The sequence below is a fragment of the Nocardioides bruguierae genome (assembly GCF_023554635.1).
GTDB classification, from domain to species: Bacteria; Actinomycetota; Actinomycetes; order Propionibacteriales; family Nocardioidaceae; genus Nocardioides; species Nocardioides bruguierae.
This window is the reverse complement of sequence record NZ_JAMJPH010000020.1, coordinates 1-112,593: the sequence shown is the minus strand read 5'-3', so window position 1 is coordinate 112,593 and position 112,593 is coordinate 1. Positions and strand designations below refer to the sequence as shown.

The 112,593-nt window shown below is 72.9% G+C and carries 113 protein-coding genes and 1 tRNA gene (1 of these 114 only partly in view); 47 read left to right on the top strand and 67 right to left on the bottom strand.

Features of this window, described 5'->3' with window-relative positions; genetic code table 11:
- Together M8316_RS11010 and M8316_RS11005 are read left to right on the top strand one after the other, a co-directional pair.
- A protein-coding gene (locus tag M8316_RS11010) for a DUF2695 domain-containing protein (RefSeq protein WP_250054539.1) crosses the window boundary here: on the top strand, window positions 1–425 show its 3' portion. 178 nt of this gene lie to the left of the window's left edge; the window shows 425 of its 603 coding nt (coding positions 179–603); its start codon lies beyond the left edge, outside the window; the stop codon is at window positions 423–425.
- Window positions 426–493: 68 nt separating this feature from the next.
- Window positions 494–904 (top strand): NUDIX hydrolase, encoded by a 411-nt coding sequence (locus tag M8316_RS11005; protein WP_308195996.1) that lies wholly within the window; start codon window positions 494–496, stop codon window positions 902–904.
- On the opposite strand, the gene M8316_RS11000 is transcribed toward M8316_RS11005, so the two are convergent.
- On the bottom strand, window positions 870–1,691 hold the full coding sequence (locus tag M8316_RS11000; RefSeq protein WP_250054537.1) for an SCO6745 family protein: 822 nt from the start codon (window positions 1,689–1,691) through the stop codon (window positions 870–872). The two genes, M8316_RS11005 and M8316_RS11000, sit on opposite strands and share 35 nt — an antisense overlap.
- 38 nt (window positions 1,692–1,729) lie before the next feature.
- Between M8316_RS11000 and M8316_RS10995 the strand changes: the two genes are divergently transcribed.
- The 3 genes from M8316_RS10995 to M8316_RS10985 all read left to right on the top strand — a co-directional run bounded on the left by M8316_RS10995 (window position 1,730) and on the right by M8316_RS10985 (window position 3,314).
- Window positions 1,730–2,236 carry a GNAT family N-acetyltransferase gene (locus M8316_RS10995; RefSeq protein ID WP_250054535.1) on the top strand — a complete coding sequence of 169 codons (507 nt, stop codon included), beginning with the start codon at window positions 1,730–1,732 and terminating at the stop codon, window positions 2,234–2,236.
- Between the two features lie 296 nt (window positions 2,237–2,532).
- Complete coding sequence (locus tag M8316_RS10990; RefSeq protein ID WP_250054533.1) at window positions 2,533–2,757, top strand: hypothetical protein; 225 nt, start codon at window positions 2,533–2,535, stop codon at window positions 2,755–2,757.
- An 11-nt stretch (window positions 2,758–2,768) separates the two neighbouring features.
- The gene (locus tag M8316_RS10985) at window positions 2,769–3,314 is read left to right on the top strand and encodes a GrpB family protein (RefSeq protein ID WP_250054531.1); all 546 of its coding nucleotides are present in this window, start codon (window positions 2,769–2,771) and stop codon (window positions 3,312–3,314) included.
- A 505-nt stretch (window positions 3,315–3,819) separates the two neighbouring features.
- Here M8316_RS10985 and M8316_RS10980 read toward each other — a convergent pair.
- Complete coding sequence (locus tag M8316_RS10980; RefSeq protein ID WP_250054529.1) at window positions 3,820–4,287, bottom strand: GNAT family N-acetyltransferase; 468 nt, start codon at window positions 4,285–4,287, stop codon at window positions 3,820–3,822.
- Window positions 4,288–4,347: 60 nt separating this feature from the next.
- Between M8316_RS10980 and M8316_RS10975 the strand changes: the two genes are divergently transcribed.
- A complete protein-coding gene (locus M8316_RS10975) occupies window positions 4,348–5,121 on the top strand; it encodes a class I SAM-dependent methyltransferase (protein ID WP_250054527.1) in 774 nt (257 codons plus the stop codon).
- Between the two features lie 301 nt (window positions 5,122–5,422).
- Window positions 5,423–5,590 (top strand): hypothetical protein, encoded by a 168-nt coding sequence (locus tag M8316_RS10970; RefSeq protein ID WP_250054526.1) that lies wholly within the window; start codon window positions 5,423–5,425, stop codon window positions 5,588–5,590.
- Between the two features lie 43 nt (window positions 5,591–5,633).
- Here M8316_RS10970 and M8316_RS10965 read toward each other — a convergent pair whose 3' ends face one another.
- Window positions 5,634–5,957, bottom strand: coding sequence for a hypothetical protein (locus tag M8316_RS10965; RefSeq protein ID WP_250054525.1), 324 nt, complete (start codon window positions 5,955–5,957; stop codon window positions 5,634–5,636).
- Between the two features lie 132 nt (window positions 5,958–6,089).
- On the opposite strand from M8316_RS10965, the gene M8316_RS10960 reads away from it, so the two are divergent.
- From M8316_RS10960 to M8316_RS10950, 3 genes are all read left to right on the top strand, one after another.
- A complete protein-coding gene (locus M8316_RS10960; RefSeq protein ID WP_250054524.1) occupies window positions 6,090–6,707 on the top strand; it encodes a rhomboid family intramembrane serine protease in 618 nt (205 codons plus the stop codon).
- 44 nt (window positions 6,708–6,751) lie between these two features.
- Window positions 6,752–7,726: a phosphotransferase gene (locus tag M8316_RS10955; protein WP_250054523.1), complete on the top strand. Its 975-nt coding sequence runs from the start codon at window positions 6,752–6,754 to the stop codon at window positions 7,724–7,726.
- Between the two features lie 93 nt (window positions 7,727–7,819).
- A complete protein-coding gene (locus tag M8316_RS10950) occupies window positions 7,820–8,182 on the top strand; it encodes a hypothetical protein (protein ID WP_250054522.1) in 363 nt (120 codons plus the stop codon).
- Between the two features lie 98 nt (window positions 8,183–8,280).
- Here M8316_RS10950 and M8316_RS10945 read toward each other — a convergent pair whose 3' ends face one another.
- From M8316_RS10945 to M8316_RS10925, 5 genes are all read right to left on the bottom strand, one after another.
- Window positions 8,281–9,201, bottom strand: coding sequence for a methylenetetrahydrofolate reductase (locus M8316_RS10945; protein WP_250054521.1), 921 nt, complete (start codon window positions 9,199–9,201; stop codon window positions 8,281–8,283).
- A gap of 69 nt (window positions 9,202–9,270) precedes the next feature.
- The gene (locus tag M8316_RS10940; RefSeq protein ID WP_250054520.1) at window positions 9,271–10,008 is read right to left on the bottom strand and encodes a class I SAM-dependent DNA methyltransferase; all 738 of its coding nucleotides are present in this window, start codon (window positions 10,006–10,008) and stop codon (window positions 9,271–9,273) included.
- A gap of 33 nt (window positions 10,009–10,041) precedes the next feature.
- Window positions 10,042–10,602, bottom strand: a complete 561-nt coding sequence (locus tag M8316_RS10935; RefSeq protein ID WP_250054519.1) for a GrpB family protein — start codon at window positions 10,600–10,602, stop codon at window positions 10,042–10,044.
- 160 nt (window positions 10,603–10,762) lie between these two features.
- The gene (locus tag M8316_RS10930) at window positions 10,763–11,197 is read right to left on the bottom strand and encodes a hypothetical protein (protein ID WP_250054517.1); all 435 of its coding nucleotides are present in this window, start codon (window positions 11,195–11,197) and stop codon (window positions 10,763–10,765) included.
- Window positions 11,198–11,748: 551 nt separating this feature from the next.
- Window positions 11,749–12,612, bottom strand: coding sequence for an alpha/beta fold hydrolase (locus M8316_RS10925; RefSeq protein WP_250054515.1), 864 nt, complete (start codon window positions 12,610–12,612; stop codon window positions 11,749–11,751).
- A gap of 200 nt (window positions 12,613–12,812) precedes the next feature.
- On the opposite strand from M8316_RS10925, the gene M8316_RS10920 reads away from it, so the two are divergent.
- Window positions 12,813–14,126 carry a condensation domain-containing protein gene (locus M8316_RS10920; RefSeq protein WP_250054514.1) on the top strand — a complete coding sequence of 438 codons (1,314 nt, stop codon included), beginning with the start codon at window positions 12,813–12,815 and terminating at the stop codon, window positions 14,124–14,126.
- 28 nt (window positions 14,127–14,154) lie between these two features.
- Here M8316_RS10920 and M8316_RS10915 read toward each other — a convergent pair whose 3' ends face one another.
- Complete coding sequence (locus M8316_RS10915; protein WP_250054513.1) at window positions 14,155–14,955, bottom strand: alpha/beta fold hydrolase; 801 nt, start codon at window positions 14,953–14,955, stop codon at window positions 14,155–14,157.
- A gap of 92 nt (window positions 14,956–15,047) precedes the next feature.
- Here M8316_RS10915 and M8316_RS10910 point away from each other — a divergent pair, with 92 nt between their 5' ends.
- Window positions 15,048–15,278 carry a hypothetical protein gene (locus M8316_RS10910; protein WP_250054512.1) on the top strand — a complete coding sequence of 77 codons (231 nt, stop codon included), beginning with the start codon at window positions 15,048–15,050 and terminating at the stop codon, window positions 15,276–15,278.
- Between the two features lie 122 nt (window positions 15,279–15,400).
- Here M8316_RS10910 and M8316_RS10905 read toward each other — a convergent pair whose 3' ends face one another.
- The 11 genes from M8316_RS10905 to M8316_RS10855 all read right to left on the bottom strand — a co-directional run bounded on the left by M8316_RS10905 (window position 15,401) and on the right by M8316_RS10855 (window position 26,993).
- Window positions 15,401–16,699: an extracellular catalytic domain type 1 short-chain-length polyhydroxyalkanoate depolymerase gene (locus M8316_RS10905; RefSeq protein ID WP_250054511.1), complete on the bottom strand. Its 1,299-nt coding sequence runs from the start codon at window positions 16,697–16,699 to the stop codon at window positions 15,401–15,403.
- Window positions 16,700–16,778: 79 nt separating this feature from the next.
- On the bottom strand, window positions 16,779–17,729 hold the full coding sequence (locus M8316_RS10900; RefSeq protein ID WP_250054510.1) for an alpha/beta fold hydrolase: 951 nt from the start codon (window positions 17,727–17,729) through the stop codon (window positions 16,779–16,781).
- Window positions 17,726–18,475, bottom strand: a complete 750-nt coding sequence (locus tag M8316_RS10895; protein ID WP_250054509.1) for a 3-hydroxybutyrate dehydrogenase — start codon at window positions 18,473–18,475, stop codon at window positions 17,726–17,728. Before M8316_RS10895 ends, M8316_RS10900 begins: the two co-directional genes overlap by 4 nt.
- Complete coding sequence (locus tag M8316_RS10890; protein WP_250054508.1) at window positions 18,472–19,266, bottom strand: TetR/AcrR family transcriptional regulator; 795 nt, start codon at window positions 19,264–19,266, stop codon at window positions 18,472–18,474. The genes M8316_RS10895 and M8316_RS10890 overlap by 4 nt, the downstream gene beginning before the upstream one ends.
- On the bottom strand, window positions 19,263–20,891 hold the full coding sequence (locus tag M8316_RS10885; RefSeq protein ID WP_250054506.1) for an AMP-binding protein: 1,629 nt from the start codon (window positions 20,889–20,891) through the stop codon (window positions 19,263–19,265). The genes M8316_RS10890 and M8316_RS10885 overlap by 4 nt, the downstream gene beginning before the upstream one ends.
- Complete coding sequence (locus tag M8316_RS10880; protein WP_250054504.1) at window positions 20,888–22,057, bottom strand: branched-chain amino acid ABC transporter permease; 1,170 nt, start codon at window positions 22,055–22,057, stop codon at window positions 20,888–20,890. Before M8316_RS10880 ends, M8316_RS10885 begins: the two co-directional genes overlap by 4 nt.
- A complete protein-coding gene (locus M8316_RS10875; protein WP_250054502.1) occupies window positions 22,054–22,929 on the bottom strand; it encodes a branched-chain amino acid ABC transporter permease in 876 nt (291 codons plus the stop codon). The genes M8316_RS10880 and M8316_RS10875 overlap by 4 nt, the downstream gene beginning before the upstream one ends.
- Complete coding sequence (locus M8316_RS10870) at window positions 22,926–23,717, bottom strand: ABC transporter ATP-binding protein (RefSeq protein WP_250054501.1); 792 nt, start codon at window positions 23,715–23,717, stop codon at window positions 22,926–22,928. Before M8316_RS10870 ends, M8316_RS10875 begins: the two co-directional genes overlap by 4 nt.
- Complete coding sequence (locus M8316_RS10865; protein WP_250054499.1) at window positions 23,714–24,520, bottom strand: ABC transporter ATP-binding protein; 807 nt, start codon at window positions 24,518–24,520, stop codon at window positions 23,714–23,716. Before M8316_RS10865 ends, M8316_RS10870 begins: the two co-directional genes overlap by 4 nt.
- A 7-nt stretch (window positions 24,521–24,527) precedes the next feature.
- Window positions 24,528–25,745: a substrate-binding domain-containing protein gene (locus M8316_RS10860; protein ID WP_250054497.1), complete on the bottom strand. Its 1,218-nt coding sequence runs from the start codon at window positions 25,743–25,745 to the stop codon at window positions 24,528–24,530.
- A gap of 213 nt (window positions 25,746–25,958) precedes the next feature.
- Window positions 25,959–26,993, bottom strand: coding sequence for a zinc-dependent alcohol dehydrogenase family protein (locus M8316_RS10855; RefSeq protein WP_250054496.1), 1,035 nt, complete (start codon window positions 26,991–26,993; stop codon window positions 25,959–25,961).
- Window positions 26,994–27,343: 350 nt separating this feature from the next.
- On the opposite strand from M8316_RS10855, the gene M8316_RS10850 reads away from it, so the two are divergent.
- From M8316_RS10850 to M8316_RS10835, 4 genes are all read left to right on the top strand, one after another.
- Window positions 27,344–28,870 carry a helix-turn-helix domain-containing protein gene (locus M8316_RS10850; RefSeq protein ID WP_250054494.1) on the top strand — a complete coding sequence of 509 codons (1,527 nt, stop codon included), beginning with the start codon at window positions 27,344–27,346 and terminating at the stop codon, window positions 28,868–28,870.
- A gap of 106 nt (window positions 28,871–28,976) precedes the next feature.
- Window positions 28,977–29,903 (top strand): glycerophosphodiester phosphodiesterase family protein, encoded by a 927-nt coding sequence (locus tag M8316_RS10845; protein ID WP_250054492.1) that lies wholly within the window; start codon window positions 28,977–28,979, stop codon window positions 29,901–29,903.
- The gene (locus M8316_RS10840; RefSeq protein WP_250054491.1) at window positions 29,900–31,258 is read left to right on the top strand and encodes an MFS transporter; all 1,359 of its coding nucleotides are present in this window, start codon (window positions 29,900–29,902) and stop codon (window positions 31,256–31,258) included. Before M8316_RS10845 ends, M8316_RS10840 begins: the two co-directional genes overlap by 4 nt.
- A 223-nt stretch (window positions 31,259–31,481) precedes the next feature.
- Entirely contained in the window at window positions 31,482–31,862 is a 381-nt protein-coding gene (locus M8316_RS10835; RefSeq protein WP_250054490.1) for an RNA polymerase-binding protein RbpA, read from the top strand.
- Between the two features lie 5 nt (window positions 31,863–31,867).
- Here the strand turns inward: M8316_RS10835 and M8316_RS10830 are convergent, their stop codons facing one another.
- From M8316_RS10830 to M8316_RS10815, 4 genes are all read right to left on the bottom strand, one after another.
- Entirely contained in the window at window positions 31,868–32,443 is a 576-nt protein-coding gene (locus M8316_RS10830) for an FxsA family protein (protein ID WP_250054489.1), read from the bottom strand.
- Window positions 32,440–33,222 (bottom strand): polyprenol monophosphomannose synthase, encoded by a 783-nt coding sequence (locus tag M8316_RS10825; protein WP_250054488.1) that lies wholly within the window; start codon window positions 33,220–33,222, stop codon window positions 32,440–32,442. The genes M8316_RS10830 and M8316_RS10825 overlap by 4 nt, the downstream gene beginning before the upstream one ends.
- The gene (gene lnt / locus M8316_RS10820; protein ID WP_250054487.1) at window positions 33,219–34,850 is read right to left on the bottom strand and encodes an apolipoprotein N-acyltransferase; all 1,632 of its coding nucleotides are present in this window, start codon (window positions 34,848–34,850) and stop codon (window positions 33,219–33,221) included. Before lnt ends, M8316_RS10825 begins: the two co-directional genes overlap by 4 nt.
- Window positions 34,851–35,417: 567 nt before the next feature.
- On the bottom strand, window positions 35,418–36,002 hold the full coding sequence (locus M8316_RS10815; RefSeq protein WP_250054486.1) for a TetR/AcrR family transcriptional regulator: 585 nt from the start codon (window positions 36,000–36,002) through the stop codon (window positions 35,418–35,420).
- Window positions 36,003–36,094: 92 nt separating this feature from the next.
- Between M8316_RS10815 and M8316_RS10810 the strand changes: the two genes are divergently transcribed.
- The 6 genes from M8316_RS10810 (at window position 36,095) to M8316_RS10785 (ending at window position 43,185) form a co-directional block, all read left to right on the top strand.
- The gene (locus M8316_RS10810; protein WP_250054485.1) at window positions 36,095–36,889 is read left to right on the top strand and encodes an enoyl-CoA hydratase/isomerase family protein; all 795 of its coding nucleotides are present in this window, start codon (window positions 36,095–36,097) and stop codon (window positions 36,887–36,889) included.
- A complete protein-coding gene (locus tag M8316_RS10805) occupies window positions 36,882–38,360 on the top strand; it encodes an AMP-binding protein (protein WP_250054483.1) in 1,479 nt (492 codons plus the stop codon). The genes M8316_RS10810 and M8316_RS10805 overlap by 8 nt, the downstream gene beginning before the upstream one ends.
- Window positions 38,357–39,988, top strand: coding sequence for an amidohydrolase (locus M8316_RS10800; RefSeq protein ID WP_250054481.1), 1,632 nt, complete (start codon window positions 38,357–38,359; stop codon window positions 39,986–39,988). The genes M8316_RS10805 and M8316_RS10800 overlap by 4 nt, the downstream gene beginning before the upstream one ends.
- Complete coding sequence (locus M8316_RS10795; RefSeq protein WP_250054479.1) at window positions 39,985–40,614, top strand: hypothetical protein; 630 nt, start codon at window positions 39,985–39,987, stop codon at window positions 40,612–40,614. The genes M8316_RS10800 and M8316_RS10795 overlap by 4 nt, the downstream gene beginning before the upstream one ends.
- Window positions 40,615–40,705: 91 nt before the next feature.
- Window positions 40,706–42,172, top strand: a complete 1,467-nt coding sequence (locus tag M8316_RS10790) for a KamA family radical SAM protein (protein ID WP_250054477.1) — start codon at window positions 40,706–40,708, stop codon at window positions 42,170–42,172.
- Between the two features lie 62 nt (window positions 42,173–42,234).
- Complete coding sequence (locus M8316_RS10785) at window positions 42,235–43,185, top strand: GNAT family N-acetyltransferase (RefSeq protein WP_250054476.1); 951 nt, start codon at window positions 42,235–42,237, stop codon at window positions 43,183–43,185.
- Between the two features lie 37 nt (window positions 43,186–43,222).
- Here the strand turns inward: M8316_RS10785 and M8316_RS21095 are convergent, their stop codons facing one another.
- Window positions 43,223–43,681, bottom strand: coding sequence for an Lrp/AsnC family transcriptional regulator (locus M8316_RS21095; RefSeq protein WP_250054474.1), 459 nt, complete (start codon window positions 43,679–43,681; stop codon window positions 43,223–43,225).
- A gap of 95 nt (window positions 43,682–43,776) precedes the next feature.
- The gene (locus tag M8316_RS10775) at window positions 43,777–45,045 is read right to left on the bottom strand and encodes a glycoside hydrolase family 3 N-terminal domain-containing protein (RefSeq protein ID WP_250054472.1); all 1,269 of its coding nucleotides are present in this window, start codon (window positions 45,043–45,045) and stop codon (window positions 43,777–43,779) included.
- Window positions 45,046–45,119: 74 nt separating this feature from the next.
- Between M8316_RS10775 and M8316_RS10770 the strand changes: the two genes are divergently transcribed.
- From M8316_RS10770 to M8316_RS10755, 4 genes are all read left to right on the top strand, one after another.
- Entirely contained in the window at window positions 45,120–46,046 is a 927-nt protein-coding gene (locus M8316_RS10770; RefSeq protein ID WP_250054470.1) for a 5'-3' exonuclease, read from the top strand.
- Window positions 46,047–46,133: 87 nt separating this feature from the next.
- Window positions 46,134–46,793, top strand: coding sequence for an SDR family oxidoreductase (locus M8316_RS10765; RefSeq protein WP_250054468.1), 660 nt, complete (start codon window positions 46,134–46,136; stop codon window positions 46,791–46,793).
- 204 nt (window positions 46,794–46,997) lie between these two features.
- Window positions 46,998–47,456 (top strand): MarR family winged helix-turn-helix transcriptional regulator, encoded by a 459-nt coding sequence (locus M8316_RS10760; protein ID WP_250054467.1) that lies wholly within the window; start codon window positions 46,998–47,000, stop codon window positions 47,454–47,456.
- Window positions 47,453–48,853, top strand: coding sequence for an MFS transporter (locus tag M8316_RS10755; protein ID WP_250054465.1), 1,401 nt, complete (start codon window positions 47,453–47,455; stop codon window positions 48,851–48,853). Before M8316_RS10760 ends, M8316_RS10755 begins: the two co-directional genes overlap by 4 nt.
- Before the next feature lie 15 nt (window positions 48,854–48,868).
- Here the strand turns inward: M8316_RS10755 and M8316_RS10750 are convergent, their stop codons facing one another.
- From M8316_RS10750 to dop, 14 genes are all read right to left on the bottom strand, one after another.
- A complete protein-coding gene (locus M8316_RS10750) occupies window positions 48,869–51,718 on the bottom strand; it encodes a DEAD/DEAH box helicase (RefSeq protein ID WP_250054463.1) in 2,850 nt (949 codons plus the stop codon).
- A 23-nt stretch (window positions 51,719–51,741) separates the two neighbouring features.
- On the bottom strand, window positions 51,742–52,638 hold the full coding sequence (locus tag M8316_RS10745) for a diacylglycerol/lipid kinase family protein (RefSeq protein ID WP_250054461.1): 897 nt from the start codon (window positions 52,636–52,638) through the stop codon (window positions 51,742–51,744).
- Between the two features lie 138 nt (window positions 52,639–52,776).
- Window positions 52,777–53,184, bottom strand: a complete 408-nt coding sequence (locus tag M8316_RS10740) for a hypothetical protein (RefSeq protein ID WP_250054459.1) — start codon at window positions 53,182–53,184, stop codon at window positions 52,777–52,779.
- Window positions 53,181–54,014, bottom strand: coding sequence for a twin-arginine translocase subunit TatC (gene tatC, locus M8316_RS10735; protein ID WP_250054458.1), 834 nt, complete (start codon window positions 54,012–54,014; stop codon window positions 53,181–53,183). The genes M8316_RS10740 and tatC overlap by 4 nt, the downstream gene beginning before the upstream one ends.
- A 21-nt stretch (window positions 54,015–54,035) precedes the next feature.
- A complete protein-coding gene (tatA, locus tag M8316_RS10730) occupies window positions 54,036–54,314 on the bottom strand; it encodes a Sec-independent protein translocase subunit TatA (protein WP_250054457.1) in 279 nt (92 codons plus the stop codon).
- A 93-nt stretch (window positions 54,315–54,407) separates the two neighbouring features.
- Complete coding sequence (locus tag M8316_RS10725; protein WP_250054456.1) at window positions 54,408–55,400, bottom strand: helix-turn-helix transcriptional regulator; 993 nt, start codon at window positions 55,398–55,400, stop codon at window positions 54,408–54,410.
- On the bottom strand, window positions 55,397–56,404 hold the full coding sequence (locus tag M8316_RS10720; protein ID WP_250054455.1) for a helix-turn-helix transcriptional regulator: 1,008 nt from the start codon (window positions 56,402–56,404) through the stop codon (window positions 55,397–55,399). Before M8316_RS10720 ends, M8316_RS10725 begins: the two co-directional genes overlap by 4 nt.
- A gap of 119 nt (window positions 56,405–56,523) precedes the next feature.
- A complete protein-coding gene (locus M8316_RS21090; protein ID WP_250054454.1) occupies window positions 56,524–57,519 on the bottom strand; it encodes an FKBP-type peptidyl-prolyl cis-trans isomerase in 996 nt (331 codons plus the stop codon).
- Between the two features lie 88 nt (window positions 57,520–57,607).
- Window positions 57,608–58,969 carry a Pup--protein ligase gene (gene pafA / locus M8316_RS10710; RefSeq protein WP_250054453.1) on the bottom strand — a complete coding sequence of 454 codons (1,362 nt, stop codon included), beginning with the start codon at window positions 58,967–58,969 and terminating at the stop codon, window positions 57,608–57,610.
- A 35-nt stretch (window positions 58,970–59,004) separates the two neighbouring features.
- Window positions 59,005–59,616, bottom strand: coding sequence for a hypothetical protein (locus tag M8316_RS10705; protein ID WP_250054452.1), 612 nt, complete (start codon window positions 59,614–59,616; stop codon window positions 59,005–59,007).
- A 616-nt stretch (window positions 59,617–60,232) separates the two neighbouring features.
- The gene (gene prcA, locus M8316_RS10700; RefSeq protein ID WP_250054450.1) at window positions 60,233–61,006 is read right to left on the bottom strand and encodes a proteasome subunit alpha; all 774 of its coding nucleotides are present in this window, start codon (window positions 61,004–61,006) and stop codon (window positions 60,233–60,235) included.
- Window positions 61,003–61,869, bottom strand: a complete 867-nt coding sequence (gene prcB / locus M8316_RS10695; protein WP_250054448.1) for a proteasome subunit beta — start codon at window positions 61,867–61,869, stop codon at window positions 61,003–61,005. The genes prcA and prcB overlap by 4 nt, the downstream gene beginning before the upstream one ends.
- Window positions 61,866–62,063 carry a ubiquitin-like protein Pup gene (locus tag M8316_RS10690; RefSeq protein WP_250054447.1) on the bottom strand — a complete coding sequence of 66 codons (198 nt, stop codon included), beginning with the start codon at window positions 62,061–62,063 and terminating at the stop codon, window positions 61,866–61,868. The genes prcB and M8316_RS10690 overlap by 4 nt, the downstream gene beginning before the upstream one ends.
- A 204-nt stretch (window positions 62,064–62,267) precedes the next feature.
- Entirely contained in the window at window positions 62,268–63,779 is a 1,512-nt protein-coding gene (dop, locus tag M8316_RS10685) for a depupylase/deamidase Dop (RefSeq protein ID WP_272495061.1), read from the bottom strand.
- Between the two features lie 233 nt (window positions 63,780–64,012).
- Between dop and M8316_RS10680 the strand changes: the two genes are divergently transcribed.
- Window positions 64,013–64,546: an aminoacyl-tRNA deacylase gene (locus tag M8316_RS10680; protein ID WP_250054445.1), complete on the top strand. Its 534-nt coding sequence runs from the start codon at window positions 64,013–64,015 to the stop codon at window positions 64,544–64,546.
- A gap of 74 nt (window positions 64,547–64,620) precedes the next feature.
- On the opposite strand, the gene arc is transcribed toward M8316_RS10680, so the two are convergent.
- From arc to M8316_RS10665, 3 genes are all read right to left on the bottom strand, one after another.
- A complete protein-coding gene (gene arc / locus M8316_RS10675; protein ID WP_250054443.1) occupies window positions 64,621–66,411 on the bottom strand; it encodes a proteasome ATPase in 1,791 nt (596 codons plus the stop codon).
- Window positions 66,412–66,657: 246 nt separating this feature from the next.
- Window positions 66,658–67,593: a tRNA (adenine-N1)-methyltransferase gene (locus tag M8316_RS10670; protein WP_250054772.1), complete on the bottom strand. Its 936-nt coding sequence runs from the start codon at window positions 67,591–67,593 to the stop codon at window positions 66,658–66,660.
- 114 nt (window positions 67,594–67,707) lie between these two features.
- Entirely contained in the window at window positions 67,708–68,838 is a 1,131-nt protein-coding gene (locus tag M8316_RS10665; RefSeq protein WP_250054441.1) for a site-2 protease family protein, read from the bottom strand.
- Between the two features lie 88 nt (window positions 68,839–68,926).
- Here M8316_RS10665 and M8316_RS10660 point away from each other — a divergent pair, with 88 nt between their 5' ends.
- On the top strand, window positions 68,927–69,856 hold the full coding sequence (locus M8316_RS10660) for a RecB family exonuclease (protein ID WP_250054439.1): 930 nt from the start codon (window positions 68,927–68,929) through the stop codon (window positions 69,854–69,856).
- A 21-nt stretch (window positions 69,857–69,877) separates the two neighbouring features.
- Here the strand turns inward: M8316_RS10660 and M8316_RS10655 are convergent, their stop codons facing one another.
- Both M8316_RS10655 and metH read right to left on the bottom strand, forming a co-directional pair.
- Window positions 69,878–70,579, bottom strand: a complete 702-nt coding sequence (locus M8316_RS10655; protein ID WP_250054438.1) for an HAD family hydrolase — start codon at window positions 70,577–70,579, stop codon at window positions 69,878–69,880.
- Window positions 70,580–70,805: 226 nt separating this feature from the next.
- Window positions 70,806–74,558 (bottom strand): methionine synthase, encoded by a 3,753-nt coding sequence (gene metH / locus M8316_RS10650; RefSeq protein WP_250054771.1) that lies wholly within the window; start codon window positions 74,556–74,558, stop codon window positions 70,806–70,808.
- Between the two features lie 196 nt (window positions 74,559–74,754).
- On the opposite strand from metH, the gene M8316_RS10645 reads away from it, so the two are divergent.
- Window positions 74,755–75,603 (top strand): PAC2 family protein, encoded by an 849-nt coding sequence (locus tag M8316_RS10645; RefSeq protein ID WP_250054436.1) that lies wholly within the window; start codon window positions 74,755–74,757, stop codon window positions 75,601–75,603.
- A gap of 138 nt (window positions 75,604–75,741) precedes the next feature.
- Here M8316_RS10645 and mshC read toward each other — a convergent pair whose 3' ends face one another.
- From mshC to M8316_RS10625, 4 genes are read right to left on the bottom strand one after another with little or no spacing between them, the layout of a single operon-like run.
- Complete coding sequence (gene mshC / locus M8316_RS10640) at window positions 75,742–76,962, bottom strand: cysteine--1-D-myo-inosityl 2-amino-2-deoxy-alpha-D-glucopyranoside ligase (RefSeq protein ID WP_250054434.1); 1,221 nt, start codon at window positions 76,960–76,962, stop codon at window positions 75,742–75,744.
- Window positions 76,963–76,986: 24 nt separating this feature from the next.
- Window positions 76,987–77,775 (bottom strand): SCO1664 family protein, encoded by a 789-nt coding sequence (locus tag M8316_RS10635; protein ID WP_250054432.1) that lies wholly within the window; start codon window positions 77,773–77,775, stop codon window positions 76,987–76,989.
- Window positions 77,776–77,785: 10 nt separating this feature from the next.
- Entirely contained in the window at window positions 77,786–78,364 is a 579-nt protein-coding gene (locus tag M8316_RS10630; protein ID WP_250054430.1) for a DUF3090 domain-containing protein, read from the bottom strand.
- Window positions 78,365–78,373: 9 nt separating this feature from the next.
- Complete coding sequence (locus M8316_RS10625) at window positions 78,374–79,099, bottom strand: MSMEG_4193 family putative phosphomutase (protein ID WP_250054428.1); 726 nt, start codon at window positions 79,097–79,099, stop codon at window positions 78,374–78,376.
- A 76-nt stretch (window positions 79,100–79,175) separates the two neighbouring features.
- Here M8316_RS10625 and corA point away from each other — a divergent pair, with 76 nt between their 5' ends.
- Window positions 79,176–80,177, top strand: a complete 1,002-nt coding sequence (gene corA / locus M8316_RS10620; RefSeq protein WP_250054426.1) for a magnesium/cobalt transporter CorA — start codon at window positions 79,176–79,178, stop codon at window positions 80,175–80,177.
- A 91-nt stretch (window positions 80,178–80,268) separates the two neighbouring features.
- Here the strand turns inward: corA and M8316_RS10615 are convergent, their stop codons facing one another.
- Entirely contained in the window at window positions 80,269–81,114 is an 846-nt protein-coding gene (locus M8316_RS10615; protein WP_250054424.1) for an undecaprenyl-diphosphate phosphatase, read from the bottom strand.
- 173 nt (window positions 81,115–81,287) lie between these two features.
- On the opposite strand from M8316_RS10615, the gene M8316_RS10610 reads away from it, so the two are divergent.
- Together M8316_RS10610 and M8316_RS10605 are read left to right on the top strand one after the other, a co-directional pair.
- Window positions 81,288–82,235, top strand: a complete 948-nt coding sequence (locus M8316_RS10610) for an aldo/keto reductase (protein ID WP_250054422.1) — start codon at window positions 81,288–81,290, stop codon at window positions 82,233–82,235.
- Window positions 82,236–82,277: 42 nt separating this feature from the next.
- On the top strand, window positions 82,278–82,496 hold the full coding sequence (locus tag M8316_RS10605; RefSeq protein ID WP_250054420.1) for a DUF5703 family protein: 219 nt from the start codon (window positions 82,278–82,280) through the stop codon (window positions 82,494–82,496).
- A 54-nt stretch (window positions 82,497–82,550) separates the two neighbouring features.
- On the opposite strand, the gene M8316_RS10600 is transcribed toward M8316_RS10605, so the two are convergent.
- A complete protein-coding gene (locus tag M8316_RS10600) occupies window positions 82,551–83,909 on the bottom strand; it encodes a M20/M25/M40 family metallo-hydrolase (RefSeq protein ID WP_250054418.1) in 1,359 nt (452 codons plus the stop codon).
- Window positions 83,910–84,077: 168 nt separating this feature from the next.
- Between M8316_RS10600 and M8316_RS10595 the strand changes: the two genes are divergently transcribed.
- The 3 genes from M8316_RS10595 to M8316_RS10585 all read left to right on the top strand — a co-directional run bounded on the left by M8316_RS10595 (window position 84,078) and on the right by M8316_RS10585 (window position 85,655).
- A tRNA-Leu gene (locus M8316_RS10595) sits at window positions 84,078–84,162 on the top strand.
- A gap of 193 nt (window positions 84,163–84,355) precedes the next feature.
- Entirely contained in the window at window positions 84,356–84,967 is a 612-nt protein-coding gene (locus M8316_RS10590) for a hypothetical protein (RefSeq protein WP_250054416.1), read from the top strand.
- 85 nt (window positions 84,968–85,052) lie between these two features.
- Window positions 85,053–85,655, top strand: a complete 603-nt coding sequence (locus tag M8316_RS10585) for a LysR family transcriptional regulator substrate-binding protein (RefSeq protein ID WP_250054415.1) — start codon at window positions 85,053–85,055, stop codon at window positions 85,653–85,655.
- Window positions 85,656–85,685: 30 nt separating this feature from the next.
- Here M8316_RS10585 and M8316_RS10580 read toward each other — a convergent pair whose 3' ends face one another.
- Window positions 85,686–87,116, bottom strand: a complete 1,431-nt coding sequence (locus M8316_RS10580; protein WP_250054413.1) for a GuaB1 family IMP dehydrogenase-related protein — start codon at window positions 87,114–87,116, stop codon at window positions 85,686–85,688.
- 141 nt (window positions 87,117–87,257) lie between these two features.
- A complete protein-coding gene (locus M8316_RS10575; RefSeq protein WP_250054411.1) occupies window positions 87,258–87,668 on the bottom strand; it encodes an ankyrin repeat domain-containing protein in 411 nt (136 codons plus the stop codon).
- Window positions 87,669–87,786: 118 nt separating this feature from the next.
- Between M8316_RS10575 and galK the strand changes: the two genes are divergently transcribed.
- Window positions 87,787–88,959, top strand: a complete 1,173-nt coding sequence (gene galK / locus M8316_RS10570; protein WP_250054409.1) for a galactokinase — start codon at window positions 87,787–87,789, stop codon at window positions 88,957–88,959.
- 100 nt (window positions 88,960–89,059) lie between these two features.
- Here galK and M8316_RS10565 read toward each other — a convergent pair whose 3' ends face one another.
- Window positions 89,060–90,388, bottom strand: coding sequence for a DUF2252 domain-containing protein (locus M8316_RS10565; protein WP_250054408.1), 1,329 nt, complete (start codon window positions 90,386–90,388; stop codon window positions 89,060–89,062).
- A 133-nt stretch (window positions 90,389–90,521) separates the two neighbouring features.
- On the opposite strand from M8316_RS10565, the gene def reads away from it, so the two are divergent.
- Window positions 90,522–91,127: a peptide deformylase gene (def, locus tag M8316_RS10560; protein WP_250054406.1), complete on the top strand. Its 606-nt coding sequence runs from the start codon at window positions 90,522–90,524 to the stop codon at window positions 91,125–91,127.
- Between the two features lie 67 nt (window positions 91,128–91,194).
- Here the strand turns inward: def and M8316_RS10555 are convergent, their stop codons facing one another.
- Window positions 91,195–91,998: a TrmH family RNA methyltransferase gene (locus M8316_RS10555; protein WP_250054404.1), complete on the bottom strand. Its 804-nt coding sequence runs from the start codon at window positions 91,996–91,998 to the stop codon at window positions 91,195–91,197.
- 3 nt (window positions 91,999–92,001) lie between these two features.
- On the bottom strand, window positions 92,002–93,249 hold the full coding sequence (gene cobA, locus M8316_RS10550; RefSeq protein WP_250054403.1) for a uroporphyrinogen-III C-methyltransferase: 1,248 nt from the start codon (window positions 93,247–93,249) through the stop codon (window positions 92,002–92,004).
- Between the two features lie 89 nt (window positions 93,250–93,338).
- Here cobA and M8316_RS10545 point away from each other — a divergent pair, with 89 nt between their 5' ends.
- Entirely contained in the window at window positions 93,339–93,866 is a 528-nt protein-coding gene (locus M8316_RS10545; RefSeq protein ID WP_250054402.1) for a YbhB/YbcL family Raf kinase inhibitor-like protein, read from the top strand.
- Window positions 93,867–93,873: 7 nt separating this feature from the next.
- Here M8316_RS10545 and M8316_RS10540 read toward each other — a convergent pair whose 3' ends face one another.
- The 3 genes from M8316_RS10540 to M8316_RS10530 all read right to left on the bottom strand — a co-directional run bounded on the left by M8316_RS10540 (window position 93,874) and on the right by M8316_RS10530 (window position 96,694).
- Window positions 93,874–94,866, bottom strand: coding sequence for a hypothetical protein (locus M8316_RS10540; protein WP_250054401.1), 993 nt, complete (start codon window positions 94,864–94,866; stop codon window positions 93,874–93,876).
- Window positions 94,867–94,934: 68 nt separating this feature from the next.
- The gene (locus M8316_RS10535; protein ID WP_250054400.1) at window positions 94,935–95,555 is read right to left on the bottom strand and encodes an FMN reductase; all 621 of its coding nucleotides are present in this window, start codon (window positions 95,553–95,555) and stop codon (window positions 94,935–94,937) included.
- Complete coding sequence (locus M8316_RS10530; protein WP_250054770.1) at window positions 95,552–96,694, bottom strand: LLM class flavin-dependent oxidoreductase; 1,143 nt, start codon at window positions 96,692–96,694, stop codon at window positions 95,552–95,554. The genes M8316_RS10535 and M8316_RS10530 overlap by 4 nt, the downstream gene beginning before the upstream one ends.
- Before the next feature lie 146 nt (window positions 96,695–96,840).
- Here M8316_RS10530 and M8316_RS10525 point away from each other — a divergent pair, with 146 nt between their 5' ends.
- The 4 genes from M8316_RS10525 to M8316_RS10510 are packed head-to-tail and all read left to right on the top strand — an operon-like array spanning window position 96,841 to window position 100,092.
- A complete protein-coding gene (locus M8316_RS10525; protein WP_250054399.1) occupies window positions 96,841–97,458 on the top strand; it encodes a hypothetical protein in 618 nt (205 codons plus the stop codon).
- Window positions 97,459–97,467: 9 nt separating this feature from the next.
- Entirely contained in the window at window positions 97,468–98,277 is an 810-nt protein-coding gene (locus M8316_RS10520) for an ABC transporter permease (RefSeq protein ID WP_250054398.1), read from the top strand.
- Window positions 98,270–99,109, top strand: coding sequence for an ABC transporter permease (locus M8316_RS10515; RefSeq protein ID WP_250054397.1), 840 nt, complete (start codon window positions 98,270–98,272; stop codon window positions 99,107–99,109). Before M8316_RS10520 ends, M8316_RS10515 begins: the two co-directional genes overlap by 8 nt.
- Window positions 99,110–99,132: 23 nt before the next feature.
- On the top strand, window positions 99,133–100,092 hold the full coding sequence (locus M8316_RS10510; protein WP_250054396.1) for an ABC transporter ATP-binding protein: 960 nt from the start codon (window positions 99,133–99,135) through the stop codon (window positions 100,090–100,092).
- Between the two features lie 40 nt (window positions 100,093–100,132).
- Here the strand turns inward: M8316_RS10510 and M8316_RS21085 are convergent, their stop codons facing one another.
- Window positions 100,133–101,332, bottom strand: a complete 1,200-nt coding sequence (locus M8316_RS21085; protein ID WP_250054395.1) for a PP2C family protein-serine/threonine phosphatase — start codon at window positions 101,330–101,332, stop codon at window positions 100,133–100,135.
- Between the two features lie 187 nt (window positions 101,333–101,519).
- Here M8316_RS21085 and M8316_RS10500 point away from each other — a divergent pair, with 187 nt between their 5' ends.
- The 3 genes from M8316_RS10500 to M8316_RS10490 all read left to right on the top strand — a co-directional run bounded on the left by M8316_RS10500 (window position 101,520) and on the right by M8316_RS10490 (window position 105,162).
- Window positions 101,520–103,046, top strand: coding sequence for a catalase (locus tag M8316_RS10500; RefSeq protein WP_250054394.1), 1,527 nt, complete (start codon window positions 101,520–101,522; stop codon window positions 103,044–103,046).
- A gap of 80 nt (window positions 103,047–103,126) precedes the next feature.
- Window positions 103,127–104,074 (top strand): glycerophosphodiester phosphodiesterase, encoded by a 948-nt coding sequence (locus M8316_RS10495; RefSeq protein ID WP_250054393.1) that lies wholly within the window; start codon window positions 103,127–103,129, stop codon window positions 104,072–104,074.
- Window positions 104,071–105,162 carry an alpha/beta hydrolase gene (locus tag M8316_RS10490; RefSeq protein WP_250054392.1) on the top strand — a complete coding sequence of 364 codons (1,092 nt, stop codon included), beginning with the start codon at window positions 104,071–104,073 and terminating at the stop codon, window positions 105,160–105,162. Before M8316_RS10495 ends, M8316_RS10490 begins: the two co-directional genes overlap by 4 nt.
- 52 nt (window positions 105,163–105,214) lie before the next feature.
- Here M8316_RS10490 and M8316_RS10485 read toward each other — a convergent pair whose 3' ends face one another.
- The 3 genes from M8316_RS10485 to M8316_RS10475 form a co-directional block, all read right to left on the bottom strand.
- Window positions 105,215–106,279 (bottom strand): SPFH domain-containing protein, encoded by a 1,065-nt coding sequence (locus tag M8316_RS10485; protein ID WP_250826038.1) that lies wholly within the window; start codon window positions 106,277–106,279, stop codon window positions 105,215–105,217.
- A gap of 51 nt (window positions 106,280–106,330) precedes the next feature.
- Window positions 106,331–106,816 (bottom strand): NfeD family protein, encoded by a 486-nt coding sequence (locus tag M8316_RS10480; protein WP_250054390.1) that lies wholly within the window; start codon window positions 106,814–106,816, stop codon window positions 106,331–106,333.
- 79 nt (window positions 106,817–106,895) lie between these two features.
- Window positions 106,896–107,696, bottom strand: coding sequence for an ABC transporter ATP-binding protein (locus M8316_RS10475; RefSeq protein WP_250054389.1), 801 nt, complete (start codon window positions 107,694–107,696; stop codon window positions 106,896–106,898).
- A 145-nt stretch (window positions 107,697–107,841) separates the two neighbouring features.
- On the opposite strand from M8316_RS10475, the gene M8316_RS10470 reads away from it, so the two are divergent.
- On the top strand, window positions 107,842–108,603 hold the full coding sequence (locus M8316_RS10470) for an Rv1486c family protein (protein ID WP_250054387.1): 762 nt from the start codon (window positions 107,842–107,844) through the stop codon (window positions 108,601–108,603).
- 84 nt (window positions 108,604–108,687) lie between these two features.
- The gene (serB, locus tag M8316_RS10465; RefSeq protein WP_250054386.1) at window positions 108,688–109,935 is read left to right on the top strand and encodes a phosphoserine phosphatase SerB; all 1,248 of its coding nucleotides are present in this window, start codon (window positions 108,688–108,690) and stop codon (window positions 109,933–109,935) included.
- Between the two features lie 113 nt (window positions 109,936–110,048).
- Here the strand turns inward: serB and M8316_RS10460 are convergent, their stop codons facing one another.
- The 4 genes from M8316_RS10460 to M8316_RS10445 form a co-directional block, all read right to left on the bottom strand.
- Window positions 110,049–110,585, bottom strand: coding sequence for a SixA phosphatase family protein (locus M8316_RS10460; RefSeq protein WP_250054384.1), 537 nt, complete (start codon window positions 110,583–110,585; stop codon window positions 110,049–110,051).
- Window positions 110,586–110,660: 75 nt separating this feature from the next.
- The gene (fabI, locus tag M8316_RS10455) at window positions 110,661–111,431 is read right to left on the bottom strand and encodes an enoyl-ACP reductase FabI (protein WP_250054382.1); all 771 of its coding nucleotides are present in this window, start codon (window positions 111,429–111,431) and stop codon (window positions 110,661–110,663) included.
- Window positions 111,432–111,516: 85 nt separating this feature from the next.
- Entirely contained in the window at window positions 111,517–112,257 is a 741-nt protein-coding gene (gene fabG, locus M8316_RS10450; RefSeq protein WP_250054380.1) for a 3-oxoacyl-ACP reductase FabG, read from the bottom strand.
- Window positions 112,258–112,346: 89 nt separating this feature from the next.
- Complete coding sequence (locus tag M8316_RS10445) at window positions 112,347–112,559, bottom strand: dodecin (protein ID WP_250054378.1); 213 nt, start codon at window positions 112,557–112,559, stop codon at window positions 112,347–112,349.
- Between the last annotated feature and the right edge of the window lie 34 nt (window positions 112,560–112,593).

Below are 112,593 nucleotides of genomic sequence, written 5' to 3'. Positions count from 1 at the left end.
GGACCCTCATGTCCGAGCCCGTGGACGAGCCGGCCACCGCCGGCCCCAGCACCTGGCAGGCCCCCAGCGACCGGTTCCGGCGCCTCACGCGCAAGGAGACCCGTCTCGTCCGGGCGCTGGAGGACGAGCTCCGCGCCGTGGCGGCCGACCTGGTCGACCCGCGGCCGGGGGAGTGCCTGCGCTGCTACGTCGCCCGCACCACCGACGAGCTCGGCTGCGACGGCACGCTGCGCTGGTCCCGGCGCTTCCGCGACCTGCACGCGCCCGGGCAGGCCTCGCTGGACCCGCGGCGCGGGGAGTCCGAGGCCTGCGACTGCCGCCTGCTCGGGGTCGACGTGCCGGCCGACGACCGCGGATGCCGCGGGGTCGTGCGCGGTCACGAGGGCGGCGCGTGCTCGCTGTGGCACCACGACCGCCAGGTCTGACCTAACGTTCGTGGGCCTCGATCGGCCGGGTAGGTGCCGGCAGCGACGCCGTGCCAGGCTGGCGTCCCGTGGAGCCCATCATCCTCGCTGCGGTCGCGTTCGTCCGTGACGGACGGCTGCTGACCGTCCGCAAGGCCGGCACGACCATGTTCCTGCTGCCCGGCGGCAAGCTCGAGCCGGGGGAGACCCCGCTCGAGGCGGCCCGCCGCGAGGTGTCCGAGGAGGTCGCGCTGGACGTGGCCGCCGCCGACCTGCGGCTGCTGGGGGAGTTCGCGGCCCCCGCGGCCAACGAGCCGGGCCGTTCGGTCGTCTCGACCGTCTACGCGGCGGACCTCCCGGGCGAGCCCGTCCGGTCCGGCGAGATCGCCGAGCTGCGGTGGTCCTCGCTGGCCACGCCCGAGGACGACCTGGCCCCGCTGCTGCGCGACCACGTCGTGCCGGCGCTCACCGTGAGCCCGTCTCCAGCAGCCGGGTCGTGATGGGGGCCATCGTCTCGACCAGGCGCGCGACGCCTGCCTCGCCCAGCGCGTCGTAGGCCGGGCGAGCCGCGGCGTCCGTGGCCTCCTCGACGGACGCGCGCAGCGCGAGGCCACAGTCGGTGATGCGCTCGTGCTCGTCGAGCAGCCCCGCACCCTGCAGTCGCGCGATGAGCGGGTCCAGGTCCCGCGCCGGTCGGTGGTGCACGCGGCCGAAGGTGCGGGGGGAGTGGCCCAGCGACGCCCAGAGCAGCAGGTGGGCCTCCGGGCCGCGCACGTCGTGGGCCACCAGTGCGGCGTGGTGCCCGTCGCCGCGGTGCTCGCGCAGCACGGTGGCGGCGTGCCAGAGCCGGGCCACCGGTTCCTGCGGTGCCGGCAGCGCCTGCAGCGCCGCGCTCAGCACCCGTCCCTCGACCGGGGCACCGGCCGCCGCCGCGGTGGCCAGGTCGGCGGCCTCGGCGAGGCCGGGGGAGTCGGCCAGCGGGCCCAGGATGCGGCGCAGCGCCAGCACCGCCCCGTCCTGCCGTGCGCGAAGGGCCTCCTCGGGCGTGGTCACCCGCCAGACCCGGGGGACGTGGCGGGCGACCTCGCCGGGGAAGAAGTTGTAGAACGCGGCGTGCACGACCGCGGCCGACGCGGTGCCCAGGGGTGCCGCGCGGCCGGCCATGTAGCCGTCCCAGTAGCCGCGCAGCCCGAGCCGCTCCAGCTGGGCGGTGGGCTCCTCGGAGAAGTAGGTCACCAGGTGGACCGGCTCCAGCAGGTCGTGGAGCGCGCGGGCGGGCGTGGACACGAGCGCAATCTAGGCCATCCCGCGGCTAGGTTCGGGGCGTGAGCGAGCAGAGCAGGGTCCTGGACGACGGTGCGGTGCTGCGACGGGCGCGGCCGGGTGACCAGGCGGGCATCCTGGCCTGCATCCACGCGCTGGCGGCCTACGAGCGGGAGCCGGACGCGGTGGAGACCACCGAGGCCGACCTGACCGCGGCGCTGTTCGGCGAGGCGCCGCAGGTGAGCGCCCACGTGGTGGAGCGGGACGGCCGGGTCGTCGCGATCGCGGTGTGGTTCCTGACCTTCTCCACCTGGACCGGCCGGCACGGCCTCTACCTCGAGGACCTCTTCGTCGAGGAGGAGCACCGCAAGCACGGCTACGGCAAGGCGCTGCTGGTGGCCCTGGCCGCGGAGTGCGTCGCCCAGGGGTACCGACGCTTCGAGTGGACGGTGCTGGACTGGAACGAGCCCGCCATCGGGTTCTACCGGTCCGTCGGCGCCGTCGGGATGGACGAGTGGACCGTGCAGCGCGTCACCGGTGAGGCGCTGGAGCGGCTGGCTGCCGGCTGACGCGTACTGGTGGCGCCGTCTGTTCCGCTGGTGCATGCCACACCGAGACGCGGCGCGGGCGAGATCGCGTCCGCTTCGTTCCGGTGGTCTTGACCGCGTCGACGAGTGTCGACGAATGCATGACAGCGGTCACATCGGAGAGCAGTCTTGCCCGCGTGAACTCCTCGGGTCCGTCACGTCACGGTCGCGCTGCTGCCGAGATCGCCGCCATGAGAGCCGTCGAGCCGCCGCCGGTGGCGCCGACGCCGATCCCGCGGGACGTCGCGTGGCTGCCGGCACGTCAGCACCGTCCGACGGTGCCCGTTGTCACGCCGTCGCGCGCGTGGTCGGTGCTCCTGGCGCTGGCCTGGACCTGGCTGGCGCTCTCGTGCGGCGTCGGGCTGATGATCCTGGTGCGTGGGGCGGTCGCCAGTGACGGCGTGCTCCCGGGGATCGGCGACGTCGGCCTGGCGGTCGCCGTCGTGGGGCAGGGGCTCGTGAACCTGAACCTGGTGCACGCGCGGATGACCACGCGGGGCTGAGGGATCACCCGGTGCCTGTCGTAGTCGTCCCGTACTCGTCGGCGTGGCCAGCGCAGTTTGAGGTGGTCGCAAGGGATCTGCGGCAGGCTCTCACCGGGTTGGCTTCCGCGCGAGTCGAGCACGTGGGCTCCACCTCCGTTCCCGGGCTCGCGGCCAAGCCCATCTTGGACATTGACGTCATCGTCGACGGCAAGGAGATGGCGAAGGCGGTGGCCGCCATGGGCTCCGCTGGGTACGTTCACCGTGGCGACCTGGGCGTTGCCGATCGGGAGGCCTTCTACGCTCCAGACGAGAGTCCACGGCGGAACGTCTATGTCTGTCGCGCCGAAACGCTCCACGTTCGCAATCACCTCGCCGTGCGCGAGGTACTCCGCGCTCGGGCGGATCTGCGAGACGAGTACGCGGCTGTGAAGCTGGCGCTCGCAGTAGACCCCAGCATGGACATCGAGACCTACATCGCCCGGAAGTCTGCGGTGCTCCAGAAGGTTCTCGCGGTGTCGGACATGACGGCAGGGGAGCGCCTCCAGATCTTGCGCCTCAACGACCAGTCCGCTTGACACGCGATCGGGCGTACTTTGTCACTCGTGTGGCGCCGAGGCTGCGCTCCTCCGGCAGTCCGGGACTCGCGAAGCGACGCCTATGAGCGCAGCCGCGAGATAGCGGGCGAGGCAATCGTGCATGCCGCCCGGGCGATCGCAGCGCGTCGCGCCGGATGTGGCCTGGAGACAGTCGTCATCGTCGATCCCCATGCGGGGCATCCGATGGCCCCTCCCAGAGAGGTTGCTCCGAACCAGGCTCGCAGCTACCGACTCGGAGGCGATCTGGGTGCCCCGGAGCGCTGGGGAGCACTCGCGTGGCCAGCCATACGCGATGCTCTGAAGTTGCACCAACGTCACGACGACGTCCCGTGCTGTGCTTCCCCTGGTCAGCGCTGGGTTCAGTCTGGCCAGCGAGTTTCCCGTCTCATTGAAACTGACGCATGACGGGCCGGCTGGCCGGTGGTGAGTCGCAATGACTGGGACCAAGCTGCCAGATCCGTCTGACTGGATCTGACGCAACTCGTCAGATCGCAAGGTCGGCGCCGAAGACGAGCGCGGGACCGCCGTTCTTGTGCACTTCGCGCTCGAGTGCAAGGCCGATGTTCATCGCGACTTGTTGGGAGGCGATGTTGGCCGGGCGAATGATTGCGACGAGATGCTCGATGTGGGCGGCTGCGGCAGCTGCCCGAACCGCAGCGGCTGCCTCACTGGCATATCCCTGACGCTGCAGGTCCGATCGCACGTGCCAGCCGGCTTCGACGAACCACTCGCCCTCGACCTCCTGCATGGTCAGACCGCAGTCGCCAACGAAGTCGCCGGTGTGAGTCTCGATCACCCAGAGCCCGAACCCGTGCTCATCGTAGTTGCGTTGCGTCCACTCGATCCAGCCGGACGGCCCGCGCGATCCTCCTATCTGGAGGGTCGCGATCTCCGAGAGGTCTCCCGCAGTCATCTGGCGAAACCGAAGTCTCGGGGTCGGGTCTGGAAGCACGCCCTCACGATAGGCGGAGCAGTGTCTGCGCCCGGTTTGCTCTTCCGGCATCATTCGCTCATGGCTGAGGAACGCTCGGGAACTCACCCTGCTGACCCGGCCGGCGGCAACGCGAGCCGTCCATGGCAGACGCTGTCCTCCGGCTTCGAGCAGGCCCGCGCCCGCGAGGATTCGCTCGATGGTCTCGTCGAGTGGCCGGCGCAGCGCACCCTTCTCGGCGACGTCGCCGGACTCGCCGTCTTGGACGCCGGCTGTGGCAATGGAACGAAGATTGCGCAACTGGCCGTCGAAGGTGCCGGCCCTTCCGTCGGCGTCGACATCAGCGGGAACTTCATCGAGGCTCCTCCAGGCGTCGAGCTCATCGAGGGAGACCTGTCGGATCTTGGGGCGGTGCCCGGGCTCAACGGTCGTCGGTTCGACCGGATTCTGTTCCTTCAGTCCTTCGGCTATGCCGCGGATGGGGTCAAGGCACTACAGACCGCGCGCGAGATGTTGACCGAGGACGGTTTCATCTTGCTCACCAGGACCCAGCCGATCCGGTACGCGATCGAGCGATCGGAGCAGAACGGGACGTCGCTGGGGGAGGAGTACTTCGCCACCGAGTCGTTCGCTTACCGGCACCGCAACTGGGACGATCAGGTAACCCTGACCAAGCGGCCGTACACGATGTCTGACCTGTTGAACACCTTCAGCGCGGCCGGGCTGTGGATCGAGATCGCAGTCGAGCCGCAGATGCCTGACGAAGCCGCTGGGCGCTACCCGCACAAGCAGGCGGTGATGAACAAGTACCTCGGCATCTTGATGTTCAAGCTGCGACCGATCCCAGCTCGATAGTCTGCGTTGAGGCGCTTCCGTCAGCCGGCGTTGCCGCTGACGTGGACGTAGTTGTCGAGGGCGCCCTTGGCGCGCTCGCGGTCGCCGTCGTGGGGCAGGGGTTCGTGAACCTGAACCTGGTGCACGCGCGGATGACGACGCGCCGCTGAGCGGTCGCACGCCAGCGGTAACTGACATAATGTCACTTATCGGCACATTGAGAAGCGGTCGGACCGATCTGACCCAGGCTGTCGTCGGCATCACGCACGGTGAGTCCAGGCGTCCGGCCCCGCAGCACCGTGCCGCCCGCTATACATAGCGGGTGCTACGACTTCTCGGACTGCTGCTCGTCTGGAGCTACACAGGAGTCGGCGCCGTCCTCCTGGTCTCGGGGCCCGAGCTCGGAGTGCAGATGCTGGGCCTGGCGCTGGTCGCGCTGGGCGTGGCCTGGATGGTGCTCGACGCCCTCAGGCGGACCCGAACCGTCTGACCCGAACCGTCTGACCCGAACCGTCTGACCCTGGCCGGCCCGCTCAGCGGCGCGGCGACCTCAGGGCGATCGCCAGCAGGCTCACGACCGTCACGAGCAGAGCGACCAGGCGGACGCGGTCGAGCTGGTACCCGTGGTCCCAGAACAGCGTCGTGAGTCGTTCGCTCCCGGTGCCGACGACCCAGAACAGCGTCAGCGCGGACGCCGACAACGTCCACACGACTCCGCCCAGGACCGCGACGATCGCCACCCGGCTACCTCGCAGCAGCAGGGCTGATCCCACGGTCACCAGCAAGGCCACCACGTCCTCGAGCGCACCGAAGGCGAGCACGTCCCACGACACCGAGAACATCAGGTCCGAATCCACGTGCGCAGGCTAGACGGCTACCGACCCGGCGTCCTCGCAACGCCACGACTGTGTTTGTGAGCGTCGGCACGGCCGGGCAGCATGGGAGCCCAGCCACCGCGCGGCAGCGGTCCACCGGGAGGAGACGCCTCGATGAGCAACGGCTGGTGCTGGGACGGTCGGAGCACGTGGGGGCCGCAGTGGCGCACCGCGGGTGTGCTCACGCTGGGGTTCACCGCGCTGCTGTGGGTGCTCGAGATCATCGACCAGGCCACCCCGCTCTACCTCGACGACGACGGCGTCGTCCCCCGCACCGTCAGTGGCCTCGACGGCATCCTGTGGGCGCCGATGCTGCACGCCGGGTTCCCCCACCTCATCGGCAACACGATGCTGCTGGTCCCCCTCATGCTGCTGACCCTCGTCGGTGGCGTCGCCCGAGGACTCGCCGCGACCGGGATCATCTGGGTCGTCGCCGGCGTCGGCACGTGGCTGATCGCCGCACCGGGCTCCGTCCATCTCGGCGCCTCCTCGCTGGTCTTCGGCTGGCTGACGTACCTGATCATCCGAGGGTTCTACGCCCGCAGCATCGCGCAGGTGGTGCTCGGCGTCGTGCTGGCGGTCCTCCTCGGCGGCACGCTGCTCGGCGTCCTGCCCGGCCAGCCCGGGATCTCCTGGCAGGGCCACCTGTTCGGGGCGATCGGCGGCGTGATCGCCGCCAGTGCGCTGCGCGGCCGTCCCCGCGCGCTCCCGGCCGCCGACTACTCGTACTGAGGCTCGTACTGGCGCCGCACGAGTCCCTGGCAGGGTTCGGTCCCGTGACGCCGACGCTGGAGATGCTCTGGGAGGACGCCGACCCGCAGGCCGTGCTGCGCGAGCGCCACGGCCTCGACGGCGCGGACGAGGCAGCCGACTGGGCTGCGCGCACGGCCGCAGCTCGCTGGCCGCTGGAGGACGTGCGGTGCGAGAGGCTGGTGCTCAGCTGGTCCAACGGCCTGGCCTGGCTCGGGACCGCTCAGGGGCAGCGCCTGCTCAAGTGGTCCGTCGACCCTGCGCTGTTCGCTCGGCTGCAGCGCGCGTCCCGAGTCACCGCGTGGCTCGCGGAGCGCGGCGTCCCGGTCTCGCCGGCACGGTCCACCGACAGCGGCGACCGTCAGGTCGAGTCCCACCTGCCTGATGGCCGACCCTGCTCGGTCGGGCTCCAGAGGGTCGTCGCCGGCGACCTCCTCGACGTCGACGACCCGACCCAGGTCACTGCTGTTGGTGCTGCGCTCGCGCGACTGCACCTCGCGCTGGCCGACTCCCCCGCCGACCTCCGCACTCCCGCCGACGAGGCGCCCACGCCGCTGCACGACCGGGTCCGCGGCTGGCTCGAGCCGGCCCGGGCCTGGCTGCCCGCAGCGGCGGCGGATCACCTGACGACGCGGCTCGACCGGTTGCCCGCGGGTGGGCTCGCCGCGCAGCAGGTGCACGGCGACGTCCGGGCTGCCAACGTGCTGGTGCGCGACGGTGAGGTGGCGGCGTTCCTGGACCTGGAGGAGACCCGGCTCGACCAGCCGGTGGCCGAGCTGGCGCGCGCTGCGGTGCTGCTGGGCACCCGGTACCGCGACTGGGCACCGGTCTCCCCCGGCGTCCAGGCGACCTTCCGCGCCGGCTACGAGCAGGTGCGGCCGCTCTCGGACCTCGAGGCGGCCTGGTGGGACGTCCTCGTGCCCTGGACGACGTGGGCGATGGTGCGCCCCGGCGCCGCGCCGTCGTGGGAGTCGGCCGCCAGAGCCCTCACCGGCGCCTGAGCTCGGCAGTGAGGCGTGACGGATGTGTGAGGACCCGGCGACCGGCGACCCCGGAGCGCTGCCTCTCGTGCCGCGGCTGGCACGATGCCGCCCGTGACGAAGCCCGACGCCCGCTCGACAGGCACCCGGTGGATCCGCCTGGTGCTGCTGGTGGTCGGCGCAGCGGTGCTCCTCACGCTGACGAGCCCGCTCCTCGACGACGACGACGTCGTCCGCGAGTCCGACATGGCCAGCATCGACCTCGGCCTGCCGATGCCCTGGCTTCACCAGGATCAGACCGGCTACGACCCCAGTGTTCTCAGCAGCCGCGGGATGGTGTCGCCATGGGAGAACCCGACAAGCGCCTCGGTCGGATACTTCCTCGCGGACGTGGCACTGCTCTTCGTGGTCCTGCTGGCGCTCACCGCACTTCTGGCGGTCGCCATCGGCCGGGTCAGGTCGTCTCGGGGAACGTGATCGCGGGGGCGACGCCCACGGAGCCGCTGCGGGTCGTCGGGTCCGGCGCCGCGCCGTCGTGGGAGTCGGCCGCCAGAGCCCTCACCGGCGCCTGAGCGTCAGCGACGCAGCTCGCCGGCGATCTCCCGGGCCAGCTCGACGGACGCCTCGATCTCGGCCTTGCGGATCGACACGCTCTCCACGTTGACCCCGAACGGCATGCCCAGGTGACGGCAGAAGCCGATGAGCTCGCGGGCGGCGCCGAGGGCGTGCTGGTAGGAGGCCTCGAGGGTGTCCAGGGCGTTGCGCAGGTCGTTCTGCATCCAGCGCGGCACGTCGACCCCGAGCCAGCCGAGGAACTCCAGCGTCTTGAGCGACCCGCAGACCGAGAAGGTGAAGATGATCGGCACCGGCTCCAGGCCCTGCTCCGCACACGCGTAGTGGTAGTCCGAGACCAGGTTCTTCGCGGCGTTGACGTCGTAGACCACCTGGCTGACGAAGAACGAGCACCCGGCCCGCTGCTTGGCGATCAGCCGGTCGTGCTCGTCCCCGCGACGCGTGTGACGCTCCGGGATCGCCACCCCGCCGAGCCCGAGGTCCGGCCGGACCTCCGCCCGCAGCGCCTGCGCCTCCGGCAGCGAGACGGGGGTCTGCTTCTCGCGTGAGGACGCACCCACGAACACGGTGAGGACGCCGGCCGCGTCCTGCGTCTCCAGCCAGGACCGCAGCTCGTCGCGCTCGTACTTGCCGACCGCGCGGTAGACGACCACCGGCAGGTCCCACGCATCGAGGTGCTCGCTGCGGAAGCTGCCCGGGTCCATGGTCGGCAGGAACGGGAACGGCCGCTCCTGCGGGTTCCGGTCGCTCTCGTCGTCGATGTCGTAGAGCACGAGACCGTCCAGGCCGAGCGGGCCCAACCGCTCGCGGGTGACGTCCGCGATCTCCTGCGCCCGCTCCGTGCTCGTCGTGGTCCGGGGTGGGGTGAGGGCGAAGAGGAGCAGCTCGCTCCCCCGGTCTGCGATGCGTCGTGCCAGGTCCACGCAGCAACGCTAGTCGGCGGGACACCCCCGCCTCCGGCGGCGATCGCAGGGTGAGAGCCAGGGCGGGAATCAGAGCGCGGTGCGCCACACGGAGACGTGGTCGGTGCTCTCCGCGGTGAACGGCGTGCGGGACCAGTCGGCCCAGCGGTGCTCCAGCGACAGCCCGGCGAGCCGGGCCATGAGGTCGCACTCGCTGGGCCACGCGTAGCGGAAGGTCCCGGTGGCGTGCCGCACGGTGCCGTCGGTGTCGTGGTGGTAGTGGTGGGACGTGCACTGCTGGGAGACGACGTCGTAGGCGTCGAAGACGAGGTGGCTCTCGTCCAGGCTCATCGGCACGACCCGCTCCCCCGGCAGCAGGCGCTGGATCGGCGGCACCCACTGCTCGACCACGAACCGACCTCCCGGCCGCAGGTGCCGGGCGGCGTTGGCGAAGCAGGCCACCTGCTCCTCCTGCGTCCGCAGGTTCGAGAGGGTGTTCCACACCAGGACGACGAGGGAGAACTCGCCCGCGACCCGCGTGCTCGCCATGTCACCGACCGTCACCGGCAGCGCGGCACCGCCGGGCTTGGCGCGCAGTCGCGCCACCATGGGCTCGGACAGCTCGATGCCTGCCACCTCGAGCCCGCGCTGGGCCAGGGCGAGACCGATCCGCCCCGTGCCGATGGCCAGCTCGAGCACGGGGCCGCCGTCGGCCAGCTCCTCCAGCCGGTCCAGCGTCGGGCCGAGCACGTGGGGCGCGAACATCTCCGCGGCGTCCCCGTCGTAACGGGCGGCCGTCGCCTCGTCCCACACCTCGCTGCTGCTCACGCACGGCACGGTGCCAGCGCGGTGGGCGGAGGGCTAGCGAGTTTCCCGCGCGCGGGCCTTGATCGCCTCGATGACCTCGGTCTTGGCGTCCGCGTAGGCGTCCATGCTCGACCAGGTGCGGGTGACGAGGCCGCGCTTGGTGGTCTCGTACAGCTCCCGGTCGGCGCGATCGGTGCGCAGGCGGTCGCGCAGCAGCAGGTAGTCGACGCAGGCCTGGGCGTCGTCCTCGTAGACGTGGACGTGGACGTCGCGCTCCGGGGTGCGCACCAGCCGGTGGCCGGGCTCGCGGATGCGCAGCGGGTAGCCGGCGTCCACGAGGGGCTGGAGGTAGTCCTCCTCGGCCGTGATGTCGTGGACCGTCACGAGGACGTCGATGATCGGCTTCGCTGCCAGCCCCGGCACCGAGGTGGAGCCGATGTGCTCGATGCGCACCGCCGTCTGCCCCAGCGCCGCGGCGATGCGGGCGTGGTGCCGGGCGAACTCCCCGGCCCAGGCCGGGTCGTGCTCGACCAGGAACAGCTCACGCTGCTCGGTGCCCCCGACCCGCTCGACCTCGGTCACGTCCGGCCGTCTGCGGCTGCGCTGCTCGTCCACGTCCGCAGGCTAGATGAGGAGTCTGCAGACCTCCGCAGGGCGGTGTGCGGTGTCAGCGTGAGGGCTCCTGCCTGCTCACGTTTGGTCACCAACCCGGTCTCCGGCGGCCCTGGACCTCGGGTTGGTGACCAAACCCGAGCCCCTCGGGCCGCGCTCGGGCTCAGGCAGGGACGGCGGCGAGCAGGTCCGAGCAGGCGCTGCGGTGGTCGGTGGTGATGCGGCCGCGGGTGCGCAGGGCGTCCAGCCGAGCCCGTCGCCGTGCCTGGGTGCTGCGGACCTGCTCGTGCAGCGCTCCGGCGACCTCGACGGACGCCATCCCTGTCAGCGTCATGGCCGCGAGCGCCTGCGCCTCGTCGTGGTGCAGCCCGGCGCGCAACGCCTCGGTGCGCACCACCCGGGACCGGCACGCCAGCACGCAGTAGGCCAGGAGCGCCAGGCCGAGGACGGCGGCGACCGCCCCGGCGCCCCTCCCCCAGCCGGTCCCGTCGCCGGCCGGGTCGACCAGGCGCGCCGGCGTCGTCGCGACGGCGGCGAGCAGCCCCGAGACCGGGCTGACGGCCGGCGCGGCGATGACCACGGCGGTGAAGATCGACATGACGCGATCGTGGCGAGAGGCCGCGGGCCGGTGGTGCCACGCCCGGCCATTTCCCCTCGATGCGGTAGGCCGCGCGAGGCGCGGACCAGTCCTCGGGCGCCGGGGTCCCCAGGTCGTCTCCCCCGGCGTCGCGAGCCCGCCCTGCTGCGCGGCACAGGGGTGGCGCGGGACACCCCACGAATGCCTGCCTCACCAGGCGAAACGGCATCGTCAGGATGTGCGTGACCTCACGTCCACGAGGAGTTGGGTGCGCCCGGTCGGGTCATGCACCATTGAGTTGTTAGCCAATGACAACGACGTCACCAGGAGGACCCCTCATGCTTCACTTCATCGGCACCGCCCGGCAGATCGACCGCTTCCTCGCCAACTTCGTGCCGTGGCACGTCGACACCTGGACGCGCCCCGGTCGCTGACCCCGGCACGCACGCACCAGCGCCCCGCACGACTCACGTCGTCCGGGGCGCTTCTCGTTCGGTCACCAACGCCGTCCTCACGGCCTCGGAGCACCGGGTTGGTGACCGAACGTGAAGTGACGGAGCGAGGGGGGAACCTCAGCCGGCCAGGTCGGCGGCGTCGGCCGACGGACCACCGGCAGGCGCCGCAGGGGCACCCCGGTCCGCGAGGGGCCCGGGCTGGGCGCCGGCGAGCATGTGGGCGCCGGTGCCGGGGGCGCGCCAGGCGTCCGGGATGGGGTGAGCGGCGACGTGCTCGGCGAACAGCGCCGGCCACTGCTCGATGTCCTCGGGAGTCTCGGCGACCACGAGCCGCGAGTCCGGGATGAGGTCGTGCAGCTTCTCCGCGGTCGAGAGCGGGTGCGTGGGGTCCCCGGTCCAGGCGAGGATCAGCGTCGGGTGCTGGATGGAGGCGACCTGCTCGGGCGAGGGGAAGTCCGCGCGGGCGGCGCCGCGCAGCAGCGTCGGCAGCAGCTCGACGGAGACGTCCGGCAGCGTGTCGGGGTGGTGGGCCGCGGCGGGGGGCACCGGCGCGACGCGTCCGGCTTCCACGAGACCCTCGATGCCCCGCTCCTCCACGATCCGGGCCTGCTTCTCGTAGGCCTCGGCCTTGGCGCGACGGGTCTCCCAGGCCGTGGGCGGCACCATCAGCGTCAGCGTGCCGAACCGGTCGGGCAGTCGCGAGGCGGCGTGCAGCAGCGTCCCGGTGCCCATCGACGGGCCGACGCCGTGCACCTGCCAGCCCGGGTAGACGTGGTCGAGCAGGTTCAGCAGGTCGTCGGCGAGGCTCGACCACCGGTAGCGGGTCAGGTCGTGCCCGCCGGTGGACCGTCCGTGGGCCCGGGCGTCGTAGCGCAGGACGCGGGTGGCCGCCCCGTCCGGCCGGGCGGTGAGGCCCCGCGAGACGTTCATCCCGAGGACGACGTCGCGGGCCCGGCTCGAGGTCAGCCCGTGCAGCTGCACGACGGGTCGGACGTGGTCAGCATCACGTCCAGCATGTGACTCCCCGACCGGCTCCGGGGCCGACGAGGACCCCGGGGCGCCTCCCTCGGGCGTGACCACCGACACGTCGTAGTCGATCACTGCGCCTGGAACGGGGAGCGACGGCACGGGGTGGAGCCTCCTGACCGGGGTTGTTCACGTGTGACCCCTAGAGTACGTCCATGCGGCTGACCAATGTCGCCCAGATGCTCCTCCCCGACGGGCGACTGAGCAGCTACGGCGTCCTCGCAGGCCCCCCTGCCTCCTCGCTCCCCATCTCCTTCGACCAGGGTCGGCACGTGGGTGCCGGCGACCGGCCGGGGTCGTGGATGGGCATCTCCTTCCGCCTGCCGCGCCACGAGACCCGGGAGGCCCTCGCGGCCGCCTGGCTCCACGTCGTGGAGCGGCACGGCACCCTGCGCACCGTCTTCACCGCGGACGAGGCGGGCGGCCTGTCGCTGCACCGCGTCCCGGTCTCCGCCGGCACCTGGACCGACCACGAGGTCCCGGCCGGCCTCCAGCTGCGCGACGTGCTCCGCGGCGTCCTCGACTCCGAGTGCCGCCCCTTCAACCGGCCCTCCTACCGCCTCGTCCACGTCGAGCCGGACGACGGCAGCGAGCCCGCGGTCGTCATCGCCGCCGACCACAGCCACCTGGACATGTGGTCGCTGCTGGTGCTCGTCCGCGACCTGCTCGCCTGCCTCGACGACCTGCGCGCCGGCGTGGGCTCCCCCGGCGCCGGCCTGCCCAAGCCGCAGGACTTCGCCGAGCACACCACAGAGCTGGCCGAGCGCGGCCCAGCGCCGGACGAGGTCCGGGCCCGGTGGCACGAGATCATGGAGGCCGGGGGCGGCGAGATGCCCGTCTTCCCGCTGCCGCTGGGCCCGCTGCAGCCCGTTCCGTCGGAGCGGGTCGAGGTCTGGGACGTGCTCGACGCCGCCCAGCTGACCCGCCTGACCCAGCGCGCCGCCGACCGGGGCACCCGGATGCTGCCGCTGGTCGTCTCCGAGATGGCCGTGGTCACCCAGGAACTGGCCGGGCAGCCGCTGCGGGCCGTCTTCCCCGTCCACAGCCGCTACGACGACCGCTGGCACTCCAGCGTCGGCTGGTTCATCACCAACGCGGTCCTCGACTGCCCCTCGCCCGACCTGGACACCGCGGCCGCCGCCGTCCGCGAGACCGTGAACCTGGGCTCCGTGGCGCTGGCCGACGTGCTCTCCCCCTGGGGCGGCATGCCCAACACCCCCGGCATGTTCGCGCTGTCCTGGCTGGACCTGCGCCGGCTGCCCGTCGGCGTCGACCCGGGCCCGGAGGGGCAGTACGTCTCCGCCGCCATCCGCACCGACGGCGTCATGCTGTGGTTCATCGTCGAGGACGGCGGCGTGCACCTGCGGGTGCGCTACCCCGACACCCCCGAGGCGCGCCGCAACGTCGGCGCGTGGATCGACGCGGTCATCCACCGGCTCCAGGTCTACGCGGACGCCGAGGCCGCCTGAGCCCGGTCGCCCGGCGGGGCCGGTGGCCTCAGTCGGTCAGCAGGAAGTGCCGCAGGATCGACACGAAGGTCTCCGGCTGCTCCGAGTGCACCCAGTGGCCGGCGCCCTTGACCGTCACGGTGGTGGTGCGCGGGAACAGCCGCCGCATCTCCTCGGCGTGCTCGGGGCGCACGTAGTCCGAGTGCTCGCCGGCCATCCACAGCACCGGCCCCTCGAACGCGGGCTCGAGGTCGGGGAAGCCGCCGATGACGTCCAGGTTGTCGCGCAGCAGCCGCAGGTTGGCCTGCCAGACGAACGCGCCGTCGCGGCTGCGCAGGTTCTGCAGCAGGAAGCCGCGCACCCGCGGGTCGCGGATCTGGCCGCTCAGAGCCTCGTCCGCCTCGCCCCGGCTCCCGAGGGCGTCCAGGTCGAGACCGGAGAGGCTGTCGAGCAGGTGGGCGAACTCGGAGCTGCCGTCGGAGTCGGCCGGTGAGATGTCGACGACCACGAGACGGTCCACCAGGTCGGGGTGCCTCGTCGCGAGCACCATGGCCACCTTGCCGCCCATGGAGTGCCCGACGAGGTGGGTGCGCGTGACGCCGCGCTCGGCGAGGTCGGCGCGCAGCCAGGAGGCCACCGTGTCGGCCAGGTCGACGTAGTCGAGGGTCTGCGTCCAGGGCGAGCGGCCGTGGTTGGGCAGGTCCACCATCGTCGAGCGCAGCTCGGGGGCCAGCGCCTTGGCGACCTGGGTGAAGTTGCGGCCCTGCCCGAAGAGGCCGTGCAGGAGGACGACGTCCTCGCCGGTCTCGCCGACGCGGAGGACGTTCAGGGCGGGCTGCTCGGCGGACACGGACGTCAGCCTAGGTGGCCGGGTCGAGCCGAGCGGCAGCGGTCGCCAGGGGACCGCTGCAGTCCGGACAACTCTCGGTCAAGGTCGGCCGAATGGCTTCACCGCTCGGACCCGGGACCGATCGGCTCCTCAAGCGCCAGACCCGACGCACCGCCACCAGCGCCACCGAGGACACCGTCATGTGGGACACCGTTCAGACCAACGAGCAGCACCTGTCGCACGACCGCCCCTGCACCAAGTGCGGGCACGAGATGCACGTCTACCTGCCGTGCGACGACGCGTGCGGCTGCCCGGCCGTCCTCGTCCCGGCGCGCGCGGCCTGAGGCCGCTCCCCCGATCCGCCCCGGCGACGACCACCCTCCTGGAGTCGCCACCGGGGTCACCAGGCCCCTGCCCCCCGGCGGCGCCGGCACCCTCCCCCTGAGTCGGGCCGGCGCCGCCGTGCTCAGCAGGCGGTCACGAGGTCGTACCGGCCGGCCGAGGTCAGCTCCAGCGACGTGACCGTCGCGTCGCCCTGCCCCAGGTAGTCCTGCGACCCGAGCGCGTAGAACGGGTTGTAGGGGTCGTTGCCGTAGGAGACCGCGCGGCCCGCCGCCTCGTGCTCGGCGTTCGTCGTCGTCCAGCAGGACGCCGGCGTGGTCGGCGTGCTGGTCGGCGTGCTGGTCGGCTCGGTGGTCGGCGTCGGCGAGGTCGTCGGCGTCGGGTCCGGCGTCTGACCCAACGTGGCGTCCGTGCGCCGGTTGTTGCCGAAGAAGAACCCGGTCACGTACGCCGGGTAGTCGACGCTGTCGGGGTCGACGTAGCTCGCGCCCGGGCCGGCGCCGGCGGGCCACGCGTGAGCGACCCCGGTGTTGGTGAACAGCGAGACGCGGGGGCCCGCCTCGTCCGACCAGACGGTGCCGCTGCCGGCCGGGTTGGCGCCGGTCAGCGTCGAGGTGTCGAGCGCGCTCGCGTCGGTGGCGCCGTAGATGCCGGCCATCACCTCGGCGTTGAGCCGGTTGTAGCCGGGCGCGACGGTGGTGTCGTCCGAGCCGTGCACGACCGAGGTGAGCTGGGTGTCGAACGCGTCGGTGTGGCTGCCGGCGAACCCGGTGCAGGTCGAGGTGGCCTGGGCCTGCGTGGTCGCGACGTAGGAGATCTGGCCCGAGGTGGTGCCGACCGTGGGGCCGGCGTCGATGCCGATGCCGGCGAAGACGTCGGGGGCGAGGCAGCCCATCACCATCGTCTCCCCGCCCCCGGAGGAGAGCCCGGAGAGGTAGACCTGGTCGGGGTCGATGTCGAGGTCGGGCCGTGCCAGCAGGGCGTCGACCAGCGCGAGGAGGTCGTCGTCGTGGCGGGCCGGCGCGCTGCGCGAGTGCTGGGTGTCGTAGTAGTCCCAGCAGCCGAGGAGCACGCCGCCGTCCGGCGCGGCCGGGGCGGCCACGACCATCCCGTAGGCGTCGGCCGTGGCCTGCCAGTTGCCGCCCGTGGCGAGGTCGGCGTTGGTCTGCACGCAGCCGTGCAGGGTGACCATCAGTGCGCGGCGCCCGTCGAGGGCCGGCGCCGTGGTGGGGGTGTAGAGCCGGACGCCGAGGCCGGCGACGGTCTCCTGCGTCCAGCTGCCCGCGGCCGCGGCGGGCTGCCGGGCGGGGCCGACGAGCCCGACGACGCCGGCGGCCAGCGTCGCGGCCAGGACGGCGGTGAGGACCGCGGCCAGGAGCCCGGCGGGCACGAGGGTCCGGCGTGCCCGGCTGCGGGTGGGCACGGTGGTGGGCCCGGTGGTGCGTGGTGGAGATGACTGTCCCGAGATGTGCATGGTTCCTCCAAGGTGGTCGCGCTGTGTCTCAGCGCGACCGGACGGCCGGGAGCACCTCCTCCGCGACGCGGCGGGCGCCGTCCTCGGCCATCACGATCGTGTAGTGGTTGACGTCCTCGACCTCGACCACGCGCAGGCCGCCGTGTGCGGCGGCGACGCGGTCGGAGAACGTCTCGGCGTAGCCGGGGGCGTAGAGGGCCCGGGGCTCGTCGAGCAGCCCGCGCGGGGCGCGCAGGAAGGTGGTGGGCACCGCGATCGACGCCAGCCAGGCGTCGTAGGCGTCCCCGCCGAACAGCTGGGCGCCGTCGGTGGCGACGGCGGTGCCGTTGGTGGAGGTGCGCAGGTGCGGCTCGGTGCCCTCCAGGTCGTAGTCCACGTAGCCCTCGACCACCGGGGTCCAGTCGCCGAACGCCGGGTGCGCGCGCCAGAAGTCGCGGTAGGCCTCGCGGTCGGGGAACGTCATCGAGAGGCGTGCCGCGGCGGGGCCGAGCACGTCCTCCGGCGTCGCGTCGGCACCGGGGGCGGCGACGCCGTCGGGCAGGGCGAGCGGCAGGCCGCCGTCCACCAGCGTCAGCGAGGAGACACGGGACGCGGCGGTGCCGGCGAGCGCGACGGAGACGAACCCGCCCATGGAGTGCCCCACGACGTGCGCCTGCGCCACGCCCAGGGCGTCCAGCAGCGCGACCATGTCGGCGGCGTGCGAGGCGAGGCCGTAGGGGCCGGGCAGGCCGCCGGAGCGCCCACGCCCCCGCAGGTCGGGGGCGATGACGCGGACGCCCGGCAGCAGCGGCGGCAGCAGCGGCCAGCAGCGGTGGCTGGCGGTGATGCCGTGGACGGCGAGCACCACGGGCGCCTCCGGCGCCTCCTGCGCGCTGGGACCCCACTCGCCGCCGGCGAGCTCGCCGCCGGCGACCGGGACGCGGAACGGACGGGGGGCGGCGAGGCCGCTGTCGGCCTGGCCGTCGAGCAGCTGGCTCATGACGCGGTCCACCCGCCGTCCATCGTGTACGAGGCGCCGGTGACCATCGCGGCCGCGGGCGAGCAGAGCCACAGGGCGAGGTCGGCGACCTCGCTCGGCTCGATCAGTCGCTTCACGGCCGACTCGGTGAGCATGATCTTCTCGACCACCTCGGACTCCTCGATCCCGTGCTGACGCGCCTGGTCGGCGATCTGCTTCTCCACCAGCGGCGTGCGCACGTAGGCGGGGTTGAGGCAGTTGCTGGTGACGCCGTGCGGGCCGCCCTCGAGGGCGGTGACCTTGCTCAGGCCCTCGAGGCCGTGCTTGGCCGAGACGTAGGCGGACTTGTAGGCCGAGGCGCGCAGGCCGTGCACGCTGGAGATGTTCACGATCCGGCCGAAGCCACGCTCGTACATGCCGGGCAGCACCGCGCGGGTCAGCAGGAACGGCGCGTTGAGCATGAGGTCGACGATGAGCCGGAACCGGGCCGGGTCGAACTCGTGGATCGGGGCCACGGTCTGGATGCCGGCGTTGTTGACCAGCACGTCGGCGTCGAGGCTGAGCTCGGCCAGGGCGTCGAGGTCGGAGAGGTCGACGGTCCAGGCCTTGCCGCCGACGTCCTCGGCGACGGCCTGCGCCCGGTCGCCGTCGACGTCGGCACAGATCACGTCCGCGCCGGCCCGGGCGAACGTCTCGGCGACGGCGCGGCCGATGCCGGAGGCCGCTCCGGTGACGACCGCGGTACGGCCGGTCAGGTCGGTGCTCATGCTGGTGGCTCCTTCTCTGGGGTGGGTGCCTGGTCGGTGGGTGCCTGGTCGGTGGGGGCCTGGTGGATGGAGGCGTGGTCGGTGGGTGCCGCGTCCGTGGGGCGGGGGCGCGCGTCGAGGGCGCGCTCCACGAGGGCCATCACCTCGTCGAGGACGTGGTCCGGGACGGCGGCGGGCGTGACGGGCTGGTCGGGCAGGTCGGGGTCGGGCTCGTCGGAGCCCCAGAGGACCCAGCGCATCCCGATCATCTCGCCGATGCCCATGAGGCACCACGCGGCGACGGTCGGGTCGATGTCCCCGACGTCCCCGTCGGCGCGTGCCTTCGTCAGGTTGGCGACGTAGCCCTCGACGATGCGGGTGTAGTGCTGGCGCAGGGCGCGCGGGGAGACGAACTCGGCCTCGCGCACCACCCGGTAGAGGGCGGGGTGCTCGGCGGTGAAGGCGAAGAACGCCCGGAAGCCGGCCCGCTCCCCCTCCATCCGCGTCGTGGCACCGGCGGCCGCCTCGGTCATGGCGTGGCGCACCCGGCGGTTGAGGTCCTCGACGAGCTCCTCGAAGACGGCGAGCTTGGAGTCGAAGTAGAGGTAGAAGGTGCCCTGGGCGCAGCCCGCGCGGTCGGTGATCCGGGAGACCGAGGCGTCGGTGTAGCCGAGCTCGGCGAAGACCTGCTCGGCCGCGTCGATGATCGCCTTGCGCTTCGCGGTGCCGCGCTCGGTGCTCGGCGCCCGGCGGGTGGTGGCGGGCCGCCCGGTGGGGGCGCCGGTGGTGCTGCCGGTGGAGGACGTGCTCATCGGGGGCCTTCCTGCGTCGGGGTCCGCTCCCGCCACTCCTGGGCGAGCGCGCGCCGCAGGATCTTGTCACTGGAGGTCCGCGGCACCTGGGTGACGACCTCCACCTGGGACGGCACCTTGAACCGGGCCAGCCGGCCGCGGCAGTGCTCGAGGAGGTCCTCGGCGTCGGTGGGCACGCCGTCGCGCAGCACCACGAAGGCCACGCCGACCTCGCCCCACCGCGCCGACGGGACACCGATGACGGCGGCGTCGGCGACGCCGGCATGAGCCAGGAGCACGGCCTCGACCTCGGCGGGCGAGACCTGCTCGCCACCGGAGATGAACAGGTCGGTGAGACGGTCGACGATCCGGTAGTAGCCGTCGACGTCCCGCTCGGCCAGGTCGCCGGTGTGCAGTCCGTGCCGGCAGCCGGGTCGGGTCGCGGGCTGGCGGAAGTAGCCGGCGAACACGTTGGGGCCGCGCACCACCAGCTCGCCACGCCCCGGCCCCACGAGCACCTCGTCGGTGACCGGGTCGACCAGGTCGACCTCGACGTGGGGGTAGGGCGTGCCGGCCATGCCGACCCGCGCGGTGGCCTCCTCGGGAGGCAGGCACAGCACGTTGGGTGCCGCCTCGGTGAGCCCGTAGCCCTGGGTCAGGGCCACCCCGCGGCGGTGCCAGGTGCGCAGCAGCGGCTCCGGCATCGGGGCGCCCCCGACGATCGCGTGCCGCAGGCTGGAGAGGTCCGCGGCCTCGAAGCCGGGGTGCTGGGAGAGCATCAGGTAGGTGGCGGGCACACCCATCGTGGTGGTGATCCGCCGCTCCTCGATCAGGTGCAGCACCCGGCCGGCGTCGAAGGTGCGCTCGAGCACCACCGTCGCGCCCATCCACCAGGCCAGCAGCGGCTGGATGTTCCAGCCGCCCACGTGGAACTGCGGCATCACGGCCAGCACCACGTCGCGGCTGGTGACCTCGGCGGTGCGGGAGAGGGAGAGGTTGGTCCAGAAGCAGTTGGCGTGGGTGAGCACGGCGCCGCGGGCGCGGCTCTGCGTGCCGCTGGTGAAGATGATCAGCAGCGGGTCGTCGTCGGCCACGGGCGGACGCGGCGCGCCACCCGGCCCGCCGGCGGTGGGCGAGCCCGGGTCCGGTGCGTCCAGCGTGGGACGCGGGGCGGGCACCCCGTGCTCGATCCCCTGCCGCCCGAAGCGCACCACGGGCAGCCCGGTCGGCTCGAGGCCGATCGCGCCCGCCACCGCCGGGTCCTCGAGCGCGGCGGCAGCCAGCGAGGAGAACTCGTCCTCGACCACCAGCACCGCCGGATCGCAGTCGGCGACCTGCGCGGCGATCTCCGGCGGGGCCAGGCGCCACGACAGCGGCACGAGCACCAGCCCGGCCTTGGCGCAGGCGAAGAAGAGCACCACCTGGTCGGCGGAGTTGCCGCTGAGCGTGGCGATCCGCTGACCGGGTGCGTACCCGGCGGCGACCAGGGCGTCCGCGAGGTGGCCGGCGCGCGCGTCCAGCTCGGCGTAGGTCAGCACCACGCCCCGGTCGTCGATCGCGGGCCGGGCCGGGGTCGCCTTGGCCCGGTCGGTGGTCCACCGGCCGAGGGTGTGCAGACCGTCCCGGTCGCGCACGGGGGTGATCACGCCGCCCCGTCCGCGGTGCTGCCCAGTCGTCCGCGCACGCCGTCGGCGAGGCGGGTGCCGAGGCCGACGAGGCCGCCGGGGACGAAGAGGACGACCAGGACGAACAGCGTGCCGAGCAGGAACAGCGGCTCCGAGAGCGGCACCCGCAGCAGCGCGGGCAGCTGCTCGACGGTGTCGGAGGAGGCCAGGGCGGTCAGTCGCTGGTCGAGCAGGGTGTAGACGATGCCGCCCACCACCGCGCCCCAGCGCGAGCCCAGGCCGCCGAGCACGACGACCACCAGGATGGTGAGGGTGAAGTCCGCCGACGCCACGCGCGGGGTGACGCCGCTGTTGAGCAGCAGGTAGACCATCCCGACCACGACGGCCAGGCCGGCGCCGACGACGAAGGCCAGCAGCTGCACCGGGTACGGGCGCATCCCGAGCACCCGGACCCGCAGCTCGTTCTCGCGGGTGGCGGCCGCCACGTGGCCCGCGCGGCTGCGCTCGAACCAGGTGACCAGCACGAGCACCAGCACCAGCAGGGCCAGGGCGACCCAGTACAGGTTGCGCGTGTGGATCACGCCGACCAGGGCGGCCGGCACGTGGTCGGTGGTGAGCGGGAGGCTCTCCTCGCCGCCGGTGATCGACGGGTTGCGGCGGATCAGCACCGAGCCGGCCTGGGCGAAGGCCAGGGTGACCATCGCGAAGGAGATGCCGGAGACGCGCAGGCTGACCGCGCCCAGGAGCGTCGCCACGGCGATGCCGAGCACGAGGGTCACGACCATGGCCGGCAGGAGGCCCAGCCCGGTGCGCTCGAGCACGATGCCCAGGCCGTAGGCGCCCACCGCGAGGTAGAGGGCGTGGCCGAACGAGAGCAGGCCGGTGATGCCGAACAGCACGTGGTAGGTCAGCGCGAGCGAGGCGAACAGCAGGCACAGCGCCAGCAGCTGGAGGGTGCCGGGCGTGTAGGTCGCGCCCGGCAGCACGCCCGGGATGCTGAGGTTCAGCAGCGGCAGCACCGCCAGCACCACGAGCAGGACGAGGCCCGCGACCGGCTCGACGAGGCGTCGACGGGTGCGCGTGGCGCCGCCGGGGGTGGCGGCGCGGTGGGAGTCGCCGTGCTGCCCGCGGGTGGTCGCGGGGCGGTCGTCCTCGCGGGACGTGGGAGGAGTGGTGCTGGTGCTCATGCGCGGGCTCCCATCAGGCCGGAGGGACGGACCAGCAGGACGGCGGCGAGCAGCAGGACGACGACGAGGTCGCCAGTGCCCGAGGCGTAGAAGTTGGCCAGCTGCTGGAGGACCGCGACGGCCAGCGACGCGATCGCGGCACCGAGCAGCGAGCCGAGGCCGCCGATGACGGTGACGATGAAGGCGAAGATCAGCAGCGACGCGCCCAGCTGTGGCGAGACGTAGCCGAAGTACTGCGAGGCGAGCACTCCCCCGATGCCGGCGGCCGCGCCGCCGATGGCGAAGACCACCGTGAAGGCCATGCGGACGTCGATGCCCAGCGCGGTCACCATGGAGCGGTTCTCCACGCCGGCGCGGATCACCAGGCCGAAGCGGGTGAACCGGAGGAAGGCGACGATGCCGAGGAGCACGGCGACCGCGACGCCGATGAGCAGGAAGCGGTCGTGCGGGATCTGCGCCCCCAGGACGCCGGAGGTCTCGTCGAGCCAGGCGGGCCCGGAGACGTAGACCGCGTCGGTGCCCCAGATCCCGTCGAATAGGGCCACGGTGGCCAGCGCGAGGCCGACCGTCACGAGCACCTGCTCGACGTGCCGCTCGTAGAGGCGGCGGATCAGCAGCAGCTCGGTGGCGATCGCCACCAGGGCGCCGACCGCGGCGCCGACGACCAGCGACAGCACCAGCGAGAGCCAGGAGCCGTCCGACATCCGGCGCGAGACCTCCCACCCGGCGTACGCGCCGAGGGTCAGGAACGAGCCGTGGGCGAAGTTGAGCACGCCCATGAGGCCGTAGATGAGGGAGAGCCCGGAGGCGACGAGGAAGTAGAGCGCCCCGAGACCGACACCGGTGACGAGGAGCAGGACGAGGGTGCTCACGAGGTGGCCTCCGCGGTGTCGTGCTGCTGGGACTGGTGCTGGGACTGGCTCTGGCCCGGCTCCCCGCCCACGCCCAGGAGGGCGACCACGCGCGACTCGTCGTCGAGCAGGTCGGCGGCGGGGCCGGCGTGCACCACCCTGCCGCCGTCCAGGACGACGGCGTCGCCGGCCAGGCGCCGGGCGACGGTGAGGTTCTGCTCGACCAGGAGCACGGGGACGACCTGGGCGGCCTTCTCCAGCGCGTCGGTGACCTCGCCGACCAGGCGCGGCGAGAGCCCCTTGGTCGGCTCGTCGACGAGCAGGAGACGGTTCTCGTTCAGCAGCGCACGGGCGAGGGCGACCATCTGCTGCTGGCCGCCCGAGAGGGTGCCGGCGCGCTGGGAGGAGCGGTCGATGATGTCGGGGAACAGATCCCCCACGAGCTCACGCCGCTCGGGGCTCACCCCGTGCCGTCCGCCGCGGCCGCCGGAGCGCTCCGCGAGCCGGAGGTTCTCCGCCACGGTCAGGGACCCGAAGACCTCGCGGTCCTCGGGGACGTAGCCGACGCCGCGCTGGACGACCTTGTGGGTGGCCAGGCGGTCGACGGGCTCGCCGTCGAGCTCGATGGTGCCGCTGCGCTCGATCAGCCCCATGAGGGCCTTGAGGGTGGAGGTCTTGCCCACGCCGTTGCGCCCGAGCAGCGCGGTGACGCCGCGGGCGGGCACCTCCAGCGAGACGTCCTCCAGCACCTGCTGACCGGCGATCCGCGCGGTGAGGCCGCGGACGACGAGGACGGGACGGGTGCTCATGCGCTCTCCCCCAGGTAGGCGCTCTGGACGGTCGGGTCGGCCATGACGGTCTCCGGGTCCGCGCAGGCCAGCAGGCTGCCGTGGTGCATGACGGCGAGCCGGTTCGAGAGGTCGAGCACGACGTCCATGTGGTGCTCGACGAGCAGGACGGTGGCGCCGTGCTCGCGCTGCAGGCTGCGGATGACCTCGACGAGCCCGGGCACGTCGGCGGACCCGACACCGGCCATCGGCTCGTCCAGGAGGATGACCTCCGGGCCGGCGGCCAGCAGCATGGCGATCTCCAGCTTGCGCTTGTCGCCGTGGCTCAGGCCCCCGGCGAGCGTCTCGGCGTGGTGGGCCAGCCCCACCTGCTCGAGCCGGGCGAGGGCGTCGACCGTGGCCGCGTCCTGGCGCCGGGGGAAGCGGAGCAGCGAGACGGCTCCACCCCGGGCGGCCTGGGACGCCAGCCGGACGTTCTCGCGGACCGTGAGGCCCACGAAGAGGTTGGAGGTCTGGAAGGTGCGACCGAGCCCGGCGCGGGCGCGGGCGTCCACCGAGGACGAGGTCACGTCGCGTCCGGCCAGGTGGACCCGGCCGGCCGTCGGTCGGGCCACGCCGGAGAGCAGGTTGAACAGGGTGGTCTTGCCGGCGCCGTTGGGGCCGATCACCCCCAGCAGCTCCCCGCGCGGCACGGCCAGCGAGACGTCGTCGATGATGGTGGCGCCGCCGATGCGCAGGCCCAGGCCGGTGGCGGAGAGGACCACGTCCTCCCCGCCGGCGGGCCGGGCGTGCGCGTGCGTCGCGCCGGGCTCGGTCGTGCTCACTCCTGCGTCACTCCCCCGCGACCGGAGGGGCGACGGTGTCGGCGTCGATCTCCTCGACCAGCTCGGGCGTCCAGCCGTCGCCGTCGGCGACGAGCGAGGCGGCGTACATCGGCTGGATCAGCGCGTGGTCCTCGGCGCGGACCGTGGTCTCGCCCTTGGGCCCGTCGAAGGTCCAGCCCTCGAGCGCGGCGACCATGGCGTCCACGTCGCCCCCGCCCTCGGCGACCGCGTGGGCGATCATCTGGCCGGCCACGAAGCCGTCCGGCGAGAACAGGTCCGGGGTCTCCCCGGCCTCCTCGAGGCTCGCGACCATCGCGTCGTTGACCTCGTTGTCGGGGCCCTCGGCGAAGTAGTGGCTGAGGAAGGTGATCTGGTCGCTGGCCGCGCCGTAGGCGTTGTAGCTGGCGACGTCGGCGAGGCCCGTGGTCACCGGGGCGGCGTCGAAGACCTGCTGCTGGGAGAGGCTCTGCCACATGGCGGCGGTGGTGTCGCCGGCCCAGGCCACGAAGACCAGGTCGGGCTTCGCGTCGAGGATGCGGCGGGCGAACGGGGTGAACTCGGTGGCGTCCTCGGGCACGAGCACGCTCTGCACGTCGGCACCGGCGGCGCCGAGCACCGCGTCGACCGCGGCGGCGTTGCCCTGGCCGAAGGCGTTGTCCTGGCCGAACACGACGACCTTCTGTCCGCTCGGGTCCCCGAGCAGGGCGCCGGCCGTGGCCACGTCCTGGTAGGTCTGGCGGCCGGAGCGGAAGGTGTAGTCGTTGATGCCGGTGATCGCGTCGGCGGCCGCCGGGCCCGAGATGTAGAGGACCTTGTTCTGCTCGGCCTGCTCGGCGAGGGGCAGCGCGACGCCGGAGGAGACGGTGCCCACGATGATCTGGGTGCCGGAGCCGATCGCGTCCTTGGCCAGGCTGACGGCCTTGGCGGAGTCGCCGGCGTCGTCGGAGAAGCTGAGCTCGATGGCCTGGCCGTCGACCTCACCGGTGCCGTCGGTGGCGTAGTCGAGGCCGGCCTCGAGCCCCGCGCGGTAGGCGGCGCCGTAGGCGGCCAGCGGGCCGGTCTCGGAGTAGATGACCGCGACGTCGACGGCGGAGGAGCCCTCGGCCGAGTCGTCACCGTCGCTGGAGGGGGCGCAGGCGCTCAGCGCCAGGCCCAGCGTGGCCGCGGCGGCCAGGGCGGTGGCCCGGCGCGTCGGCGCCGCCACCTTCTGCAGGATCGTCCTCATCGACGTGGTCCCTCTCGTCCGTTGGCAAACATGACAGGTGAGTCAGGTCTCAGAACGGAACGTAACCGGCGTCACATCGAGCGTCAACCGCGCACCGCGCCCGCGGCGTGTCGCGGCAGGTGCCTCCCGAACGCAGCAGGGCCCCGCCCCCGGACGGACCGGGAGCGGGGCCCGTGGCGGGCAGGACGCGGCGCCGCGCCGCGTCCTCGCAGGTCAGGAGACGTCGAGCAGTGCCTTGATCGCACGACGCTCGTCCATGGCCGCGTACGCCTCGGCGACCTGGTCCACCGGGAGCCGCAGGTCGAAGACCTGACCGGGGTCGATGGTGCCGGCGAGCACCAGGTCGAGCAGGTGCGGGAGGTACTCGCGGACCGGGGCCATGCCGCCGGCGAGGCCGACGTTCTTGCTGAACATGGTGCGCATCGGGGGCTCGGCGCCGTGGGGCACGCCGACGAAGCCGACGCGGGAGCCGGGGCGGGCGACGTTGAACGCGGTGGTCATGGCCTGGCCGGTGCCGACGCACTCGAGGACGGCGTCGGCGCCGACGCCGCCGGTGATCTCCATGACGGCGGCCTCGCCCTCCTCACCGCGCGCGGCGACCAGGTGGGTGGCGCCGAAGGCGGTGCCCAGCTTCTGGCGCGACTCGTGGCGCGACATCAGGACGACCTTCTCGGCGCCCATCTGGCTGGCGGCGATGACGCCGCACAGGCCCACGGCGCCGTCGCCGACCACGACGGCGGTGCCGCCCTCGCGGACGCCGGCGGCGACCGCGGCGTGCCAGCCGGTCGGCATCACGTCGGAGAGGGCCATCAGGCTGGGCACCAGGGCGGCGTCGGGGCCCGCGGCGCCGACGCCCGGGACCTTCACCAGGGAGCCGTCGGCCTGGTTGACCTTGGCCAGCTCGCCCTGGCCGGAGACCGTCATGCCCACGTTCACGCAGGCCGACTGCATGCCGGCGCGGCAGTGGGCGCAGGTGTTGTCGCAGTGGTCGAACGGGACGATGACGAAGTCGCCCGGCTTCACGGTGCTGACCTCGGACCCGACGGCCTCGACGACGCCGATGCACTCGTGGCCGATGGTGTGCGGCTCGGTGGTCGGGTTCTCGCCGCGGTAGGGCCAGAGGTCGGAGCCGCAGACGCAGGCGGTGGTGACGCGGACGATCGCGTCGGTGGGGCGGGAGACGACCGGGTCGGGGACGTCGGTCTCGAAGCGGATGTCGCGGGGAGCGTGGATCATGGTGGCGCGCATGAGCCCGAGCATGGCAGCCGCCCGGTGCTCCGCGCACTCGCACGGGTGGTTGCCCCTGGCATCTTCCCCGGTGGGACGCTGTCGGACGTGACGGACGCGACGTCACGGCCCGGGTGGGGATGGCGTCGGTCCGGTTCGGTGCGGGCCACTGCGTGACCACGTTCGGTCACCAACCCGGTGTCAGAGTCGGTGCAGGATGCGGTTGGGGACCACACGTGCCACCGGCGCCGACACGCACCACCCCGGTGGGTTTGCAGTCTTATCTCACATGTGAGTTACCGTCGTCGACGACGTCGGCCGAGGGCGGGTGACCCACCCGCGCCGGCCGGAGGACGAGAGAAGGGGAAGCGATGAGCGAGGGCTACAAGGACCGGATCGGTCTCCTGATCCGGGACGCCCGCAAGCACCGCGGCCTGACCCAGCAGCAGCTCGCCGAGCGCCTGGGCACGAGCCAGAGCGCGGTGAACCGCATCGAGCGGGGCCAGCAGAACCTGAGCCTGGAGATGATCGCCCGGATCGGCACCGCGCTGGACTCCGAGATCGTCGCGCTGGGCGCCGGCCCGGTGCACCTGCGGATCACCGGCCCGACCACGCTGTCGGGCGAGATCGAGGTCAAGACCTCCAAGAACGCCGGTGTCGCGCTGCTGTGCGGCTCCCTGCTGAACAAGGGCCGCACGGTCCTGCGCCGCGTGGCGCGGATCGAGGAGGTCAACCGCCTCCTGGAGGTGCTCGGCAGCCTCGGCGTGCAGACCCGTTGGCTCAACGACGAGAACGACCTCGAGATCATCCCGCCCAAGCAGCTCAAGCTGGACGACATCGACGAGGAGGCGGCCCGCCGCACCCGCTCGGTGATCATGTTCCTCGGGCCGCTGCTGCACCGCGCCGACTCGTTCGCCCTGCCCTACGCGGGCGGGTGCAACCTCGGCACGCGCACTGTCGAGCCGCACATGGCCGCGCTGCGTCCCTTCGGCCTGGACGTGGTCGCCACCGAGCGCCAGTACCACGCCAAGGTCGACGCGAGCGTCGTCCCGGACCGCCCGATCGTGCTCAGCGAGCGCGGCGACACCGTCACCGAGAACGCGCTGATGGCCGCCGCGCTCCACCCGGGCACGACGATCATCCGCAACGCCTCGTCCAACTACATGGTCCAGGACCTGTGCTTCTACCTGCAGAAGCTGGGTGTCGAGGTGGAGGGCATCGGCACCACGACGCTGACCGTGACGGGCGTGGAGAACATCGACGTCGACGTCGACTACGCCCCCTCCGAGGACCCGATCGAGGCGATGAGCCTCCTTGCCGCGGCGATCGTCACCAAGTCCGAGATCACCATCAAGCGGGTGCCGATCGAGTTCCTCGAGATCGAGCTGGCCACCCTGGAGACGATGGGCTTCGAGTACGAGCGCAGCGAGGAGTACGCGGCCCGCAACGGTCACACCCGCTTGGTCGACCTCACCACGTACCCGAGCGAGCTCACGGCCCCGCGGGACAAGATCCACCCGCTGCCGTTCCCGGGCCTGAACATCGACAACCTGCCGTTCTTCGCGGTGATCGCCGCCGTGGCCACCGGCCAGACGCTGCTGCACGACTGGGTCTACGAGAACCGGGCGATCTACCTGACCGAGCTCTCCAAGCTCGGCGGCAACGTCAAGCTGCTCGACCCGCACCGCGTGATGATCGAGGGCCCGACGCACTTCAGCGGCACCGAGATCGTGTGCCCGCCGGCACTGCGCCCCTCCGTCGTCCTGCTGCTGGCGATGCTCGCGGCCAAGGGGACGTCGGTGCTGCGCTCGACCTACGTCATCGCCCGCGGCTACGAGGACCTCGCCGAGCGTCTCAACGAGCTGGGCGCGAGCATCGAGTCCTTCCGCGACATCTGAGCCGGCACCCCCGGCGAGCACGACCCGGACCCCCGTCGACCCTCCTTCACCGGACGGACGGCGGGGGTCCACCCCATCCCGGGCCGCGAACGGCCATACTGCGCCGGTGAGCACCAGCAGCAGCGCCTCACCGGTCACCGGTCACGCCTACCTCGACCGGGTCCACGACCTGCCGGGCTCGGTGCTGGCCATGGCGCACCGCGGCGGTGCCCGGCACCCCGACCTCGCCGGCCTGGAGAACACCCGCACCGCGTTCGCGCACGCCGTCGACCTCGGCTACTCCTACCTGGAGACCGACGTGCACGCCACGCGGGACGGGGTGCTGCTGGCGTTCCACGACGACCGCCTGGACCGGGTCACCGACAGCACCGGCCTCGTCGCCGACCTGCCCGCCTCGGCCGTGCGGGTCGCGCGCGTCGCCGGCCGCGAGCCCGTGCCGACCCTCGACGAGCTCCTCGAGTCCTTCCCCGGCGTCGCCTTCAACATCGACATCAAGGCGGACGCGGCGGTGCAGCCGCTCGTGGAGACGATCGCCGCCCACCGCGCGTGGGACCGGGTGCTGGTCGGCTCCTTCGGCCTCGGCCGGCTGCGCCGCTTCCGAGCGCTGGCCCAGGGCCGCGTGCCCACCTCGGCCGCCCCCGCCGAGGTGGCGGCCTTCGTCTCCCCCACCAGCCCCCGGGCCCTGCGCCGTCGGGTGGCCCGCGACGTCGCCGCCCTCCAGGTGCCCGTCGCCCAGCGGCTGCCGGTGCCGGGCCGCACGGAGCACCTGCCGGTGGTGACCGAGCGGCTGGTGCACCGGGCCCACGAGGTCGGCGTGCACGTGCACGTGTGGACCGTCGACGAGCCGGCCGAGATGGCGTGGCTGCTCGGCCTCGGGGTCGACGGGCTGATCACCGACCGCACCGACGTGCTGCGTGACACCCTCACCGAGCGCGGGGCCTGGCTCGGCGCGGACAGCCGGCCCGAGACCCAGCCTGTCCCCCAGACCCAGCCCGAGACCCAGCCCGAGACCCAGCACCGGAGCGACTCATGAGCACCGCCTCGTCCGACCAGCCCGTGCTGAGCCCCGCCGAGCGTCGCCGGGAGCAGCGCTCCTGGTACTTCTACGACTTCGCCAACTCCGCCTTCTCCACCACGGTGGCGGGCGTGCTGTTCGGCCCGTACCTGATCGCGGTGGCCGAGCAGGCGGCGGTCGACGACCGGGTCTCGGTCCTCGGGGTGTCTGTGGCGCCCGGGGCGCTGCCCGCGTTCGTCATCACGGCCTCGACCCTGCTCTCGGCCGTCCTGCTGCCCATGCTGGGCGCGGTCGCCGACCGCACGGCCCGCAAGAAGGACCTCATGGCGGGGTTCGCGTGGGTGGGCGCGGCGGCCGCGGCGGGCCTGTTCCTCATGACCGACGACAACTGGCAGCTGGGCGTCGTCTCCTTCCTGGTGGCCAACCTGTGCTTCGCGGCGGCTGCGGTCTTCTACGACTCGATGCTCCCGCTGATCTCGACCGAGTCCGAGCGCGACGGCGTCTCCAGCCGTGGGTGGGCGCTCGGCTACGCCGGCGGCGGCCTGCTGCTGGCGATCAACTTCGTGCTGGTCTCGTTCCCGGAGCTGATCGGCACCGACGTGGCAGGCGCGACCCGGATCAGTCTGCTGTCGGCGGCGATCTGGTGGGCGGCGTTCACCGTCATCCCGTGGCTCGGCATCCGCAACCGACCCCCGCGCGACGTCGAGCCGGTCGTCGGCGGGGTCGTGCAGCGCAGCTTCGGCCAGCTCTGGACGACGCTCAAGGAGCTGCGGCGCTACCCGGTCGCCCTGACGTTCCTGGCCGCCTACCTGTTCTTCAACGACGGCATCCAGACCGTCATCGGCCAGGCCTCCATCTACGGCACCGAGACCCTGGGCTTCGAGCTCGGCACGGTGCTGGTCGCCTACCTGGTGGTCCAGCTGGTCGCCGTCGGCGGCGCGCTCGCCTTCGGCCGGGCGGCGGTGCGGTTCGGCGCCAAGCCGGTCATCCTGTTCGGCCTGGTGATCTGGATGGTCATCGTCACCGTCGCCCTCGTGCTGCCCGCCGGCCAGTTCCCGCTGTTCCTGCTGCTGGCCGTCGCGATCGGTGTGGTGCTCGGCGGCACGCAGGCATTGGCGCGTTCCTACTTCTCACTGCTCATCCCGGCCGGCAAGGAGGCGGAGTTCTTCAGCCTCTACCACGCGATGGACCGTGGCACCTCCTGGTTCGGCACCCTCGTCTTCGGCCTCGTCTACCAGGTCACCGGCTCGTACCGGCCGGCCGTGTTCGCGCTCGTCGTGTTCTTCCTCGTCGGTGGGTTCCTCCTCACCCGGGTGGACACCCGCCGCGGGATCGCCGACGCCGGCAACCGCCTGCCGGCCCATCTCGCCTGAGGCGCGAAGCCGCAGGTCAGGCGGCCGGTGACGGGCTGTGTGCGAGGTGCTCCGGGCGCTGCTCGCCGGCGTCGGCCACACCCCTGCGGCCGTTTGTGGGAACACGCGCCCGGTCTGTACCGTTGTGAGATATCGACGAAGGACCCACTGCGCCCCCCGGCACTCCGGCCGGGCCCCTGAGGCTGGTGGTGGGCGACGTCGAGGATCACACGGGAGGCCACACATGGCAGAGCGCACACTGCGTGGCGCACGACTCGGAGGCCAGAGCTTCGAGGACGAGCGCGGCATCGAGTTCGCGGCCCGGCAGCAGGTCGGCTACAAGTGCCCGCAGAACCACGAGTTCGAGATCACCATGTCGATCGAGGCCGAGGTTCCGGCCGTCTGGGAGTGCCCGCGCTGCGGCTCCGAGGCGCTGAGCGTGGCGGGCATCAAGCCCGAGGAGAAGGCCGAGAAGCCTGCTCGTACCCACTGGGACATGCTGCTCGAGCGTCGCTCCGAGAAGGAGCTCGAGGACATCCTGAAGGAGCGCCTGGAGCTGCTCCGCGGCGGCGAGATCGGCCCCGCGCACCTGCACCGCGAGAACAAGAAGCGCACCTCCGCCTGAGCGGTTCAGCCTCGGGGAGGCCCGTCCTCCTCGTCAGGCTCCACCACGTCGCCCCGGACGACCGGCCCCTGGCCGCGTCCGGGGCGACGTGCGTCCGGACCGCTGCCGGGCGCACCCGGGAACCCGCCCGGGAACCCGCCGGTGAAACCGAAGGACGTGGTTCCGCCACCGACCGCGCGGGTCGTGACGAAGCGCGCCAGGAGCACCCGGAACAGCGGCCGGGTCACCGGCAGCACCATCGCGAGCCCCAGGGCGTCGGTGACGAACCCCGGCGTGAGCAGCAGGGTGCCGCCGATCAGCACCAGCGCGCCGTCGGCGAGCTCGCGCGCCGGCATCCGTGCGCTTCCCAGAGCCTCGCGCAGGGCGGCCCAGGCGTGCCCGAACTCCCGCCGCACCAGGTAGGCGCCCAGGACGCTGTCGGCCACGAGCAGCAGGATCGTCCAGCCGGCACCGATGACCTGGCCGACCTGGATGACGGCCCACAGCTCGATCAGGGGCACGCCGATGAACGCGAGGCCGAGCACCCAGCCCCAGCCGCTGCGGCGACGGCGGGGCCCGGAGGCGGGTCCGGGGGCGCTCATCGACCCACCTGCTCCGGCAGCGGGCGGTGCGCGCCGCGGGCCCGGGCCCAGCGGTCCTGGAGCCCCCAGCCGGTGATCCGCCACAGCGACTCCAGCGCCACCGATCCGGTCATCTTCGAGTCCCCCCGTTCCCGCTCCACGAAGTCGATCGGCACCTCGCGCACCGTGAGCCCGGCGTGCAGCGTCCGCACGACGAGGTCGGTCTGGAAGACGTAGCCGGTGGAGCGGACCCCCGGCAGGTCGATCGCCTCCAGCGTGGCGCGCCGGTACAAGCGGAACCCGGCCGTGGCGTCGCGGACCGAGATGCCCAGCAGCAGGCGCACGTAGAGGTTGCCGCCCACCGAGAGCAGGCGCCGGTGCCACGGCCAGTTCTGCACCGAGCCACCGCGGACCCACCGCGAGCCGATGACGAGGTCGGCCGGATTCTCACCGTCGGTGACGGCCGCCAGCAGCCGCGGCAGCTGCTCGGGCTGGTGGGAGCCGTCCGCGTCCATCTCCCCGACGAGGTCGAAGCCCGCGTCCAGCGCGTGGGCGAAGCCGGCCAGGTAGGCCGCCCCCAGGCCCTCCTTGCCGGCGCGGTGCAGCACGTGCACCTGCGGGTCGGCGGCGGCGAGGTCGTCGGCCAGGGCGCCGGTGCCGTCCGGGGAGGCGTCGTCGACGACGAGGACGTCCACCTGCGGCGCGGCGGCACGGAGCCGGCCCACGATCCAGGCCAGGTTCTCGGCCTCGTTGTAGGTCGGCACGACCATGACGGTGCGGGCCGGCGTCGGGCTGCTCATCGCGGGCTCCTGGTCAGCCTGGTGCGCGCGTCCCCGCTGCGAGGCTCGGCCGCGTCGGTCAGGCCGTCGCCCGGGCCGTCGGTGGTCTCCTGCGGCACCGGCGAGCTGCCCCGCCGCCGGCGCAGGTCGGTGCCGAGGGCGAGCAGGAGCGCGAGCACGGTGGCGGCGGCGGCGCCGCGGGTGAGCCACGGGCCGACGCGGATGCCGGGCGAGACGTCGTCGACCAGCCCCACCTGGGCGGTCATGACCGCCTTGGTGCGCTTGGGCGTGGTGGCCACCACCGAGCCGTCAGGGGCGACGATGCCCGAGATGCCGTTCACGGACGCCACGGCCAGCCAGCGACCGGCCTCGATGGCGCGCAGGCGCGTGATGGCGAACTGCTGCTCGAGCTGGTGGGTGTTGATGAACATCGCGTTCGAGGTCTGCACCGTGATCAGCTGGGCCCCGTTGCTCACCTGGGCCTGGAGGGTGTCGTCGTAGGCGACGTCGAAGCAGATCAGGTCCGCCACCAGGAGGCCGTCGGCGTCCAGGGGGTCGGTGCGCGTGCCCGGGCGCATGTCGCGGGTGATGGTGCGCAGCTCGCCGAAGGTGAAGTCGGCGTAGCGGCGCAGCGGGATGTACTCGCCGTAGGGCACCGGGTGCCACTTGGTGTACCGGTCCCCCGCGCCGGTCTCGGGGTCCCACACGATGCCCTGGTTCAGCACGTAGTCGTCACCGTCGTCGACCATCGCACCGACCAGGACGGGCGCGCCGATCGCGGCCACCGCGCGCTCGATCTGGGCGTGGGTCTGCGTGTCGTAGAAGGGGTCGACGGCCGTGGAGTTCTCCGGCCACACGACCAGGTCGGGCTGCTCGGCCTCGCCGGCGGCGACCTGGGCGGCCAGGGCCACCGTCTCGTCGGCCTGGTTCCGGGTCACCTGGCGGAAGTCGTTGAGCACGTTGGTGCCGTCGCCGGGCACGTCACCCTGGACGACGGCGACCTCGGCGGTGTCCACCACGTCGCCCTGCCACGGCACGAGGACGGCGAGCGTCGTGAGGGCGGCGAGGGAGAGCAGCCCGGCGGCGGGCCGCACCAGGGGCTCCCGCACCCGTCGGGTCCCGCGGACGCCGGCCCGGGAGCGCGCCTGCCAGGAGACCACCGCGGCGGCGAGGGCCGTGGCTGCCAGGGCCCAGACCAGCGAGACGCCCACCATCCCGATCCACGGCAGGAGCCGCTCGAGCGGGGTGTCGACGGAGGCGAAGGCGAGCCGGCCCCAGGGCATGCCGGAGAACGGCCAGGTGGAGCGGAGGTTCTCCAGCGCCACCCAGGCCAGGGCCACGGTCAGGGGCCACCAGCGGTGCCGGGTCAGCGCGGCGGCCGCCGCGCCCGTGAGCCCGATGAAGAAGGTCTCCAGCGCGGCCAGGCCGAGCCAGGCCGGCACCGCCACCGCGGTCATCCAGAAGATGTGGGTGAAGTAGAAGCACCCGCCGAAGACGAGCCCGGTGAGGAACCCGCGGCGCAGGGGGACGCCGCGACAGGTCAGCACGAGGACCGCCACGGCCACGGGGACGACGAGGGCGAGACCCACGGGGTCGAAGGCCAGCGAGAGGGCGAGACCGGCGGCGGCCGCGGCGAGGAGTCGTCGCACACGACCACGGTAACGGGCGGGCCCCAGCCGGGGTGGCGCCGGGGCCGACGCCGGGGGCGTCGGTCCAAGGCCACCCCGGCCGGACAGCCGGGGTCCACAGGGAGTCACGGGCGGGTCCTGGCGCCTTCGGTCCGACCTGATGTCCAGGCGGGCTGCCGGGGCAGGACGTTGTCTAGGGGGTCACGACCCGGTCCGAGTCCGCTCCTCGGGGCGTGGACCGACCACCGCGGAGCGGGTCGGACAGGTGGCTGGCGGTGCACACCCTCCGACACGACCACTCGGACGTCGGTCCACCCACCTCGATCTGTGGTGAGCGGAGGCTTCACCTTGGTGGGTGGGCGCGGCGAGTGTCAACGCCCCCGTGACCAGCAACGATGCATGTCACCGCAGGTGGCGGGGGGTGTGCTCGGACGAGATTGGTGCCGATGTTCTGTCTGGACCACCGACCGACGACCCCAGGGCCGATCGCCCCGTCCGTCACACGCGGTATCGTGCGTCGCACGCGCCCCAGTGACACCGTCGATCCTGTCTCATCCCTCCGGGTGAGGAATCACCCGTTTCGGGTAATCAACGCGCTCCGAGCGCCCCGCGGGCCAGGGACACGTGCTCCTCGGCGACCTCCGCGACGCCGAGGCCGCCGTCGCTGCGGAACCACCGAGCCACGCTGCTGCACATCTCCAGCACCGCCCGCCGTGCCAGGTCCGGCTGCGCGACCACGAGGAGGCCCTGGTCCACGCCGTCCGCGATGACCGTGCGCCAGAGGTCCTCGTACTCGGCGCGCAGCGCCACCACGCCGGCCCGGGCGTCGGGGGTCAGCGCTCCCAGCTCGCCGTCGACCACCCGGGTCTGCTCCGGGCGCTCCGCGTGCGCGCGCACGTGCACGCGGACCAGGGCGTCGAGCCGTTCGCGGGGGTCCTCCCCCGCCCCGGCCAGCGCAGCCCTGGCGTCCGCGGTGAGCCGCTCGAGCGCGCTGCGCATCAGGCGCGCGAGGAGCTCCTCCTTGGTGCCCATCCAGTGGTAGAGGGAGGCCGAGGTCAGCCCGGACTCCTGCGCCAGCCGGCGGATGCCGGTGCCGTGGAACCCGCGCTGGGCGAAGAGCCTGGTGGCGGCCTGCTCCACGCGCTCACCGGTGGTGGGGCTCGAGACGGTCACGACCCGAGCGTATCCAATCGATCGATCGATCGCCTACGCTCGGACGAGGCGGGCCGACGAGCCCGCCACGAGCAGAGGAGCGGAGCAGCGGGATGCAGCACCCAGCAGAGGGCACGGCGCGGGCAGGCGGCACGGAGTCGGGCGTCGTCGAGTACGAGCGCGACGGCGAGGTGGCCGTCGTCCGCCTGAACCGACCGCACCGGCTCAACGCCGTGGACGGCACCCTCACGCCCGCGCTGGTCGCGGCGCTGCGCCGGGCCCACGCCGAGGAGGTTGGCGCCGTCGTGCTCGCGGGTCGCGGCCGTGCCTTCTGCGCCGGCCACGACCTCAAGGAGGAGCCCGCGGTCGAGACGCCGCTGCAGACCCGGGCCCGGCTGGAGGGGATCCAGGAGGTCACCCGCCTCGTCCGCCGCTTCCCCGGCCCGGTGGTGGCCGCGGTGCACGGCTACGCCCTGGGCGCGGGTGCCGAGTTCGCCCTGTGCTGCGACGTCGTCGTCGCCGCCGAGGACGCCCGGTTCGGGTTCCCCGAGGTCGGTGTCGGGCTGTCGGTCACCGGTGGCATCTCCACGCTGCTGCCCGCGCTCGTCGGCTGGGCCCGCGCCAAGGAGCTGCTGCTGCTCGGCGAGCACGTCACCGGCACCGAGGCCGCTGCCATGGGCCTGGTCGCTCGGGCGGTGCCGACCGGCACGCACGAGGAGGTCGCCCTCGACCTCGCCCACCGCATGGCCGCGCGTCCGCGGCTGTCGACCTCGCTGGCGAAGCGGGTGCTGGACGCCGCGGTCGACTCCCAGGTCGAGCGCTCGCTGGCCACGGAGGTCGAGCACGCGCTGCTCACCTCCCTCTCGGGCGAGAACGAGGCCCCGCGCGAGGAGTTCACCGGTGCCTGAGCAGCCCACCCTCGTCGACCACCTCGTCGACGCCGCGGCCACGCACCCCGACAAGGTCGCGTGGGTCTTCGACCTGCCCGGGCAGCCGGTGCAGCGGTGGACCTACGCCCAGGTCGCGGACGTCTCCGCCGGCCTGGCGGCCGCGCTCGTCGCACGCGGCGTGCGACCCGGCGACCACGTGGGGCTGATGCTCGGCAACTCCCCCTGGATGCCCGCAGCCTGGCTCGCGCTCCAGCGCGTCGGCGCCGCGGCGGTGCCCCTCAACGTGCGCTACCGCGCGGGCGACGCCGCCCACGTGCTCGCCGACGCGGGCGTGCGCCTGGTGCTCGCCGCGCCCGAGCACGCCGGCCTGCTGCGCGAGGCCGGCGCCGCCGACGTCCTCGACCCCGCGGGGCTGACGCTGGACCCGGCGTCCTGGGAGCAGGGGGCGACCGCGCCCACGGCGGTGGTCAACGTGCAGTACACCTCCGGCACCACCGGACGCCCCAAGGGCTGCGTCCTCACCCACGAGTACTGGACGACCCTGGGCGGCTCGATGCTCACCGAGTTCCCGCACCTGCGCGAGGACGACGTGCTGCTCACCGCGCAGCCCTTCCACTACGTCGACCCGCAGTGGAACGTGGTGGCCGCCCTCCTGGCCCGTGCGACGCTCGTGGCCCTCGACGGCTTCCACCCCTCGTCCTTCTGGGCGAAGGTGCGCGAGCACGAGGTCACCTACTTCTACTGCCTGGCCTCGATGCCCACGCTGCTCCTGAAGATGCCCGCCGACCCGCTCGACCGCGCGCACCGGGTACGGGCGGTGCAGTGCTCGGCGATCCCGCCGGCGCTGCACGCCGACCTCGAGGAGCGGTGGGGCGTCGGCTGGTACGAGGCGTTCGGGATGACCGAGACGGGCGCCGACGTCCGGGTCGGCGCCGACGAGCACGACGCCCTGGTGGGCTCCGGCTCGCTCGGGCGTCCCGCGGCCCACCGCGAGGCACGGCTGGACGAGGCGGGCCAGCTCTGGCTGCGCGGGCCCGGCATGATGCTCGGCTACCTCGGCCTGCCCTCCCCCTTCGACGTCGACGGCTGGTTCCCCACCGGGGACCTGGCCCGCACCGACGACGCCGGGCGGCTGTACCTGGCCGGGCGACTCAAGGACATGATCCGTCGCTCCGGGGAGAACGTGGCGGCGGTGGAGGTCGAGGAGACGCTGCTCGCCCACCCCGCGGTCCGGCTCGCCGGGGTCGTGGCGGTGCCGGACGAGGTGCGCGGCGAGGAGGTCGGTGCGTTCGTCGTGGCGCCCGGGGCGTCGGTCGAGGACCTGCGCTCCTGGTGCGCCGAGCGGCTGGCCGGCTTCAAGGTGCCGCGCTACTGGGTGCTGCGCGAGGACCTGCCGCTGACCGCCTCGCACCGCGTGGAGAAGGGGACGCTGCGGGCCGAGGTGGCCGCCGGCGTCCTGGCGGCCGAGGGCTTGGAGGTGGGCGCATGAGCTTCCAGGCCGACCTCCTGGTCACCAACGCCCGGGTGCGGACCCTCACCGGGCCCGGCCACACCGGCACGGCCTCGTCCGTGGCGATCTGGGGCGGGCGCGTGCTGGCCGTCGACGAGGACGTGCCGGCGCGCGAGGTGCTGGACGTGGACGGCGCCGTCGTGGTGCCCGGCTTCCACGACGCCCACAACCACATGGCCTGGTACGGGCTGGCGCTCGCCGAGGTCGACCTGCGGCTGGGCTCGCTCGAGGCGGTCTACGACGCCGTGGCCGCCCGCGCCGCCACGCTGCCGCCCGGGGCCTGGGTCATCGGCGAGGGCTACGACGAGAACAAGATCGGCGCCCACCCCGACCGCGACGCCCTGGACCGGGCCTCCGGCGGTCGACGCGTGTGGCTCAAGCACACCAGCGGGCACATGTGCGTGGTCTCCTCGGCGCTGCTGGAGGACCTGGGGCTGGCGTCGGCCGCCCGCGACGTGTCGGGCGGCCTGGTGGTGACCGACGACTCCGGCCGACCGACCGGGCTGCTGCAGGAGACGGCGCAGTCGCTGCTCTCGGAGCTGGTGCTCCCCTACCCCACCGCCACGCTCGTCGACGCGGTCGAGCGGGCCGGTCGGGCCTACCTGGCCGAGGGCTTGACCTCGGTGGTCGAGGCGGGCGTCGGCGGGGGCTGGATCGGCAAGTCGCCCGTCGAGGTCGCCGCCTACCAGGCGGCCCTCGACGCCGGGCGGCTGCCGGTGCGCACCGAGCTGATGGTGACCTCCGACGTGCTGCACGACGTGGCCGCGCACGCGGACGACGGCTTCGGCCCCGGCCTGGGCCGCGGGCTCGACCTCGGCATCCGCACCGGCCTGGGCGACGACCGCCTGCGCCTGGGGCCGGTGAAGGTGTTCAGCGACGGCTCGCTCATCGGCCACACCTGCGCCATGACCGAGGACTTCGCCGACACCCCGGGCGTGCGCGGCTACCTCCAGGCCGACGCCGAGGCCATCACCGAGCGGATCGTCACCGCGCACCGAGCCGGCTGGCGGGTGGCCACGCACGCCATCGGGGACGCCGCCATCGACCTCGTCCTGGACGCGGTGGAGCGGGCCCAGGCGAGCGTGCCTCGGCCCGACGCCCGGCACCGGATCGAGCACTTCGGCGTGGCACGCCCCGACCAGGTGCGGCGTGCCGCCGCGCTGGGCGTGGTGCCCGTGCCGCAGGGCCGGTTCGTCGGCGAGATCGGCGACGGCATGCTGCGGGCGCTGGGGCCCGAGCGGGCCGGCTGGGCCTACCGGGGGCGCTCGCTGCTGGACGCCGGCCTGCCGCTGGTCGGGTCCTCCGACCGTCCCGTCGTGGCCGGCGCGCCGCTGCTGGGCATGCACGACCTGGTCAACCGGCGCACGGACGCCGGTGCCCCGCTCGGCCCCGAGGAGGCGGTCACCGGGCTCGAGGCGCTCGTGGCCTACACCCACGGGTCCGCCTACGCCTCGCACCAGGAGGGCTCCCGCGGCCGCGTCGCGCCGGGCTACCTGGCCGACCTCGCCGTGCTCTCGGACGACCCGGCCACCTGCGACCCCGGCGCGATCCGGGACGTCGCAGTGCTGGCGACGCTGCTCGGTGGAGAGGTGGTGCACACGGCATGAACGACCTGGTGCTGCGCGACTGGGCGGGGCTGGACGCCCCGCACCGTGACCGCGTCCGCGAGATCTACGAGGACGCGTTCCCGCCCGAGCTGCGGGCGCCGTTCGAGGACCTCCTGGTGGACCGCCTGCTCGTCGCGGTGCCCGTGCCCGAGGGCGGCGACCACGGGGCGGACCCCGTGGGGCTCGCGCTCGTGCGCGACCTGGGGAGCACCGACTGGACGTTCCTGCGCTACCTGGCGATCGGGCCCCGCGGCGGCGGCCACGGGTCCCGGCTGGTGGCCGCCCTGGCCGCGCTGCTGGCCGCGGAGGGGCGCAGGGTGCTCGTGTGGGACGTCGAGGACCCCGACGAGCCCGGGATCGGCCCGGAGGCCGTGGAGGAGCACCGGCGCCGCATCGTCTTCTACGAGCGCGCCGGCGGGGTGCTGCTGCCGGTGCGCGAGTACGCACCCCCGCACGGCGACGAGCTCGACGGGCACGCGCCGTCGCTGCGGCTGATGGCGCTACCGCTCACCGACGCCGGCCTGCCCGCCGTCCGCGACCTCCTGGTGGGCGTGATGACGCTGCGCTACGAGCTGGACGTCGACCACCCCGCCGTCCTGGCGCCCCTGGCGACGCTGGAGGAGTGAACGGCCGCCCTGGCGCGTGACGGTAAAGAGTCCGGAGAATCTGCGGCCCGGTGGATCGACAACAGCAATCTTTTCTGTCACCGTCGCCGGTATGAGCATCGAGACGTCCATCGCCTCCCTGGTCGAGCAGGAGACGGGCCAGCCCTACCAGTACCGCGCGCCCGAGCTGGTGGAGCCGGACTGGACGCGCTTCCCCGGGTGGAAGGACGTCACCGACGCGGAGTGGCGCAGCGTCCAGTGGCAGCGCTCGCACTGCATCAAGAACCTCCGTCAGCTGCGCGAGCTGCTCGGCGACCTGGTCGACGAGCGGTTCTACGCCGACCTCGAGCGCGACCAGCACGAGCGCGCCACCATGTCGATGCTCGTGCCGCCGCAGATGATGAACACGATGGCGCCGCACACCACGCCGCGCGGGCCCGGCAGCCTCACGGACGCCTTCTACGTGGACCCGATCCGCCGCTACATGCTGCCGGTCTTCTCCGACCGCCGCACCGACTGGCCCAGCCACCCCCACGCCACCCGCGACAGCCTCCACGAGCACGACATGTGGGCCGTCGAGGGCCTCACGCACCGCTACCCCACCAAGGTGCTCGCCGAGCTGCTGCCGACGTGCCCGCAGTACTGCGGCCACTGCACCCGCATGGACCTGGTCGGCAACTCGACCCCGACCGTCGAGAAGCTCAAGCTCGTCGGCAAGCCGAACGACCGGCTCACCGCGATGCTCGACTACCTGCGCGCCACCCCGACCGTGCGCGACGTCGTCGTCTCCGGCGGGGACGTGGCGAACATGCCGTGGCCGCGCCTGGAGGCGTTCCTGACCGAGCTGCTGGCGATCGAGAACGTCCGCGACGTCCGCCTCGCCACCAAGGCGTTGATCGGCATGCCGCAGCACTGGCTCCAGCCCGACGTCGTCGACGGTGTCGGCCGGGTCGCCGACCTGGCGCGCGCCAACGGTGTCTCGCTCGCGATCCACACCCACGCCAACCACGCCCAGTCCGTGACGCCGCTGGTCGCCGAGGCGTCCCGCGCGATGCTCGACGCCGGCCTGCGCGACGTGCGCAACCAGGGCGTCCTGCTCAACGGCGTCAACGCCGACCCGCACGCGCTGCTCGACCTGTGCTTCGCGCTGCTCGACGGTGCGCAGGTCATGCCCTACTACTTCTACATGTGCGACATGATCCCGTTCAGCGAGCACTGGCGGGTCTCGGTCAAGGACGCGCAGCGCCTCCAGCACCACATCATGGGCTACCTGCCGGGCTTCGCGACGCCGCGCATCGTGTGCGACGTGCCGTTCGTCGGCAAGCGCTGGGTGCACCAGCTCGCGGACTACGACGAGGAGCGTGGCGTGTCGTACTGGACCAAGAACTACCGCACCTCGATCGAGGGCGACGACGCCGAGGCGCTGGGGCGCACCTACACCTACCACGACCCGATCCACACCCTGCCCGAGGCGGGGCAGCGCTGGTGGGCCGAGCACGGCAACCTGGACGAGGCCGCCCTCTCGGCCGCGGAGGCTGCCGAGGCCTCCCGACGCACGGCGGCGCTCCAGGCCTGGTGACACCGCCGTCCCCGCCGACCGGGGAGTCCCGGCCGTCACCGGGCGGGAGGCAGGATGGCGGGGTGCTGAGTCTCTCCCGGTTCCCCGACGCCGACCTGCCGCGCTGGGCCGAGGTCGTGCGTGAGCGTCGCACGCGCCTGCGCGAGCTGCCGCTGACCGGTGAGCCCGAGCTGTTCGCCCCGGTCGCGGAGGCCCGCGTGAAGGCCTCGCTGGAGCGGATGCTGCCGGTTGACCGCCCCGCGGAGCAGCAGGCGCTGCACCTGGTCTCCGACGACGGCTTCCCGATCGGGTGGGTGTGGCTCGGCCGCCCCGAGCGGGGGCGGCTCGTCGTGCTCGACACCAGTCTCGTCACCCCCGAGCGTGCCGGCGACCTGCGCGCGCTGGTGGAGGAGACCGCCGCGCGCGACGGTGTCCGGGAGGTCGAGCTCCTGCTCTCCCCCGACGACGCCACGCACGCTGCCTGGAAGGCCGCCGGCCCGCTGGACCTCGTCGCCCAGCGGCGGGTCCTGCCGCTGCTGCCGGGCGCCCCGGGGCCGGAGACGTCCGGGCTGGAGCTGCGGGCGATGACCCCGGAGTCCTTCGCGCGCTTCATCGAGCGGTCGGGGCGCGAGTACGCGCAGACCCGGCAGCAGGCGGAGCCGCACCGCGACGCCGACCAGGTCGCCCGCGAGGCGGCCGAGCAGCTCCAGGGGCTGCTCCCGCTCGGCTCGGCGACACCGGGCCAGGCATTCTTCGACGTGCTGCGCGACGGCGCGCTCGCCGCCGTCCTGTGGCTCGGGGTGGAGCCGCCGGCGGCGTTCGTCTACGAGGTCCGCGTCGAGGAGGACGCCCGCGGTGCGGGCGTGGGCCGCGCGACCATGCAGGCGGCGGCCGCCTGGTGCACGGGCCAGGGGCTGAGCGCCCTCGGGCTGAACGTCTTCGCGTCGAACACGCCGGCGCGGCGCCTGTACGAGTCGCTGGGCTACCAGCTCGTGGACGAGGCGTGCACGGTGTCGCTGGGCCGACCCGACTGACGGGCGCGGATGACCGGCCCGGTGCGGGTGTGGCGGCTCACGCGCCGGTGACGGGCCGGTTCTCGTAGTACGTGGTGAGCACGATGGTGGTGCGGGTGGAGACGTCCGCGGCGTGCCGGATGCGCGCCAGGAGCTCCTCCATGGCGGCCGGGGTGGTCGAGCGGACCTTCAGCACGTAGGACTCGTCGCCGGCCACCGACCAGCACGACTCGATCTCGGGGATGTGCTTGAGCCGCTCGGGGCAGTCGTCCGGCGACGACGGGTCCATCGGCCGGATCGAGATGAGCGCCGTGAGCGGCAGCCCGATCTCGGCGTGGTTGATGGTCGCGCCGTAGCCCTGGATGAGCCCGCGCTGCTCGAGCCGCTTCACCCGCTGGTGGACGGCGGACGTCGACAGCCCGGTCGCCTTGCCGAGGTCGGTGTAGGACATCCGTCCGTCGGTGGCGAGCAGCTGCAGGATCTTCCTGTCGGTCGCCTCGACCGCCGTCTGACTCACGGTGACACCGTAAAGGAGGCGTTGATCCTCCGGTGGTGGTGTCTTGACCCGTGGACCGTGCTGTCGCCCCCGAGCTGAACGGCCCGCGGAGGGCCTCACAGGAGGCCGTGTGCGTCCTTCAGCTCCAGCACCCGCAGCGCGCTCGCGCGGATCTTGCGGCGGAACGACGGGCTGTCCTGGCCGCGGCGCACCAGGGCGGCCACCATGGCCGGAGCCACGTCCGGGGCCACGGTGAGGACGAGGTCGGCGCCCGCCGCGACCGCCAGCACCGCGCGCCGGCCGGGCGACCACGCCTGCACCTGGGCCGCCTGGCCGAGGTCGTCGGTCATGACCACGCCGGTGAAGCCGAGCCGCGTCCGCAGCAGGTCCTGCGTGACGGCGGAGGAGAAGACCGCCGGGCGGGAGCCGTCGATCCGGCTGTAGACGGCCGAGGACATCATCACCGTCTCGGCTCCGTGGGAGATCGCGGCCGCGAACGGGTCCAGGTAGGACGACCGCGGACCGGTCTCGGTGTCGGTGACCCCGCTGTCGGTGTCGGTGTTCGCGCTGACGCGCCCAAGCCCGGGGAAGTGCTTGGCCGCGGCGACCAGCCCGGCGGCCCGGAAGCCGGCCAGTGCGGCCCAGCCCTTCCGTCGTACGCGCTGCACCGTGTAGCCGTACTCGCGGTCGTAGGCGCCGATGGGCGGGTTCTGCGCCGCGGCCTGCGCCCCGGGCACGGTGCCCAGCACCGGTGCCAGGTTCATCGACACCCCCGCGTCCACGAGCGAGGAGCTCCAGCGGTGCGCGTGGCGCCGCACGACGACGGGCCGCCACGTCCCCTGCTCCAGGGCCGAGGGGACGTCCCGGAAGCCGTCGCCGGAGAGCACCTGCACCGCGCCGCCCTCTTGGTCGGTCGCGACCAGCGGCGCGACCCAGCGGGTGGCGCCCGGGTGCCGCGGGCGGGTGACACGGCGCGTCAGGCGCTCGCTCACCGCGGCGGTCGCGGCGACCCCGGCGTCCGAGCGGCCGGTGAGCATCACGTTGCCGACGTGCAGGTCGGTGAGCTGGTCGAGCACCTGCGAGGACGCCTGGTCGGCGGGGGTGCCGACCATGAGGAGCTGTCCGACCTGCTGGCGCAGCGTCATGTGCCGCAGCACCCGGCGTGGGGTGCGGGCGTCGTCGGTGCGCAGGGTGGCGGTCGCGGCGGTCGCGGCGGCGCTGGCGGCGCTGCTCGTGACCGCGTCCGCCGTGACTGCGTCCGCCGTGACTGCGTCCGCCGTGGCCGGGGTGGCCACTGCGACGAGGCTGCCGACGAGCGCGAGCGCGACCACGGCACGGGTGCCGCGCGACGGGGAGGGCAGGGATGGGAGGGACCGGTGAGCCATCACCGCGACGGTACGTCGGCGCCGGCCGTTCTCCGAACCGGGTGGACGTCGGCGCGGGCTGACAGACTGCGCCCATGCCCGAGCCCCGCCTGATGCTCCTCGACACCGCCTCCCTCTACTTCCGGGCCTTCTTCGGGGTGCCCCCGGTGGACGGCCCGGACGGGACGCCCGTGAACGCCGTCCGTGGGCTGCTGGACTTCATCAGCCGTCTGGTCGACACCTACTCCCCCACCCACGTCGTGTGCTGCTGGGACGACGACTGGCGCCCGCAGTGGCGCGTCGACCTCGTGCCGACGTACAAGGCGCACCGGGTGGTCGAGGAGACCGAGGTCGGTGCCGACGTGGAGGAGGTGCCCGACCCGCTGCAGGTGCAGGTGCCGATCATCCGCGAGGTGCTCGCGGCGTTCGGGATCACCGTCGTCGGCGCCCCGGAGGCGGAGGCCGACGACGTGATCGGGACCCTCGCCACGGACGCCGGGATGCCCGTCGACGTCGTCACCGGTGACCGCGACCTCTTCCAGCTGGTCGACGACGCCGCCGGCGTGCGCGTCGTCTACACGGTCAAGGGCGTCGGCAACGCCGAGCAGGTGGACGAGGCGTGGGTCCGGGCGAAGTACGACGTCGAGGCCGCCCAGTACGCCGACTTCGCCACCATGCGCGGCGACTCCTCCGACGGGCTGCCCGGCGTCAAGGGCGTCGGGGAGAAGACCGCCGCGAAGCTGCTGGCCGCGCACGGCGACCTCGCCGGCGTCCGGGCCGCGGCGGCGGACGAGAGCGTCGCCATGGCTGCCGGCGTCCGGGCCAAGGTGCTCGCCGCGGCCGACTACCTGGACGTGGCGCCCACCGTCGTGGCGGTGAAGCGGGACCTGCCCCTCGAGCGCGGCGTCGGGGCCCTGCCCACCGCACCCCGAGACCCGGAGGCGCTGGCAGCGCTGACCGAGCGGTACGGGCTGACCTCGCCCGTGGAGCGACTGACCGGCGTGCTGGCCGCCCACGGGTGAGCCTCGGCGGGTGAGGGATCGCACGTGTAGGCGGTGCTCACCCCCGGGGACCAGCCCGCGACCTCGGCGGGGACGTACGTTCGAGTCATGTCTTCCATCGCGATCGTCGGGGGCCACGGCAAGGTGGCCCAGCAGCTCATCCGCGTCCTGGCCGGGCAGGGCGACACCCCCGTCGCCCTGGTGCGCCGAGCCGAGTACAAGGCCGAGCTCGAGGCGCTCGGCGCCGAGGTCCGCCTCCTCGACATCGAGAACAGCGACAGCGGTGACTTCGCCGGCGCCTTCGAGGGCTGCGACGCAGTCGTGTTCGCCGCCGGCGGCGGCCCGGACGGCAACATCGAGCGCAAGCGCACCGTCGACCTCGAGGGCTCGCTGAAGTCCATCGAGGGCGCCCGCAAGGCCGGGATCGACCGGTTCGTGCAGGTCTCGGCCATCGGCGCCGACAACCCGCTGCCCGAGGACACCTCCGACGTGTGGCGCGCCTACGCGGAGGCCAAGCGCGACGCCGACGCGGCGCTGCGCGATTCCGGTCTCGCCTGGACCATCCTGCGCCCCGGTGCCCTCACCGACGACCCGGCCACCGATCGCGTCCTGCTGGCCGAGCAGGTCGAGCGCGGCGAGATCTCCCGGGCCGACGTCGCCGCGGTCATCGCCGCGTTCCTCCACGACTCCGGCACCGTCGGCGTCCAGGTCGAGCTGGTCTCCGGTGAGCAGTCCGTCGCCGACGCCGTCGCGGGCGTGCGCGTCTGAGCCGCCGCCACCTCCTGCCTTCTCCTCCGCCCCGGTCTGCTCGGACCGGGGCGGAGGTGCGTCCGGAGCAGGGGGCATCGGGTTTGGTCACCAACGTGTGGTTCCGGGGCCCCTGAGACGGGGTTGGTGACCAAACGTGAGGTCGGAGAGCCGAGCTCGGCAGCCCCACGTGATCAGTCCGGACTGTCGATCTATGCTGGAGACATGAGTGCCGACGACAACCACCTGCAGCACGAGGACGCCGACCAGGCCGTCGTGGCGGCCCGGCTGCTGGTGACCGTGACCGGGCGGCTGCGGCGGCGCCTGCGCGAGCACCAGGAGGCCGGACTGACCCCGTCCCAGACGTCGGTGCTCAGCCGGCTGGACAAGCACGGACCCTCGACCGCTGCGGCGCTGGCCGCAGCCGAGCGGGTGCGCCCGCAGTCCATGGGCGCCACGCTCGGGGCGCTCGAGGACGCAGGCATGGTGCGACGCGATCCCGACCCGCAGGACGGACGCCGGCTGGTGGTCTCCCCCACCGAGGCGGGCACGGCGTGGCTCGAGCGGCGCCGCACCGAGCGCGAGGACTGGTTGGTCAGCACCCTGCGCGAGAGGTTGGACGAGGCGCAGACCGCCGACGTCGTCCGCGCCCTCGAGCACCTGGAGCGGAGCGTGCTGGCGTGAGCGCGGACGCGGCGGAGCAGCCCGGGACCCGCGAACGGCTGCGGGACTCCTTCGACACCAGGCTGCTGGCGCCGATGATGCTCGGCTCGGTGCTCAACCCGATCAACTCCTCGATCATCGCCGTCGCGCTGGTGCCGATCGGTCTCGCGCTGGGCGTCTCCAGCGGCGAGACCGCCTGGCTGGTGTCGTCGCTGTACCTGGCCACCGCGATCGGTCAGCCCGTGGTGGGGCGACTGGTCGACGTCGTCGGCCCCCGCACGCTCTTCCTCGCAGGTGGCGCGCTGGTCGGCGTCGGCGGCCTGCTCGGCACGTTCGCCCAGGACCTCGGGACGCTGGTGGCGGCCCGGGTCCTCATCGGGCTCGGCACCTGCGCCGGCTACCCCTCGGCGATGTACCTGATCCGCAGCGAGGCCGCGCGCACCGGCCGGGACTCCCCCGCCACGGTGCTCACCCTGCTGACCGTCTCCAGCCAGACCGTCATCGTCATCGGGCCGACCCTCGGCGGCCTGCTCATCGACCTCGGCGGCTGGCGCGCCACGTTCGCCGTGGACGTGCCGCTCGCCGTCCTCGTCCTGGTGCTCGGCTTGCGTCGCGTCCCACCGACCCGCCACCCCGACGGCACCCGCCCCGCCCTCCGCCTCGACGTGCCCGGCGTCGCGCTCTTCAGCGCCCTGCTGGCCGCGCTCCTCGTCGTGCTGATGCTGCCCTCGACGTCCACCGCCTGGCTCCTGCTGGTGGTGGTCGCTGCCGGCGCCGGCCTCGTCTGGTGGGAACGTCGTCACGACGACCCGTTCATCGACGTCCGGGTGCTGGCCGGCAACCGCCCGCTCGTCCTCACCTACCTGCGCCAGCTGCTCACCGGCCTGACCTCCTACGGCGTGCTGTACGGCCTCACCCAGTGGTTCGAGGAGGGGCGCGGGCTCTCCCCCAGCGCCACCGGCCTCCTGCTGCTCCCGCTCAGTGGCGCCGCGCTCGTCGTCTCGGCGCTTACCGGGCGGCGGCCCGAGGTCCACCTCAAGCTGGTCGTCGGCGCTGTCTTCCAGCTGGCCGGGGCGCTCTCGATGCTGCTGCTCGCCTCCGACTCGCCACTGTGGTTCCTGGTCGTGATGATCGTCGTGTTCGGCGTCCCGCAGGGGCTGCTCAACCTCGGCAACCAGAACGCGCTCTACCACCAGGCCGAGCCGTCGCGCACGGCCTCGTCCGCGGGCCTGCTGCGCACGTTCCTCTACCTGGGCGCGATCGGCTCCTCCGCCGCGATCGCCGCCTTCTACACGCAGGACGGCGGCAGCGCCGGCGTGCACGCCCTCGGCTGGTTCCTCGTGGTGGTCTCCGCGCTCAACGTGGCGCTCACCGTGCTGGACCCGTCGCTGCGGCGCGTCGGGGTCCGCGGGGACTGATCCGGCGAACCGGGCTCAGGCCCCCTCGGCCACGCCCGACATCGCCACCACACCGCGCTTGAGCCGGTCGCTCACCTGCCGGGCGGTGCGCCGCAGCGGGGTGTCGCCCGCCGCGTCCGCCACCTGGCCGGCCAGGTCGAGGACCTGCTTCATCCACCGGACGAAGTCCCCGGCGGGCAGCCCGGAGGTGCCGAGGACGTCGTCGAGCTCGTCGCCCTCGCACCAGCGGTACGCGATCCAGGCGAAGCCCAGGTCAGGCATGCGCAGGAAGTCCAGCTTGTGCTCGCGCTCGGTGCGCTCGAGCTCGCCGGCGATGGAGACCATCGTGGCGATCGCCTCACGCACGTCTCCGCCGGGCAGGCGCGGCGGGCCGGCGTCGTCCGGCTTGCGCTGCTCGAAGACGAGCGTGGACAGGGCGGCCGCGAGGCCGGAGGGGCTCAGGCTCGACCACACGCCGCGCCGGATGCACTCGGCGGCGACGAGGTCCATCTCCGAGTAGAGCCGCATCAGGTGGGCGCCCTCGTCGGTGACCTCGGTGGCCTGGGGGTTGAGGTAGCCGAGCTGCGCCAGCAGGTCGCAGACCCGGTCGAACGTGCGGGCCACGGTGTTGGTGCGGTTCTCCACGCGCCGCTGGAGCGTGAGGACGTCCTTCTCCAGCTTGTACCAGCGCTCGGCCCAGCGGGCGTGGTCCTCCCGGTCCGGGCAGTCGTGGCAGGGGTGCTCCTTGAGCCGACGCCGCAGGTCCGCGACCTCGCGCTCCCAGGCGCTGGGGCGTCCGTCGGCGCCGCCGGTGCCTGCGCCCCCGCGACCGCGCGGGGGTCGCCCGGCCACGCCGGGGGGCGGGATGTCGCGGCTGCGGGCGCGCAGCGCGGAGGCGAGGTCGCGTCGCATCTGCGGGTTGCGGTGGTTGAAGGACTTGGGCACCCGGATGCGGGCCAGCGCTGCGACGGGCTCGGGGAAGTCCATCATGGCCAGCCGCCTGGCCTGCCCGGCCGTCGTGATGACGAGGGGGCGCGGCGACTCCGGGTTCCAACCGTTCTCGATCACCACCGCCATCCCGGAGAACTTGCCGTGCGGCACCTCGATGACGTCACCGGGGCGCAGGGTCTTGATCGAGGCGGCGGCCTCGGTACGGCGGTCCTCGCGCTTGGCGCGGCTGGCGCCCTTCTCCACGTCGGAGATCTGGTGGCGCAGGGCGGCGTACTCCATGAAGTCGCCCCGGTCGCAGTGGGCGGCCTCGGCGTAGCCGTCCAGGGCCTCGGAGGCCTTGCGCAGCTGGCGTGCGAGCCCGACGACGGCGCGGTCGGCCTGGAACTGGGCGAAGGACTGCTCCAGCAGCTCGCGCGAGGTCTCGCGGCCGAAGCGGTTCACGAGGTTGACGGCCATGTTGTAGCTGGGCCGGAACGAGCTGCGCAGGGGGTAGGTGCGGGTCGAGGCGAGTCCGGCGATCTCGCGCGGGTCCATGCCCTGCTGCCACAGGACGACGCCGTGGCCCTCGGTGTCCAGGCCGCGCCGGCCCGCGCGGCCGACGAGCTGCGTGTACTCCCCGGGCGAGAGGTCGGCGTGGGTCTCGCCGTTCCACTTGCTCAGCTTCTCGATGACCACCGTGCGGGCAGGCATGTTGATGCCGAGCGCGAGGGTCTCGGTGGCGAAGACGACCTTGCACAGGCCGCGCAGGTACAGCTCCTCCACCACGGTCTTGAACGCCGGGAGCATGCCGGCGTGGTGGGCGGCGACGCCGCGGGAGAGGCCGTCGAGGAAGTCGTGGTAGCCGAGGACGTGCAGGTCCTCGGAGTCCAGGTGCCGGCAGGACGCCTCCACGAAGTCGACGATCTCGTCGCGCTCCTCGGGGGTGGTGAGGCGGACGTCGGCGGCCAGGCACTGGTCGACGGCGGCCGAGCAGCCTGCGCGGCTGAAGACGAACACGATCGCCGGCAGCAGGCCCTCGCGGTCGAGCCGCTCGATCACGTCCGTGCGGGACGGGATCCAGACCCGGCGTCCGTTGCCGATCTGCCGGGGGCCGCCACCGCGGGGGGTCTTGCCGCGACCCTTCGTGGCGCCCTTGGGCGAGCGGCGGTCCTTGAACCTCGAGGAGGCCCACTCGTCGCGCGCCACCTTGAGCAGCTCGTCGTTGACCGGGGCGCCCTCCTTGACGAAGCCCGCCGCCGCGTCCACGTCGGAGGAGGCGAAGAGGTCGAGCAGGCGCCGCCCGACCATGACGTGCTGGAACAGCGGCACCGGGCGCCGCTCCTCGACGATGGTGGTCGTCTCGCCGCGCACCGTGGCAAGCCACTCGCCGAACTCCTCGGCGTTGGAGACGGTCGCGGACAGCGACACCACCGTCACCGACTCGGCGAGGTGGATGATGACCTCCTCCCACACCGCGCCGCGGGAGCGGTCGGCGAGGTAGTGCACCTCGTCCATCACCACGTAGCCGAGGCGGTCCAGGGTGCGGGAGTCGGCGTAGATCATGTTGCGCAGGACCTCGGTGGTCATGACGACCACGTCGGCCTCGCCGTTGACGGTGTTGTCACCGGTGAGCAGGCCGACCTTGTCCGAGCCGTAGCGCTCCACCAGGTCGGCGTACTTCTGGTTGCTCAGCGCCTTGATCGGCGTCGTGTAGAACGCCTTGCGACCCGTCGCCAGGGCCAGGTGGATGGCGAACTCGCCCACGATCGTCTTGCCCGAGCCCGTGGGGGCCGCGACCAGCACGCCGCGTCCCTCCTCGATCTCGCGGCACGCCCGGACCTGGAAGTCGTCGAGGCCGAACTCGTAGAGAGCGGAGAAGTCCTTGAAGACCGGGTGCTCGCGGGTGCGACGGTAGGCGGAGTACCGCTCCGACGGTGACAGCTCGTCGGTGCTCATGGCCCCAACCTACGTGCCGGACCTCAGGACAGGACGTGGAGGGCGCCGGGACGCGCCGTGACCGTCATCGGCAGCGGGCCCAGGCGCTCGCCGTCCGCGTAGGCGACGATGCCGTCGGCGACCACGTCGACGCTGCGCACCCGGTACCGCTCGAACGCGGGGTGGGAGAGGTGGGTGCCCTTGAACAGCTTCGGGTAGGTCTTCACCAGCTCCAGCTTGCTCACCGGCTTGATGACCACGACGTCGAGGAAGCCGTCGTCCACGCGGGCGCCCTCGGCGATCCGCAGGCCTCCGCCGAAGGACGGCAGGTTGCCGACCGAGACCATCATCGCCTCCAGCTCGACGTGCTTGCCGTCGAGCTCGAGGCGGTAGCCGAGCGGTCGGAAGGTGCGCAGCTCGGCCAGCGTGGCGAGGTTGTACCTCATCTGCCCGCGCGGCCAGCGCATCTGGTTGGCCCGCTCGTTGACGATCGCGTCGAAGCCGGCGCACAGGACGGTGACGAACGCGGTGCCGCCGGCGTCGGCGACGTCCACGGGCGTGACCTGGGCAGTGAGCAGGTGGCGGACGGCGGCTGCGACGTCGTCACGCGGCAGGCCCAGGTGCCGCGCCACGTCGTTGCCGGTGCCCGCGGGGACGACCCCCAGCGGCGTGCCCGTGCCCGCGAGGACCTGCGTGGCCAGGTGGACCATCCCGTCGCCACCGGCGGCCAGGAGCGCGTCGACCCCCTCGGCGACGGCCTGCGCGGCCAGGCGCTGTGCGTCGGCGGCGTCGGTGCCCACCAGGTCGACGACCTCGACCCCGGCCGAGCCGAGCACCTGCAGCGCGGTCTCGCGCGCCGCCGCTCCCCTGCCCTTGCCGGCCGTCGGGTTGCTCAGCAGGGCCACCCTGCGCAGCCGTGTGCTGCCTTCCTGCGTGGTCACCGGCGCAATGTAGCGGGTCCGCGGCTTGGCGGGTGCGCCTCGGGTTTGGTCACCAACCCGGTGCTGGGAGGCTCCTGACACCGGGTTGGTGACCAAACGTGAGGTGTCGTCCCTGGTGGACCCGGTCCGGGCAGCGGCTCAGCGGCCGCCGATGCGCAGCAGGACCGCGTACCGCTCGGGCGAGGCCCCGACGGCACGGGCGAGCCGGGACAGCGACTCCAGCACCAGGTCGGGGGCGAACTCCCGCCCGGGGACCGCGAGGGTCAGTCGGTCGTCGATGTCGAGCACGAGCACCTGACCGTGCCGCCACGCGCGATGGGCCGCGGTGCGCACGTCGTCGCCCACGACGGTGGTCGGGTACGCCTCGTCCACGGCCAGCAGGTCGCAGACGAGGCGGTCGCCGTCGCCGGGGACAGCGGGGTCCAGCCGGCCGGCGACGCGGTGCCCGGTGCGCAGGCCGGAGTCGGCGGACCACACGACGTCGGTCTCGCCGAGCCACTCGGGCAGCTCGAAGGGGTCGGCCTCGCGGATCTCGCCGGGGATCACAGCGTGGAGGCCTCGTCCGGGGAGAGACCCGCGTTGACGCTCTTGCGGCCCCGTCGCCGGTCGTTGAGGCGGGCGATGACCTCGGCGATGAGGAACAGCAGCACCATCGGCACCGCCATGAACGTCATCGTGAACGGGTCGGCCGACGGGGTCGCGATGGCGGCGAAGACGAAGACCCCGACGATGATCCAGGACCGGTACTGGCCCAGCTGCTTGCCGGACACGACACCCGCCAGGTTCAGCAGCACGACGAAGACCGGGATCTCGAAGGCGATGCCGAAGACCAGCAGCGTGCGGGTGAAGAACTGCAGGTAGTCGTTGAAGTCGACGAGGTTGGTGATGCCCTCGGGGTTCAGCCCGATGAGGATCTCCAGGCCCTTCGGCAGGGTCACGTAGCCGAGCACCAGGCCCACCGCGAACAGCGGTGCGGCGATGGCGCCGAAGACCCGCGTCCACTTGCGCTCGTGGGCGTGCAGGCCGGGCAGGATGAAGGCCCAGATCTGGTACAGCCAGACGGGGCTGGTCACCACGATCGCGGCGAACCCGCACAGCTTGAGGTACAGCATGAGTCCACCGCCGGCGCCGCTGGTGGTGGCGAGGCTGGCGCCGTCGGGGATGGTCTCCTGCGCCGAGCGGTACGGCCCGTAGACCAGGTCGTAGAGCTGGTCGAAGAAGAACAGCGCCAGGACGACGGCGAGGATGAGGGTCACCACCACCCGCAGGACGCGGGCACGCAGCTCGCGCAGGTGGTCGGAGAGCGCCATCCGACCGTCCTCGCCGATGGCGTGTGCGGGCTTGGTGGAGAAGAGCCTGAAGAGGACCTTGATCACGGAAGCGACAGGCGCGCGGCGTCAGCCGTGGTGCTTGTCGGTGCTCTCGTCGCGCACGACGCCGGTCTGCTCGGCGGTGGTCGACGGGAGCTCGGCGGACGAACGCTGGGTGGTGCCCTCGGGGGCGTCCTTCTCGTCGTCGTCCTTCAGCGCCTTGGTCTCCGACTTGAAGATCCGCAGGGCCTGACCGGTCGAGCGGGCGAGGTCGGGGAGCTTCGCAGCGCCGAAGACCAGGATCACGATGACGAGGATGACGATCCACTCGGCACCCTGCGGCATGGCGAGAAACGGGGAGATCATGGTGAGGCTCGGCCTTCTGTCGGGGCGGTTTGACGTGTTGCTGGAACCTGCGCCGAGGCCACCACGGGGCGTGGCAGCCGCGACGTCGCCATGCTAGCCCCTCGGCCCATACGCGCTCAGCGTGAGTCGCGCCGCACCGAGAAAACGCTCGTCGAGCTCGTGGGGGCGCTCGACGCGAGCGTGCGGTGCGAGCCGCAGCATGAGCCGCACCAGCCAGCGCTCGTCGGCCACGGCGAGGTCGACGAGCAGGTCGTCGCCGTCCTCCCGGACCTCCAGCACGTCGTAGTACTCCACGACCCAGCGTGCGGACGGCGCGAGGCGCAGCGTCACGGTCGTGGCGTGCTGAGCCGGCAGGACTCCGCCGGACAGGTCGCGCGGGGCCACCTGCTCGGTCTCCACGTCACGCTCGAGCACCTCGGCCGACTGCACCCGGTCGAGCCGGAACAGCCGGGGCGCCTGGGCCGAGTGGCAGTAGGCGTCCAGGTACGGGTGGTCGTCGGCGGTCACGACGCCTCGCGGGTCCACGACCCGCTCGGAGACCTCGTCACGGGAGGGCACGAAGTAGGTCAGCCGCACCTGCTTGCCCGCGCGGACGGCGGCCTCCAGCCGCGTCACCAGGTCCGAGTGGTCCGGCGCCCGGCGCTCGCTGCCGAGCTCGACCTCGGCGACGGCGCCCGCCTCGGCGGCGGCGATCTCCAGCTTGGCCAGCGCCCTGTCCACGACCGGGCGCGTCGCCTCGTCCGCGCTCTCGCGCAGGGCCCGCAGCGCCACGATGACCGCGCTGGCCTCGGTGGCCGAGAGCCGCAGCGGGCGGGCCAGGTACTCGGCGTTGGTGACCCGCACGACGCCGTCCGCGCCCTCGCCCTCGAGGGCGTCGAGGTCGACGTCGATGAGGTCGTCCGGGAAGCCGCCCGGCAGGCCGCACATCAGCAGCACCTTGAGGTCGCGCAACAGCTGCTCGGGAGGGACGCCGAGGTCGGCGGCGACCTCCTCCAGGTGCACCTCCCCGCGGGAGTGCAGGTACGGGACGAGGGCGAGCAGCCGGGCGACCTGGTCGCGGGCGCCCGCGGCGGCGGTCTGGGTCATCGGGTCCCCTCGCTGGTCGGTGCGGTGTCGTGCGGGGTCTCCCCCAGCAGGCGGGAGAGCCGGGTGACGACCTCGGTGCGCAGCGACTCCGGCTGCTCGACGACGACCGCGGCGCCGTGGCCGAGCACGTCGTCGGCCAGGCCGTGGCCGCTGTGCTCGAGGCGCAGCCGGTCCCAGCCGGTGGTGCCGTCCGGGCCGCTCACGCCCGTCGCGAGGACGGTCGCTCCCCGGCGCAGCTGGTGGCCGGCGTCCCGACGCACGAGGAGCTCGGCGGTGACGGTCTCCGGCGGCGGCGCGAGGCGGCGGATGCTCTCGCCCACGTCCGTGCCCTCGGGCACGGCGTAGGCGCCCGGGGGGCCGAAGCGCTTGGGCGCGCCCTGGACCCGGGAGAGACGGAAGATGCGCTCCTCGCCGCGGTCGGTGTCGAGGCCGACGACGTACCAGCGGCCCGCGTAGCGGCCCACGCCCCACGGCTGGAGCTTGCGGCGGGTGACCTCGGTGCGGCCGGCGCGGCGGTAGTCGAAGCGGACGGCGCAGCGGTCCTGGACGGCCTCCCAGAAGACGTCGAACCCCGGCTCGTCGGCCGAGAGCCGCGGCGAGACGAGGTCGAGCGCCTCGGTGTCGAGGTCGACGCCGAGGGCGCTCAGCTTGCGCACCGCGTCCGTGGTGACGTCGGCCAGCCGGGCGTTCTGCCACACGCGGGTGGCGAGCCCGATGACGGAGGCCTCGTCGGCGGTGAGGTCGACGGGCGGGAGGGCGAGCCGCTCCGGGCTGATCCGGTAGCCGGGCTCGTCGTCGAAGAGCGGGTCCAGCGTGCCGACCTCGATCGGGACGCCGAGGCTGCGCAGCTCCTCCTTGTCCCGGTCGAAGGTGCGCTCGAACCCGTCGTCCGGGGAGTCCGCGTAGAGCAGCTCACGGATGCGCGACTTGGGCACGTAGCGCCGCTGCACCAGCAGCATGATGAGCAGGTTGAGCAGGCGCTCGCTCTTGCGGCCGTTCGACATGGGCTCCCTCCGGTACGGGCCGCTGCGGACAGACGGCCGGGGCCGGGCTCCACCAGCGGGACGGCGGCACGCCGCCGTCCTGGGAGGGAACCCGACCCCGGAAGCCTACGAGACGACGGTCAGGAGACCGCCAGGATGTCGAGCACGAAGTACAGCGTGTCGTCGCCCTCGATGCCGGCGCTGGAGTTGCCGGAGGCGCCGTAGCCGTTCTTCGGGTTGATCTGGAGCCAGATCCGGTCGCCCACGTGGGCGCCCACGAGACCCTTGACCCAGCCGTCGATGAGGCTGCCGGAGGCGACCTGGAAGGCGGCGGGGCTGCCGGTGAAGCTGGAGTCGAAGGGCTCGTCGGCGCCGTAGACCTGGCCGATGTAGTTGGCCATGACCGTGTCGCCCTCCTCGATCTCCTCACCGTCACCCTCGACCACGGTCTCGACCTCGAGCTTGCCGGTGGGCTCGGGGACGTCGGTGAAGTCCATGGCCTCCGGGGTGCCGTCGTCGGCGAGCGTGAGACCGGGCAGCCAGTCGGAGGCGTCGGTCTCGAAGGCGTCGTCGCTCATGTCGGCCTGCGGGCCCAGGATGTCGAAGACGAGGACCAGCGGGTCGTCGTTCTCCATGTCCAGGCTGGTGGAGCTGGCGTCGCCGAAGATGTCCTCGACGGTGTCGGAGACGGCCACGCGCGTGCCGACCGTCTGACCGATCAGCGGCTCGGAGAGGGCGGCGGGGATGCCGTCGGTGGTGAGGTCGAGGACCTCGGGGCTGCCGCCGTCGTAGGTCGAGTAGACGACGTCGCCCGAGGTGCCGTTGACGATCACGTACTCGATGAACGCGGCCGGGTCCTCGTCGCCGCCGACGACGAGCCCGTCGCCCTCGGTGAGGGTCTCGTAGGACAGGCCCTCGGGGGCGAAGGAGTCGCCCAGGTCGATCTTCGGGGTCTCGCCGACGTCGCCGGTGACCTCCAGCGAGCCCAGGTCGCCGGTGTCGGCGGGCGCGGTGACGGATGCGTCGGCCGAGGTGTCGCTCGAGGCGTCCTCGGAGTCCGAGCCGCACGCGGCGAGGGCACCCATCGCGAGGACGGGGACGAGGGCCAGCCGGACGGGCCGGGTGAATCGGGACACGCGTGTTCCTCCAGGTGGCCGCATGGTGCTGCGGCCGATGGTTCGGGTCGTGCGGACCTTGAGACCTTACAGACCCGACCTGTGGGACTCACATGCCGTCGATGAGGCGCTGCACACGCTCGTCGTGGGCCCGGAACGGGTCCTTGCACAGCACCGTGCGCTGCGCCTGGTCGTTGAGCTTGAGGTGGACCCAGTCGACGGTGAAGTCGCGGCGCTTCTCCTGGGCGGTGCGGATGAACTCGCCGCGCAGCCGGGCGCGGGTGTTCTGCGGGGGCACGGACTTGGCCTCGAAGATCGCCAGGTCGTCGGTCACCCGCTCGACCTTGCCGCGCTTCTCCAGCAGGTAGTAGAGGCCGCGACCGCGGTGGATGTCGTGGTAGGCGAGGTCGAGCTGCGCGACCCGTGCGTGGCCCAGCGGGAGCCCGTGCTTGGCCCGGTAGGCCTCGATGAGCTTCCACTTGATGACCCAGTCGATCTCCCGGTCGACCAGGCCGAGGTCGTCGCTCTCGACCGCCTTGAGGGTGCGCTCCCACAGGTCCAGCGTCCGCTCGATGACCGGGGTGGAGATCTGCCGTCGGTCGACGAAGTCACGGGCCTTCGACAGGTACTCGGCCTGGATCTCCAGCGCGCTGGCCTCCCGGCCGTTGGCCAGCCGGACCTTGCGGCGGCCGGTCACGTCGTGGCTGATCTCGCGGATCGCGCGAATCGGGTTCTCGAGGGTGAGGTCACGCATGACCACGTCCTCCTCGATCATCCGCAGCACCAGGTCGGCGCTGGCGACCTTCAGCATCGTCGTCGTCTCGGACATGTTGGAGTCGCCGACGATGACGTGCAGCCGGCGGTACTTCTCGGCATCGGCGTGCGGCTCGTCGCGGGTGTTGATGATCGGGCGGCTGCGCGTGGTCGCGCTGCTCACGCCCTCCCAGATGTGCTCGGCGCGCTGGCTGACGCTGTAGCCGGCGCCACGAGGCGTCTGCGTGACCTTGCCCGCCCCCACGATGATCTGACGGGTCACCAGGAACGGGATCAGCACGTCAGCCAGCTTGCTGAACTCCCCGCTGCGGCTGACCAGGTAGTTCTCGTGGCACCCGTAGGAGTTGCCGGCCGAGTCGGTGTTGTTCTTGAACAGGTAGATCTCGCCGGCGATGCCCTCGTCGTGCAGTCGCTGCTCGGCGTCGGCGAGGAGCCCCTCGAGGACCCGCTCCCCCGCCTTGTCGTGGGTCACCAGCTCGGTGATGTCGTCGCACTCGGGCGTCGCGTACTCGGGGTGGCTGCCGACGTCCAGGTAGAGCCGGGCGCCGTTGCGGAGGAAGACGTTGCTGGAGCGGCCCCAGCTCACGACCTTGCGGAAGAGGTACCGCGCCACCTCGTCCGGGCTCAACCGACGCTGCCCCTTGAACGTGCAGGTGACGCCGTACTCGTTCTCGATGCCGAAGATGCGTCGGTCCATGACTGAACACTACGCCCGGCGGCAACGGTCGGGGGTCAGGCTGCGGGATCGGGTTTGGCCACCAACCTGCTCTTCTGACGGCCATCTCGGCCTGTTCGTGACCAATCGTCGAAGCCGCCGAGCCGCCGCCAGCGCTGGATCAGTCGTCCGTAGCCCTCCCCGTACATGGAGTTGGACACCAGCCGCTTCCATCGCGCCAGCCTGGTGGGGGCCCACGGGCGACCGAGGGCGGAGTCGATGTCGGCCAGGACGTCGGCGGGCCGGTTGAGCAGGTCGTCCAGCACGTAGCCGCGTCTTTGGTACCGCGGTTGCAGCCGGCGGTCTCGCCGCAGGTCGCTGCGGTGCTGGGCCGCGTCACGGTGGTGCTCTCCGTCGTACTCGTGGACGCAGCAGGTGCCGTCGAGCAGGAGGTCGACGCGTCCGAGGAAGGTGCCGCCTGCCCGCAGCTCGACCTGGGGCGTGACCTGCGCGCCTGCTGCCAGGTGGAGAAGGCGCAGGAGGGTCTCGCCGGGCGACTCCGCCCGGGGGTCCGACAGCAGCCAGGCCGTGCGCAGGGCGCGGACGCCGGGGCGGCCACTGCCGAGGACCAGAGCCATGGCGGCCTCGTCCACGTGCCCGAGGCGGCGGGCACTATCGATCATGATCACGAGGTCGAGCGTGCCGAAGTCCCGCGCAGCGCGCAGCAGGACCTCCTCGGGTGAGTCGACGGCATGCCGCAGCCCCGGGGAGACCGCACGGAGCCAGGTGGGGTGAGACGGCTGTGCGGCCTGCGTCCGCCGCAGACGGGAGCAGATCAGACCCGGTCTCCGGGGCCGTGGGTCCCGCTCCCCCACGGAAGCGAAGACGGGTGGCACCGCCGGCAGCTTCGGGAGGCTCCACCCCAGAAGCCGCGCCGCCGTGACTGAGGTGAAGGTAGCGCCATCGGGGAGCAGCAGCAGGACGGCGGACAGGTCGTCCCGCCACCGTTGCTCTCTGGAGCGGTGCTGGGCGTGTGGGACGTAGAGCCCGTGGGAGACGCGTCGGTGCGTCGCGAGTGAACGCTGCCCTCGGACTGGGCCGGATTCGGTGGATGGCATGCCCTCAGGATCACGCGGTCACATGGCACCTGGTCCGGGTCAGCTCGGGGCTGTGGAAAGGCCCGTCGGGGTCGCGGGCTGTGAACCGTCAGCGGTGCGGGTACGACCTGCCCCAGAAGCACGTTTGGTCACCAACCCGAGATCCAGAGGGCTCCTGGAGCGGGTTGGTGACCAAACCCTGGCCGTGTCAGGCGATCGGCGGCGCGATCGGAGGCTCGGGGGGACCGTCCTCGGTGCTCGGCTCAGGCGCCGTCGGGACGGCGTCGGTCGGCCCGAGCAGCGCCTCGAGCCGAGCCGGGCTGAGCCGGGAGAACTTGCGGGGCTGGAGGCGCGTACGGTCCAGCACCGCGACCTCGAGGGACGTCGCGGAGATCGACCGGTCCTCAGACTCGGAGTGGCCGAGGGCGCTGACGGCGAGCCGGAGGGCGTCCTCGAGCGAGGAGCCGGCCGAGTACCGCTCCTGGAGGTAGCCGCCCACCACGTCCGAGGCGCCGCCCATCACGGCGTAGCCGTGCTCGTCGGCGACCTGACCGTCGTAGGTGAGCCGGTAGATCTGGTCGTCGGCGGCGGTGTCGCCGATCTCGGCGACGAAGATCTCCACCTCGTACGGCTTCTCACCACCGCTGGAGAAGATCGTCCCGAGCGTCTGGGCGTAGGCGTTGGCCAGGCCGCGACCGGTCACGTCGCGCCGGTCGTAGGCGTAGCCCCGCATGTCGGCGAGCCGCACCCCGGCGATCCGCAGGTTCTCGAACTCGTTGTAGCGACCCACGGCGGCGAACGCGATCCGGTCGTAGATCTCCGAGATCTTGTGCAGCGCCTGCGAAGGGTTCTCGGTGGCGAAGAGGACGCCGTCGGCGTACTGGACGGCCACCACCGACCGGCCACGGCCGATGCCCTTGCGGGCGAAGTCCGCGCGGTCCTTCATCAGCTGTTCGGGCGAGACGTAGAACGGTGTGCTCATGACTGGGCCCCCTCCCCGGAGCCGGGCAGGTCGAGCGGAGCGATCGGCCCGTCGGGTCGGCCCATGCGGGCGGCGATCACCCGGTCGGCGACGTCGGCGACCACGCCGGCGTCCACCCGGCGACCGCCCTCGGCGGTGACGACGTGCACGATCGGGAAGATCCGGCGGCCCACGTCGGGTCCACCGGTGGCGGAGTCGTCGTCGGCGGCGTCGTAGAGCGCCTGGACGGCGGCGGTGATCGCGCCCTCGACGGAGAGGTCGGCGCGGTACAGCTTCTTCAGCGCACCGCGGGCGAAAAGCGAGCCGGAGCCCACGGCGTGGAAGCCGGTCTCCTCGTACCGGCCGCCGGTCACGTCGAAGGAGAAGATGCGGCCCGAGCTCGTGGCCATGTCGAAGCCGACGAACAGAGGGACGACGGCCAGGCCCTGCATCGCCATGCCGAGGTTCGCGCGGATGATGCCGGCGAGACGGTTCGCCTTGCCGTCGAAGGAGAGCGTGGTGCCCTCGATCTTCTCGTAGTGCTCCAGCTCGGTCTGGAAGAGCCGGATCATCTCCACGGCGAGGCCGGCCGTGCCGGCGATGCCGGCGGCGGAGTACTCGTCGGTCGGGAACACCTTCTCGATGTCCCGCGAGGCGATGAGGTTGCCCATCGTGGCGCGGCGGTCACCGGCGATCAGCACGCCGCCGGGGAACGTCAGGGCGACGATGGTGGTGCCGTGCGGCGCGATGTCCCCGGCCTGGCCGGGCGGCAGGTTGCGGGCGCCCGGGAGCAGGTCCGGGGCCTGGGCGGAGAGGAAGTCTGCGAAGGACGCACTGCCGGGCTGCAGGTAGGCGGCGGGCAGGCGAGGGTCGTCCGGGATCACTGGCCGCCCTTCTGGATGAACGACTTCACGAACTCCTCGGCGTTCGTCTCCAGTACGTCGTCGATCTCGTCGAGCAGGTCGTCGACCTCGTTGTCGAGGGCTTCCTTCCGCTCGGCGGCATCGGTCTCCGTGACCGTCTCCTCGGTCTCCTCGACCTCGGAGCCCTTACGCGGCTGCTTGTGCTCCTGTGACATGCACCGACCCTATCCCTCGGCGGGGACTTTCAGGAGGGACCGCGCGGATCATCCGGACTGGCGCGTCACACGGCTCTGTCGTGGCTCGTGGCCGGGCGGGCTTCGACGTCGGCACCCTCGGGTTTGGTCACCAACCCGCGCTCAACCGGCCCGGAACCTCGGGTTGGTGACCAAACGTGAGCCGTGGGGAGCAGGGCCCTGCGATCAGGCCCCGGTGAGCTCGGTGAAGAGCTGCTCGGCGGTGCGGCATCGGTCCAGGAGCGCACCGACGTGCCGCTGGGTGCCGCGGAGGGGGTCGAGGGTGGGGATGCGCTGGAGCGACTCGCGGCCCTCGAGGTCGAGGATGACCGAGTCCCAGGACGCCGCGGCGACCGAGGAGGGGTAGCGCTCCAGGCACTGGCCGCGGAAGTACGCCCGGGTGTCGGTGGGCGGCTCGTGCATCGCCGACTCCACCGCCGCGTCGTCGAGCAGCCGCTCGATGCGGCCCGCCTTCACGAGCTTCTGGTACAGGCTCTTCTCGGGGCGGATGTCGGAGTACTGGTAGTCGATGAGCTGCAGCTTGGGGTCGTCCCACTCCAGGCCGTCACGCTGCCGGTACTGCTCGAGCAGCTTCAGCTTGGCCACCCAGTCCAGCTCGCCGGCCAGGGACATCGGGTCCCGCTCCAGTCGGTCGAGGACCGACTCCCAGCGGGCCAGGACGTCGAGGGTCTGGGGGTCGGCGGAGTCGCCGAGACGAGTCTCGACGTACTTGCGGGCGAGCTCGAGGTACTCCATCTGCAGCTGGACGGCGGTCAGGGTCCGGCCGTCGCGCAGCGTGACCAGGTGCTGCAGCGACGGGTCGTGGGAGACCGACCGCAGGGCGGCGACGGGCTGGTCGACGGTCAGGTCGCGGTCGATGAACCGGTCCTCGATCATCGACAGCACGAGCGCTGTCGTCCCGACCTTGAGGTAGGTGGAGATCTCGGCGAGGTTCGCGTCACCGATGATGACGTGCAGCCGTCGGTAGACGTCGGGGTCGGCGTGCGGCTCGTCGCGGGTGTTGATGATGGGGCGCTTGAGGGTGGTCTCCAGACCCACCTCGACCTCGAAGAAGTCGGCGCGCTGGCTGATCTGGAAACCGTGCTCGCGGTTCTCCTGCCCGATCCCGACCCGCCCGGCGCCGCAGACGACCTGTCGGCTCACGAAGAACGGGATGAGGTGCTTGATGATGTCCGCGAACGGGGTCTTGCGGCGCATCAGGTAGTTCTCGTGGGCGCCGTAGGAGGAGCCCTTGCCGTCCGTGTTGTTCTTGTACAGGACGATCGGCGCCCCGCCCGGCAGCAGAGCGGCGCGACGCGCGGCGTCGAGCATGACCTGCTCCCCCGCCTTGTCCCAGCGGACGATGTCCAGCGGCGTCGTCACCTCCGGCGTCGAGAACTCCGGGTGCGCGTGGTCGACGTAGAGCCGGGCGCCGTTGGTGAGGATGATGTTGGCCAGGCCCAAGTCCTCGTCGGTCAGCTGGGAGGCATCGGCCTTCTCCCGGCTCATGTCGAACCCGCGCGCGTCCCGGAGCGGTGACTCCTCCTCGAAGTCCCACCGCGCTCGCCTGGCCTTGAGGGTCGCGGAGGCGTAGGCGTTGACCACCTGGGACGACGCCACCATCGGGTTCGCCTTCGGGTTGCCGGTGACGGCGATGCCGTACTCGACCTCGGTACCCATCACTCGTCGCACGCTCATGGGACCGAGACTACGCACGTCACGGTCACCCCGGGGCCCGACGAGCCGCGCTCGCGGTGATCGGTCGGGCGGACGCGGCGGGGCGGCCGCGTCGTGGGACGTGCCGGTCGGGAAGGCCGCGGGGACTCGCCGCGTTGCAGTCCGTCGTGAGCCACGACCGCCCCGCCTCGTCCGCCCCTGTCACCGAGGATGGCAGCCCCGACGACGTCAGGGACGCTCCCGGGACCCGCCGCGTGCTCGCGGCGGCCGCCGACCTGGGGCTGGAGGTGGAGGTGACCCGCCACGGTCGCGTGTCGTCGCTGGCCGAGGCCGCGGCGGCGCGTGGGGTGAGCCCGGACCGGCTGGTGAAGACGCTGGTGATCAGGCTCGCCGAGGACGACCACCGGTTCGTTCTCGTGCCGGGAGACCGCCAGATCGCCTGGCCCCGACTGCGAGCCGCCCTGGGGGTGAACCGCGCCGCGATGCCGCCGGCGGACGAGGCCCTGGCCGTGACCGGGTTCGAGCGGGGGACGATCACCCCGCTGGGCAGTACGACTCCGCTGCCGGTGGTGGCCGACGAGCGCGTCACCGGGCGGATCTCGCTGGGTGGTGGGGCGCACGGAGTCGGGATCACGCTGGAGGCGGGCCCGTTGCTGGCTGCTCTCGGTGCCCTCGTCGGGGACGTGACCGAGCCGCTGTGTGACGGTGACCGACCCCCCAGGACGTCACGTTTGGTCACCAACCCGGTGCCTGGGGCCGCAGAGGACGTGGTTGGTGACCAAACCTGACCTGGCGTCCGCTCACGCACGGCGGCCCCGAGCAGATGCTCGGGGCCGCGGTGGGTGTGTCTGGGGGCCAGTCGTCAGAGGTACTGCCCCGTGTTGGAGACCGACTCGATCGAGCGGCCGGGCTCGGTGCCCTGCTTGCCGGTGATGAGCGTGCGGATGAAGACGATCCGCTCGCCCTTCTTGCCGGAGATCCGAGCCCAGTCGTCCGGGTTCGTGGTGTTCGGCAGGTCCTCGTTCTCCTTGAACTCGTCCACGCAGGCCTGGAGCAGGTGCTGCACCCGCAGGCCCTTCTGCGCGTCGTCGAGACCGGAGTCGAGGAAGGACTTGATCGCCATCTTCTTGGCCCGGTCGACGATGTTCTGGAGCATCGCGCCCGAGTTGAAGTCCTTGAAGTAGAGGACCTCCTTGTCGCCGTTGGCGTAGGTGACCTCGAGGAAGCGGTTCTCGTCAAACTCGGTGTACATCCGCTCGACGGTGGCCCGGATCATCCCGTCCACGGTGGCCTGCTTGTCGCCACCGAACTCGGCGACGTCCTCCGGGTGCAGCGGCAGGTTGGAGGTCAGGTACTTCGAGAAGATGTCGCGGGCTGCCTCGGCGTCCGGTCGCTCGATCTTGATCTTCACGTCCAGACGGCCGGGACGCAGGATCGCCGGGTCGATCATGTCCTCGCGGTTCGAGGCGCCGATGACCAGGACGTTCTCGAGCAGCTCGACGCCGTCGATCTCGCTCAGCAGCTGCGGGACGATCGTGTTCTCCACGTCCGAGGAGACACCAGTGCCACGGGTGCGGAACAGTGAGTCCATCTCGTCGAAGAAGACGATGACGGGCGTGCCCGCCGACGCCTTCTCCCGCGCACGCTGGAAGACGAGGCGGATGTGCCGCTCCGTCTCGCCGACGTACTTGTTGAGCAGCTCGGGGCCCTTGATGTTCAGGAAGTAGGACTTGCCGGACGCGCCGGTCTTGGCGGCGACCTTCTTGGCCAGCGAGTTCGCAACCGCCTTCGCGATCAGCGTCTTGCCGCAGCCCGGAGGTCCGTACAGCAGGATGCCCTTGGGCGGCTTGAGCTCGTGCTCCTTGAACAGGTCCGGGTGCAGGTACGGCAGCTCGACCGCGTCCTGGATCTGCTCGATCTGGTTGCCGAGGCCACCGATCGACTCGTAGGCGATGTCGGGGACCTCCTCGAGGACGAGCTCCTCGACCTCCGACTTCGGGACCTTCTCGTAGGCCCAGCCGGAGCGGGTGTCGACCAGGAGGGAGTCACCGGCCCGGATCGCGTCCTCGAGCAGCGGCTGCGCCAGCATCACGACACGCTCGTCGTCGGCGTTGGCGATGACCAGCGCACGCTTGCCGTCCGCCAGCACCTCCTTGACCATGACGACCTCGCCGACGTCCTCGAACTCCAGCGCCGCCACCACGTTCATGGCCTCGTTGAGGAGGACCTCCTGGCCACGGCGCAGCTCGGTGGTGTCGACCGCCGGGCTGACGTTGACGCGCATCTTGCGGCCGGAGGTGAACACGTCCACCGACTCGTCCTCGTTGGCGGAGAGGAACACGCCGAACCCGGCCGGGGGCTGGGCGAGACGGTCCACCTCCTCCTTGAGCTTCGTGATCTGGTCACGCGCGTCGCGCAGGGTCTGGGCGAGCTTCTCGTTCTGCCCGGTCACCGACGACAGCTGACGCTGGGTGTCGGTGAGCCGCGCCTCGAGGCTGCGGCTGCCGGCGGGGGCCTCGGCGAGTCGACGCCGCAGGTCGCTCACCTCGGACTCCAGGAACCGGACCTGCGTCGCCAGCTGCTCCGCACTTCCGGGGCCACGCTCGGTCGGGGTGTCGGCGTGGTTGTTCTCGTTGGGCTCGGATGTCGTCATCAGCGCACCTCCTGTGGCTTCGACCCTACCCCCGGGACGACCCCGTGCGACCCCCTCTGCAACGCCGAGCGGTCACGATTTCGGCGCTTTGCCGTGACCATGCGGTGGGTCAGACAGGCCGGTCCGGACGAGCGGCCGGTGGCGACATCGCCTCACGTTTGGTCACCAACCCGGTGCTGGACGCCGTTCGACACCGGGTTGGTGACCAAACCCGATGCTCCGGGCGAGCGGCTGCGCGAGCCGCAGTCAGCTCTCGTCCGCGTCCGCGAGCACCTGCTCGAGGGTGGGGACGTCGGCGGGCCGCGGACCGCGGTAGTCCGGGCCGTAGGCGCCGGGAGCGGGACGGCGGGTGCGGCGCGGCGGCTTCTGTCCCGGTGCCATGCGACGCGCGGTGACCAGGAAGGCGGTGTGCCCGACCATCTTGTGGCCGGGGCGCACGGCCAGGCCCTCGGTGTGCCAGTCGCGCACGAGGGACTCCCAGCCGTGGGGCTCGGTGAAGCCGCCGTGGGTGCGCACCGTCTCGACGAACCGCGACATCTGGGTGGTCGTGGCGATGTAGGCGCACACGATGCCGCCGGGCACGAGCGCGTCCGCCACCGCGTCCACGCACTCCCACGGGGCGAGCATGTCGAGGATGACGCGGTCCGCGGGCTCGCCGTCGGCCGGGAGCCGCTCGGCCAGGTCGCCGAGGCGCAGGCTCCACGAGGGGTGCTCGGCGCCCTCGGGCACCGAGAAGAACTGGTGGACGTTGCGGCGGGCGACGTCCGCGAACTCCTCGCGCCGCTCGTAGGAGGTGACCGTGCCGTAGGGGCCGACCGCACGCAGCAGCGAGCAGGTCAGCGCGCCCGAGCCGACGCCGGCCTCCACCACGCGGGCGCCCGGGTAGATGTCGGCCTGCGCGACGATCTGGGCCGCGTCCTTGGGGTAGACGACCGCGGCGCCGCGCGGCATCGACACGACGAACTCGCTGAGCAGGGGGCGGAAGACCAGGTACTCACCGCCGGCGGAGGAGGCGATGGTGAAGCCCTCCTCGCGACCGATCAGGTCGTCGTGGTCGAGGTGGCCCTTGTTCGAGAAGAAGCGCTTGCCCGCCACGAGGGCGAAGTTGTGCTTGCGGCCCTTGTTGTCGATCAGGCGCACCCACTCGCCCTCGCGCAGCGGGCCGCGGTGCACGCCGGACATCGCCTCGGCGGGCACGTCGACGGTCGGGTCGGACGGGGCGGCGGACTCCTCAGGCACGGGCGAACCCTACGGCCGCAGCGCGCCGGACGACGATTCAGCCGTGTGGTCGCCCGATCAGCCCAAGGCCTCGCGGAACGCCGCGTCGAGGTCGGTGGTGACCAGGACGCCGTGCACGCCGCCGTCCTGCTCGACCAGGAGGTACTCCCCCGGGCCGGTGGCGGTGACGGCCTCGACGAGCGCCTCGCCGGCGAGGTCCGCCGCGAGCACCCGCGGGCCGTCGAGGGTCCGGGCGACGGTGCTGACCGCCATCCACGGCCAGCGCTCCTCGGGGGTGGCGAGCAGCGCGGGCTCGTGGACGAGTCCCGCGGGCGAGCCGTCCGGGGTGGTGGTGAGGATCGCTCCCGCCTGCGCCTCCCGCGCCCGGCGCACGGCCTCGGCCAGCGGCAGGTCGGCGGGCACCGCGATGGTGCGTCGTGCGAGCGCGCGTGCGTGCAGCGCCGGGAGGCGACGCCGGATCTTGGCCGACGCGATCGCCTGGCTGCCCCCCTGCCACAGGAACGCGGCGACGAAGGCGAAGAGGAGGACGTCGACGACGGACGGGGCGGCGCCGGTGCGCAGGGTCCCGAGCCAGGGGTAGGCGATCGCGGCCACGGCGGCCACGCGACCGCCCCAGCCGGCGACGATCGACCCACGGTGCCGGTCGCCGGAGAAGCGCCACACGACCGCGCGCAGCACCCGGCCGCCGTCCAGGGGGAAGGCGGGGACGAGGTTGAGGACTCCCACCACGAGGTTGGCGCCGGCCAGACCCTCCAGCGCCAGCCGCGGCAGGCCCTCGGGAGTCACCTGGACGAGGCCCAGCGCCAGGCCGCCGACGGCCAGCGAGGTGAGGGGGCCGACGACGGCGACGAGCAGCTCCTCGCGCGAGCTGCGCGACTCCTCCTCGATCTGGGTCATGCCGCCGAGGAAGTGCAGCGTGATGTCGCCGACCGGCAGCCCGAGGCGTCGCGCCATCAGCGCGTGCGAGATCTCGTGGAGCAGCACCGAGCCGTAGAGCAGCACCGCGAAGGCGAAGCCCGCGACGTAGGCGAGAGCGCCCAGGCCGGGCCGCACCTGGTCCACGACGGGCGCCATGAGCACGGCGATGAGGCCCGCGATCAGGAACCACGAGCCGGAGACGAGCACGTCGCTGCCGGCGATCGTGCCGATGCGGATCGTGCCCGGGGGGCGGGTGCGCGGGGAGCTCACAGCGCAGACGCTACCGAGCAGGCCGTAGCCGGTGTGGCCCGGCCCGGGCTCCCGTCGTCTGTCGGTGACCTCCCCTACGGTGAGCACCATGACGCCTCCCACCTCGCTGCACGAGCCGGTCCGACCCGTCGGGGTCGCGCCGGTCTCCCCCGCGGAGGCCCACTCGACGCTCGTGGACGGCGTGGACGTGGTGGGGGCGCTCTCGCCCAGCCGCGCGTCGGACTTCCTCACGTGCCCCCTGCTCTACCGGTTCCGCAGCATCGACCGGCTGCCGGAGCCGTCCTCCCCGGCGCAGGTGCGTGGCACGGTCGTGCACAAGGTGCTGGAGACGCTCTTCGACCTCCCCGCCCTCGAGCGGACGCCGGAGCGGGCCGAGGCGCTGCTCGCCCCGGCCTGGGAGCAGCTGTGCGAGGGCGACCCGGGTCTCGCCGAGGTCCTCGAGGCGGACGGCGGCCAGGACGCCGTGTCGTGGTTGGCCGGCTGCCGCCAGTACCTGCGTCGGTGGTTCGACCTGGAGGACCCGACGCGCCTCGAGCCGGCCGAGCGCGAGAGCTACGTGGAGGCGGTGCTCGACTCGCGGCTGCTGCTGCGTGGGTTCATCGACCGGCTCGACGTCGCGCCCGACGGACGCATCCGGGTCGTCGACTACAAGACGGGACGCTCCCCCGGCCCCGGTTTCGAGGCCAAGGCCATGTTCCAGATGCGGTTCTACGCGCTGGTCCTGTGGCGGGCCCGCGGCGTGATGCCGACCCTGCTGCAGCTGGTCTACCTCGGCAACGGGGAGATCGTCCGCTACGAGCCCGACGAGGACGACCTGCTCGCCACCGAGCGCAAGGTGACGGCGATCTGGCGGGCCATCGCGTCGGCCACCGAGTCCGGCCAGTGGCAGGCGAAGAAGTCGAAGCTGTGCGGGTGGTGCTCGCACCAGGCGCTGTGCCCCGAGTTCGGTGGCACTCCCCCGCTGCTGCCCACCCCGGTGGTTCCCAGCGTCGACGAGGACGCCGACGCCCTCGACTGAGTCGGTTCGGGCGCCGAGGCCTCAGCAGGCGCAGCGACCCTCGGCGACGAGCGCAGGGAGGTCGGCGACGCCGATGCCGTCGAGACTGTCGCGCTTGACCCGCCGCTCACCGTCCGGCACCGGGACGTGGTGCTCGACGACGAGGACGGTGCAGCCGGCCGCCACGGCCGAGCGGGCCCCGGTTCCGGAGTCCTCGACCGCGAGGCAGTCCTCGGGAGCGACGCCGAGCTGCTCGGCCGCCACCAGGTACGGCTCGGGGTGCGGCTTGCCGTGGGTCACCCGGTCACCGGTCACCACGGCCGCGAAGGTCCCTGCCGGGAGGTGGGCCAGGATCGGGTCGACGAAGCGCTGGTAGGACATCGTGACCAGCGCGCACGGCACCTCGTCCTCGCCGAGCGCGGTCAGCAGCTCACGGGCGCCGGGGCGCCACGGCACCGACTCCTGGACGCGGGCCACGACCCCGTCGAGCAGCTCCTCGACGATCTCGGCCGGGCTCTGCTGCAGACCCATCTGCTCCTTGATGGCCGCCCCTGAGACCAGCAGCTCGTTGCCGACCAGTCCGAGCGCCTGCTCGTGGCTCCACGTCGAGCCGTACTTCTCGGCCATCGCGAACTCCGTCGCGATCCAGTACGGCTCGGTGTCGACGAGGGTGCCGTCCATGTCCCACAGGACGGCGGTCGGCATCGTCTCGCGGCCTGCCTCGGGGGATGCTGCCTGGGTCACGGCCTCAGTCTTCCCCATCCACCGCGCCTGCGGCGGATCGGGCGCGGTGACGGCCGGCACTGGTGGTGGTCGGTCGCCGGGAGCGCACCGTTTGGTCACCAACCCGGTCCGAACGGGTTCGGGTCCCGGGCCGGCGCCGTCGGTCGAGGCGGCACGGTTTGGTCACCAACCCGGTGCTCGGGGCCTCCGGAGACCGGGTTGGTGACCAAACGTGAGGTCAGGAGGCTCAGTCCTCCGGGTCGTAGCCCAGGTTCGGGGAGAGCCACTTCTCGGCGGTGGCGACGTCCCAGCCCTTGCGCTCGGCGTAGTCGGCGATCTGGTCCCGACCGAGACGACCGACGACGAAGTACTGCGACTCGGGGTGGGAGTAGTAGACGCCGGAGACCGACGCGCCGGGCCACATGGCCATCGACTCGGTCAGCGTGATGCCGGTGGAGGCCTCGACGTCGAGCAGCTCCCAGATGGTCTGCTTCTCGGTGTGGTCGGGGCAGGCCGGGTAGCCGGGGGCCGGGCGGATGCCGCGGTACTTCTCCGCGATGAGCGCCTCGTTGTCGAGGGACTCCTCGGCGTCGGAGGCCCAGAACTCGGTCCGCACCCGCTGGTGCAGCCGCTCCGCGAACGCCTCGGCCAGCCGGTCGGCGAGCGCCTCGAGCACGATCGCGTTGTAGTCGTCCAGGTCGTCCTTGAACTGCTGGACCCGCTCGGGCAGCCCGATGCCGGCGGTCACCGCGAACGCACCGACGTGGTCGGCCAGCCCTGTGGAGACGGGCGCGACGAAGTCGGAGAGCGCCCGGTGCGGGATGCCTGCCCGGTGCTCGCCCTGCTGCCGCAGCTGGTGCAGCACCGCCTTCGTCGAGGAGCGGGTCTCGTCGTCGTAGACGACCACGTCGTCGCCGTCCGAGGCCGCGGGGAAGAGGCCGTAGACGCCGTGGGCGGTCACCCACTTCTCCTCGACGATCCGGTCCAGCATCGCCTGGGCATCGTCGTAGAGCTTGCGCGCGGTCTCGCCGTGGCTGGGCGAGTTGAGGATGTCGGGGAACTTGCCCTTCATCTCCCAGGCGTTGAAGAACGGCTGCCAGTCGATGTACTCGCGCAGCTCGCTGATCGGGTAGTCGGCCAGCACGTGCACGCCGGGCGTGGCGGGCACGGGCGGGACGTAGCCGGTCCAGTCGATCGGGGTCGCCTGGGCGCGCGCGTCGTCGATGCCGATGAGCTTGCGCTCGGACTTGCCGGCGTGCCGCTCGCGCAGCCCGTCGTAGTCGGCCTTGGTGTCGGCCATCAGCTTCACCCGACGCTCCGGGTTCAGCAGCTGGGAGACCACCGGCACCGACCGCGAGGCGTCCTTCACCCAGATGACCGGGCCCTCGTAGCGCGGGTCGACCTTCACGGCCGTGTGGGCACGGGACGTGGTGGCGCCGCCGATCATCAGCGGCAGGTCCATCCCCAAGCGCTGCATCTCGGCCGCGAAGGAGACCATTTCGTCCAGCGACGGGGTGATGAGCCCGGAGAGACCGATCACGTCCGCGTCGTGCTCCTTGGCCGCGTCCAGGATCTTCTGCGCCGGCACCATGACGCCGAGGTCGATGACCTCGAAGTTGTTGCAGGCCAGGACGACGCCGACGATGTTCTTGCCGATGTCGTGCACGTCGCCCTTGACCGTCGCCATGATCACGGTGCCGTTGGAGCCCTTGGCCGAGGCGAGCGCGGGGTTGGTCCGCTTCTCCTCCTCGATGAACGGGATGAGGTAGGCGACGGCCTTCTTCATCACGCGCGCGGACTTCACGACCTGCGGCAGGAACATCTTGCCGGAGCCGAACAGGTCGCCGACGACGTCCATGCCGTCCATGAGCGGGCCCTCGATGACCTCGATCGGGCGACCGCCGCGGCCCTCGATCTCGGCGCGCAGCTCCTCGGTGTCGGCCTCGACGTGCGCGTCGATGCCCTTCACCAGGGCGTGGGTGATCCGCTCGGCGGCGGGCAGCGAGCGCCACTCCTCGGTCTTGGCCTCGGTCTCGGCGGCGGTGCCGCGGAACCGCTCGGCGATCTCCAGCAGTCGCTCGGTGGCGTCGGTGCCGTCGGGGGTGGGTCGGTTGAGGACGACGTCCTCGATGGCGTCGCGCAGCTCGGGGTCGACCTGGTCGTAGACGACGAGGGCGCCGGCGTTGACGATGCCCATCGTGAGCCCTGCCCTGATGGCGTGGAACAGGAAGACGGCGTGGATCGCCTCGCGCACGACGTTGTTGCCGCGGAAGGAGAACGACACGTTCGAGATGCCGCCGGAGATCTTGGCCCCGGGCAGGTTCTCGGTGATCCAGTGCGTGGCCTCGATGAAGTCGGTGCCGTAGGTGGCGTGCTCCTCGATGCCCGTGGCGACGGCGAAGACGTTGGGGTCGAAGATGATGTCCTCGGCCGGGAAGCCCTCCTCCTCGACCAGGATGCGGTAGGCGCGGGCGCAGATCTCCTGGCGACGGGCGAGGTTGTCGGCCTGGCCGTCCTCGTCGAAGGCCATGACGACGGCCGCGGCACCGTAGGCCTTGCAGAGCCGGGCGTGCTCCCGGAAGGGCTCCTCGCCCTCCTTCAGGGAGATCGAGTTGACGATCGCCTTGCCCTGCACGCACTTCAGGCCGGCCTCGATGACCTCGAACTTGGAGGAGTCGACCATCACCGGGACGCGGGAGATGTCGGGCTCGGAGGCGACCAGCTTGAGGAAGCGGTCCATCGCCGCGACCCCGTCGATCATGCCCTCGTCCATGTTGACGTCGATGACCTGCGCGCCGTTCTCGACCTGCTGCGCCGCGACCGACAGGGCGGTGTCGTAGTCGCCGTCCTTGATCAGGTTGCGGAACTTCGCCGAGCCCGTGATGTTCGTGCGCTCGCCGACGTTCACGAACAGCGAGTCGCCGTCGATGGTGAACGGCTCCAGGCCGGAGAGGCGCATGGCGGGGGCCACCTCGGGCACGGGACGCGGCGCCACCTGCGCCACCCGCGCGGCCACCGCCGCCACGTGCTGCGGGGTCGTGCCGCAGCAGCCGCCGACGATGTTGACCAGCCCGGCGTCGGCGAACTCGCCCACGACGGCCGCCGTCTGCTCGGCGACCTCGTCGTACTCGCCGAACGCGTTCGGGAGGCCGGCGTTGGGGTAGCAGGAGACGAACGTGTCCGCGATGCGGCTCATCTCGGCGATGTAGGGCCGCATCTCGGCGGCGCCCAGGGCGCAGTTGAGGCCGATGGCCAGCGGCTTGGCGTGCCGCACCGAGTTCCAGAACGCCTCGGTGGTCTGGCCGGACAGGGTGCGCCCGCTGGCGTCCGTGATGGTGCCCGAGATGATCACCGGCCAGCGGCGTCCGGACTCGACGAACAGCTGCTCGACCGCGAAGATCGCGGCCTTGGCGTTGAGGGTGTCGAAGATCGTCTCGATGATCAGCAGGTCCGCGCCGCCGTCCACGAGCCCGCGGGCGGCCTCGAGGTAGGCGGGGACGAGGTCGTCCCAGACCACGTTGCGGGCGCCGGGGTCGTTGACGTCGGGCGAGATGGACGCCGTCCGCGTGGTCGGCCCCAGGGCGCCCGCGACGTAGCGGGGCCGCTCGGGCGTGGCGACCGTGTCGGCGGCGCGCCGGGCCAGCCGGGCGGACTCCAGGTTCAGCTCGTAGGCCAGCGCCTGGAGGCCGTAGTCGGCCAGCGAGACCGAGTTCGCGTTGAACGTGTTGGTCTCGATGACGTCCGCGCCGGCCTCGAGGTACTCGCGGTGGATGCCCTCGATGATCTGCGGCTGGGTGATGGTCAGCAGGTCGTTGTTGCCGACCAGGTCGCCGCCGGCGTAGTCGGCGAAGCGGACGCCGCGGTAGCCCGCCTCGTCCGGCCTGTCGCGCTGGATCGCGGTCCCCATGGCGCCGTCGAGGACGAGGATGCGCTCGCGCAGCATCTCGGCGAGCACCTCGTGGACGTCGGGACGCCAGTCGGTGGCGTCGACGCGGTCCATGGCCGCGACGCCCTCGACGGGTGCCTGCGGCTGGGTGTCGGCGGTGCTCGGGGCGCTCACGCGTGCTCCTCTCGGGGCCGCCGTGGGTCCGGCCGGAGGTGAGGGAGGTCCCGTTCGACGGCGAGGGTGGATCACAAGCGTGACACCAGGCTGCGCGAGCGGGGAAATCGTGGCCCGGCGGCTCTAGGGTGGGTGGGTGATCGAGTTCGACGAAGCCCCCGACCTGGTGGACCCCATCGTCATCGCCGCCTTCGAGGGCTGGAACGACGCCGCGGACGCCTCCTCGTCCGTCGTGGACCACCTGCTGGACGTCTGGGACGCGCGCGTCGTCGCGCAGCTGGACCCGGAGGACTTCTACGACTTCCAGGTCAACCGGCCCGTGGTGGGCAACGACGAGCACGGGATGCGACGCATCACGTGGCCCACCACGAAGATCGCCGTCTGCTCCCCGCCGGGCATGAACCGTGACGTCATCCTCGTGCGCGGCATCGAGCCGAACATGCGGTGGAAGCAGTTCTGCACCGAGATCCTCGCCGCGATCGACGAGCTCGGTGGCGGCCTGGTCGTCACGCTGGCGGCCCTGCTGGCCGACACCCCGCACACCCGGCCCATCCCCGTCACCGGCACGGCCACCGAGCCCGAGCTGGTGGACCGGCTCAAGCTCGAGCAGTCCACCTACGAGGGTCCGACCGGGATCGTCGGGGTCTTCCAGGACGCCTGCGTGCGGATCGACATGCCGGCCGTCTCCTACTGGGCGGCCGTGCCCCACTACGTCGCCCAGCCGCCGTGCCCCAAGGCCGCGCTGGCGCTCATCGGACAGCTCGAGGACCTGCTGGAGATCTCGATCCCCCTGGGCGAGCTGCCCGAGGACGCCCGCGCCTGGGAGCGCGGCGTCGACGAGCTGGCGGAGGAGGACGACGACATCGCCGACTACGTCCGCTCCCTCGAGGAGACCCGCGACACCGCCGACCTGCCCGAGGCCTCCGGCGAGGCCATCGCTCGAGAGTTCGAGCGGTACCTCAAGCGGCGTCAGGACGACGACTGACCCACGCCCGGTCGGGGCCGGTGGCACCGGCTCCGACCTCGGGTTTGGTCACCAACCCGGTCCGGGAGGCCTCCTGACCCCACGTTGGTGACCAAACGTGGGGTGGACCCACCGGCCGTCAGGCCCGGCCCGGCAGCCTCAGACCAGCACGCCGAGCGCGGCGTCCAGCACGGGGGCGAGGACGGCGGCGGCGTCGCCGTCCGTGGCGTCACCGGCGAGGGTGGCCTCGGCCCAGGCGTCGACGAGCGCGACCGCGCGGGGGGCGTCGAGGTCGTCGGCGAGCGCGTCGAGGACCCCGGTGACGACCGGAGCGGCCGGGGCGCCGGCGCCCAGGGCCAGGGCGCGGCGCCAGGTGTCGACCTGCTCGAGGCTGCACGCCAGCTCGGCGTCGGTCCACTCCCAGTCGCTGCGGTAGTGGTGACGCAGCAGGGTGAGCCGCACGGCCATCGGGTCGACGTCGGCGGCCCGGAGACGGGAGACAAAGACCAGGTTGCCCTTGGACTTCGACATCTTCTCGCCGTCGTAGGCGACCATGCCGGCGTGCCCGTAGGCCTTGGCGAACGGCGCGGCGGCGGCGACCTGGACGTGCGAGGCGCACATCTCGTGGTGCGGGAAGACCAGGTCGGAGCCACCGCCCTGGACGTCGAAGGTGGCGCCGAGGTGCTCCAGCGCGATGGCGGCGCACTCGATGTGCCAGCCGGGCCGGCCGGGGCCGAAGGGCGAGGGCCACGCGGGCTCGCCGGGCCGCTCGCCGCGCCACAGCAGGGCGTCGAGGGGGTCCTTCTTGCCGGCGCGGTCGGGGTCGCCGCCACGCTGGGGGAAGATCTCCAGCATGGTCTCGCGCGAGAACCCGGACTCCTCGCCGAAGGCGCCGTCGGCGCTCACCGAGAAGTACAGGTCGGTCTCGACCTGGTAGACGGCGCCCAGCTCCTGGAGGCGCTCGATGAGCGCGATGACCAGCGGGATCGACTCGACCGCGCCCATGTAGGTGTCCGGCGGGAGCACCCGCAGTGCCTCCATGTCGCCGCGGAACAGCTCGGTCTCGCGCTCGGCGAGGGCGGTCCACTCGATGCCGTCGCGGTCGGCGCGCTCCAGCAGCGGGTCGTCGACGTCGGTGACGTTCTGGACGTAGGTCACCGGGTGACCGGCGCTGCGCCAGGCGCGGTTGAGCAGGTCGAAGGCGACGTACGTGGACGCGTGCCCCATGTGGGTGGCGTCGTAGGGCGTGATGCCGCAGACGTAGAGCCGGGCCGGGCCGTCGGGGACGAGCTCGACGCGACCCGCGGTGGCGGTGTCGTGCAGCGAGACCGCGGGGGCGACGGGGGTGGTGGGGACGTCCGGGGCAGACCAGGCGCGCATGGGCCCGACACTAGTCCCCGGCCCTCAGAAGGGCGGCCAGGGGATGGCAGGTCCGTCCCCGCGCGGGGCCGGCATCACACCGGAGGCGAGCAGCCGGTCGCACCGCCGGGCGACGCAGTCGACCTCCAGCGGGTCCAGCAGGGACGCCAGCGTGGCGCCGAGTCCGCCGGCGAGCCCGACCCGCACGCGGGTCACCGCCTCGCAGGACTCCTCGTCCAGCGGCTCGCCGAGCCACCCCCACAGCACCGTGCGCAGCTTGTGCTCGCTGTGGAAGGCGATCCCGTGGTCGATGCCGTAGCGGTGCCCGTCGGGCATCTCCAGCACGTGCCCGCCCTTGCGGTCGGCGTTGTTGATGATCACGTCGAGCACGGCCAGCCGGCGCAGCTGCGGGCTGTCCTCGTGCACGAGCGAGACCTCGCGGTCGCGGGCGTCGTACCCGTCGAAGACGTGCAGGTAGCCCTCCGGCACCGCGCGGGACGGCACGATCGCGACCGCGTCCTGGGCCTCGTCCGGCTCCTGCCACTCCTGCACCATGCCCTCGCCGTGCGGGCCGTCGCGGAGCCAGGTGCGGGGCACGGGCACGGCGAAGTCGTCGCCGGCGAAGGTGCGGGCCACCTCGTAGGCGGCCACCTCGCGGCGGGCGAGGACGGCGCCGGGGAAGTCCCACAGCGGCTTCTCCCCCGCCACCGGCTTGTAGACGACGCGGGTGCCGGCGACCTCGCCGACGAAGGTGGCGTTGGAGGCGGAGAGGACGCGACCGTCCAGCGCGAGGTCGCCCTCGCGCAGCTCCTCCTCCACGTCGACGTCGGTCACCGGTGGCGCGTCACACCGGGTCGCGGCGCTTGAACCCGTTGGCGCGCACGCACAGGTGGCCCTCCGGGTCGACGGGCAGCCCGCAGAACGGGCAGGCCGGCCGCCCGGCGCCCACGACCCGCTCGGCGCGCTGCACGAACGCGCGGGCGGCCCCGGGGGTCAGGCGGACGAGCAGCAGCTCCTCGGGCTCCGGCTCGGTCAGCTCCTCGTCGAGCTGGTCCGGGCTGACGACGGCGGCCTCGGTGAACGGGAAGACCTCGATCACCACGCGGGCGTCGTCGGGGTCCCACGACAGCGTCATGGTGCCGGCGCGGAACTCCTCCTCGATCGGCTGGTCGAGCGGGGAGTTGTCGGCCGAGCCGAGCGGTGCCATCGCGGGGACGACGGCGGCGCCGCCGTCCGTGGACATGACCTCGTCCAGGAGTTCGTCGACCCGCTCGGCGAGCGCGGCGACCTGCTGCTTCTCCAGGGCCACGCTGACGAGCCGCGCACCCTCCCGCGCCTGCAGGAAGAAGGTGCGCTGGCCGGGTTCGCCGACGGTGCCGGCGACGAAGCGCTCCGGCGGGTCGAAGGAGTGGACGAGAGGCATGTCGTCAGCCTAGGCGGAGACCCCGGCCGGGGGTTCCCCCGGACCCGCTCCCCCGCCGACCGCCGCGTCGTCGGAGGCGGGTGCCTCGGTCGAGGCCGGGGGCTTGAGCCACGACAGGTCGCCGGCGTGGGTGTTCTGGGCGAGCACGGTGGGCCGGGAGTCGCCGAAGCGGACGATCGAGATGGACGCCGGGTCGACGTGCAGCCGCTGGAACAGGTCCAGGTGCATGCCGAGGGCGTCGGCGAGCAGCGCCTTGATGATGTCGCCGTGGCTCACGGCCAGCCAGACGGCGTGGGGGCCGTGGGCGGCCTGGACGGCGGCGTCGTGGCGTCGCACGGCAGCCACCGCGCGCGCCTGCATGGTGGGCATGGACTCCCCGCCAGGGAAGTGCACGGCCGAGGGCTGGGCCTGCACGACCTTCCACAGCGGCTCGGCGGCGAGGTCCTTCAGCGCGCGGCCCTGCCACTCGCCGTAGTCGCACTCGCTGATGCCCCTCTCGATCGCGCTGGGGACCTCGCCCTGCTGGGCGTCGAGCACCAGGCGGGCGGTCTGTCGGCACCGCTCCAGCGGGCTGACCACCGCGGCGGCCAGGGGCACCGCGGCGAGCCGCTCCCCGGCGCGCCGGGCCTGGTCGCGTCCCGTCTGGTCGAGGCGGACGCCGGCGGTGCGGCCGGCCAGGACGCCCGAGGCGTTCGCAGTGGTGCGTCCGTGCCGCAGGAGGATGACCGTCGCCATGGCCGCGACCCTACCCAGCGGTGCCCACCCGCGTGGGGGCCGCGGTCGGCCGCCCGCGAGGACTAGCGTGCCGAGCGTGATCGTGGACTCCGCCGCCTACCTGCAGGGACGTCGCGTCGACGTGGGCTGCGCGCCGCAGGACTTCGCGCGGCTGCGCGCCGCTGTCGCCCGCCCCGACGAGCACGCCGACGGCGAGCGCGGCTTCGTGTGGGTCGGCCTGCACGACCCGGGGCAGCGCGAGCTCGCCGAGGTGGCCGACGCCTTCGGGCTGCACCCCTTGGCCGTCGAGGACGCGCTCACCGCCCACCAGCGGCCCAAGCTGGAGCGCTACGACGACAGCCTGTTCCTCGTCCTCAAGACGCTCTGGTACGTCGACGCCGAGGACGCGGTCGAGACCGGCGAGGTCGCCCTGTTCGTCGGGGAGGACTTCGTGATCACGGTGCGGCACGGCGGCGGCTCGGAGCTGGCCACGGCACGGCAGACGCTGGAGCGGCAGCAGCAGGTGCTCAGCCACGGGCCGTCGTCCGTCGTCTACGCCGTCACCGACCACGTCGTCGACGGCTACCTGAAGGTCGTCGAGGACCTCCAGGTCGACGTGGACGAGGTGGAGGTCTCGGTCTTCTCCCCCGCCCGCACCGACGACTCGATGCGGATCTACACGCTCAAGCGCGAGATCGCCGAGGCCCGCCGCGCGGTGATGCCGCTGCGCGAGCCGATGCGGCGCTTCTCCTCGGGCGCCGTCAGCGGCATCGCCGAGGAGGCCGGCCCCTTCTTCCGCGACGTGCTCGACCACCTCAACCAGGCCGCCGAGGCCGTGGACTCGCTCGACAGCCTGCTCTCGACCGCCTTCGACGCCTCGGTCGCGCGGCTGGGCATCCAGCAGAACGACGACATGCGCAAGATCTCGGCCGGGGCCGCGCTCGTGGTCGTCCCGACCCTGATCGCGGGCGTCTACGGCATGAACTTCACCCACATGCCGGAGCTGTCCTGGACGTTCGGCTACCCGTTCGCGCTGTTGCTGATGGTCTCCGCCGTCGTCGGGCTCTGGGTGTTCTTCAAGCGGTCCGGGTGGCTCTGAGGCCGACCCGGACCCCACGTTTGGTCACCAACGTGGTGCTGAACGCCCGTAAACCCCGGGTTGGTGACCAAACCCGAGCAGTGGCGTCGGTTCAGGCCGCGAGGACCCCGGTCCCGACGAGGACGAGGACGGCGGCACCGAGCACGACCCGGTAGACGACGAACGGGGTGTAGGTGCGGGTGGTGACCCACCGCAGCAGCCAGGCGATGACGGCGTAGCCGACGACGAACGAGACCACCGTGGCGACGAAGGTGTCGAGCCCGGTGTAGCTGTTGGCGCAGGCCTCGGTGCCGGGCTCGCAGCCGATGACGTCCTTCAGCTCGAACAGGCCGGCACCGATGACGGCGGGGATGGCCAGCAGGAAGGCGAAGCGGGTCGCGGCGGCCCGCTCGTAGCCGAGGAAGCGGCCCATCGACAGCGTGGCGCCGGAGCGGGAGACGCCCGGCACCAGGGCGGCGGCCTGCGCGAAGCCCATGAGGATCGCGTCCCGCATGGTCAGCTCGCCGATGGCGCGGCGGTTGGCGCCGATCCGATCGGCCAGGCCCAGGACGAGGCCGAGGACGATCAGGGTGGTGCCCACGATCCACAGCGAGCGCAGGTCGTTCTCGATCACGTCCTTGAGCGCGATACCGAGCACCACGATCGGCAGCGAGCCCACGATGATGTACCAGCCCAGGCGGGCGTCGGCGTGCCCGCGCCACTCGGGCTTGAACAGGGCCAGGACCCACGCCTTGATGATCCGCGCGATGTCGTTGCGGAAGTAGACGAGCACCGCCAGCTCGGTGCCGATCTGGATGACCGCGGTGAACGCGGCACCGGGGTCGCCCCAGCCGAACAGCTCGGGGTAGATGCGCAGGTGTGCGCTGGAGGAGATCGGCAGGAACTCGGTGAGTCCCTGGATGATGCCGAGCACGACTGCCTGGAGGAGATCGACCACGGGCCCTGACAATAGGGCCAGGACCTGCACCGCACCTGACCGGACCCGCCGCCGCTGCCTGCTCCCGCGGAGGGCGTGAGCAACGCCACTGCGCGTGGCGGATCTCGCCCGGGCACGGCTCGAGCGGCCGGGGATGCACGGTCACGGGCCCTCGTCCCGCTAGGTTTTCCGCCATGCAGCAGCGCAGCGTGGGTGCCTCGGGCCTGCGGGTCTCCCGCCTCGGTCTCGGCACGATGACGTGGGGTCGCGAGACCGACGAGCACGAGGCGCGCGACCTCCTGACCGCCTTCGTGGGCGCCGGCGGCACCCTCGTCGACACCGCCGGGGTGTACACCGACGGCCGTGCCGAGGAGCTGCTCGGCGAGCTGATCGGGCCGGTCGTGGCCCGCGACGACCTGGTGCTGGCCACCAAGTCCGGCCTCGAGACCAGGCGCGGACGACGGCACGTGGACGCCTCGCGCGGGCGGCTGCTCAGCGGCCTCGACGCGTCCCTGCGTCGTCTCGGCACCGACCACGTCGACCTCTGGCAGGTCCACGCCCCGGATCCGTACACCCCGGTCGAGGAGACCCTCGCGGCGCTCGACCACGCCGTGGCGACCGGCCGCGCCCGCTACGTCGGGCTCTCCAACCACGCCGGCTGGCAGGTCGCGCAGGCCGCCACCTGGCAGAGGGCGGTGCCCGGGCGCACGCCGATCGTGTCGAACCAGGTCGAGTACTCCCTGCTCAACCGCTCGGTGGAGCTGGACACGGCCGCAGCGCTGGAGGCCCTCGAGGTGGGGCTGTTCGCCTGGTCCCCCCTGGGACGCGGCGTGCTGACCGGCAAGTACCGCACCGGGCTGCCCTCGGACTCCCGGGCCGCCTCGGAGCACTGGCGGCGGTTCGTGGAGGCGTACCTCGACGAGCGGGCCGGCTCCGTGGTCGGTGCCGTCGTGCGCGCCGCCGAGGGGCTCGACCTCTCCCCCACCCAGGTGGCGCTGGCCTGGCTGCGCGACCGTCCCCTTGTCACGGCCCCTATCGTGGGGGCTCGCACGACCGCGCAGCTGCGCGAGGCCCTCAGAGTCGAGGACGTCGTCCTGCCGGCAGAGATCACCGCAGCCCTCGACGACGTCAGCGCGGACTGACCTCCGCTCCGCCGTCGCTCGTCCGTCCCCGGGGAGGTCCCGATGCCACGAACAGACCGACGTGCCCCTCGACCCGGTGTCGAGTGGGAGTTCGAGCGCGTGAACTTCAGTCGTGAGCTGGGTCGCAACGTCGTGCGCAAGCTGCTGGTCGAGCGCGCCGAGCACGGCGGGTGGGAGCTCGACCGCGTGCGGATCACCGCCGACGGCGTGCGCCGGGTGACCCTGCGCCGCAAGATCATCCGGGCCGTCCGCACGGCCTGACCGGCCACCGGCCGGCCACGCCCGTATCAGGGGTCAGACGTCAGGCGTCACGCGTCAGGCGTCGCCGAGGAACCGGTCGAGCACGCGCGCGCCGAACTCGAGCGCGTCCACCGGCACCCGCTCGTCCACGCCGTGGAAGAGCGCGGTGAAGTCGAGGTCCGCCGGCAGCCGCAGCGGCGCGAACCCGTAGGACTGCAGCCCCAGCTTGCGGAAGTGCTTGGCGTCGGTGCCCGCGCTCATCAGGTACGGCGCGACGAGGGCATCGGGGTCCTCGGCCATCAGCGAGCGGTGCATGGCGCGCACCGTGTCGCCCTCGTACGGGCTCTCCCAGGGCTGCTGGTGGGAGACGAAGTCCATCTCCACGCCCTCGCCGAGCAGGTCGGCCATGGTGGCGAAGAACTCGTCCTCGAAGCCCGGCAGGAACCGGCCGTCCATGTGGGCGGTGGCCTCGGTGGGGATGACGTTGACCTTGTACCCGGCCTCCAGCTGGGTGGGGTTGGCGACGTTGCGGATCACGGCGCCGAGCATGCGGGCCGCCGGCCCGAACTCCTCGATCAGCCCCGGCGCGTTCTCGGGGGTGGCCTCGACGCCCGCCAGCTCGCCGACCGCAGCCAGGCAGACCTCCATCGTGGGCGTCAGGCGCACCGGCCACTCGTAGGCGCCCACGCGGGCCACCGCCGCCGCCAGGCGGGTCACGGCGTTGTCGTCGTTGATCATCGAGCCGTGCCCGGCGCGGCCACGGGCGGTCAGCCGCATCCAGGCCATCCCCTTCTCGGCGGCCTCGATCAGGTACACGCGGCGGCCGCGCACCGTGGTGGAGAAGCCGCCGACCTCGCCGACCGCCTCCGTGCAGCCCTCGAACAGGTGGCGGTGCTGCTCGATCAGCACCTCCGCGCCGCGGTGGCCGCCCGCCTCCTCGTCCGCGGTGAAGCAGAGGACCATCTCGCGGTCGGGCACCACGCCCGCGCGGGCGCGCGCCCGCACGCTCGAGAGCAGCATCGCGTCGAAGTCCTTCATGTCGACGGCGCCACGGCCCCACACGTAGCCGTCCTGCACCTCGCCGGAGAAGGGGTGCACCTGCCAGTCCTCGGCGGCAGCAGGGACGACGTCGAGGTGGCCGTGGACGAGCAGGGCGCCCTTGGCCCGGGACTCCGCGGAGCCGTTGCCGCCCCAGCGCGCGACCACGTTCGTGCGGCCGTCGAAGCCCTCGATGACCTCCGAGGAGATGCCGACCTCGTCGAGCAGCGTGGCCACGTGCTCCGCGGCCTTGCGCTCGCCGGGGCCCTCGGCCTCGCCGTAGTTGGAGGTGTCGAACCGGATCAGGTCGCGGCACAGGTCGACGACCTCGGCCGCGGGGTCGTATCCGGGGGCGGTGGGCTCGGTCGGGGCGGTCGCTGCGTCGTGGGGAGCCATGGGCCTCAGCATGCCATCGTGGTCGTGGGCGGGCCCTCGCCCCGGCGGGGTGTTCGCCCGTGCGAGCCGCACGCCGGCCGCAGATGTGGTTCTGACCTGCGGAAAGACAGGGGTGTGGCGTCCCGATTGGTGAGTCGCGGCGGTGTCTTGCTACGGTTCCACCACCTCGTCCGGGTGGCGGAATAGGCAGACGCGCTAGCTTGAGGTGCTAGTCCCCGTATAGGGGGTGGGGGTTCAAGTCCCCCCTCGGACACAGGAAGACGGAAGGGCGGCCCACGGGCCGCCCTTCCGGCGTTTTCACGCCTGTTCACCGAGTTGTCCGGATCTTGTCCTACGGATGCCGGTCAGGGGCTCAGGACGTCCGACTCTGCGCCGAAGGCTCAGAGGTACCCCTGTGACGGCACGGACGCCCGAGGGGTCGCGAGACCTACGGATGGGACGCACACATGGACTCCATGGACGGACTCTGGGCCGCCGCCTGCCGCACGAGCCGCCGACGGGGCGCGGTCGCCGCGATCGCGCCGCTGCCGCACCTCGACGAGGAGCTGTTCGCCACCCTCGACCTCGTCATGGGCAGCCACGAGGTGGGCTGGCACGACGTCGAGGACACCCTGGCCCTCTACCTGTTCCTGCTGACGTCCTCGGAGACCACCGAGCCCGGGCTGCACGTCTACCCCTCGCTCTCCCAGGCCGCCGCGTTCCTGCACTCCCATCGCGCGCTCCAGGGACGCGACGAGCGCTGCGACCTGTGCCCCGCCGGCCTGCGCGGCCACAAGGCCGTCGACGTCGTGCCGGACGCCGAGGCCACCGCCGTCGCCCGCCTCGTCGCCGCCGCGCACCCGCCCATCACCGGCACCCGCGAGACCGTGCTCGTCTACGAGTGGGTCATGGCCACCTCCCGGCTGCACTGGTACGGCGAGGAGCGCGTCTACGACGACGGCACCGGCGCCGGCCGCTTCCTGCACCAGTGGCGCACCGATCTCGGTCTCGAGGACGCCGACGCCGTCGACGCGTGCCTGCTGTGCGCCTCGGGCGACGAGGTGCTGGAGATCGCCTGACCCGCGGGCCGACGCCTGGGTCGCCACGATCGTCGGAGAGCCCGTCGAGGCGGGTGGACGACGGCGTGGCACCTAGGCTGGGCGCATGGACGGGCACCTCGAGGACTGGCCGCTGCGTGTCGGGTTCGTGACCGGGGCGACCCCGGACAAGTGGGCCCGCGTCTACCGCGGCCGCATCTCCTCCGGCATGGAGCTCGTGCCGCTCACCGAGGACGCGCAGACCGACGGCCTGGTGGACCGCACCCTCGACATGGCGCTGGTCCGCCTGCCGGTCGACCGCGACGGCCTCGGGCTGCACTGCATCCCGCTCTACGAGGAGCTCCCCGTGGCCGTCATGGGCCACGAGCACCTGCTCAGCCTCCTGGAGGAGGTCTCCACCGAGGACCTGGCCGAGGAGCAGCTGGTGCTGCCCGAGCGGTCCGGCTGGGTGCCCGCTGTCGAGCAGCTGCCCTGGCCGCCCATGAGCGAGAAGGACGCGGTCGAGACCGTCGCCGCGGGTACCGGCGTGGCCGTCGTCCCGATGTCGGTGGCGCGCCTGTACCACCGCCGCGACGCCACGCACCGCGTCGTCACCGACCTGCCCGGCACCAAGGTCGGCCTCGCCTGGCTCAAGGACCGGGACGAGGACCCGCGCATCCAGGCCTTCATCGGCGTGGTGCGCGGGCGCACGGCCCGGTCCTCCCGCTAGGAGCCGACCCGGCAGCGGGCCGGCAGCAGGTCACCAGCTGGTGGCCAGCGGGCGTCCCTCGGCGTAGCCCGCGGCGGACTGCACGCCCACGGTCACGTTCTCGTGCAGCTCGGCGATGCTCGCGGCACCCGCGTAGGTGCAGGCGGAGCGGACGCCCGAGCAGATCTGGTCGATGAGGTCCTCCACGCCCGGACGTGCGGGGTCCAGGTACATCCGCGAGGCCGAGATGCCCTCCTCGTAGAGGCCCTTGCGGGCCCGGTCGTAGGCCGACTCCCCCGTCGTCCGGTTCGCCACGGCGCGGGCCGAGGCCATCCCGAAGGACACCTTGTACTGACGGCCGCCGTCCTCGACGAGGTCGCCCGGCGACTCGTGGGTGCCGGCGAACCAGGAACCGATCATCACGCTGGAGGCGCCGGCCGCGAGCGCCAGCGCCACGTCGCGCGGGTGCCGCACGCCGCCGTCGGCCCACACGTGCGCGCCGAGGTCACGGGCGGCCGCGGCGCACTCCAGCACGGCGGAGAACTGCGGCCGACCCATCCCGGTCATCATCCGTGTGGTGCACATGGCGCCGGGCCCCACGCCCACCTTGACGATGTCGGCGCCGGCCTCGACCAGCGCCCGGGTGCCCGCCGCCGAGACCACGTTGCCCGCGACCACGGGCACGGTGGGCGCGAGGGCCCGCACCGCCGCCAGCGCCTCGAGCATCCGGTCCTGGTGACCGTGGGCGGTGTCCACGACCAGGCAGTCGACGCCCGCGGCGAGGAGCTCGGCGGCCTTGCCGGCCACGTCCCCGTTCACCCCGACGGCGGCGGCGACGCGCAGCCCGCCCGTGGCGTCCAGGGCGGGGCGGTAGAGGGTCGCGCGCAGGGCGCCGGCCCGGGTCAGGACGCCGGCCAGGCCGCCGTCCTGGTCGACGGCGACCGCGAGGGGCGCGCGGGCCGCGTCGATCCGGTCGAAGGCGGTGCGGGCGTCGGTGCCGGCGTCCACCTGCACCTCGATGGGCCGCATGACCTGGTGCACCTGGGCGAACCGGTCGACCTCGGCGCAGTCCTCGACGGTCACCAGGCCGACCGGGCGTCCGTCGGCGAGGACGACGGCGGCCCGGTGCGCCCGCTTCGGCATCAGGGCCAGGGCCTCGGCGACCGTCTGGTCGGGACGCAGCACGATCGGGGTGTCGTAGACGTGGTGCCGCGACTTCACGAAGCGGACCACCTCGGTGACCACCGGGACGGGGATGTCCTGCGGGATCACCACCAGCCCACCGCGGCGGGCGACGGTCTCGGCCATCCGCTTGCCGGCGATGGCGGTCATGTTCGCCACCACCAGCGGCACGGTCGCGCCGGTGCCGTCCGTGGTGGCGAGGTCGACGTCGTAGCGGCTGGCGACCGAGCTGGGCCCGGGGACCATGAAGACGTCGTCGTAGGTCAGGTCGTGGCGGGGTGTCTCGTGGAGGAACTGCACGTGCCCGGACGGTACGCCAGCCCCGGCAACCCTGGGGCAGCCGAACGTCCCGGTGCCCCGGGTTTGGTCACCAACGCTGTCGGATCCGGGCCGGAGCACCGGGTTGGTGACCAAACGTGAGCCGAAGGACGACCGCCGGTCTCAGGTGAGGCTGCGGCCGAACATCTCGGCGGTGGCGCGGGCGGTGGGGGCGCCGTGGTCGAGGTCGGCGCCCAGGGCCAGCAGGGTGCTGACGACGTCGTCCTCGCCCTTGAACACGGCACCGGCCAGCGGCGACTGGCCGCGGTCGTTGAGGCGGTCGACGTCGGCGCCACGCTCGGCCAGGCCACGCACCAGGGCGGCGTGACCGTGGTAGGCGGCGAGCATGAGCAGCGTGTTGCCGTCCGCGCCGGTCAGGTCCGCCGGCGCGCCGGCGTCGACGTAGGCCAGCACGCGCTCGGTGTCGCCCCCGCGGGCCCAGTCGAGCATCTGCTGGGCGAGCTCGACGAGGGCGGGGTCCACCGCCTCGTCACGCGTCCCGTCGTCGGTGGGGCCTGTCTGCTGCGCTGCCATGGCTCCAGCCTGCCGCGGTGGAGGACCACGCGGTTCGCCCGGCAGGAGGGTGGCGGCAGGAGGGAGGCGGCAGGAGGGGTGAACGGCCGCGCGAGCGACGACTCCTAGGGTGACGGCCATGACGTTCCTGGAGCCGGGCGACCCGCAGACCACCGCCGAGCATCTCGGCGGCGCGTTCAGGGAGGCGTTCGGTGCGCCCGCGCAGGTCGTCGGACGCGCGCCCGGCCGGGTCAACCTCATCGGCGAGCACACCGACTACAACGCCGGGCTCGTGCTGCCCCTCGCCCTGGCCCACGCCACGTACGCGGCCGCGCGCCGACGCACGGACGACCGGGTCCGCGTGCGCAGCCGCCAGAGCGACGAGACCTGGGAGGGCACGCTCGCCGAGGCGTCCGCGGCGCCGGGCTGGGCCGGGTACGCCGCCGGGGTCCTGTGGGCCCTGGCCGAGCGCGAGGGCGTGCCGGTGCCGGGCATGGACGTGCTGGTCGACTCGACCGTGCCGCTCGGTGCGGGGCTGTCCAGCTCGGCGGCGCTGGAGTGCGCCGTGGCGGTGGCCGCCGTCGCCCTGGCGGACCAGGAGCTCGACGACGACCTGCGCGCCCGTCTCGTGCGGGCGGCGATGACGGCCGAGACCGAGGTCGTCGACGCCCCCACGGGGGGCATGGACCAGACGATCGCCATGCACGGACGAGGCGGCGCGGCCCTCCTGATCGACTTCCGCTCCGGGGAGCACCGCCCGGTGCCGCTGGACCTCGACGACCTCGGGCTCACCGTGCTGGTCACCGACACCCGGGTCTCCCACGCCCTGCACGACGGCGGCTACGCCTCGCGCCGCGCCGACTGCGAGGAGGCGGCCCGGCTGCTGGGGCTGCCCAGCCTGCGCGAGGCCACCCTCGAGCAGGTCGAGGGCCTGGCCGACGACCGGCTGCGCCGTCGGGCCAGGCACATCGTCACCGAGATCGCCCGGGTCACCGCCACGGTGGAGGCCCTCGCCGAGCAGGACCGGGCCGCACTCGGCCGACTGTTCCTGGCCTCCCACGTCTCCATGCGCGACGACTTCGAGATCTCCTGCGAGGAGCTCGACACGGTGGTGGAGACCGCCGTGGAGGCCGGCGCCGTGGGCGCCCGGATGACCGGCGGGGGCTTCGGCGGCTCGGCGGTCTCGCTGGTGCCGACCGAGCGGGTGAGCGCCGTCGTCCGGGCGATCGACGCCCGCTTCGTCACCGCCGGCTTCCGTGCGCCCGCCCACCTGCTGGGCGTCCCCTCGGTCGGGGCCGGGAGGCTGGGCTGAGGCGGGGAGCTGAGGCGGGGAGCTGAGGCGGGGAGCTGAGGCGGGGAGCTGAGGCGGGGAGCTGAGGCGGGGAGCTGAGGCGGGAAGCCGAGGGCGTGCCTCAGGTCGCCGAGACCGAGATCCGGCCCGACCGGAAGGCCTCGACGAACAGCCCGTGGTCGGTGCGCACCTGCTCGGCGTAGGCGGCGCCGGCGTCCGCGAGCCACGACACCAGGTCGTCCTCGCGCTCCCCCAGCGAGGCGAGCACGGCGTCCTCGACCTGGAAGTCGACGAGGTCCTGGTCGGAGTCCGAGTCCGACGCGCAGTGGATCTTGGCGGTCGCGCGCCCCAGCAGCCCGACCACCTCCCGGATGTCGTCGGGCTCGGTGAGGTCGGCCCAGTCGAGGTCCTCCTCGTACGGGGAGACCTCGGAGACCACGTAGCCGACGCCGTCGATGTCGGTCCAGCCGAGCAGCGGGTCGGTGTGGGCCTGGAGGGCACGCTGGGAGACGACGGTGCGCTGGCCCTCGTGGTCGAAGTACCGCTCGACGGCGTCGGTGTCGACGTAGCGGCTCACGGCCGGCACGTTGGCCTGCTTCATGGAGAGGATGACGTCGTTGTCCAGCGCCTGGCTGTGGCCCTCGATCAGCAGGCTGTAGGCCGGCAGGCCCGCGCTGCCGATGCCGAAGCCGGACTTGCCGGCCACGTCGCGCAGGTCGTGGAAGACGCTGGCGCGGCGCCGGTCGGCCGGGATCGTCTCCAGGTAGCGGCGGTAGGCGTCCTCCACGCGGGCGCGCTCGTCGTCGGGGAGACGGCGGATGGTGGCGTCCTCCAGGAACATCCGCACCTCGCCCTCGCGGGTCGTGTTCGCGTCGAGCAGCCCGGCGCGCCGGTTCTGGCGGGCCGCGGCCAGCGCCGCGCGGATCGGGCCCGAGGTGTTGTCCAGGGTGAGGGCGAACTCGTCGTCGTGGTCCTGCGCGTAGGTGCGCACCTGGTCCAGGTAGGACCGGACGTAGGCCGCCACCAGGTCGCGCACGTCGTCCTCGGGCAGCGCCTTCTGCCACCCCGTGAGGGACAGCGAGGCGGCGAAGCGCAGCAGGTCCCACGTCCAGGAACCCACGTAGGCCTCGTCGAAGTCGTTGACGTCGAAGACGAGCCGACCGTCGGAGTCGAGGTAGGTGCCGAAGTTCTCCACGTGCAGGTCGCCGTGGACCCAGATCCGGCCCGACCGCTCGTCGGAGAAGTCGTCGGGGCGACCCACCAGGTCGTCCACGTGCCCCGCGGTCACGTCCCGGAAGAACAGGCAGGCCGTGCCCCGGTAGAAGGCGTGCGGGTCCTTGGCCATCTTGCGGTACTTGCCACGGAACGCCGCCGGGTCTGCCTGCATCAGCCCACCGAAGGCGTCCTCGAGGGTCTCGACGATCGTCTGGATGCGCTTCTCGGTGTCCATGAGGGGCAGCGTTCCCGTTCCAGGCACTGGCCTCTCACCCCCGGGGGTGAGAAGCCTCGCGAGGGCAGGACGACGGAGGTGCGAGTGCGGCCTCGATGGGCGCTGGGCCGCCGTCGTCCCTAGGATTCTGCGCATGTCGGAGACCGCTGTTCCCCCGCCGCCCGAGCACGCCCCCCACGGCCAGCTGCCCACCGGCGGCTCCGTGCGGGCGATCACCCGCTGGGGCGAGCCCGTGATGCACCGCGTGCAGGAGCCGGTCAGCACCTACGACGACGACCTGCGCGCGCTGGCTGCCGACATGGTCGCCACCATGTACGCCGCCGACGGGGTGGGCCTGGCCGCGTGCCAGATCGGCGTGGACCGCTCGATCTTCGTCTTCGACTGCCCCGACGCCTCCGGCGAGCGGACGGTCGGCGTGGTCTGCAACCCCGTCCTGACCCTCCCCGAGGGCAAGGACCGCCAGATCGACACCGACCTCGAGGGCTGCCTGTCCTACCCCGGCGCCTTCGTGGACTGCTCCCGCCCCGACCACGCCGCGGTCACGGGCACCGGCCTCGACGGCGAGCCCGTCGCCTTCGAGGGCGACGGCCTGCTCGCACGGTGCCTGCAGCACGAGACCGACCACCTCCAGGGCACCGTCTTCGGCGACCGGATCGCCACGAAGGCCCGCAAGAAGCTGACCAAGGAGCACGACCGGGCCGTGGAGGAGTACCCGGCCGGCTGGCCGCTCGAGGCCTGAGCGCCCCTCGGACGGGCCCCCGGTGCTCGCCGCGGGGCCCGACCCGGGGCCCGACCTGGGGCGGGGGCTACCGCCGCACGGCGACGTAGCAGGCCACGGCGGACGCGGCGGCGACGTTGAGGCTGTCGACGCCGGCGGCCATGGGGATCACCGCGCGGACGTCGGCGGAGGCCTGCCAGCGCGCCGAGAGTCCGTCGCCCTCGGTGCCGAGCACGAGGGCGAGCCGTTCCGCGCCCACCACGGCGTCGGCCAGGTCGACGGAGTCCTCGGCGAGCGTGAGGGCCACCGTGCGGAACCCGGCGGCCGACAGGTCGGTCATCGCGGCGTACCAGTCCTCGACGCGCGTCCACGGCACCGAGAACACGGTGCCCATGGAGACCTTCACGGAGCGCCGGTACAGCGGGTCGGCGCACCGGGGCGCCAGCAGCACCGCGTCCACCCCGAGGCCGGCGGCGGAGCGGAAGACCGCGCCGACGTTCGTGTGGTCGACGACGTCCTCGAGCACCACCACGGTGCGTGCCCCCGCCAGCACGTCGGCGACCGCCGGCAGCGGCGTGCGCGCCAGCGAGGCCAGGGCCCCGCGGTGCAGGTGGAACCCGACGACGCCCTCGAGGAGCGGCTCGGGGGCGACGTAGCAGTCGACGTCGACGGCCTCGAGGACGTCGTGGAGGCCCTCGACCCAGCGCGGGCTCATCAGGAAGGAGCGCGGCGGGTACCCGGCGGCCACCGCCCGCCGCACCACCTTTTCCCCCTCGGCCAGGAACAGGCCGTGCTCGGCCTCGAGGCTGCGGCGCAGCTGGGTGTCGCGCAGGTCCCGGTAGTCGGCGAGCCGGGGATCGTCGGCGTCGGTGACCTCGACCAGTCGTGCCACGGGTCAGGCGAGCCCGTAGTGACCGGGCTTGGCCACGGCCACGACCTGGCCGACCACGATGATGGCGGGCGGGCGCACCTCGTGGGCGACGAGGTCGGCGGCGAGCGAGCCCAGCGTGGTCAGCACCGTGCGCTCCTCGGGCAACGTGCCCTCGACGACCACGGCGACCGGGGTCCCGGCGTCGCGCCCGCCCTCCATCAGTGTCGTGGCGATGAGCGGGGCGTTCTCGACCGCCATGAGCAGCACGACGGTGCCGCGCATCCGTGCGACGGCCGACCAGTCGACCAGGGACGTCGGGTGGCCGGGCGGCACGTGCCCGGAGATGACGGTGAACTCGTGGGCCACCCCGCGGTGGGTGACGGGGATGCCGGCCCGCGCGGGCACCGAGATCGACGAGGTCAGGCCTGGCACGACCGAGACCGGCACGCCGGCCGCCTGGCAGGCCAGGACCTCCTCGAAGCCGCGCCCGAAGACGTAGTTGTCGCCGCCCTTGAACCGGACGACGCGCTTGCCCTCGAGCGCCCGGTTCACGATCGTCTCGTTGATGACCTCCTGGGTCGTGTGCCGACCGCGCGGCAGCTTCGCCACGTCGACGAGCTCCACGTGCGCCGGCAGCTCGTCGAGCAGCTCGCGGGGCGCCAGCCGGTCCGCGACGACGACGTCGGCCGAGGCCAGCGCGTGCCGGGCCGCGACGGTGACCAGCTCGGGGTCGCCGGGGCCACCGCCCACGAGCACGACCCCGGCCGTGGTGTCGAGGCCAGCGCGCGCGGAGATGGTGCCGTCGCGCAGGCCGGTCATGATCTCGTCCCGGACGCCGGCCGAGAGACGCGGCTCCCGGTTCGCGAGGACGGCGACGGTGAGGTGTCCGTGCCGCCCGACCGCCGGCGTCCACGCGCTCGACTCGCTGGCGTCGTCGCCGCGCACGCAGAAGATGCGTCGCTCCTCGGCCGCCTCGGCGACCGCGGCGTTGACCGCCGGGTCGTCGGTGAGCGCCAGCGCGTACCAGGCGCCGTCGAGGTCGGCGGGCTCGAACTCACGGGCGTGCCAGGTCAGCACGCCGGTGAGCCCCTCGACCGAGGGCGTGACGTCGGGCGAGACCACGACGACGTCGGCGCCGGCCCGGATGAGCGCCGGGATGCGGCGCTGCGCCACGTGCCCTCCGCCCACGACGAGGACTCGTCGTCCTGCGAGGCGCAGCCCCACCGGGTACGGCGTGTGGTCGGTGCGGTGGTTCTCCCCCGGACGAGTCATGCCCACATTCTCGCGCTCTCGTGTGACAGGGGCATGACCGGGCTCGGAGGGTGAGCGGCCCGCAGCGATGCGCCGCTAGCGTCGAGGGCATGAGTCTCGACCGACCCGTCACCCCGAACCCGTACGAGCTGCTCCCGGCCGCACCGTCCTTCTCGGTCACCAGCACCGACGTCATCGACGGTGCTCCCCTGGACGACGCCCAGGTCGCGTCCGGCGGCAACACCAGCCCCCAGCTGTCCTGGGAGCCGGGCCCGGAGGGCACCCGCAGCTACACGGTCACCTGCTTCGACCCCGACGCCCCCACCCCCAGCGGGTTCTGGCACTGGGTCCTCGTGGACCTCCCCGCCGACTGCACCGAGCTCCCCACCGGCGCCGGCAAGGAGGGCGCGGACCTGCCCGGGGCCGCGTTCATGTGCCGCAACGACGGTGGCACCCACGCCTTCATGGGCGCGGCCCCGCCGGAGGGCGACCAGGTGCACCGGTACTACTTCGTGGTGCACGCCGTGACCGAGGACAGCCTCGGCGTCGACGCCGACGCCTCCCCCGCGGTCGTCTCCTTCAACCTGGCGTTCAAGACGGCGGGCCGCGCGATCCTGCACGGCACCTACCAGCACTGATCCCCGGTCAGGACGAGGCGGGGCGCCGCCCCCGGGCCTGCTGCAGCGTCGGCACGTCGACCCGCGCCACGCGGTAGACCGAGGCGCGCGTGCTCTCGAGGGCTCGCCGGGCCGGGGCGCCGCAGCGCGCCGGGTCGGTGAGCCAGGTGAACAGCGCCCGGTCGTGGGTCAGCAGCCCCGAGCCCACGTCGGCCACCGCCGCGGCCAGCAGGGCCCCGGCGCCTCCCACCGGTGCCGGCTCCTCGCCGAGCTCCTGGGCCAGCACGCGCTCCGCCTCGTCCAGGATGACGTCGGGGACGACGGCCTGGCGCCGCCGGGCGAGCTCGTCACGCACCTGGGGCAGGCTGCCGGCGGCCTGGCTGCCCGCAGCCTCCTCCAGGGCGTCCACGAGGTCGCCCAGGTGCCGCTCCATCAGCCAGGACGGCATGCCGCGCGCGGCGAGCAGGCGCGTCAGCCAGTCCACCTGGCGCTGCGACTCCGTGAGGGGCTGGTCGGCGAGCTGGGCGAGCCAGGCCGAGTCGGTGCCGGAGTAGCGCCCGGCGCTGTCGGCGTAGCGGGCCCCGTAGTACGGCACGTGCGCACAGGTGCGGTGCGCGGCACGCACGGCCGCCCGCAGCAGTCGGGCGTCGGTGGTCACCGGGTAGACCCCGCCCTCCGGGTTGAGGACTCCGGCGTCGACGACCATGCCCCGGGCGCGGTACCCGAGGCCCCGCACCACGCTGTCGTGGGCCTCCCCCACCAGCCGCAGCGTCTCGGCGTTGCCGATCGCGGCGGCGCCGTCGGTCAGGAGGACCGTCAGCTCCTCCGCGTCGGTGGTACCGACGTGGCAGGCGATCCGCTCGACCGAGGCGATCGCGGCCCACACGGCTGCGTCGGGGACGGAGCCCTCCTCCTCACGGGAGACCGCCGCGAGCAGCTCGTCACGGACCCGCGCGTCCTGCGCGCCCGGCTCCTGCGTCGGCAGCCCCGGGTGGGCCTGGTCGGTGTCCGGCTCCTCCATGCCTCGATCCAACCACCCGTCCCTCGCCGCGCCCACGCCTGGGCGCGGCGAGGAGGACGGGAGCCCGGTCAGGTGCCGGGGGTGCTCGCCCGCCGCAGCAGGTCCTCGAAGGCGACCGGCGAGGCGACCTGCTCCTCGAACGAGGTGGGGCGACCGGCCGCCGGGGCGGACGCGACGCCGAGGAGCGCCGCGAGCTCGCCGGCCGCACGCTCGACCCGCTGCTGGAGCGCCGGGTCGGCGAAGTCCTCCGAGGCCGCGAACACGGCGGTGGGCACGACCACGGCCCGCAGGTAGGCGAACAGCGGCCGCAGGGCGTGCTCGAGCACGAGGCTGTGCCGGGCGGTGCCGGCGGTGGCCCCCACGAGCACCGGCTTGCCCGCCAGGGTGCCCGGCTCCAGGACGTCGAAGAACGTCTTGAACAGGCCGGAGTAGCTGGCGCTGAAGACGGGCGTCACGACCACGAGCGCGTCGGCCCGACGGACCAGCTCCACGGCCTCGGCCAGCGCACCGGACGGGAACCCGGTGAGCAGGTTGTCGGCCAGCGGGTGCGCGAGGTCGCGCAGCTCCACCACGTCCACCTCGACCGGCCGTGCCAGGGCGGCCACGGTCGCCTCGGTGAGCCGGTCGGCCAGCAGGCGGGTGGAGGACGGGGTGGAGAGCCCGCCGCTGACGACGACGAGGCGGGTCATGCCGACACCTCTTCCTCGGCGCGACGGCCGGTGACGTCGTCGACGGCGTGGACGCTGCTGTCGCGGGCGCCGCCCGCGGCCGCCACGAGGGACGCGTGCGTGGGGGCGTCGGGCACGTGGGCGGGCCGGCCCTCGGCGAACCCTGCCCGCAGGTCGGGCAGGATCTCGCCGAGCAGGTCGAGCTGCTCCAGGACGGTCTTGAGCGGCAGGCCGGCGTGGTCGATGAGGAACAGCTGGCGCTGGTAGTCACCGACGTAGTCGCGGAAGGACAGGGTGCGCTCCAGCACCTCCTGCGGCGACCCCACGGTCAGCGGGGTGCCCGAGGTGAAGTCCTCCAGCGACGGGCCGTGGCCGTAGACCGGCGCGTTGTCGAAGTACGGACGGAACTCCCGGACGGCGTCCTGGCTGTTGCGACGCATGAAGAACTGGCCGCCGAGGCCGACGATCGCCTGGTCGGCGCGGCCGTGGCCGTAGTGCTCGAAGCGCTGGCGGTAGTAGGCCACCATCTTCTGCGTGTGCGAGGCCGGCCAGAAGATGTGGTTGTGGAAGAAGCCGTCGCCGTAGTACGCCGCCTGCTCGGCGATCTCGGGGCTGCGGATGGACCCGTGCCACACGAACGGGGGCACGCCGTCCAGCGGCCGCGGGGCCGAGGTGAAGCCCTGGAGCGGGGTGCGGAAGCGCCCCTCCCAGTCCACGACGTCCTCGCGCCACAGCCGGTGCAGCAGGGCGTAGTTCTCGATGGCCAGGTTGATGCCCTGGCGGATGTCCTTGCCGAACCACGGGTAGACCGGGCCGGTGTTGCCGCGGCCCATGGTCAGGTCGACGCGGCCGTCGGAGAGGTGCTGGAGCTTGGCGTAGTTCTCCGCGATGAGCACCGGGTCGGTCGTGGTGATCAGGGTCGTCGCCGTCGACAGGATCAGCCGCTCGGTCTGGGCGGCGATGTAGGCCAGCGTCGTGGTGGGCGCCGAGGAGATGAAGGGCGGGTTGTGGTGCTCGCCGGTCGCGAAGACGTCGAGGCCGACCTCCTCGGCCTTCTTCGCGATCGCGACGGTCGCCTTGATCCGCTCGTGCTCGGTCGGGGTGCGGCCCGTGGTCGGGTCCGGCGTCACGTCGCCGACGGTGAAGATGCCGAGCTGCATCCCGGTGTGCTGCTTCTGCTCCATGTCACTCACTCCACCAGAGTAGTTGAATCTTTGAACAATCGCCTCAACCGCGGTGCACGACACGCTATTCCTCGCGGTCGGCAACACCGGCCGCGAGCAGCTCGTCGCGGCATGCTGGACGGATGAGCGAGACCGTCGAGACCCGTCCTCCCGCAGCGGTGGCGCCCGGAGGACCGGCCGTCTGGGCGGCGGCCGCGGGCCTCGTCCTGCTGCTCACGGCCGGGCAGCTGGCGGTGGCGACCTTCGTGCCCGGCATCGACCGCTTCGCGGGCAAGGCCTTCGGCGCCCGCCTCGTGGCCTACCCGGTCCTGATGCTGCTGGTGCCCGTGCTGTGGTGGGCGACCCATCGCGGCCGCGGGTGGCGCGGGCAGCCCTGGGTGGCGACCACGCTGGTGATGGTCCCGTTCCTGATCGACGTCACCGGCAACACCCTCGACCTCTACGACACGGTCGTGTGGTGGGACGACGCGAACCACTTCGTGAACTGGGCGCTGCTGTGCGGCGGGCTGGGGCTGCTGCTCCCCCGCACCGGCCGGGCGGGGCTGGACGTGCTGGTGGTGGCCGGGCTCGGCGCGGTGCTGGCCATCGGGTGGGAGGTCGGCGAGTGGTGGACGTTCATCCGGCACGGCACGGAGCTGGGCACCGCCTACGAGGACACGCTGGGCGACGAGGTGCTCGGGACGCTGGGTGCGACGGTCGCAGGCGTGTCGATCGCCCTCGTGCGGCGCCGCCGCCGGTAGCGTCGAGCGGTGCCCGGGCTGCGTCTCCACCTCGCCGTGGCGGTCCGGTCCTTCCGTCGCTGGTCGACCTACCGCGCCGCGACGCTGTCGGGCATCTTCACCAACTCGGTCTTCGGCGTCATCAACGCCTTCGTGCTGCTCGCCGTGTGGCGCGCGAACCCCGGCGCGGGCGGGTACGACGCGACCGACGCGGTCACCTACGTGTGGCTCGGCCAGTCGATGATCATGACGATCATGCTGTGGGGCGGCGGGGCGCCCAGCGACCTGGCCGAGCGCATCCGCACGGGGGACGTCGCGCTGGACCTCTACCGCCCGGTCGGTCTGCTCTCCTGGTACCTCGCCGCGGACGCCGGACGTGCCGTCTTCCACCTGCTCACCCGCGGGGTGGCACCCACGGTCGTCGGCGCGCTGCTCTTCGACCTGCGCTACCCCGACGGCCCCCTGACCGTCCTGGCCTTCGCCCTCAGCGTCGTCCTGGCGCTGCTGGTGAGCTTCGCCGTCCGCATGCTCGTCGCCGTCGCCGGGTTCTGGGTGCTGGACTCCCAGGGGCTCACGATGACCGCGAACCTGCTCGCCATCTTCTTCTCGGGCATCACGCTGCCGCTCGTCCTCTTCCCCGGCTGGCTGGGCGAGGTGGCGATGGTGCTGCCGTGGGCCTCCTACCTGCAGGTGCCGGCCGACGTCTGGCTCGGGCAGCGCACCGGGGGCGCCCTCGTGGGCGGCCTGGCGCTCCAGGTCGGCTGGGCCGTGCTGCTGCTGGGGGCGACCGCGCTCGTGCTCCGGGCCGCCGAGCGCAAGGTGGTGGTCCAGGGTGGCTGACGTCCTGGCTCCCGCACGGCCCCGACCGGCCGCGGTCCTGCGGCACGCCCGGACCTACCTGCGGCTGGCCGCGGCCTGGGTGCGCTCCTCCTACAGCTACCGGCTGTCGTTCTGGCTGATGGTGCTCAGCAGCTTCGCGGTCAACGCGATCGAGTTCCTCGCCGTGGTCTTCATCTTCGCCAACGTGCCCGACCTGGGCGGGTTCTCCCTGCGGGAGGTCGCGTTCCTCTACGGCACCACCGGCGTGCCCATGGCGCTGGCCAACCTGCTGGTCGGCAGCGTCGAGGACCTCGGGCGCAGCATCCGCACCGGGACGCTCGACCAGATGCTGGTGCGTCCGGTGCCGCTGCTCGTGCAGGTCTGCTCGGACCGGTTCGCCCTGCGCCGGGTCGGCCGGCTCGGGCAGGCGGTCGCGGTCCTGGTGTGGGCCGGCCTGTTCGTGGACTGGTCGCCCGCCGCCGTCCTGCTGACGCTGGTGGCGCTGCTCGCGGGCACGGCCATCTTCTTCGGCATCTTCGTGGGTTTCGCGGCCATCCAGTTCTGGACGGCGGACGCCGCCGAGGTCGCCAACGCCTTCACCTACGGCGGCTCGTCGCTGACCCAGTACCCGCTCACGATCTACCCGCGTGAGCTGGTGGCCGGGCTGACCTTCCTCGTGCCCGTCGCCTTCGTGAACTGGTACCCCGCCCTGCTGGTGCTCGACCGTCCCGAGGCCTCCGGCTACCCCGGCTGGCTCGGGCTGGCCTCCCCCGTCGTCGCCGCCCTCGTCCTGGCCCTGGCCGGGCTCGTGTGGCGTCTCGGCGTCCGCCACTACCGCTCGACCGGCTCGTGAGGGCCGGGGAGGAGGAGCCGACCGTGCCGCTCATCGAGGCCCGTGACCTACGCCGCGACTTCGTCGTCCACCGTCGGAGGGGTCGTCTGCGCCGCGAGCGCGACGTCGTGACCGCGGTCTCGGACGTGAGCTTCACCGTCGAGCCCGGTGAGATGGTCGGCTACATCGGGCCCAACGGCGCGGGGAAGTCGACGACGATCAAGATGCTCACCGGCATCCTCGTGCCCACCTCGGGCCACCTGCGCGTCGCGGGCGTCGACCCGAGCCGCCGCCGCACGGACCTGGCCCGGCGCATGGGCGTCGTCTTCGGCCAGCGCACGGGTCTGTGGTGGGACCTGCCGCTGCGCGACTCCTTCGACCTGCTGGCCCGCATCCACGACCTGCCGGCCGCGCGGTACGCCGAGAACCTCGAGCGGTTCACCTCGTTGCTGGACCTCACCGCGCTCCTCGACACCCCCGTGCGCCAGCTCAGCCTCGGCCAGCGCATGCGCGGCGACATCACCGCGGCCCTCCTGCACGACCCCGACGTTCTGTACCTCGACGAGCCCACGATCGGCCTGGACGTCGTCAGCAAGGCGCGGCTGCGGAGCTTCCTGCGCGAGCTGAACCGCGAGCGGGGCACGACGCTGGTGCTCACCACGCACGACCTGGGCGACATCGAGGCGCTGTGCGACCGGGTGATGGTGGTGGACCACGGCTCGCTGGCCTTCGACGGCCGCCTGAACGACCTGCGGGCGCACGCCGGGGCGACCCGCACGCTCGTGGTCGACCTGGCCGAGCCGGGGCCGGCGGTCGAGGTCGAGGGCGCCCAGGTGATCCGGGTCGAGGGCCCGCGCCAGTGGCTGTCGTTCCCGGCCGACGCCAGTGCCGCACCGCTGGTCGCCGCGCTCGCCGCCCGCTACCCGGTGGCGGACCTCTCGTTGCAGGAGCCGGACATCGAGCAGGTCATCTCCCGGCTCTACTCGACCGCACGCCCCGGCTGATCGGCTGCCGCCGGACCGGCGCGCACCGGCACCGGCCCCGTCAGGCCGGGGGCTGTGCGGTCGAGCGCCGCGGCGGCACGGCCAGGCCCACCCTCAGCTCCGGCGGCAGCTGAACGGGGGCGTAGCGCTCGAGCAGGAGGACGGCACGGTCGTCGTCGCCACGAGGCACCGACCGCAGGATGCGGCGCGCGGCGCCGTCGAAGCCGGGACGCACGGCCAGGCGTGCGGTCTCCCGTAGCCACTCGACGCCGTCCTCGATGTCCCCGCCGGGCTCCTCGACCACGCCGTCGGTGTAGAACAGCAGCGCGTCGCCGGGCTCCAGGACCCCGCAGCTGGACTCGAACGGGGCCCGGTGCATGACGCCGAGGGCCAGCCCGCGGGCCTCGTCCGCGGCCCAGGTGCCGCGCGTGCCGACCCACGACAGCGCCGGTGGGTGCCCGGCGCTGTGCACCTGGAAACGGCCGCTGCGCAGGTCGACGAGCACGTGCACGGCGGTGGCCATGGCCTCGTCGGAGTCCTGCCGCAGCAGGAAGTCGTTGGCCGCCTCCATGAGGGCGACCGGGGGCAGGGAGCCGAGCAGCCCGCCCAGTGCACCCGCGAACTGGAGCGCGTCCGTGCCGGCGGCCACGCCCTTGCCGACCACGTCCACCAGGATCATCTCCAGGTGGTGCTGGTCCTCGTCGAGCCGGGCCACCATGAAGTCGCCGGCGTAGCCGACCGAGTGCGCGGCCTTGGTGGCGGTCTGCACGCGCCAGCCGTCCGGCAGCGGGGGCACGTTGCCCTGCTTGGCGAGCCGGTCGCGCAGGTCGGCGAGCATCGACTCGCTCAGCGGGGCCGGCAGGCCGCTGCGCTGCCGGCTGGACTGCCACAGCACCAGCGCGGACCCCAGGGCGAGCGCGATCATCCCGGACGCCCGGGCCGAGCCGAACTCGCCCCCGGAGATCCAGTCCACGAGGCCGACCACGTAGGCGGCGGGCAGCGTGACCGCGGTCAGCAGCAGCAGCGCCCGGAAGCGGAGCAGGAGCATCCCCAGCACCAGCCACACGTAGTAGGTGCTGACAGGCATCACCGCGTAGCGCCACAGCGAGATCGCCACGCACACCGCGACCCCGACCAGCAGCACGCCCAGCACGGTGCCCTGGCTGCGCGTGGTGCCCGAGCGCCACTGACCGGCGAGGTCGTCGCCGGCGTGCAGCAGGGCGCGCAGCGCGGAGGCCGGGCGGGGTGAACGGTCAGGCACGGGACGACAGTAGTGGGCGAGTGGTCGACACGGGCAACGAACGACGCGTGGCGCGGCCCCGGTGGTCGGCGGATCGCGGACCGACCACCCGAGCGGGTGTCTTCCTGAACCGTTCCAGGGAGAAAGGTAGAGGGAGGACGACGGACGCCGCCGCGTCCGTCCCCGTCGCCCACCAGGGAGAGGAACCATGACGACCCAGCAGACCCCCAGCACGACCGGCAGCACGACCGGCAGCACCACCGGCACCGGCGCTCCCGCGCCGTCCGACCGCAACAGCCTGACCGTCGGCGCCGACGGGCCGATGCTCCTGCACGACCACCACTTCGTCGAGCAGATGGCGCACTTCAACCGCGAGCGCGTGCCCGAGCGCAACGTCCACGCCAAGGGCTCCGGCGCGTTCGGCACCTTCACGGTCACCGGCGACGTCACCGCCTACACCAAGGCCGCCGTCTTCCAGCCCGGCGCCGAGACCGAGATGCTCGCCCGGTTCTCCACCGTCGCCGGCGAGATGGGCTCCCCGGACACCTGGCGCGACCCCCGTGGCTTCGCGCTGAAGTTCTACACCTCCGAGGGCAACTGGGACCTGGTGGGCAACAACACCCCGGTGTTCTTCGTGCGCGACTCGATGAAGTTCCCGCACTTCATCCGCAGCCAGAAGCGGCGCGGTGGCTCCGGGCTGCGCGACAACGACATGCAGTGGGACTTCTGGACGCTGAACCCGGAGTCCGCCCACCAGGTCACCTGGCTCATGGGCGACCGCGGCATCCCCGCCTCGTGGCGGACGATGAACGGCTACGGCAGCCACACGTACATGCTCTACAACGAGGCCGGCGAGAAGTTCTGGGTGAAGTTCCACTTCATCTCCCACCAGGGCGTGGAGTGCCTGACCCAGGCCGACGCGAACCGCATCGCCGGCGAGGACTCCGACTTCCACCGCCGCGACCTCTACGAGGCCATCGAGAATGGCGACCACCCCGCCTGGACCCTCAAGATCCAGGTGATGCCGTACGAGGACGCCAAGACCTACCGGTTCAACCCGTTCGACCTGACCAAGGTGTGGCCGCACAGCGACTACCCGCTGATCGAGGTCGGCACGATGACGCTGAACCGCAACCCCGAGAACCACTTCGCCCAGATCGAGCAGGCGGCGTTCGAGCCCTCCGCCATCGTCCCCGGCATCGGGTTCTCCCCCGACAAGATGCTGCTCGGCCGCGTCTTCGCCTACGCCGACACCCACCGGTACCGGATCGGCCCGAACTACCAGCAGCTGCCGGTCAACCGGCACCGGGTCGAGGGCGCCTACACCTACCAGTTCGACGGTCCCATGGCCTACGACCACGTCGGGGACCGGTCGAAGTACGCCCCGAACACCTACGACGACCCCTACTCCGACCTCACCGGCCCGGCCGAGGACGGCTGGGAGACCGACGGCGAGATGGTTCGCGAGGCGTACACGCTGCGAGCCGAGGACGACGACTTCGGCCAGGCCGGCACCATGGTCCGCGACGTCTTCGACGACGCCGCGCGCGAGCGCTTCGTCGGCAACGTGGCCGGTCACCTCGCCGGCGGGGTCAGCGAGCCCGTGCTGGAGCGTGCGTTCGAGTACTGGCGCAACGTCGACGCCGAGATCGGCAAGCGGATCGAGGAGGCCGTGCGCTCCGGCGACCACGGCGACCCCGCGCCGCACCCCACGGACGCCGAGGAGACCGTCTGAGGCGGACGCCTCCCCCGGCACCGCGACCAGGACGCCCCGACCCTGCTGGGTCGGGGCGTCCACGCTTGTACGCTCGAGGAATGCCGATCCATCCCCGGCTGCCCGGACGCCCGGTCCTCGTCAGCGCGCACCGCTGCGGCGCGGGCGACGACCGCTCGCTGGAGAACACCCGGCCCGCGCTCGAGGCAGCCCTGGCCTCCGGCGTCGACTTCGTCGAGGTCGACGTGCGCCGCTGCGCGGACGGGACGCTGGTCTGCTTCCACGACGAGAGGGTCACTCTCCAGGGACGCCGGGTGCGCCTGGAGTCGCTGGACTACGCCGCGTTCGCCGCCGCCGCGCCGCAGCACCTGCTCTTCGAGGACGTCCTGCGCCTGCTCGCCGGCCGCGCCCGCGCCCACGTCGACCTCAAGCTCACCTCCCTCGCCTCGTCCTACGCCGACCCCGCGTCCACGCACGAGGTCGCGGTGACCCGCCTGGCGCTCGAGCACCTGCGCCCCGCCGACGTCATCGTGACCACCCTGGTGGACGAGTCGGTCCGGGCCGTCCGCGACTGGGCCGACGCCCACGGCCACGACATCCTGGTCGGGCTGAGCCTCGGGCGGCCGGTCACCGAGCTGCCCTGGTGGCGCCAGGTGGCGGCCCGCCTCTCCGAGATCAGGCCCGCCCGCCGCATCCGGGCGAGCCGCGCGAACCTGGTCGTCGCGCAGTACACGGTGGCGCGGCTGGGGGCGGCGTCCTTCGCCCGCCGTCACGGCATCCCGCTGCTGGTGTGGACCGTCGACTCCGAGCGCGGGCTGCGCCGATGGTTGCGCCCGGGGCGGGCCTGGCTGGTCACCAGCAACCACCCCGACCGCGCGCTGGCGGTGCGCGACGCCCACCGCGGCGGTCGCTACGGCATCGGGGCACGGTGGCTGCACCCCGAGGAGCGGGTCGCCCTGCGCCCGCACCGCGTCCGACGTCGCCGCCGCACCACGGTTGCCCGTGGGGCGCGCGCCCGCGGGCTGCGGGCTGGCAGGATCGACCCGTGAGCACCTCCCCCGCCTCCCGTCCCGGCACCTCCGACCCCGCAGGCGACCCCGCAGGCGACCCCGCAGGCGACCCCGCAGGCGACCCCGCAGGCGACCCCGCAGGCGACCCCGCAGGCGACCCCATCGGCGAGCGGGTCACCGACGTCCTCGGTGACCCGTGGACCGCCGAGACGCTGGACCTCGGCCACGACGACGAGGGTCCGGTCGTGGCCACTCTCGTGCACCGTCGGGCGCCGCAGCCGACCCGACGGGCGGTGCTCTACGTGCACGGCTTCAGCGACTACTTCTTCCAGGTCGACTTCGCGGCATGGTGGCTCGAGCGAGGCTACGACTTCTACGCGCTGGACCTGCGCAAGTACGGGCGCTCCCTGCGTGACGGCCAGACGCCGGCGTTCGTGACGGACGTGGCGGAGTACGGCGCCGAGCTGGGCCAGGCGTGGGCGCGGATCACCGAGCGTGACGGGCACGAGCACGTCATCGGGGCCGCCCACTCCACCGGCGGCCTCGTGCTGCCGCTGTGGCTCGACCAGGCACGGCCGGCGGAGCTCGCGGGCCTCGTCCTCAACTCCCCCTGGCTCGACATGCAGGGCAGCGTCTGGCTGCGCACGGTCGGCACGGTGGCCATCGACCAGCTGGGTGCCCGCAGGCCCCGGTTCGAGATCAAGCGCGCGGTGGACGGCTTCTACACCGAGGCGCTGCACCGCGACCACCACGGCGAGTGGGACTTCGACCTGGACTGGAAGCCGGCCGAGTCGATGAAGGTCTACGCCGGGTGGCTGCGGGCGATCCGCCGCGGCCACGCGCGGGTCCACCGCGGGCTCGACGTCGGGGCGCCGGTGCTCGTGCTCTCCTCCGACCGCAGCTCGCACCCCACGTCCTTCGACGACGACCTCGTCTCCACCGACGTGGTGCTCGACGTGCGGCAGATCCGCCGCTGGGCCTCCAGCCTCTCCACGCAGGTGACCTACACCGCCGTGCCCGGGGCCATCCACGACGTGGTGCTCAGCCGGCGCCCGGTGCGCGAGCGGGCCTACGCCGAGATCGACCGCTGGCACGAGGCCTACGTGCTGGCGGACGCCCCGGCCTGAGGCCGGGGCGCCCGGTCCGGGTCGGGCGGCGTTGGAGGAGCCGGGCTGGGCCTCAGGCCTCGTCGTCCGGCTTGCCCGGGTTGGCGGCGCGCTGGGCCTCGGCGATCGCCTCGGCGACCACGTCGTCGGACGGGCTGGAGCCGGCGTCCGGGACCTGCGGCTCGCTCGGACCCATGTCGACGCGCTCCTTGGGCCCGTCGACCTGCTGGGGCACGCCACTGATCTGGTTCATGGTGGAGCCCAGACCCTCGAGCGCCTTGCCGACCTCGCTGGGGATGACCCACACCTTGTTGGCGTCGCCCTCGGCGATCTTCGGCAGCATCTGCAGGTACTGGTAGGACAGCAGCGACTGGTCGACCCGGCCGTCGTGGATGGCCTGGAAGACCGTCTTGATGGCCTGCCCCTCGCCCTGGGCCTTGAGGATCGCGGACTCGCGCTCGGCCTGGGCGCGCAGGATGGCGGACTCCCGGTCACCCTCGGCCCGCAGGATCGCGGACTGCTTCTGGCCCTCGGCGGTGAGGATGGCGGCCTGACGGTCGCCCTCGGCGTTGAGGATGGCGGCGCGCTTGTCGCGGTCGGCGCGCATCTGCTTCTCCATCGAGTCCTTGATGGAGGGCGGCGGGTCGATCTGCTTGATCTCGACGCGGTTGACCTTCAGGCCCCACTTGCTCGTGGCCTCGTCCAGCACCGAGCGCAGCGCCGTGTTGATGGAGTCGCGGCTGGTCAGCGCGGCCTCGAGGTCCATGCCGCCGACGATGTTGCGCAGCGTGGTCATGGTCAGCTGCTCCGCGGCCGAGATGTAGTTCTCGATCTCGTAGGTGGCCGTGACGGCGTCGGTGACCTGGAAGTAGATGACGGTGTCGATCTCGACCGACAGGTTGTCCTCGGTGATCATCCCCTGCGGGGCGAACGAGACGACCTGCTCGCGCATGTCGACGATGTAGCGGACCTTGTCGATGAACGGCACCACGAGGTTCAGGCCCGCGGAGAGGGTGCCGTTGTACTTGCCGAACCGTTCGACGATGCCGTTGCGTGCCTGGGGCACGATCTGCACCGCCTTGCTCAGCACGGTGATGACGAAGACGGCCACCAGGAGCAGCAGCACGAGCACGGGCAGGGAGTCCACGGGTTCCTCCGGTCGGTGGGGGGTGGGTGTGGGACGGGCTTGTCAGGTCTGGTCGCCGGCCGGGCCGAGCCCGGTGAAGCCGGAGACCGGGTGGACGACGGCGCGCGCACCGCGGATCTCCATCACCTCGACCTGCTCGCCGGGGGCGATGGTGAGGGTGGGGTCGTAGGGCACGGCGGTCCACGTGTCGTGGCCGAGCCGGACGGTGCCCGAGGCGTTGCCGGTGATCGCCTCCAGCACCTCGCCCTGCGTGCCGATCAGCCGCGCCGGGCCGATGACCAGGTCGGGGCCGCGGTGCAGACGACCGATCAGTCGCGGACGCAGCAGTGCCAGCGTGGCCGCGCTGGAGGCGAGGGCGACGAGTGCCTGGACGACCAGCGGGGCGTCGAGCAGGCCGGCCACCATGCCGGTGAGCGCGCCGACCGCGAGCATCGCGAGGATGAGGTCGAGCGTGAGCATCTCGCCCACGCCCAGCAGCACCGCGAGGCCGAGCCACACGGCCCAGCCGTGGTCGGAGAGCCAGTCCATGCCCTCGACCCTAGCGGTACGCCTGTGAGCCAGGCCGCACCCACCGGTGAGCCGGCGACAGTCGGAGGGTCAGCGGGCGTCAGCGGGCGCGCGGTGCCTTGCGCCGGGCGCTCCAACGGTCGTCCTCGCTGCGGGTGACCTGCAGGGGCACGCCGAAGGTCGAGGAGAGGTGCTCCTCGGTGAGGACCTCGTCGATGGGGCCGGCCTGCATGACCCGGCCGTCGCGCAGCAGCAGCGCGTGGGTGAAGCCCGGCGGGATCTCCTCGACGTGGTGGGAGATGAGCACCGTGGCGGGCGACTCCGGCGCGAAGGCCAGCATCGACAGGGTGCCCACCAGCTCCTCACGGCCACCGAGGTCGAGGCCGGCGGCCGGCTCGTCGAGGAGCAGCAGCTCGGGGTCGGTCATGAGCGCGCGGGCGATCTGCACCCGCTTGCGCTCTCCCTCGGAGAGGGTGCCGAAGCGCCGGTCCGTCAGGTGCGCGGCGTGCAGCTCGCGCAGCAGCTGGGTCGCGCGGTCGTGGTCCATCTCGTCGTAGGTCTCGCGCCAGCGGCCGAGCACGCCGTAGGAGGCGGAGACGACCACGTCGTGGACGATCTCGTGGCCCGGGATGCGGTCCGCCAGCGCGGCGGAGGTGAGGCCGATGCGGGGGCGGAGCTCGAAGACGTCCACGTCCCCCATGAGCTCGTCCAGCACGCTCGCGATGCCCGAGGTGGGGTGCATCTGCGTGGAGCACACCGAGATCAGGGTGGTCTTGCCGGCACCGTTGGGCCCGAGGACGACCCAGCGCTCCTCGGCCTCCACGGTCCAGCTGACGCGGTCGAGGAGGAGGTTGTTCCCCCTGCGGACGGTGACGTCGACGAGGTCCAGGACTGCGGGCATGCCGCCACCCTAGCCGCGCCGCCGCACCCGTCCGGGGACCGCCCTCCGGCGGGTGGCCGTGGCTCGATCCAGCGCTCGGCCCAGCGCTCGACCCACGGTGTCGACGGTGTGCCCGAGGATGCGTGCGCCGCGTACGGTCGCGTCCGTGACGAGCCTGCTCCCCGACGCCCTCCGCCTCGCCTGGTGGGGCACCGCGTGGCTGCGTGGCCACGTGGTCGCCGACCACCTGATCGACGAGGTGGTGGCCCACCAGGCCACCCACGCCGTGCACGGCCTCGCCGGGCTCGGGCTCGGTGGCGCCGAGACCGAGACGCTCATCGGCGGGCTCGGCCGGTTGCGCGCCGAGGGCGCCGACACCATCGGTGCCGCGTTCCCGGCCGAGGGGCACCCCGCCGGGCTGGGCGGGCCGGCACCGTTCAACGCGGCGGCCCTCGACGTCGGCGAGGCGGTCGTCGTCTCCGGGCCGGGTGTCGAGCCTTCCGTGGGCCTCGTCCCGCACGAGACCGGCCGGGCCACCACCTGGGTGGCGCAGCCGGCCCGCCGTCGTCCGCTGACGGACCTGGGCGAGGCCGACCGCGGCCTCCGCGCCGCCCTCCCGGCGGCCGCCGACGCCCTGGCGGCGCTCGACGTGGCGCGGTGGCGGCCCGAGGTGGCCGACGTGCTGATGAACCTGCGGCGCCGCGAGGAGCTGGCGGGCCCGCCGGGGGTGCCGACCCGGGCGGTCGACCTGGCGGCGCGCGCGCTCCAGGCGCAGGAGATCTGCGACCTCGCCCTCGAGGACGACGGCGGTGCGGTGAGCCTCGGGGAGGCCCAGCGGCGGGCAGACGTCCTGCGGCCCCTGGCCCGCGCCGCCCGGGAGGCGCTGGTGGCCGCGGGCTCGCCCGAGGGCTGGCCGCCCGCGGGCTGAGCAGCGTCGGGCTGAGCCGCGTCGGCGTGGCCGCCGTGGACCGACGCCTCTCCCGCGGTCTCCTGGCGCTAGCCTTCTGACCCGATGAGCGAGCAGCCGGCCGTCCCCGCGGCCACCCCGCGTCCCGACTCCCACACCCTCCTGGTCACCCTCTCCGGTCGTGACCGGCCGGGCGTGACCTCGGCGATCCTGGCGACCCTGGCCGAGCACGGCGGCACGGTGGTCGACCTCGACCAGATCGTGCTGCGACGCCGGCTGATCCTCGGGGTGCTGGTGGCCGTCGAGGGTGACACCGCCCCCATCACCGCGGCCGTCGCCGGCACCGCCGCGCGGCTGGAGATGTCGGTGGAGGTCGAGCCGGGCACCGGCCTGACCGTGGCGCCCAAGGCCGGACGCGCCCACGTGACCGTGCTCGGCACCCCGCTCAGCGCCGCCGCGATGTCGGGCATCACCTCGACCATCGCCGAGGCCGGGGCGAACATCGACCGCATCCAGCGGCTCGCGAGCTACCCCGTCACCGCGATCGACCTGCACGTCTCCGGTGCCGCGCCCGAGCGGCTGCGCGAGCTGCTGGCCACCGAGGCCGCCCGGCAGCAGATCGACGTGGCCGTGCAGCCGGCGGGCATGCTGCGCCGCGGGATGCGGCTGATCGTCATGGACGTCGACTCCACCCTCATCCAGGGCGAGGTGATCGAGATGATCGCCGCCCACGCCGGGTGCGAGGCCGAGGTCGCGGAGGTGACCGAGCGGGCGATGCGCGGCGAGCTGGACTTCGAGGAGTCGCTGCGGGCCCGGGTCGCGCTGCTGGAGGGCGTGCCCGCCTCCGCGCTGCACGAGGTCTACGACAGCATCGAGCTCGCCCCCGGGGCGCGGACGATGGTGCGCACGCTGCGCCGCCTCGGCTACCGGTTCGCCATCGTCTCCGGCGGGTTCACCCAGATCACCGACCGGCTGGCCGTCGACCTGGGCATCCACTACGCCCGGGCCAACCAGCTGGAGATCGTGGACGGCCGGCTGACGGGCAGGGTCGTCGGGCAGGTCGTCGACCGGGCCGCCAAGGCCACCGCCCTGCGCGAGTTCGCCGCCCAGGTGGGCGTCGAGCCGGACGCCACGGTCGCGATCGGCGACGGTGCCAACGACCTCGACATGCTGGCCGCCGCCGGCCTCGGCATCGCCTACAACGCCAAGCCGATGGTGCGCGAGCGTGCCGACACCGCCGTCAACGTGCCCTACCTCGACACGATCATGTACCTGCTCGGGATCACCCGCGAGGAGATCGAGGCGGCCGACGCCGCCGCCGGCATCACCACCCCCGCTCCCCCGCTGGGCTGACCTCCGGCGCGGGTCGAAGGGTCGGGTAGCGGGTCGGGTTTGGTCACCAACCCCGTGCCCGAGGCCCCGCAGCCCCACGTTGGTGACCAAACGTGGAGCGGGTGCCGGGTCGGTCAGCCCCGGGCGGTGTGGAACGCGGTGAGCCGCAGGGCGGCCTGCTGGACCGACGTCCAGACGCCGGGCACGTCGAGCACCGCGACCGACGCCGGCGGGTAGCCCAGCGCGAGCGCGTTGCCGGCGTCCGGGTCGCCCTCGCCGTCGTCCAGGGTGCTGGCGAGCATCGCCATGGTCGGGTTGTGGCCGACGACCAGCAGGGTGCGGACGGCGTCGTCGGTGGCCCAGACGAGGTCGAGCACCGAGGCGGGACCCGACTCGTACAGCCCGTCCTCGACGACCGGGTCCAGCGACCAGCCCGCCCCGTCGGCGACGCCGGCCCAGGTGCTGCGGGTGCGTCGGGCCGAGGAGACCAGGGCGACCTCGGGGCTGATGCCCTGCTCGGCCAGCCAGCGGCCGGCGGCCACCGCGTCGCGGGAGCCGCGCGCGGTCAGCGCCCGCTCGTGGTCGCTGCTGCCGAGCTGCTCGGCCTGGGCGTGGCGCAGCAGGACGAGGCGGCGGGGCGGCGACGCGGGCGGGGTGGGCGGGGTGGGCATGGACACAGCGTGCCCTACACGTGCCGACGGCGCCCCGCGGGGTCGCGGGGCGCCGTCGGGCGTGGGTGACCGGGCTCAGGCGCCGGTGGCGTGGAACCCGCCGTCGACGTGCACGATCTCGCCGCTGGTGGCGGGGAAGAAGTCCGAGAGCAGCGCCACGACCGCCTTGGCGGTGGGGATCTGGTCGGTGTTGTCCCAGCCGAGCGGGGCACGGTTCTGCCACAGCTCCTCGAGGTCCTCGAAACCGGGGATGGCCTTGGCCGCCAGCGTCTTGAGCGGGCCGGCGGAGACCAGGTTGACCCGGATGCCCTCGGAGCCGAGGTTCTTGGCCAGGTAGCGGGAGGTCGACTCCAGCCCGGCCTTGGCCACGCCCATCCAGTCGTAGGCGGGCCAGGCGACGGTCGCGTCGAACGTCATGCCGACCACGGAGCCGCCCTCGCTCATCAGCGGGCGGCAGGCGTTGGTGAGGCTGGCCAGGGAGTAGGCGGAGACCTGCACGGCCTGCGAGACGTCCTCCCACGGGCCCGTGAGGAACTTGCCGCCCAGCAGGGTCGTGGGGTTGCCGTAGGCGATGGAGTGGACGACGCCGTCGAGGCCGTCCACGTGCTCGCGGACGAGGTCGGGGAGCCGCTCGAGGTGCTCGGGGTCGGTCACGTCGAGCTCGAGGACCGGCGGCTCCACGGGGAGGCGCTTGGCGATCCGCTTGGTGATGCCGAGCGCGCGCCCGAAGTTGGAGATGAGCACCGTGGCGCCCTGCTCCTGCGCGATCTTGGCCGTCGCGAAGCCGATCGAGGTGTCCATCGTGACGCCGGCGACGAGGATGCGCTTGCCGTCGAGGATGCCCATGGTGGTGATGCTCCTGCCTGTGGGTGCAGCGTGGCGCTGCGGGATGTCTGGGGGTGTGGTGCGGGGCTGCGGGTGCCGCGCGGGCTCAGTGGCCCATGCCGAGGCCACCGTCGACGGGGATGACCGCGCCGGTGACGTAGCCGGCACCGGGGCCGGCGAGCCAGGTGACGGTCTGCGCGACGTCCTCGACGGCGCCCAGGCGACCCAGCGGGATGCGGGAGGCGTACTCGGCGCGCTGCTCCTCGGGGAGCTCCGCCGTCATGTCGGTGGTGATGAAGCCGGGCGCGACGACGTTGGTGGTGATCGAGCGCGACCCGAGCTCGCGCGCCATGGAGCGCGCCATGCCGACGAGGCCGGCCTTGGACGCGGCGTAGTTGACCTGGCCCGGCGAGCCGAGCAGGCCGACGACCGAGGAGATGAGCACGATGCGGCCGCGGCGCAGCCGCAGCATGCCCTTCGCGGCGCGCTTGGCGAGCCGGAACGAGGCCGTGAGGTTGGTCGAGATGACCTTGTCCCAGTCGTCCTCGCTCATCCGCAGCAGCAGGGTGTCGGAGGTGATACCGGCGTTGGCGACGAGGACCTCGACCGGCCCGTGGGCCTCCTCGGCCGCCTTGAAGGCCGCCTCGACCTGGTCGGGGTCCGTCACGTCGCACCGCAGGTCGAGGGCGCCCTCGGGGGCGCCGCCGCTGCGGGTGGTGACGGCGACCTTGTCGCCCTGGGCCAGGAAGGCCTCGGCGATGGCGCGGCCGATGCCACGGTTGCCGCCGGTGACGAGGACCGACCGGCCCTGCGGTGCGTCGGTGCTGCTCTGCTCTGCTTCGCTCACGCCCCGGACGCTAGTGGTGACCGGCCAGTAGACACAGTGCGGCCCGCCGCACGGACCGCAAAGGCTGTGTCACAGGTCGCGCTGGCCCGTCACTCGTCCTCGAGGCGGAAGCCCACCTTGAGGCCGACCTGGAAGTGCTCGATCTCGCCGTCGCGGACGTGCCCGCGGACCTGGGTCATCTCGAACCAGTCGATGTGCCGCAGCGTCTTGGACGCGCGGCTGATGCCGTTGCGGACGGCCTGGTCGATGCCGTCGGGCGAGGTGCCGACGATCTCGGTGACGCGGTAGGTGCGGTCGGTCATGGGGGCCTCCTGGAGCCGGTTCCGGGGGGGGGGC

Bases quoted from the DNA above. Each gene is read 5' to 3' on its own strand.
- M8316_RS10975 (WP_250054527.1), top strand. From the start codon at position 4,348: ATGGCTGAGGAACGCTCGGGAACTCACCCTGCTGACCCGGCCGGCGGC.
- M8316_RS10960 (WP_250054524.1), top strand. From the start codon at position 6,090: ATGAGCAACGGCTGGTGCTGGGACGGTCGGAGCACGTGGGGGCCGCAG.
- M8316_RS10930 (WP_250054517.1), bottom strand. From the start codon at position 11,197: ATGTCGATCTTCACCGCCGTGGTCATCGCCGCGCCGGCCGTCAGCCCG.
- M8316_RS10920 (WP_250054514.1), top strand. From the start codon at position 12,813: ATGCGGCTGACCAATGTCGCCCAGATGCTCCTCCCCGACGGGCGACTG.
- M8316_RS10910 (WP_250054512.1), top strand. From the start codon at position 15,048: ATGGCTTCACCGCTCGGACCCGGGACCGATCGGCTCCTCAAGCGCCAG.
- M8316_RS10900 (WP_250054510.1), bottom strand. From the start codon at position 17,729: ATGAGCCAGCTGCTCGACGGCCAGGCCGACAGCGGCCTCGCCGCCCCC.
- M8316_RS10895 (WP_250054509.1), bottom strand. From the start codon at position 18,475: ATGAGCACCGACCTGACCGGCCGTACCGCGGTCGTCACCGGAGCGGCC.
- M8316_RS10890 (WP_250054508.1), bottom strand. From the start codon at position 19,266: ATGAGCACGTCCTCCACCGGCAGCACCACCGGCGCCCCCACCGGGCGG.
- M8316_RS10880 (WP_250054504.1), bottom strand. From the start codon at position 22,057: ATGAGCACCAGCACCACTCCTCCCACGTCCCGCGAGGACGACCGCCCC.
- M8316_RS10870 (WP_250054501.1), bottom strand. From the start codon at position 23,717: ATGAGCACCCGTCCCGTCCTCGTCGTCCGCGGCCTCACCGCGCGGATC.
- M8316_RS10860 (WP_250054497.1), bottom strand. From the start codon at position 25,745: ATGAGGACGATCCTGCAGAAGGTGGCGGCGCCGACGCGCCGGGCCACC.
- M8316_RS10855 (WP_250054496.1), bottom strand. From the start codon at position 26,993: ATGCGCGCCACCATGATCCACGCTCCCCGCGACATCCGCTTCGAGACC.
- M8316_RS10850 (WP_250054494.1), top strand. From the start codon at position 27,344: ATGAGCGAGGGCTACAAGGACCGGATCGGTCTCCTGATCCGGGACGCC.
- M8316_RS10840 (WP_250054491.1), top strand. From the start codon at position 29,900: ATGAGCACCGCCTCGTCCGACCAGCCCGTGCTGAGCCCCGCCGAGCGT.
- M8316_RS10835 (WP_250054490.1), top strand. From the start codon at position 31,482: ATGGCAGAGCGCACACTGCGTGGCGCACGACTCGGAGGCCAGAGCTTC.
- M8316_RS10830 (WP_250054489.1), bottom strand. From the start codon at position 32,443: ATGAGCGCCCCCGGACCCGCCTCCGGGCCCCGCCGTCGCCGCAGCGGC.
- M8316_RS10825 (WP_250054488.1), bottom strand. From the start codon at position 33,222: ATGAGCAGCCCGACGCCGGCCCGCACCGTCATGGTCGTGCCGACCTAC.
- M8316_RS10810 (WP_250054485.1), top strand. From the start codon at position 36,095: ATGCAGCACCCAGCAGAGGGCACGGCGCGGGCAGGCGGCACGGAGTCG.
- M8316_RS10800 (WP_250054481.1), top strand. From the start codon at position 38,357: ATGAGCTTCCAGGCCGACCTCCTGGTCACCAACGCCCGGGTGCGGACC.
- M8316_RS10795 (WP_250054479.1), top strand. From the start codon at position 39,985: ATGAACGACCTGGTGCTGCGCGACTGGGCGGGGCTGGACGCCCCGCAC.
- M8316_RS10790 (WP_250054477.1), top strand. From the start codon at position 40,706: ATGAGCATCGAGACGTCCATCGCCTCCCTGGTCGAGCAGGAGACGGGC.
- M8316_RS10775 (WP_250054472.1), bottom strand. From the start codon at position 45,045: ATGGCTCACCGGTCCCTCCCATCCCTGCCCTCCCCGTCGCGCGGCACC.
- M8316_RS10770 (WP_250054470.1), top strand. From the start codon at position 45,120: ATGCCCGAGCCCCGCCTGATGCTCCTCGACACCGCCTCCCTCTACTTC.
- M8316_RS10765 (WP_250054468.1), top strand. From the start codon at position 46,134: ATGTCTTCCATCGCGATCGTCGGGGGCCACGGCAAGGTGGCCCAGCAG.
- M8316_RS10760 (WP_250054467.1), top strand. From the start codon at position 46,998: ATGAGTGCCGACGACAACCACCTGCAGCACGAGGACGCCGACCAGGCC.
- M8316_RS10750 (WP_250054463.1), bottom strand. From the start codon at position 51,718: ATGAGCACCGACGAGCTGTCACCGTCGGAGCGGTACTCCGCCTACCGT.
- tatA (WP_250054457.1), bottom strand. From the start codon at position 54,314: ATGATCTCCCCGTTTCTCGCCATGCCGCAGGGTGCCGAGTGGATCGTC.
- M8316_RS10725 (WP_250054456.1), bottom strand. From the start codon at position 55,400: ATGACCCAGACCGCCGCCGCGGGCGCCCGCGACCAGGTCGCCCGGCTG.
- M8316_RS10720 (WP_250054455.1), bottom strand. From the start codon at position 56,404: ATGTCGAACGGCCGCAAGAGCGAGCGCCTGCTCAACCTGCTCATCATG.
- pafA (WP_250054453.1), bottom strand. From the start codon at position 58,969: ATGGACCGACGCATCTTCGGCATCGAGAACGAGTACGGCGTCACCTGC.
- prcA (WP_250054450.1), bottom strand. From the start codon at position 61,006: ATGAGCACACCGTTCTACGTCTCGCCCGAACAGCTGATGAAGGACCGC.
- M8316_RS10690 (WP_250054447.1), bottom strand. From the start codon at position 62,063: ATGTCACAGGAGCACAAGCAGCCGCGTAAGGGCTCCGAGGTCGAGGAG.
- dop (WP_272495061.1), bottom strand. From the start codon at position 63,779: ATGAGCGTGCGACGAGTGATGGGTACCGAGGTCGAGTACGGCATCGCC.
- arc (WP_250054443.1), bottom strand. From the start codon at position 66,411: ATGACGACATCCGAGCCCAACGAGAACAACCACGCCGACACCCCGACC.
- M8316_RS10670 (WP_250054772.1), bottom strand. From the start codon at position 67,593: ATGTCCGGCGTGCACCGCGGCCCGCTGCGCGAGGGCGAGTGGGTGCGC.
- M8316_RS10660 (WP_250054439.1), top strand. From the start codon at position 68,927: ATGACGCCTCCCACCTCGCTGCACGAGCCGGTCCGACCCGTCGGGGTC.
- metH (WP_250054771.1), bottom strand. From the start codon at position 74,558: ATGGACCGCGTCGACGCCACCGACTGGCGTCCCGACGTCCACGAGGTG.
- mshC (WP_250054434.1), bottom strand. From the start codon at position 76,962: ATGCGCGCCTGGTCTGCCCCGGACGTCCCCACCACCCCCGTCGCCCCC.
- M8316_RS10630 (WP_250054430.1), bottom strand. From the start codon at position 78,364: ATGCCTCTCGTCCACTCCTTCGACCCGCCGGAGCGCTTCGTCGCCGGC.
- M8316_RS10625 (WP_250054428.1), bottom strand. From the start codon at position 79,099: ATGGCGACGGTCATCCTCCTGCGGCACGGACGCACCACTGCGAACGCC.
- M8316_RS10610 (WP_250054422.1), top strand. From the start codon at position 81,288: ATGCAGCAGCGCAGCGTGGGTGCCTCGGGCCTGCGGGTCTCCCGCCTC.
- M8316_RS10605 (WP_250054420.1), top strand. From the start codon at position 82,278: ATGCCACGAACAGACCGACGTGCCCCTCGACCCGGTGTCGAGTGGGAG.
- M8316_RS10600 (WP_250054418.1), bottom strand. From the start codon at position 83,909: ATGGCTCCCCACGACGCAGCGACCGCCCCGACCGAGCCCACCGCCCCC.
- M8316_RS10590 (WP_250054416.1), top strand. From the start codon at position 84,356: ATGGACTCCATGGACGGACTCTGGGCCGCCGCCTGCCGCACGAGCCGC.
- M8316_RS10585 (WP_250054415.1), top strand. From the start codon at position 85,053: ATGGACGGGCACCTCGAGGACTGGCCGCTGCGTGTCGGGTTCGTGACC.
- M8316_RS10575 (WP_250054411.1), bottom strand. From the start codon at position 87,668: ATGGCAGCGCAGCAGACAGGCCCCACCGACGACGGGACGCGTGACGAG.
- galK (WP_250054409.1), top strand. From the start codon at position 87,787: ATGACGTTCCTGGAGCCGGGCGACCCGCAGACCACCGCCGAGCATCTC.
- M8316_RS10565 (WP_250054408.1), bottom strand. From the start codon at position 90,388: ATGGACACCGAGAAGCGCATCCAGACGATCGTCGAGACCCTCGAGGAC.
- def (WP_250054406.1), top strand. From the start codon at position 90,522: ATGTCGGAGACCGCTGTTCCCCCGCCGCCCGAGCACGCCCCCCACGGC.
- cobA (WP_250054403.1), bottom strand. From the start codon at position 93,249: ATGACTCGTCCGGGGGAGAACCACCGCACCGACCACACGCCGTACCCG.
- M8316_RS10545 (WP_250054402.1), top strand. From the start codon at position 93,339: ATGAGTCTCGACCGACCCGTCACCCCGAACCCGTACGAGCTGCTCCCG.
- M8316_RS10540 (WP_250054401.1), bottom strand. From the start codon at position 94,866: ATGGAGGAGCCGGACACCGACCAGGCCCACCCGGGGCTGCCGACGCAG.
- M8316_RS10535 (WP_250054400.1), bottom strand. From the start codon at position 95,555: ATGACCCGCCTCGTCGTCGTCAGCGGCGGGCTCTCCACCCCGTCCTCC.
- M8316_RS10530 (WP_250054770.1), bottom strand. From the start codon at position 96,694: ATGCAGCTCGGCATCTTCACCGTCGGCGACGTGACGCCGGACCCGACC.
- M8316_RS10525 (WP_250054399.1), top strand. From the start codon at position 96,841: ATGAGCGAGACCGTCGAGACCCGTCCTCCCGCAGCGGTGGCGCCCGGA.
- M8316_RS10500 (WP_250054394.1), top strand. From the start codon at position 101,520: ATGACGACCCAGCAGACCCCCAGCACGACCGGCAGCACGACCGGCAGC.
- M8316_RS10495 (WP_250054393.1), top strand. From the start codon at position 103,127: ATGCCGATCCATCCCCGGCTGCCCGGACGCCCGGTCCTCGTCAGCGCG.
- M8316_RS10480 (WP_250054390.1), bottom strand. From the start codon at position 106,816: ATGGACTGGCTCTCCGACCACGGCTGGGCCGTGTGGCTCGGCCTCGCG.
- M8316_RS10475 (WP_250054389.1), bottom strand. From the start codon at position 107,696: ATGCCCGCAGTCCTGGACCTCGTCGACGTCACCGTCCGCAGGGGGAAC.
- serB (WP_250054386.1), top strand. From the start codon at position 108,688: ATGAGCGAGCAGCCGGCCGTCCCCGCGGCCACCCCGCGTCCCGACTCC.
- M8316_RS10460 (WP_250054384.1), bottom strand. From the start codon at position 110,585: ATGCCCACCCCGCCCACCCCGCCCGCGTCGCCGCCCCGCCGCCTCGTC.
- fabI (WP_250054382.1), bottom strand. From the start codon at position 111,431: ATGGGCATCCTCGACGGCAAGCGCATCCTCGTCGCCGGCGTCACGATG.
- M8316_RS10445 (WP_250054378.1), bottom strand. From the start codon at position 112,559: ATGACCGACCGCACCTACCGCGTCACCGAGATCGTCGGCACCTCGCCC.